This window comes from Cellulomonas sp. HD19AZ1 (assembly GCF_004535805.1).
GTDB classification, from domain to species: domain Bacteria; phylum Actinomycetota; class Actinomycetes; order Actinomycetales; family Cellulomonadaceae; genus Cellulomonas; species Cellulomonas iranensis.
This window is the reverse complement of the sequence record NZ_SPHX01000001.1, coordinates 1-112,771: the sequence shown is the minus strand read 5'-3', so window position 1 is coordinate 112,771 and position 112,771 is coordinate 1. Positions and strand designations below refer to the sequence as shown.

Sequence of the window (112,771 nt, the reverse complement as noted above, 5' to 3'; positions counted from 1 at the left end):
GTCGTGCACGCGCGCGTGCGCATCGCGGCGAGCAGCTCGCGGTCGCGTGCGAGCAGCACGACCGCCTCGACCATCTCCGCGTCGTCCGCGACGAGGAAGCCGTCGAGCCCGTCGGTGACGAACTCCCCCACGCCGGTCCCGGCGTGCGCGAGCACCGCGAGCCCCGCCGTGCGCGCCTCGAGCGCGGCGATCCCGAACGCCTCGAGCCGCGCCGGAGCGAGGAAGACGTCGGCGTCGGCGTACGTCTCGCGCACCTCCGCACGCGGCAGGCGGCCGCGCAGGTCCACGACGTCCTGCAGCCCCGCGGCGGCCACGCGGGCGCGCACGGCGTCGCGCGCCGGCCCGTCGCCGACGAGCGTGAGCCGCAGCGCACCGGGCGGCAGCCGTCGCGCGGCCGCGGCGACCACGTCGACCAGCGGCACGGCCCGCTTGCGGGGCGCGAGGCGCATGGTCGCGACCAGGTGCACCGGGCCGTCGTGCACCACGGGCGCGTCCGGCGCCGGCGCCCACGCCTCGAGGTCGATGCCGTTGGGCACGACGTCGACGCGCGCGTCGAACAGGGCGCGCACGCGCTCGGCGGCGGCACCGCTGACGGCGCTCAGCGCGGCGGGGACGTCGCGCCAGCGGGTGCGGGGCACCACGTGGCGGCCGACGTCGGCGAGGCCGTCGAGCATGCAGTGCCACGTGATCGCGGTCGGCAGGCCCAGCGCGGTCGCGACGCGCACGCCGTCGAACGCGAACGGGGACACGACGCCCGCGTGCACGTGCACGGCGTCCGGCCGCAGGTCCCGCAGCACCGCGCGCGTCAGCCGCGCACCGGTCAGCGGGTTGACGGGCAGGTCGAACGGCAGCCGGGCCCCCAGCCGGTGCACGTGCACACCGTCCTCGACGTCGACGACGCCGCCGCGCTCACCGCCCTCGCCGAGCGTCGCCGTGAGCACGTGCACGTCGTGCCCCGCGCGGGCCTGGTGACGTGCGAGGTCCCCGACCTGCGTCTCGATGCCGCCCGTGCGCGGCGCGAAGCAGTCCGAGACGTGGACGACCCGCACGCCGGTCAGGCCTCCGCGGGGACGACGGCGTCGATGCGCGCCGCCGCGTCGCGGTGCACGCGGCGCTCGAGCACGAACGACATGACCGGAACGACGCCCGCGAGCGCCATCGTCACGAGCCGCCCGAGACGCCAGCGCAGCGTCGACCACAGGTCGAAGACCGTGACGAGGTACACGACGTACACCCAGCCGTGCACCATCGCGATGATCCGCGCGGCCTCGGACCGCGGGTCGCCCTCGACGTTGAACCCGGGGACCTGCAGGACGTACTTGAGGACCATCTCGACGCACAGCAGCAGCAGCATCACGCCCGTGACCCACGCCATGACGCGGTAGCGCCGCAGCGAGCCGCGGGCCTTGCGGGCCCACGCGGCCACCTCGGGCGCGGGCGCCGCGGCGGGGGTCGGGACGGGGCCGTTCGCCTCGGTGCTCACGCTGGTCCTCTCGTCGTCGCGGTCACTCCCACTCGATCGTGCCCGGCGGCTTGCTCGTGACGTCGAGCACGACGCGGTTGACCTCGGGCACCTCGTTGGTGATGCGCGTGGAGATCGTCGCGAGCACGTCGTACGGCAGGCGGGTCCAGTCGGCCGTCATGGCGTCCTCCGACGACACGGGCCGCAGCACGATCGGGTGCCCGTAGGTGCGCCCGTCGCCCTGCACGCCGACGGACCGCACGTCACCCAGCAGCACGACCGGGCACTGCCAGATCTCGCGGTCCAGGCCCGCGCGCGTCAGCTCCTCGCGCGCGATCGCGTCGGCCGCACGCAGCGTCTCGAGGCGCTCGGCGGTGACCTCGCCGACGATGCGGATCCCCAGGCCGGGGCCGGGGAACGGCTGGCGCCACACGATCGACTCGGGCACGCCCAGCTCGAGGCCGACCGCGCGCACCTCGTCCTTGAACAGCGTGCGCAGCGGCTCGACGAGCGCGAACTGCAGGTCGTCGGGCAGGCCGCCCACGTTGTGGTGCGACTTGATGTTGGCCGCGCCCTCGCCGCCGCCGGACTCCACGACGTCGGGGTACAGCGTGCCCTGGACGAGGAACTTCACGTCCTCGCCGTGCGCGCCGGCGTCCTCGACGACCTCGCGCGCGGCGTCCTCGAACACGCGGATGAACTCGCGCCCGATGATCTTGCGCTTCGTCTCCGGGTCCGACACGCCCGCGAGCGCCGTGAGGAACCGCTCGCGCGCGTCGACGACCTTGAGCTGCACGCCCGTCGCGGCGACGAAGTCCTGCTCGACCTGCTCGGCCTCGCCGGTGCGCAGCAGGCCGTGGTCGACGAACACGCACGTGAGCTGGTCGCCGACGGCGCGCTGCACGAGCGCGGCCGCGACGGACGAGTCCACGCCGCCCGAGAGCCCGCAGATGACGCGCGCGTCGCCGACCTGCGCGCGGATGCGCTCGACCTGCTCGGCGATGACGTTGCCGGGGTTCCAGTCGGGCGTCAGGCCCGCGCCCCGGTAGAGGAAGTTCTCGAGCGTGTCCTGGCCCAGCGGCGAGTGCTTGACCTCGGGGTGCCACTGCACGCCGTACAGGCGCCGCTCGCGGTCCTCGAACGCCGCGACGGGGCTGCCGGCGCTCGTCGCGAGCACCTCGAACCCCGCGGGCGCGGCGTGCACCGCGTCGCCGTGGCTCATCCAGACCGTCTGCTGCTCGGGGCTCCCCTCGAGCACGGTCCCGGCGTCGGTGATCTCGACGGCGGTGCCGCCGTACTCGCGCTGGCCGGTCTGCGCGACCGTGCCGCCCAGGGCCTTGGCCATCGCCTGGAAGCCGTAGCAGATGCCCAGCACGGGCACGCCCGCCTGGAACAGCTCGGGCCCCACGAACGGCGCGCCGTCGGCGTACACCGACGACGGCCCGCCCGACAGGATGATCGCCGCGGGGTCCTTGGCCAGCATCTGCTCGACCGTGGCCGTGTGCGGCACGATCTCGGAGTACACGTTCGCCTCGCGCACGCGGCGCGCGATCAGCTGCGCGTACTGCGCGCCGAAGTCGACGACGAGGACCGGGCGGTGGGCCGTGGGCTGGGGGGGCGTCGCGGGCTCGGGGGTCTGCGTCACGCAGCCCAGCCTAGTCGCCCCGCGAGCGGGCTCCGGCGTCGCGTCCGGGACCCGGGCGACCCGGCGCGTGCCCCGGGAGACGCGACCTCAGCCGCCCGCGAGCACCAGCACGAGGCCGCGCACGAGCACGAGCGGGAAGATGACGAGACCCGTCGCCATGGCGCCGACCAGGAAGCCGGGCCGCTCCAGGTCGGGCCGGTCGACGTAGAGGCGGCGGGGGTCGCGCGGGTCCTGGACCACGGGCACCTCCTGCCCCGGCTGGTACTCCCCCGCAGGCAGCTTCTGGTCCGTCAGCACGCCGCCCGGGACGGCGGCCGTGGCGACCACGACGCGGACCGTCGGACGCTCCGTGACCGACCGTCGCTCCATGACGCGGGTCCCACGCACCTCGAGCACGCGCCCCGTGCCGCGCAGCCCGCGCCGGAACACCCGGTGGCGCCGGTACACGTACGAGAACGCGACCGCGAACACCACCAGGAAGAGCACGCCGCCGACGCCCACCAGGGCCGCCGTCGCGAGCGGGCTCAGGGGCTGCACCCCCGTGACCGGGTCCACCCGGTCAGCCGTCGACGCGCACGGTGCGCAGCACCTCGTAGGCGACCGAGTCCGCGAGACCGCCGCGCGGGGCCTCGGCCCACACGCCGACGACGCGCGTGCCCGCGGGGTCACGCGTGGTCACGTACTCGACGTCGAGCTCGGTGCCGTCGTCGAGCGTGAGCACGCCGCGCACGGCCACGGCGTGACCGAAGCCCTCCCACGTCAGCGGGACCTGCTCGAGGTCGCTCGCGATGCCCGACGCGCCCAGCTGCGCGAACGCCGTCGCGGCGGCCGCGTCGACGCCGGCGTCGTCGACGTCCTCGTCGCGCGTGACCGTGAGGTTCACCTCGGAGCGCGCCGCGCCCTCGCGCTGCAGCACGAGCTGCGTCGTGTCCTCGCCCGACGTGCGCTCGTCGGACGTGAAGTCCGCGGGCACGTCGATCCCGATGCCGTCGACCGTCGAGCGGGACGCCCCGTCGACGCCCTCGAGCGTCGTGATGTCCCACCCCCCGGTCGGTGCCGTGGGCGCCGTGGACGACGCGCCGCCCTCACCCTCGGCCGCGTCCTGCGAGCAGGCCGACAACGTCAGAGCCGCCACCACCGCGACCGCGGCACCCAGCACCCTCATGCAGCGCACCCGCTCCACTCCTTCCAGCCCGTCGGCGTCATGTAGTACGCGTCCGTCGTCTCCGACGACGACGTCGACGCCCCGAGGCTGAACCCTAGGCCACCGACGGCCGGCGCCTTGAGCGAGAGGGCCGCCGCCAGGAGGTCCTGCGAGCTGACGTCGACGAACTGCGCGGTGATGTCACCGCTGCGCCGCGCCTCGTCGAAGATCAGCGGGATCGCCGCCGAGGTCGCCATCGAGGGCTGGCCCGCGACGGCCACGGCGCCGAGGCCCGCGAGCGCCGCCGTCACCTGCGTGCGGTTCCGGTCGGTGACCGCGAAGTCGGCCGTGAGCGTCAGCCCCTTGCCGTAGCCGTCGCCGATCGGGTAGCCGGCGCCGTTGCTCAGCGCGTACGCGCCCTCGGAGGACGCCGCACCGTCGAGCGAGACGTGGTTCAGCTGGCCGTCCGGCCCGACCGTCGCCGCGACGACGAGCTGGACCTGGCCGCTGACCTCGCCGCCCTGCCCCCAGTTCGGGTCGCTGCTGGAGAAGCCCAGCTGGGCGGCCGCCTCGGCGGTCAGCTCGACCTTGGAGTACACGGTGATGTCGCCGGTCTTCGTGTCGATCTTGGTGCCGAGCGCGTTCGAGTAGTCGATCGACGCCGAGCCGCCGGCCACGCCGACCCCGACACCGGCGCCCGCGTTGGCGACGACGCCGCCCTCGGCGTACACCGCGCTCGGGACCGGCGGCACGTACGTGTTGCCCGTCACCCAGTCGATGAGCTGCGAGACGCCCTCGAGGCCGATGCCGACGAGCGGCGCGGCGGGCCCCGTGGCGGACGCGACGACGTTCTGCGCGAACTTGCGCTGCACCCAGCCGTTGAAGTCCTGGACGTCCTCGATCGAGTCGAACGTGAACTCGGCACCGCCGCCGGCGTGCAGGCCCGCGGCCGCCTCGGCGCTCAGCTCGACCGAGCCGCCGTAGCCCATGATCTCGAGACCGCCGTGCGCCTCGCCGGCGCTCGCGACGGCCTTGACCGCGACGTCGCCGTTCAGCGTCACGCGGTACGTGCCGTCGCTGAGCCGGTCGACCGACAGCTGTCCCTCGCTGCCGAGGTCGACGAACGCGATCGAGACGCCCGCCTGGACCGTCGTGGTGTCCGTGCCGAGCGTGCAGGCCCGCTCGGGCTCGCGGTCGACGTCGATCTGACCGGCGCCGCCGCAGTCCGCGTCGAACGCGTCGCACAGCTTCGCGACGATGGTGTCGCCCACGGGCAGCACCCACATCGCGATGCCCGCGATGAGCGCCACGACCACGGCGACCGCACCGACGTACTCGACCAGCCCGGCGCCCTCGTCGCCGCGGACGCGCGCGGTGCGCGCGTCCGACGGCCGGCACCCGTCGTGACCCTTGCTCATCGCCTGCCTCCTCGGTTCACGACGGACGTTACAGAGCGGGCCGCGGCCCGGTCGTGGGCCCGGGCTCCCCCACGGGGCCCAGGCCCGACCCGGGTCGCAGGGCCCAGCCGGCGCCGCGTCACGGGCCCACCACCAGTCGCGTCTCCGCGAGGAACGCGCCGATGCCCGACGGCGGCGCGAACGGCGGCGGCGGGGGCGGCGGGGGCGGCGGCGTCCAGTCCGGGTCGTCCGGGTCGGGGGTGGGCGTCGGCGTCGGCGTCGGGGTGGGCGTCGGTGCCGGCGCCACCGTGCGGCACGTGCCGCGCACGAGGTAGCCGAGCGTGCGACCCGAACGGCACACGCCCGAGCTCAGGCGCAGCTCGGCGGTGGCGACCTGCTCGACGCGCTTGCCGGAGTGCGGGACCGCGTCGAGGCTGCGCACGCGCACGGTCACCCGCGCGCGGGGCACGTCGACGTCGAGCGACAGGAGCTCGGCGTCGTTGGCCTGCGCGAAGGACCGCGCCGACCCGACCATCGCGCCCCCCGTGAACGCGCCGAGGTCCGTCCCGGCGAAGTCCCAGAAGTCGTCGGCGTCGCTCGCCCACCGCGCGCGGTCGAACGCACCCCGCACGCCGTCGCGCCAGGTGTCGGCCGCGGCGAGGGCGGCCGCGTCGGCGGCCGTGCGCGACTCGCGTGCGTCCGAGGTCGCCGACCCGACGACCGCGACCACGAGCAGCGCGGCCGCGACGAGGCCGGCGACCGCCGGGATGATCAGCAGGTTCGTCGCGCCCCGGTCGTCGGCGAGCGACCTGCGGTAGCGCAGCGGGAGCCGCTCGGCCTCGCCGGGCGAGACGAACAGCACGGACAGCAGCGGGAACGCCACCCACGTGAGCAGGTCCAGCGCCAGGCGCCACGACCACAGCGACGTCCCGCTCGCGAGGGCGCCGAGGACGCCGAGGACGAGCTGCAGCGACCACGCGACCGCCGCCGCGACGACGACGGTCGGCAGCACCTCGCGGCGCTCGTCGAAGCCGCGCCGGCTCCGGTAGGAGCGCACCGCGACGACGCCGACGCACGTGAGCCGCACGGCCGAGAGCACCCAGCCGATCGCGAGCGCGGTGGTCGGGTCGATCGCGAGGAGGAAGGTCGCGAACGCCGGCAGCAGCAGCCAGTACAGGAGCGCGAAGGTGAGCAGGTCCAGCACGACGAACAGCGCCACCGTGCGCCAGTCGACGCGTCGCGCGGACGCGCGCGGCATGGTCCAGGACATGCGGTGCTCGCTCTCTGCTCGGGGCGGCGCCAGGGCGGGGAGCCGCGGCGTCAGCCCTCGACGGGGACGTCGGTGATGCGGAACCGGCCCTGCGCGTCGACGGTGACGGTGTCCTGACCCGAGTCGGGCCACAGGACCGTGACGGTGACGGACTCGCCCTGCGACAGCGGGGCGTCGACGAACTGGTCCGCCAGGACCCCTCGCGCGTCGTCGCCGTCGGCGTCGCCGCGCAGGTAGTCGGCCGGGTAGAGGTAGGAGCCCTCGCCGAGCAGGGTCGCGCCGTACGCGCCCGCGGTGAGGGTGGTCGACGACAGCCCGCGCGACAGCAGGCGGCCCTCGGCGAAGTCGCCGAACAGCCCGACGGGCGCACCCGTGCCGGACGACACGCGCTCGATCTCGAGCGATCCGACGAGGAACGGTCCGCTGCGGCGCACCTCGGTCGCGCTCACGGCCCACGTGGCGCCCGCGACGTCGACCTGCACCGGCGAGCCCGCCGTGCCGACGGGGCCCGTCGGCTCGGGCACCGCGACGTCGCCGGTCGTGACCTCGAGCGCCTGGCCGGCCTGCGCGACGGTGAAGCGGACCTCGACGCGGCGGTTGGCGGCGCGGGCCTCCGGGCTCGTGCCCGACGCGACGGGCTCCGTCTCGCCCTTGCCCTCGGTGCGGAGCGTGAAGCCGCCGCCGAGGGTCTGGCCGAGGCGCGCGGCCACGGACGCCGCACGGCGGTCGGACAGCGCCAGGTTGTAGTCGTCCGAGCCGACGTCGTCGGTGTGGCCGGTGACGACGACCTCGCCCTCCTGGGCCGCCGCCGCGATCTGCGCAGCCGCCGCGTCGACGGCCGCTCCGGCCTCGGGCGTGAGGTCGGAGACGTCGGTCGCGAAGAGCACGTCGGACGCGAGCGTCACGGTCGCGTCCTCCGCCTGCACCTGGGTGCTGGCGGCGCCGTCGTACGCGACCGAGAAGACCTCGACGCCACCCTCGGGGTAGACCGCCGTGGCGGTCGCGCCGAGGTCCTCGGGCGTCGTGCCGACGTCCTGCCCCGTCACGACCGGCACGTCCTCGACGAGCCCGAAGTACGGGAAGAGGACGTCGACGCTCGTCGCGTCCGGCGCGGCGAAGAACGCCTCCGAGGTCACCGACCCGCCCGGCGCCAGGTTGAGCGCGTCGCCGCTGGTCGAGACCGACGTGCCGCCGTCCCGGCCGACCTCCCACGCGCGCATGCCCTCCGGGTCGACCAGCCGCAGCTTGCCGACGTTGAGGAAGGACCCCGCGTTGCGCAGCAGGGCAGCGATCGAGAGGTTCGTGCCCGCGGGTGCGTCGTCGCCCATCGTGTAGTCGACCGTGAGCAGCGCGTGCTCCCCGACGACCTGCACGGGGTGCACGGTCAGCTCGACCGGCGCCCCGAGGTGCTCGACCTCCACCACGACCGACCCGTCGTCCGCCGGGGCGGACGACGTGGGCTGCGCCCCCGTCGTCGTCGGACCGGGTTCCGGGTCCGAGCCCGTGCAGGCGGTGGCCGAGAGCACGACGGCGAGGGCGACGGCGGTCAGACGGGCACGGCGCATGGAGGACCTTCCTGGACGACGAGACCGGTCCGGCCGCCACACGGGCGGCCGGACCGGTGTCCCGGCCACGTCCGGCCGGGTGGCTGGGTCAGCCGATGCTGTTGATGGCCTCGGTGAGCTTGCTGACGATCGTGCCGCCGAGACCCGAGGCCGCCGCGATCACGATCCCGATGATCGCCACGACGACCAGGATGATACCGACGTACTCGACAGAGCCCTGGCCACGGTCGTCGCGGCGCAGCGCGCCCAGCACGAGGCCCGTGAAGGCGAGGCGGGCGGCGATGGCGCGGCGCGTGAGGTTCTCCATGGTGTTTCCTCCTGAGCGTGGGGCCAGCGCCCCGAGGTCGTTGTGCTGACGGTGAAGACGCTACGGTCGCGGCGCCCCGCCCACGAGCGGCCCAGGACCCATCCCGGTCCCATTCGCCCCTGGGTCCCCGGGCCCAGGGGCGGTGCCCAGCCAGACCGCCACCGCGTGCGCGCGGTTGGTCACGCCCAGCTTCGCGAAGATGCGGTTGATGTGGTTCTTCACCGTCTTCTCGGACAGGAAGAGGCGGCGTGCGATCTGCGTGTTCGTCAGCCCCTGCGCGACCACGTCCATGATCTCGGCCTCGCGCGCGGACAGGTCGTCGCGTGACGCGACGCCCGCCGCGGGCGGCGGCGGCGGGTCGGCGGGCGACACCCACGGCTCGAGCCCCGACACCACGCGGCCGCCCGCGAGGCACGCGCGGATGGCCGCGCCGATCCCCGCCGGCTCGAGCGAGCCGTGGATCACGTACCCCGCCGCGCCCGCGCGCATCGCCTCGTTGACCGCGGCCATGTCGTCCGTGTTGGTCAGCATGACGACGGTCGTGCGCCCGACGAGCTCGGGCAGCACCGACAGGCCGTCGCGGCCGGGCATGCGCACGTCCAGCAGCACGACGTCGACGTCGCCCTGCGCCACCCGGTCGACCGCCGCCTGACCGTCGCCGGCCTCGTCGACGCTCTCGACGTCGTCGAGCTCCTCGAGCGCCGCCCGCAGCCCGAGCCGGATCAGCGCGTTGTCGTCCACCACCAGGATCCTCATCTAGCCTCCACCGTCTCGGGAGTGAGCGCGAGGGTCACACGCGTGCGCAGGCCCCCGCCCGGGGCCGGGCCGCGCTCGACGCTGCCGCGCCACGCGGCCGCCCTCTCGTCGATGCCCTGCAGGCCGTAGTGGCCGTCCGCCACCAGGTCGGGTGCGGGCGGCACCTGGTCCATGCCGCGGCCGTCGTCCGTGACCGTCAGCGTCAGACCGCCGCAGGACACCCGGACCTCGACCTCGACCCGGTTGGCCCCGGCGTGCCGCCGGACGTTCTCGAGCAGCTCGAGCACCATCGCCCGCACGTCGCCCGCGAGCTCGACGTCGACCTCCGCGTACGCCGGGTCGACGTCGAGCTCGACGGGCGTCCCGACGTCCCGCGTCCACCTCCGGCACGCGTCCACGAGGTCGTCGACCGGCATCGCACCCGCGCGCCGGAGCTCGCCGAGCGCCGTGCGCGTGTCGAGGTGCGCGGCGCGGCAGGCCTCGTCGAGCTGCCGGGCCAGCGCGATCGTGCGCTCGTCGGCGCCCTCGCGCTCGAGCCGCGCGAGCAGCGTGCCGCTGAGCATGGTCGCGCCCGCGAGGTCGCCGGCGGCGGTGTCGTGCAGGTCCCGCGCGATCCGCACGCGCTCGAGCGTGGCCGCACGGCGCACCTGCGCGAGCGCCGCCTCGCGCGCCGCGACGTCCTGCGCGCGCAGCCAGGAGCCGAGCGCGGAGCCCGCACCCGCCATCGCGATGACGCCGAGCGAGCCGACGGCCACCACGAGCCAGGTCGTGCCCGTCGCGTCCAGCGCGTTCGCGTACACCAGCACCATCGCGATGGCGAGCGCCATGACGAGCGCGAGCCGCGCCCCGACCAGGACGCCCAGCAGCGCGACCGTGGCAGCGGCGTAGACCGTCATGATCTCGCCCGACAGGGCCAGCAGCACCAGCACCGTCGTCACCAGGTCGCAGGCCAGCAGGATCCCCGAGCGCGACAGGAGCGCGCCCCGGGCGTCCCACGACAGCGCCGGGAAGACCGAGAACGGCACCGCGAGCAGCACGACCCACAGGTCGGCGCCGTCCGCCGTGCCCGCCACGAGCGCCGCGACGAGCGCGAGCGCGAGCGTCGCGAGCCGCACCTCGCTCAGGAGCCGCGTGACCCGCCCGATCGCCAGGTGCGCGGGGCGGTCCACGACCGCGGTGGCGTCAGAAGATGCCACTGAGGACCTCACGGTTCGCGAGCAGGATCGACGAGCCGATGAGGATGAGGGTGCCGGGGACGATCGTCATGGTGACGACGAGCGAGACCTTGGGCGCGGCCTTCGCGGCCGCCTGCCGCACGCGCTGCGCGTGCTCCTTGCGGACGTCCGAGGCGATGTCGTCGAGCGCGCTCGACAGGGGCACGCCCAGCTCCTCGGCCTGCAGCAGCGCCGTGACGAACGCCGCCACGCCGTCCGACCGCGTGCGGTCACGCATCGCGATGAACGCCTGCCGGCGGGAGATGCCGACGCTCATCTCCTGCAGGACCGTGCGCATCTCCTCCGCGAGCGGTCCCGTGTGGAACTCGCACACGCGCTCGACGGCCTGCCTGAAGCCCAGGCCCGCGGTGACCGTGACGCCCAGGACGTCGAGGAAGTCGGGGAGCTCCATGTCGATCTGCTCCTGGCGCCGCCGCCCGGCCGACATCAGCCACAGCCGCATCCACCCGCACAGCAGCAGGAGCAGGAGCAGACCCGTCCACGGCTGCCCGACGAGCAGGAAGACGACGAGGCCGACCACGCCGATGACGACGAACGCCGCCTGGCGACGCAGGTAGACCGTGAGGGTCAGGCCGTCGGGGCGCCCGGCACGCCGGATCGTCTCCTCGAGGCGCCGCAGCCGCGCCGGGCCGTAGGCGCGCATGGTCGTGCCGAGGAACAACGAGCCGAGCCGGTCGAGGAACGCGCCGAAGCCCCGCTCGCGCTGGGCGACGGGCGTCGTGCGCATGCCCTCCTCGACCTCCTCGAGGCCGGTCGTGCGCAGCATGCGCGCACCGCTGAACCCGAGGACGGTGACGAGCGCGGCGGCGAGGCCGATCAGCAGCGCCATCAGAACCTCACCTTCGTGATCCGCCGGATCACGACGAAGCCGATCAGGAACAACGACGCCGCCGCGACGAGCGCGATCTGCCCCGGCAGCGTGCCGAACATCGTGTCGAGCGCGCCCGGCGACAGCAGGTTCATGAACACGACCGAGAACGCGCCGATGAGCACGACCGCGTAGCCCGAGAACGTGGCCCCGACGACGGCGGTCGTGATCTCGCGCCGGAGCTGGCGCCGCTCGTCGAGCGTGGCCGCGATGTTCTGCAGCGCCGTGACGAGCGCACCGCCGGCCTTGCCCTGGATGACGAGGGTCTGCACGAGCACGACGAGCTCGCGCGACGGCAGCCGCTCGGCCAGGTGCTCGAGCGCGACCCGCAGGCTCTGCCCGATCGCGAGCTCGGAGGCGACCTGCTGCAGCTCGCCGCTCGCGGGCTCGTCCATCTCCCGCGCGGCGAGCTCGATCGACCGACGCACGCCCAGACCGGCCTGCGCACCGTTGGCGAGCAGGCGCGCGAGCTCGGGCAGCTGCGAGATGAACTTCTCGATGCGGGCCTCGCGCCGGCGCTCGAGCCACTGCCGGAACGACACGACGACCACGACGCCCGCGACGATCGCCGCGATGCGCCCCGCGACCGCGTAGGTGAGCACCGCGGCGAGGACCGTGCTGCTGCCCACGAGGGCGATCACGACCGACGGCGAGCGCGAGCCGAGGCCCGACCCCGCGAGCAGGGCCGTCAGCCGCTGACCCCACCGGGTGCGTCGCAGCGCGTCGTCCAGCCGGTCCGTCAGCTGCGACCCGCGGTCGCGGTCGGCGTCGACCGCCGCGAGGAGCCGGCGGCGGTGCGCGCCGTCCTCCTGCAGCACCGCGACCGTGACGACCAGCAGGACGAGCGTCGCGAACAGCAGGAAGAGGATGACGACCGGCGTCACGGCTCGCTCCCCACGGGCGCGAGGGACTCCCCCGCCCGGCGCAGGCGGGCCGCCAGCAGGTCCGGCAGCGGGTACCGGCGGAAGGTCCCCGTGACCTTGTGGTCCGGGCCGAGCAGGTCCTGCTCGAACGTCACGAGGGGCGCGAGCACGTAGTCGTCGCGCCGGCTGGAGACGAGCGCCGCGACCTCCGAGACGCGGCGCGTGCCGTCCACGCCGCGCTCGAGCTGCACGACGACGTCGATCGCCGAGTTGATCTGGTCCCGGATGGTCGCGACCGGGAGCTCCAGCTCGCTCATCGAGGCGAGCGTCTCGAGGCGTCCCATGGCGTCGAAGGCGCTGTTGGCGTGCACGGTGGCCAGCGAGCCCTCGTGACCGGTGTTCATCGCCTGGAGCATGTCGAGCGTCTCGCCGCCGCGGACCTCGCCGACGACGATGCGGTCGGGTCGCATGCGCAGCGAGTTGCGCACGAGGTCGCGGATCGTGACCTGGCCGCGGCCCTCGACGTTGGCGGGGCGCGACTCGAGCCGCACCACGTGCTCCTGCTGCAGCGAGAGCTCGGCCGCGTCCTCGATCGTGACGATCCGCTCGTGGTCGGGGATGAGGCCCGACAGCGCGTTGAGGAACGTCGTCTTCCCGGTGCCGGTACCGCCCGAGATCATGATGTTGAGCCGCGCGCGCACGCACGCCCCCAGCAGGTGGGCGGCGTGCACGTCGAGGCTGCCCTTCTCGACGAGCTCGCCGAGCCGGTAGGGCCGCGGGAACCGTCGGATCGTCAGCGACGGTCCGTCGAGCGCGAGCGGCGGGATGATGACGTTGACGCGCTCGCCCGTGGGCAGGCGCGCGTCGACCATCGGCGACGACTCGTCGACGCGGCGGTTCACCGTCGAGACGATGCGGTCGATCGTCTGGAAGAGCTGCTCCTCGGACGCGAACGTCGTGGGGACCCGCTGCAGCCGGCCCATGCGCTCGACGAACACGTCCCGCGGTCCGTTGACCATGATCTCGGTGATCGACTCGTCCGCCAGCAGCGGCTCGAGCACGCCCAGGCCGAGGGCGTCGTCGACGACCCGCTGGATGAGCGCGGAACGGTCGCGCGACGCCAGCACGGGGCCGTCGGCCGACAGCAGCGTCGACAGGATCCGCTCGAGGCGCGCGCGCCGCTGGGTCGGCTTGAGCCGGGACAGCTCGTCGAGGTCGATCTCCTCGAGCAGCCGGTCCCGGTAGTGGCCGACGAGGTCGGGCTCGTCGGAGGTCCGCTCGGTCTGCTGGATGCGGTCGCGCAGCGCCATCGTCAGCTCCTCGGCATCGTCGCGTCGCGCGACACCACGATCTCGGAGGACGTCACGCCGCGCACCACGATCGGGACGCGCACGTCGACCTCGACGACGAACGCGCCGCCCACGGTGCGTGCGCGCACGTCCTGCAGCCGCGCCCACGACGGGACCTGCGCGCGGGCGGCCCCCACGACGTCCTGCCCGAGCGCCTGGGCGCGCGCGCCGTCCCGCGCGGCCTGCTGCGCCACGGCGCCCGCCTGCGAGACGTACACGCCCTGCAGGCAGAGCATGCCGGCGAGCACGACCATCGTGACGTACCCGACGAGCTCGACCGCGGCCGAGCCCCGGTCGTCCCGCGGGGAGAGCCGGGCGGCGATCCTGCGCATCACTGCTCCCTCTGCACCTGGGCGGAGACCGACGACGTGAGCCGGACGCCCGGCACGACCGTCGGCGCGACGATGTGGACGCTCACGTCGGACGGGCTCACGTCCACGGTGGCGCCCGAGCGCCACGGGCCCGTGAGCTCGTCGAGCGCGACCGTGCGGGCGGAGCCGGCGGTCGCGGGACCCCACGGCTGCAGGCCGACGGTCCGCGCGCCCTCGTGCGCGGCGTTGCGGGCCAGCAGGTAGCCGGTGCCCCAGGCGATGCCCTGCCCGCACAGCAGCAGCACGAGCAGCGCCACGGTGAACGCGACGGGCATCTCGACGGCCGACTGCCCGTCGTCGTTGCCGCGCGCGCGGCGGCGGCCGCGGCCCGCGGTCGCCTCGGCGTAGGCCTCGTCGACGGCGTCGGCGGGGTTCTCCTCGACCTCGCTGCCCGCGAGCGCCGCGGCGAACTTCGCCGCCGCGCTGTGCGCGGGCCCGGAGGCCGTCACGACCGACGCGGTGTTCATGGCGGACTCGAACGGCTGGCCGCCGTCGGGCACGGTCGCGGCGATCCGCGTCTCGACGATCTTGGCGGCGAGGCTCTCGGTCACCTCGTTGCGGCGGTTCTGCCGGTTGAGGAGCACCTGCACGCCGGCCTGCTGCCGGATGACGAGCCGCTCCCACATGGCCAGCGTCCGCCGTGCCGAGCGCAGCGCGGGCAGGTCGGGCGTGACGACCAGCACGGCGGCGTCGGCCTCCTCGAGGACGACGGCCGTCGCCTCGGTGAGGTGCGAGCCGACGTCGATGATCGCGACCTCGTACTGGTACCGCAGCGCGTTGACGACGGAGCGCGCGGCGCGCGCCGTCATCTCCTCGCCGCGCTCGCCGTCGTTCGGCGCCGACAGCAGCCGCAGGCCGCCGGGCACGTCGTAGGACGTCTCGCGCAGGATGCGCCCCGTCATCTCGCCCGCGATGTCGACGAGGTCGACGACCGAGCGCCGGGTGTGCACACCGAGGTAGGCCGCGAGGTCGCCGGACTGCAGGTCGAAGTCGACGAGACCGACGCTGCGCGTCGCGACGAGCGACTGCGCCAGCAGCAGGGCGACGGTCGACGTGCCGACGCCGCCCTTGGCCCCCGCGACCGCGATGACGCGGCCCGCGCGGCCGCCGCGCGCGTCGGCGGAGACCGCCGAGCGGGCCGCGGCGACCCACTGCGCCACGGACTCGAGGCGCGAGACGATCTCGGCGAGGCTGGACGTCCGGGACAGGACCGACCGCGCGCCGGAGTCCATCGCGGCGGCGAACTGCTCCGGACCGGCCTGGTCGAGCAGCATCACGACGCCGAGCAGCGGGTTCGCCGCGCCGACCGAGCGGGCGACCGCGAGCCCCCGGCCCGAGTCGACCTGCTCGTCGACCACGAGGACGTCGAGGTCGGGGTGGCGCACGAGCGCCTCGTCGACGCTCGACGCGTCGCGGACGACCTGCACCAGGGAGATCGCCTCGGCCTCGGCGAGCACCTGGCTCATGCGCTCGAGCGTGCGCTCGTCCGGTGAGGCGAGCAGGACCTTCGTCACCATCGTCGTCACCCCGCCTGGAACACGAGCTCGTCGTCGGGCAGGACCTGGCTGTCCCCGTCACCGCGCAGCGCGAGCCGCAGCTTGACCGAGAAGCTCTCCACGTAGGCGAGCCGCAGCGCGTCCTCCGAGGTGAGGGCGAACGTCACGGGCACCCCTTGCGTCGTCGTGAAGTTGCCGCCGACGTCGCTGTCCTCCATGTTCTGGGGGATGCCGACCTCGAGGACGAGCGCGTTGGAGACCCACACCTCGGCGCGCGGCGGGCGCAGCTCGTCGCCGTCGACCGTGGCGAGGATGTCGACGTGGTCGCCCGGGGCGACCTTGCCGGCGACACCGGTCTCGGCGTCCACGACGATCGCGACCTCGCGGAACCCGGGCTGGACGCCGGGTCGCGGCACGAGCATGCCGGTCTGCACGAGCGACCCCTCGGGCAGCGCGGTGGCGGCCACCAGGCCGCTCGTCTCGGACACGTCGCGCACGGCCGTGGCCGGCACCCACCGCTCGGGGACCTCGACGGCCTCCAGCATGTCGGGCTCGATGGGCTCGTAGGCGTCGACGGCGCGGTTGAGCTGGTACGCCTGCGTCATCGGCCCCACGCGCGAGCTGACGTCGCCGACGTACACGACCACCGCGAGGAACACGGCGATCGCACCGAGAGCCGTGATGACGAGCAGGAGCGCCCCTCGCCGCTGGCGCGGGTTCATACGTGTCCTCCTGTGGGGACGGAGACCGTGCCGTCCGGCACGGGGATCTGGCAGAAGAGGCAGGACGGTCCGGTCGCGAGGCGCGCGCAGCTCGCGCAGCGCGGGACGGCCGCGACGAACGACGGGCTGAGGCGTTCCTCGACGGTCTCCTCGAGCGCACGCACGACGACGGTCGCCTCGTACCAGCGCTTCGCGCCCCAGAACGCGCCGTCGGTCGCGAGGTCCACGTGGGCCTGCGCCGGCTGCGGCAGCCCGGCGGCCACGACGGGCTTCTCGGAGGCCGTGGCGATCGTCGCGACGCCGGCGGGGAGCTCGAGCGCCTGGTCGCGCGAGATGGTCTGCGCGGTCCAGTCGACGCGGAAGACCGACCCCGGCAGCCGGCTCGCGAGGTCGAGCGCCACCGACGGGCGCGGACGCTCGAGCGCGGCGACGGACGACACGAGCGCGACCGTCCGCACGCCCTCGCCGAGCCCCTCGAGCACCGAGGGGGCGAGCCCGAGCGCGATGTCGGGCAGCATCTGCAGCGCGGCGACCGCGACGAAGAACGCGGTGGGCGGGACCTCGTGCGCCAGGACGCCGACGCGCTCCTGCCCGAGCACGAGCCGCGCGGCACGCGCCGCGTCCCGGCCGGCCGTGCTGTCGGCGACGACGAGGACGGGGACCTCGGGGTCGAGCGCGAGGAGCGCGGCGACGACGGACTCGGCGTCCGGCTCGGCGACCACGGTGCCCGACGGCAGCCGGTGCGCCGGTGCGAGCGCCAGGATCGTCACGGGGCTCCTCCTCGGTCCGGTGGGGTGGTGGTGAGGTCGGCGACCCGGTTCACGAGGGTGCCGCAGGGTCGGTCGGGTCGCATGTCTGACGTGAGGTTTCACCCGTCCAGCCCTGGCCGCGCCCCGCTCGGGGGGCGGCGCCGCGACCCCGGGCGAGGATACCTCCCGGTTCGTCCACCCCCGCGCACGCGGCGGGGCCGGGCAGGCGTCGCACCGGGGCCCCCGCGGCACGGCAGACTGCCCCCGTGACCAGGCTCTGGGTGGACGGCCGGGACGTGGCCGAGGTGACGGTCGCGTCGACGTGGGGGGCGCGGGCGCGCGGCATGCTGTGGCGCAGGCGGCTGCCCGAGGCCATGTGGTTCGTGCGGGAGTCGTCCGTCCACGGCGTCGGCATGACCGTGCCGCTCGACGTCGCGCAGCTCGCCGCCGACGGCAGCGTGCTCGCGGTCCACGTGCTGCGACCGTTCGGCCTGGTGGCGCCGCGGCCGGGCGCGGTCGACGTGCTCGAGGCGCCCGCCGGCAGCTTCGCGCGCTGGGGCCTGGCCGTGGGCGGCGTGGCGCAGCGCGTGCCGGCAGGCACGGCGGGATGACGGAGGGGTGGCACGAGCCGATCGTGCCGCGCGGCAGGGCCCGCGTGCACGGGCCCGGCGGCCCCGTCCGGGCCCGGTCCCTGGGCCCTGCCTCCCGGGGGCAAGGGCCCGTGGTCCCAGGCCCCCCGTCCGGGTGATCCGCGGCCCCGGATTTCACCCGTCCGGCGCCGAACGGTGCACGACGCGTGCGCGCCGCGACGGCGCGCAAAAGGCGTTCGCGGCTGTCGGTGGTCCCCCGTAACGTGCGTCGACGTGCGCCAGCTCCCTCTCGCCGACCCCGGCACCCCGCCGTTGCGCGGCCCCGCCACCTACCTGTGGTGGATGGCCCGTCGCCAGTGGGGCATCCTCCTGACGGCCGTCGCGTGCGGCGTCGTGCAGTTCGCGTGCCAGGCGTTCCTGCCGTACCTCACCGGTCGCGCGATCGACGACGGGCTCGCCGACGGCTTCGGGCCCGCGCTGCTGCAGGCCGCGGGCCTGCTGCTCGCGCTCGGGCTCGTCAGCGCGGCGGCGTCGGCCGTCGGGCACCGGTACGACGTCGCGAACTGGCTGCGGGCCGCGTTCACGACGTCGCAGCTCGTCGGTCGCACCGCGGCGCGCTCGGGCGACGCGATCACCGCCGAGCTGCCCACGGGCGAGGTCGTGTCCGCGGTCGCGAACGACGCCCTGCGCGTGGGCGAGGTGTACGCGTCCCTCGCGCGCTTCGTCGGCTCGGTCGTGGCGTACGCGGCGGTCGCCGTGCTCATGCTCCAGGTCTCGGTGCAGCTCGGGCTCGTCGTGCTGCTCGGGCTCCCCGCCGTCGCGGGCGTGCTGGCGCTGCTCGTCCGCCCGCTGCAGCGGCGTCAGACCGCGCAGCGCGAGGCGTCGGGCCGCCTCACGACGCTCGGCGCGGACACCGTCTCGGGGCTGCGCGTGCTGCGCGGCATCGGCGGCGAGAACGTCTTCACCGGGCGGTACCGCGAGCAGTCGCAGCTCGTGCGGCGGCGCGGCGTCGAGGTCGCGGTCACGCAGTCGTGGCTCGACGCGCTCCAGGTGCTGCTGCCCGGCGTGTTCGTGGTCGCGCTCGTCTGGCTCGGCGCGCACATGGCGCTCGCCGGGACGATCACGCCCGGCCAGCTCGTGACGACCTACGGCTACGCGGCGTTCCTCGGCTGGCCCGTGCAGAACGCCACGCAGTTCCTGCAGGCCACGACCCGCGCGGTCGTCGGCACGCGCAAGGTGCTCACGGTGCTGCGGGTCGTGCCCGCGGCCGGGACGGCGCCGCGGGACGGCACCGTCATGCCGCCCGCGGGGTCGCCGCTCGTCGACGAGGCCAGCGGCGTCACGGTCGAGGCCGGCCGCGTCGTCGCCCTCGTGTCGGCCGACCCGGACGAGTCCGCACGCATCGCCACGCGCCTGGGCCGGTTCGACGACGCCGAGGAGTCCGCGACGCCCGTCACGCTCGGCGGCGTGCCGCTCGCGACGCTGCCGCTGGCCGAGCTGCGCCGCCGCGTCGTCGTCGCCGAGGCCATGCCGCAGCTGTTCTCGGGCCCGCTCGCCGAGGGGCTCGACGTCCGCGGCGGCGCCACGCGCGACGACCTCCTGACCGCCATCGGCCTGGCCGACGCGCAGGACGTGCTCGACTCGGTGCCCGACGGCCTGGACGGCGAGCTCACCGAGAAGGGCCGGTCGCTGTCGGGCGGCCAGCGCCAGCGCGTCGCGCTCGCGCGTGCGCTGCTCACGCAGGCGGAGGTGCTCGTGCTGGTCGAGCCGACCAGCGCGGTCGACGCCCACACCGAGGCACGCATCGCGGCGCGGCTCGCGGACGCCCGCCGCGGCCGCGCCACGCTCGTCGTCACCGCGAGCCCGCTCGTGCTCGACCACGTCGACGAGGTGCAGCTCGTGCACGACGGCCGGCTGGTCGCCCGCGGGACGCACGCCGAGCTGCTCGACGGCGCCGCAGGCCCGCAGGTCGCGGCGACGTACCGGCGCGTGGTCGGGCGCAACCTCGACGACGACCTGCCGGTCGAGGAGACCTTCGAGGCGGCCGAGCCCGACGCCCGCACCCTGACCCAGCCCACGACGACCCCCGGAGGTGCCGCGTGAAGCTCCCCATCGCCGACGCGGCGACCGTCCGCGCCTACGCGGCCGACCTGCTGCGCCGCCACCGGCGACCGCTCGGCGGCATCGCCGTGCTGCACACGCTCGCCGCGATCGCGGGCCTCGCGGGCCCGCTGCTCCTGGGTCGCATCGTCGACGCCGTCACGCGGGGCACCGACGCGCGGTACATCAACACGCTCGTCGCCGTCGGCCTCGCGGCCGTCGTCACGCAGACCGGGCTCATCCGGTACGCGCAGCGTGCGTCCATGCGGTTCGGCGAGAAGGTCTTCGCCGAGCTGCGCGAGGAGTTCCTCGAGACGGTGACGTCGCTGCCGCTGTCGACCGTCGAGCGCGCGGGCACGGGTGACCTCGTTACCCGCACGACCAACGACGTCAACAAGCTGCAGCACGCGGTCCGGTTCGGCGTGCCGCGCGTGATCGTCGCGGTCGTGACGATCACGCTCACGGTCGCGGCGTGCCTCGTGATCGACCCGCTGGTGTCGGTCGCGCTGTTCGTGGGCGTGCCCACCATGGTCGTCATGGTGCGCTGGTATCTGCGGCGCGCGACCCCGGCGTACATCCGCGAGTCGGCCGCGTACGCGGTGCTCAACGGCACCATCACCGAGACGGTCGAGGGCGCGCGCACGGTCGACGCGCTCAGCCTGGCGGAGGCACGCGAGCGCCGCGTCCACGAGGACCTGCGCGAGGCGTTCGACGCCGAGCGCGCGACCCTGCGGCTGCGCACGATCCTGTTCCCGGGCGTCGACCTCGCGTTCGTGCTCGCGCCCGTCGCGGTCCTCGTGTGGGGCGGCTGGCTCGCGTCGCAGGGCCACGTCACGCTCGGCGCGGTCACGACGATCGTGCTGTACGCGTACCAGGTCACCGGACCCGTGTGGGAGCTGATCTTCTGGGTCGACGAGATCCAGGTGGCGGCGACCGCGCTCGCGCGCATCGTGGGCGTGCGCCTGGTCGAGTCCGACCGCGAGGCGTCGGGCGCCCGCCCGGTCGACGACCGCGTGTCGACGCTCGGCCTGCGGTACGCGTACCGCGAGGGTCACGACGTGCTGCACGGCATCGACCTCGACCTCGCGCCGGGCGAACGGCTCGCGGTCGTGGGGCCGTCGGGCGCCGGCAAGTCGACGCTGGGGCGGATGCTCGCGGGCATCCACCCGCCCACGGGCGGGTCGGCGACCGTCGGCGGCGTGCCGCTGGTCGACCTGCCGCTCGACGAGCTGCGCCGTCACGTCGCGCTCGTGACGCAGGAGCACCACGTGTTCGTCGGCACGCTCGCCGACAACCTGCGCCTGGCGAAGGTCGACGCCGACCACGACGAGATCGAGCGCGCGCTGCGCGCGGTCGACGCGTGGGACTGGGTCGAGGGGCTGCCCGACGGCCTGGACACCGAGGTCGGCTCGGGCGGCACGGCGCTGACCCCCGCGCAGGCGCAGCAGGTCGCGCTCGCGCGGCTCGTGCTGCTCGACCCGCACACGCTCGTGCTCGACGAGGCCACGTCGCTGCTGGACCCGCGTGCCGCGCGGCACCTCGAGCGGTCGCTGTCCGCGGTGCTCGCCGGGCGCACCGTCGTCGCGATCGCGCACCGCCTGCACACCGCGCACGACGCCGACCGCGTCGCCGTCGTCGACGCGGGACGCATCAGCGAGATCGGCCCCCACGAGGAGCTCGTCGCCGCGGGCGGCGAGTACGCCGCGCTGTGGCGCTCGTGGCAGCACGAGTCCGCCTGACGCGGCACCGGTCAGGCGCCGCTGGCGACCCGACGGTCGTCCGGCGGCGTCGCGCCGGCGGCCACGCCGCCGTCGTGGGCGGGCACCCCGTGGTCGACGTCCGTGGGCGGGGCGCCGCTCGCGTCGCCGTCGCCCGGGAGCGGCGGCCGGCCGGCGGCCTCGTCCCGCACGAGGCGCCACCACAGCCCGACGGCGAACAGGCCGAAGATCCACCACTGCGCGGCGTAGGCGAGGTTCTGCACGTTGAGCCCCGACCCCGCCCGTGTCGGCGGGTCGAGCGGCTCGAGCCCCGCGGGGTCCGCGGGGTCGCCGGTCTGCACCACGAGGTAGCCGGTGTAGACAGGACCGCCCCACACGGTGAGCAGCTGCGGCGCGCTGATGGCGTCGGTGCGCCCGTCGACGGGCGTCGTGCCGGCCTCCTCCCCCGCCTGCAGCCACCCGACGACCTCGACCTCGCCCGCGGGGGCGGGCGCGACGTCGGGCGTGGGCGACCAGCCGCGCACGACCGGCAGCACCGCCGTCCCGTCGGGCGTCGCGACGCGCAGCGGCGTGAGCACGAGGTAGCCGTCGGTGCGGCCCGCGTGCTCGCGGCCCGTGACGAGCAGCGTCCCGTCGTCGTCGTAGGTGCCGGACACGAGGGCCTTGCGCGCCACCAGGTCGCCGACGAACGTCTGGCCGGGCGCGAGCAGGGCGGCCAGCGGCTCCGGGTCGGCCGTCACGACCCGTGCGGCCTCGCGCTGCGCGGCGGCGGCGCCGCGCACCTCGGCGCGCTCGAGCTGCCACGCCCCGAGGCGTCCGCACACGGCCGCGGCGGCCAGCAGGAGCACGAGCAGGCCGAGCATCCGCGGGCGGACCGCGGCGCGCCACAGGGAGGTCTCGGCCACCACCTCACGGTACCCGCCCGGCACCCGGGTGCTGCCCGGTGGTCCGCCGCGGACGGGCGCCGACGACGCGGCGGGGGCACCCTGGAGGTGCGCCGTCGTGCCCTCCGCGCCCTCGTCGCGACCCTGTGGCGCGTGGGGTTGGATGGCTGTGGTCAGGAGCACAGCCGCGGTGGGCCGGACGTCCCACCTCGCGCTGCGACCTCACGGAAGGCTGGGGAGCACCCCGGCCGACCACGGCAGACCCTCAAGGAGGGGACATGACTACCACCGCCTCGGACCCGCAGAACGCTGCGGACGCAGGCCCCATCGCCCCGGGACCGTTCGCGGCCGCCGAAGCCCGCACCGCCTGGCGCAAGGGATCCGGGCAGATCGACGACGCGACGCTGCAGCGCCTGTCCACGTGGTGGCGCGCCGCGAACTACATGTCGGTCGGCCAGATCTACCTGCTCGACAACCCGCTGCTGCGCCGCCCGCTGCACCGCGACGACGTCAAGCCGCGCCTGCTCGGCCACTGGGGCACGACGCCCGGCCTCAACTTCCTCTACGCGCACCTCAACCGCGCGATCGCGGAGCGCGAGCAGTCGACGATCTACGTGACGGGCCCCGGCCACGGCGGCCCCGGCCTGGTGGCGAGCGCGTACCTCGACGGCACGTACTCCGAGGTGTACTCCGACATCACGGAGGACGAGGAGGGCCTGCGCCGGCTGTTCCGGCAGTTCTCCTTCCCGGGCGGCATCCCGTCGCACGTCGCGCCCGAGACGCCGGGCTCGATCCACGAGGGCGGTGAGCTCGGCTACGCGCTGAGCCACGCGTACGGCGCCGCGTTCGACAACCCGAACCTGCTGGTCGCCGCGGTCGTCGGCGACGGCGAGGCCGAGACGGGCCCGCTCGCGACGAGCTGGCACTCGAACAAGTTCGTCAACCCGCGCCAGGACGGCATCGTCCTGCCGATCCTGCACCTCAACGGGTACAAGATCGCGAACCCGACGGTGCTCGCGCGGATCAGCGACGCCGAGCTGCACGACCTCATGGTCGGCTACGGCCACAAGCCGCACGTGTTCGTCGCGGGCTTCGACGACGAGGACGACCTCGAGATCCACCGCCGCTTCGCGGTGCTGCTCGACGAGGTGCTCGACGAGATCGCCGAGATCAAGGCGAACGCCGCCGCCGGCGACGTGAGCCGCCCGATGTACCCGATGATCGTGTTCCGCACCCCGAAGGGCTGGACGGGCCCGGACGAGATCGACGGCAAGAAGACGACGGGTTCGTGGCGTGCGCACCAGGTGCCGCTCGCGAACGCGCGGGACACCCCGGAGCACCTCGCGGTGCTCGAGCAGTGGCTGCAGTCGTACCGGCCGGCCGAGCTGTTCGACGCGACGGGCCGGGTCGACGCCGACATCACGGCGCTCGCGCCGCACGGCGACCTGCGCATGAGCGCGAACCCGCACGCGAACGGCGGCCTGCTGCTGCGCGACCTGCGGCTGCCGGACTTCCGGGACTTCGCGCAGGACGTGCCCGCACCCGGGGCGACGATCGCCGAGGCGCCGCGCGTGCTCGGCGAGTACCTCACCGAGGTCATCCGCCGGAACCCCGACACGTTCCGCATCTTCGGCCCCGACGAGACCGCGTCGAACCGCCTGCAGGCGGTGTACGAGGTCACCGCGAAGCAGTGGAACGCGGAGTTCGAGGGGCCCGAGGTCGACGACCACCTCGAGCGCGCGGGTCGCGTCATGGAGATGCTGTCGGAGCACCAGTGCCAGGGCTGGCTCGAGGGCTACCTGCTCACCGGGCGGCACGGCCTGTTCACGTCGTACGAGGCGTTCATCCACATCGTCGACTCGATGTTCAACCAGCACGCCAAGTGGCTCAAGGTCACCAACGACATCCCGTGGCGGCGGCCGATCGCGAGCCTCAACTACCTGCTGTCGAGCCACGTGTGGCGGCAGGACCACAACGGCTTCAGCCACCAGGACCCCGGCTTCATCGACCACGTGGTCAACAAGAAGGCCGAGGTCGTGCGGGTCTACCTGCCGCCGGACGCGAACACGCTGCTGAGCACGTACGACCACTGCCTGCGCAGCCGGCAGTACGTCAACGTCGTCGTGTCCGGCAAGCAGCCCGCGCCGAACTTCCTGTCGATGGAGCAGGCCGTCGCGCACTGCACGCGCGGCCTGGGCATCTGGGAGTGGGCCGGGTCGGAGGCGCAGGACGAGGAGCCGGACGTCGTGCTGGCGTGCGCGGGCGACGTCCCGACGCTCGAGGTCCTCGCGGCGGCGGACATCCTGCGGCGCGAGCTGCCGCAGCTCAAGGTGCGCGTCGTCAACGTCGTGGACCTCATGCGGCTGCAGGACGCGCGGGAGCACCCGCACGGCCTGTCCGACGCGGAGTTCGACACGATCTTCACGGCCGACCGGCCGATCGTGTTCGCCTACCACGGGTACCCGTGGCTCATCCACCGCCTCACGTACCGCCGCAACGGGCACGCGAACCTCCACGTGCGCGGGTACAAGGAGGAGGGCACCACGACGACGCCGTTCGACATGGTCATGCTCAACGACCTCGACCGGTACCACCTGGTGATCGACGTCATCGACCACGTGCACTGGCTGCGCGCGTCGCAGGCCGGCCTGCGCCAGCGCATGGTCGACGCCCGCCTGCGCGCGCGGCAGTACACGCGCGAGCACGGCGAGGACCTGCCGGAGGTGCGCGACTGGGTGTGGCCCGACGCGGGCGACGCCGCGTCGACCGAGGAGATCTCCGCCTCACTTTCGACCGGCGGGGACAACGAGTAGGCAGACTGTCACGGGTGCGTGCCCGGGCCCACCGGCCCGGGCACGCGTCCGTCGAGGACGAGCAGCCCCCACCCGGGGCGATGAGGAAGTGAGCTGAACGGTGGCCCGCACGATCTACGTCATGTCGGCCGAGGGGGACACGGGCAAGTCCGTCGTCGCGCTCGGCCTCGTCGACCTGCTGACCCGCACGGTGCAGCGCGTCGGTGTCTTCCGACCCGTCGCCCGGTCGACCGACGAGCGCGACTACGTGCTGGAGCTGCTGCTCGAGCACGACGGCGTCGACGTCGCCTACGAGGACGCGGTCGGCGCGACGTACGACGACGTCATCTCCGACCCGGACGCCGCGCTGTCGCGCATCGTGTCGCGGTTCCACGACGTCGAGCGCCGCTGCGACGCGGTCGTGGTGGTCGGCACCGACTACACGGACGTCGCGGGCCCCACCGAGCTCGCGTACAACGCGCGGATCGCCGCCAACCTGGGCGCACCCGTGCTGCTGGTCGTGAACGGCGCGCACCGCAGCGCCGAGGACGTCCACCACGCGGCCGAGGTCGCCGCCGCCGAGATCGACGCGAACCACGCGCAGGTCGTCGCGGTCGTCGCGAACCGCTGCGCGCCGAACTCGCTCGACCAGGTGCGCACCGCGCTGGGCGGCACGCGCCCGGTGTGGGCGCTGCCGGACTCGCCGCTGCTGTACGCCCCGACGCTGCGCCAGCTCATGGAGGCCGTCGGCGGCACGCTGAGCAGCGGCGACGAGGAGCTGCTGGGTCGCGAGGTGCTCGACGTGCTGGTCGGCGCGATGTCGATCGAGCACCTGCTGGACCGCCTGCAGGACGGCGCGGTCGTCATCACGCCCGGGGACCGGGCCGACGTGCTGCTGGGCCTGCTCATGGCGCACCAGGCCGACGGCTTCCCGTCGCTCGCGGGCCTCATCCTCAACGGCGGGCTCGAGCCGGCCCCGACGATCCAGCGCCTGGTCGAGGGCCTCGGGTCGCGCCTGCCGCTCATCACGACGTCGCTCGGCACGTTCCGCTCGGCGAGCGCCGCGGCCGCGACCCGGGGCCGCGTCACGCACGACTCGCAGCGCAAGGTCGACACGGCGCTCGCGCTGTTCGAGCAGCACGTCGACGGCGACGCGCTGCTGGCCGCGCTCGACGTCGAGCGGCCCGAGGTCGTCACGCCGCTGATGTTCGAGTACGCGCTGCTGGACCGTGCGCGCTCCGACCGCAAGCACGTCGTGCTGCCCGAGGGCAACGACGACCGGATCCTGCGGGCCGCCTCGACGCTGCTGCAGCGCCAGGTCGCGGACCTGACGATCCTCGGCGACGAGGCCGCGATCCGCGCCCGCGCGACCGAGCTGGGCCTCGACCTCGACGGCGCGCAGGTGCTGGACCCGAAGAACGGCGAGACGCTCGAGCGGTTCGCCGAGATCTACACCGAGCTGCGCAAGCACAAGGGCATGACGGTCGAGCGCGCGCGCGAGATCGTGTCCTCGGTGTCGTACTTCGGCACGCTCATGGTGCAGCTCGGGCTCGCGGACGGCATGGTCTCGGGCGCGGCCCACACGACCGCGCACACCATCAAGCCGTCGTTCGAGATCATCAAGACGCGCCCCGACGTGGGCAGCGTGTCGAGCTGCTTCCTCATGTGCCTCGAGGACCGCGTGCTGGTGTACGCCGACTGCGCGGTCATCCCCGACCCGACGGCCGAGCAGCTCGCGGACATCGCGATCTCGTCGGCCGAGACGGCGACGCAGTTCGGCATCGAGCCGCGCATCGCGATGCTGTCGTACTCGACCGGCGAGTCCGGCTCGGGCGCGGACGTCGAGAAGGTCCGCGAGGCCACGCGCCTGGTGCGCGAGCGTCGCCCCGACCTGTCGGTCGAGGGCCCGATCCAGTACGACGCCGCGGTCGACGCGTCGGTCGCGCAGACCAAGATGCCGGACTCCGCGGTCGCGGGCCGGGCCACGGTCTTCGTCTTCCCCGACCTCAACACGGGCAACAACACCTACAAGGCCGTGCAGCGCTCGGCCGGTGCCGTGGCGATCGGCCCGGTGCTGCAGGGGCTGCGCAAGCCCGTGAACGACCTGTCGCGCGGTGCGCTGGTCCAGGACATCGTCAACACGGTCGCGATCACCGCGATCCAGGCGCAGGCGCAGGCCGACGCCACCACCCCGAGCACGGAGGCCTCCGCCCGATGAGCACGTCCACCCCCGCGAGCAGCACGAGCGTCCTCGTCGTCAACTCGGGCTCCTCGTCCGTCAAGTACCAGCTGGTCGACCCGGCGTCGGGCGACGCGATCGCGTCGGGCATCGTCGAGCGCATCGGTGACGCGCTGGGCTCGGTCAAGCACGTCGCGCACGGCGACACGACGCGCCGCGAGGTGCCGGTGCCGGACCACGCCGAGGCGCTGCGCCTCGTGCTGGGCCTGTTCGACGAGATCGGCCCCGACCTCGCGTCGGCCAACGTCGTGGCGGTCGGCCACCGCGTCGTGCAGGGCGGCGACCTGTTCGACGGCCCGACGCTCGTCACGCCCGAGGTCGAGCAGCAGATCGAGGAGCTGTCGCCGCTCGCGCCGCTGCACAACCCCGCGAACCTCACGGGCATCCGCGTCGCGCAGGCGCTGCTGCCGGACGTGCCGCACGTCGTGGTGTTCGACACGGCGTTCTTCCGCACGCTGCCCGACGCGGCCGCGACGTACGCGGTCGAGGCGTCGGTGGCGGCCGAGCACAAGGTGCGCCGGTACGGCGCGCACGGCACGTCGCACCAGTACGTGTCGCAGCAGGTCGCGCAGATCCTGGACCGCCCGCTGGAGGACCTCCACCAGATCGTGCTGCACCTGGGCAACGGCGCGTCGGCGTCGGCCGTGCGCGGCGGCGTCGCGGTCGAGACGTCGATGGGCCTGACCCCGCTCGAGGGTCTCGTCATGGGCACGCGCTCGGGCGACGTGGACCCGGCGGTCGTGTTCCACCTGCACCGCAACGCGGGCATGTCGATCGACGAGATCGACGACCTGCTGAACCGCCGCTCGGGCGTCAAGGGCCTGGCCGGCGAGAGCGACTTCCGCGCGCTGCACGACCTGGTGGCCGAGGGCCACGCGGGCGCGCGCCTGGCTCTCGACGTGTACCTGCACCGGCTGCGCAAGTACGTCGGCGCGTACCACGCGGTGCTGGGGCGGCTCGACGTCATCACGTTCACGGCCGGGATCGGCGAGAACGACGACATCGTGCGGCTCGGTGCGCTGAGCGGGCTCGAGGCCCTCGGCATCGAGGTCGACGCGGCGCGCAACGAGGGCCGCAAGTCGGAGCCGACGGTCATCTCCCCCGACGGCGCCAAGGTCACGGTCCTCGTGGTGCCGACCAACGAGGAGCTCGCGATCGCGCGGCAGGCGCTGGACGTCATCGGCGCCTGAGCACCGGCACGACGTACGGCACGGCCCGGACCCGCGTGGTCCGGGCCGTGCCGCGTCCGGGGGCGGTCGCGCCCGTCCGAGCACGTCCGGGAGCGGGCACGCTCGGAGGCCGACGTGGCGCACGCCACACCACGGTGAGGTAAGGCTTCGCTAACATCGTGTCCCGTGCCCTCCCCCACCGCGACCGGCGTGACGCTCGGCGCCCGTGACGTCACGATCCGGTACGACGCCGTCGTCGCCGTCGACGCCGTGCACGTCGACCTCGAGCCCGGACGCGTCACCGCGCTCGTCGGCCCCAACGGCTCGGGCAAGTCCACGCTGCTGCGCGGCATGTCCCGCCTGCACCGCCTCGCCGGCGGCCACGTCGAGCTCGGCGACGTGCCGGACGTCGCCGCGCTGTCGCCGCGCGAGTTCGCGCGGCGCGTCACGCTGCTCGCGCAGTCGCGCCCCACGCCCGCGGGCATCAGCGTGCGCGACGCGGTCGAGCTGGGCCGCCACCCGCACCGCACCGCGTGGCGCGGCCGCGACGCCGCCGGGCCCGCCGCCGTGCAGCGTGCGCTCGAGCTCACCGGCACCGCCGACCTCGCGGACGTGCCCGTCGACACGCTGTCCGGCGGGCAGGTGCAGCGCGTGTGGTTCGCGAGCGCGCTCGCGCAGGACACCGGCGTGCTGCTGCTCGACGAGCCCACCAACCACCTCGACCTGCGCTACCAGGTCGAGGTCCTCGAGCTCGTGCGCGCGCTCGCCGACGACCACGGCGTGACCGTCGGCGTCGTCCTGCACGACCTCAACCACGCCGCCGCCGTCGCCGACCGCGTCGTCGTGCTCGCCGCGGGCCGCGTCGTCGCCGACGGGCCGCCCGCGAGCGCGCTCGACCCCGACCTGCTCACCGCGGTGTACGACATCGAGATCACCGTGGACGTCGACCCCGCCACCGGCGAGGTCGACGTGCGCACGCCCCGGCAACGCGTGCGCCGCACCGTGGCCCGCTGACGGGCCGACCGGCGACGGCGCAGGCGCCGGCACACCTTCCTGCGCGCCACGACTCCCCGAGGACACACCCATGCGCACCACCCGTCCCGCCCGCGCGGCCGTCGTCGCGCTCGCCCTGCCGCTGCTGCTCGCGGCGTGCGGCACGAGCGACGGCGCCGCCGCCGACGCACCCACCTCGACCGGCGCCGCCGCGCAGGGCGAGCCGATCACGGTCACCGACGCGCGCGGCGAGGAGATCACGCTCGACGCACCCGCCGAGCGCGTCGTCGCGCTCGAGTGGGCCCAGGTCGAGATGGTCCAGACCCTCGGGGTCGACCCCGTCGGCGTCTCCGACCCCACCGGGTACACGAGCTGGGTCGGCACGGCCGCACCGCTCGCGTCCGAGACGGTCGACGTCGGCCTGCGCCGCGAGCCGAGCGTCGAGGCCATCGCGGACCTCGAGCCCGACCTCATCGTCGGCGTGCTCACGTCGGTCCCCGAGGGCGCGCTCGAGCAGCTCGAGCGCGTCGCGCCCGTGGTGCTCATGGCGGGTGCGGACGCGTCCGACCCGCTGGGCCGCGTCACCGAGGACTTCACGACCATCGCGACGGCCCTCGGGAAGGAGGACGTCGCGCAGGACGTGCTCGACGACCTCGACGCGCGGCTCGCCGAGAACGCCGCGACCCTCGAGGCCGCGGGCCTCGCGGGCACGCCCGTCGTGCTGACGTCGCCGTACTCCGACGGCGCCAACCTCACGATCCGCATGCACGGGCCCCGCACCGCCGTGCAGGCCGTCGCCGAGCGCATGGGCCTGGCCGCCGCGTGGACCGACCCGGGCGACGACGCGTACGGCCTGGCGAACATCGACCTCGAGGGCCTCACGCAGCTGCCCGCCGACACGCGCTTCCTCTACTGGGGCAACGACGACGAGGACGACGTCGTCACGACGGCCCTCGCGGGCAACGCCGTGTGGGAGAGCCTGCCGTTCGTGCAGGCCGGGCACGTGCACCGCGCGGCCGTCGGCATCTGGGCGTACGGCGGCCCGGCGTCGATGATGGCGTGGAGCGACGACCTCGTCGCGCAGCTGACGGCGGAGGCCTGACCCGGTGAGCACGCTGCGGCAGCGGGACGACGCCCCGCCCCCGGCGGTCGCGCGTCCCGCTGCCGCGGCGGCCCGCCCGGACGCCCCGGGCGTCCCCCTCCCCCGGACGCCCCGCCGCGGGTCGCTACGCGTGGGCGTCGTGCTCGCGCTCGTCGCGGCGTGGGTGCTCGCGGCGGTCGTGCTGCACCTCGTGCAGGGCACGGCCGACGTCGGCCTGCGCGACCTGCTCGCGCTCGTCACCGGTGACGCGGTCGACCAGGCGGCCGCGGTCGTCGTCGAGTCCCGCGTGCCCCGGCTGCTCGCCGCGGTGCTCGTCGGGACGGCGCTCGGCGCGTCCGGCACCGCGATGCAGGCGGTCGCGCGCAACCCGCTCGCGTCGCCCGACACCACGGCGGTCAACGCGGGCGCCTACCTCGCGCTGACGCTGGCCTCGGCGTTCGGCACGACGCTCGCGCCGCTGGCGGGCGTCGGCGTCGCGTTCGTCGGCGGCATCGCCGCGGCCGCGCTCGTGATCGGCCTGTCGAGCGGGCGCAGCGTGTCGGTGGTGCGGCTCGTCCTCGCGGGCTCGGTCGTCACGATGGGTCTCGCGTCGATCACGTCGGTCGTCATGCTGCTGCTGCCGTGGGAGGTGCAGGGCATGTTCGCGTGGGGCGCCGGGTCCCTGAGCCAGAACGGCTCCGCGACGGTCGTGCGCGTGCTGCCCGTGGTCGCCGCGGGCGTGGTCGCGCTGCTGCTGCTCGCGCGGCGGCTCGACGTGCTGCAGCTCGGCGACGACGCGGCGCGGTCGCTCGGCATGCGGGTCGGCGCCACGCGCGTCGTCGTGGTGGTCGTCGCGGTGCTGCTCGCGGCGTCCGCGGTGGCCGTCACCGGGCCCATCGGGTTCGTCGGGCTGTGCGCGCCGCTGCTCGTGCGCCTCGCGGCGCGGCGCGTCCGGCAGCTCACGCGGCACCGCGTGCTGATCCTCGCGAGCGCCGCGACCGGCGTCGCGCTCGTGCTCACCGCCGACGTGCTGCTGCGCGCCGTGTTCGGGTCGGTCGCCGGCGTCACCGTGCCCACGGGCGTCGTGACGAGCGCGCTCGGCGCCGTGTTCCTGATCGTGCTCGCACGCCGGCTGCGCAGCGGCGACACCGGCGAGGCGCTCGCCGGCATGCGCGCCGGCACCGCGCTCGGGCGGCGCGCGCCCTGGCTCGTGCTGACCCTCGCCGGAGCGGCTCTGCTCGCCGCGCTCGTGGCGGCCGTGCTGCTCGGCGACCGCGCGCTGCTGCTCGGCGACGTGGACCTGTGGCTGCGCGGCGCGGCGTCGGTGCGGCTCGAGATCATCCTCGACTCGCGCGTGCCGCGCGTCCTCGCGGCGCTGCTCGCGGGCGCGTGCCTCGCGCTCGCCGGGGCGCTCGTGCAGGCCGTGACGCGCAACCCGCTCGCCGACCCCGGCGTGCTGGGCGTGTCCTCGGCGGCGGGGCTCGGCGCGGTCGTCACGATCGTCGCGGTGCCGGCCGCGGGCTTCGCGATGCTGTTCGGCGGCGCGCTGCTGGGCGCGGCGGTCGCGGCCGTGGTCCTGCTGGGCGGCACGCGCGGCGGCGACCAGGTGCGCACCGTGCTCGTCGGCGTCGGCATCGGCGCGTTCAGCAGCGCGCTGACGACGCTGCTGCTGGTGCGCTCCGACCCGTGGAACCAGAACAAGGCGATGACGTGGCTCGCGGGCTCGACCTACGGCGCGACGTGGGTCCAGCAGCTGCCGATGGTCGTCGTGCTGGTGCTCGCCGCGGCCGTCCTCGTGCGCACGTCGCGCGACCTCGACGTGCTGCAGCTCGACGACCTCACGCCGCGCGTGCTCGGCGTCGCGGTGCCGCGCGCGCGGCTCGTGCACGTCGCCCTGGCGATCGTGCTGACCGCCGCCGCGACCGCGTCGATCGGCGTCGTCGCGTTCGTCGGGCTCGTCGCGCCGCACGCCGCGCGCCTGCTGATCGGCAAGCGGCACGCGCTGCTGCTGCCGCTCACGGTGCTGCTGGGCGCGACGCTGGTCGTGGTCGCCGACCTCGTGGGCCGCGCCACGATCGCGCCCGCGCAGCTGCCCGCGGGGCTCGTGACGTCGCTCATCGGCACGCCGTACTTCCTGTGGCTGCTGTGGCGGATCCGCACCGACCGGTGACGTCGCGCGTGCGCGGCGGCGGGACGTGCGACGTGCGACCGTGCGTCAGGGCAGCCGCAGCGCCCGCTCGGCGCGCAGCAGGCGCGTGAGCACGCTCGCCCGGACCTCGGAGCCGAGCGCCTCGAGCTGCCGCATGCCGACGCCGCGCCCGGTGTGCACGCCGCGCTGCGCGACGACCGTCTGGGTCCACGTGGTCTCCCACAGGCCCTCGCGGCCGTGGCGACGCCCGTACCCGGACGCCCCGACGCCGCCGACGGGCGCGCCGACGGTCCCCCAGATCAGCTGGTGCGTGTCGTTGACGGCCACCGCACCGGCGCGCACACGCGCCGCGAGCGCGGCCCCGCGCGCGGCCGACCGCGTCCAGACCGCGGCGACCAGGCCCAGGTCGGAGTCGTTCATCGCGGCGACGGCCTCGTCGTCGGACGCGACGGGGTACACCGCGACGACGGGCCCGAACGTCTCCTCGCGGTGCAGGCGCGCGCCGTCGGGCACGTCGGCCAGCACGGTCGGCTCGTAGAAGTACGGGCCGAGGTCGGGGCGCTGCTCGGCCCCGACCAGGACGGTCGCGCCGTGGCCGACCGCGTCCTCGACGTGCTCGACGACGCGCGCGAGCTGCGCGGGGCCGACGAGCGACCCCATGTCGGCGCGGTAGTCGAGCCCGGCGCCCAGGCGCAGCGCGGCGGTGCGCCGGACGAACGCGTCGACGAACGCCTCGCGCACGTCCTCGTGGACGTAGATCCGCTCGACGCTCGCGCACAGCTGCCCCGCGGAGCCGAAGCACGCGCGCACGGCTCCCTCGGCGACGGCCTCGACGTCGACGTCCGCCGCGACGTACATCGCGTTCTTGCCGCCGAGCTCGAGCGTCACGGGCACGCCCAGCTCACCGGCCCGCGCGGCGACCACGCGCCCCGAGCGGGTCGACCCGGTGAACCCCGCGTGGTCGACGTGCTCGAGCAGGCCCATGCCGACGTCCGGGCCGCCGACCACGACCTGCAGCAGGTCGTCCGGCAGGCCCGCGTCGGCGAGCAGCTCGGCGGACCACAGCAGCGTGAGCGCGGTCTGCGGGTCGGCGCGCAGCAGCACGGCGTTGCCCGCCACGAGGGCCGGCAGCGCGTCACCCAGGCCCAGCGACAGCGGGTAGTTCCACGGCGTGATCACGGCGACGACGCCCACGGGGTGACGCAGCACGCGCGCGGAGGTGAACGGCGGGAACAGCCCCCGCACGGTGCGGGGCGCGAGCAGGCGACGCGCGCGCAACGCGTAGTAGCGCGCCGCGTTCGCGACGTCGCCGACCTCGTCCCACGCGTGCGTGCGCGCCTTGCCCGTCTCGACCTGCAGCAGGTCGAGCACGTCGGACTGCCGCTCCAGCAGCAGGTCGTGCGCACGCAGCAGCACCGCGGCGCGCTCGGCGACGGGCCGCGCGGCCCACGTCCGCTGCGCGGCACGCGCCCGCCGGGCCGCCTCCGGCAGGTCGTCCACCGAGGTCAGCGGGACCGCCGCCACGGGGCTGCCCGTGAACGGCGCGATGGACGTGGCCGTCGCGTGCCCCGGGCCGGCGACGACGTGCTCCAGCAGGGGCCGCACGTCGTCGGGCTCGAGCACGTAGGTCGCGAGCGGGTCGGTCTCGGGGTCGTGCAGGTCCGCATGCTCGTGCGCCATCACGCCAATCTACGCCGGGGCCCGGCGAGCCGGCCGCGACCCGCCGCGACCCGCCGGAGCCGCCCGGACGACCTGGATCCGACCGATCGGTGTCCGCCCCACGGGACGACGCACGGGCGAGACCGGGCGCAGGTCGCTCACACCATCCGAGGAGCGACCTGCGCCCGGTCTCGCGCACCACGCGTCTCACGATGGGGCCGTCTCGGAGCCCGAGCCCTCCAGGGCTCGGACACGTCAGAGCACGCGCACGTCAGAGCACAGGCACGTCAGAGCGCGAGCGTCGCCGCGACGTCGGGGTCGACGAGCGCGAGCGCGGCGGCGCGCGCGTCGGCCGCGGTGCGGGCCCGCAGCACGGCACCCGCGATCGCCTCGCACGTCGCGCGCGTGTGGTGCCGGACCGCGTACCGCACGGCGGGCAGCGCCCCGGCGGCCATCGACAGGCTCGTGACGCCGAGGCCCACGAGCACGAGCGCCATGAGCGGGTCGGCCGCGGACTCGCCGCACACGCCGACGGGCTTGCCGGCCTCGAGCCCCGCGCGCGCGGTCGTGGCGACGAGGTCGAGCACCGCGGGCTGCCACACGTCGAGCAGGTCGGCGAGCTCGCCGCGCAGCCGGTCGGTCGCCATCGTGTACTGCGCGAGGTCGTTGGTGCCGATCGACACGAAGTCGACCTCGGCGAGCAGGTCCCGTGCCCGCAGGGCCGCGGCCGGGACCTCGACCATGACGCCCACCGTCGCGACGCCCGCGCCACGTGCCCGGGCGGCGAAGTCACGGGCCTCGTCGGGCGTCGCGATCATCGGCGCCATGACCCACGGCGTCGACCCCGTGGCCTCCTGCGCGCGGGCGAGCGCCGCGAGCTGCGTGTCGAGCAGCTCGGCGTGCGAGCGCACGAGCCGGTAGCCGCGCACGCCGAGCGCGGGGTTCTCCTCGTCGGGCTGCGTCGCGAACGCGAGCGGCTTGTCGGCGCCCGCGTCGAGCGTGCGCACGACGACCTTGCGCCCGTCGACCGCGCGCAACGCCGCGGCGTACGCGTCGGCCTGCTCGTCGACGGTCGGGGCCTGCGTGCGCTCGAGGAAGAGCACCTCGGTGCGGAACAGCCCGACGCCCTCGGCGCCCGCGCCGACGCGCTCGGCGTCGGCGGCCGTGCCGATGTTCGCGAGCAGCGCGACGGCGTGCCCGTCGGCGGTCGCGCCGGGGCCGGTGTCCTGCGCTAGCGCCGCGTCGGCCGCGCGGCGGCGCTCGAACGCGTCGCGTACGGCGTCGGCGGGGTCGGGGGTCACGGTGCCGGCGGCGGCGTCGACCGCGACGACGGTCCCGTCTACGAGAGCCGTGGCGCCGTCGACGCGCACGACGCACGGCAGGCCGAGCTGGCCCGCGATGATCGCGGTGTGCCCCGTCGGGCCGCCGAGCTCGGTGACGATCGCGAGCACCTTCGTGAGGTCGAGTGCCGCCGTGTCGGCGGGGGCGAGGTCGCGCGCGACGACGACGGCCGGCTGCTCCAGGTGCGGCACGCCCGGCTCGGGCAGGCCGACGACGCGCGCGACGACCCGGTCCCGCACCGAGCGCAGGTCGGTGACGCGCTCCGCGAGGTACCCGCCGGCCTGCTCGAACATCGCCGCGAACGTGTCCACCACGCCGTCGATCGCGGCGACGGGCGGCTCGCCGCCGTCGACGCGCGTGAGCACCTGGCCGCGCAGCGCGGCGTCGTCGGCCATCTGCGCGGTCGCGGCGAGCACGTCCCGCACGGTCGCCACCGCCCCCTCGGCCTGCGCGCGCAGACCGGCGGCGACGTCGGCGAACGCGCGCTCGACGACCGTGCGCACGTGCGCGGGCGTGGCCGGCGCCCCGTCGACGAGCAGCGGCGCGTCGGGGGCGACGTCCGGCGCCGGCCGCATCTGGGCGACCGGCCCGACGACCGCGCGCCGCCCCACGCCGACGCCGCGCAGCGCGGTGCCGGCGGGGGCGGACGTCGTCGTCACGACGCGCCGCCGGCCGCGTCGGCCTCGGGGGCGTCGAGGTCGGTCGACAGCAGCGTCACGAGCTCGTCGAGCACGCGGTCGGCGTCGGGGCCGTCGGCCGCGAGCGTGACCTCCTCGCCGTGCGGCACGCCGAGCGACATGACGAACAGGATGCTCGCGGCGTCGACGGGCGCGCCGCCCGCGCGGGCGATCGTGACGGGCACGCCGGACGCGGCGACGGCCTGGGTGAACAGCATCGCGGGGCGGGCGTGCAGGCCCACGCGGGACGCGACGGCGACGGTGCGCTCGGCCATGGTGGCTCTCCTTCGAGGTGGTCTGGGGATGGGGGGCGGGACGGTCGGGCGCCAGGCTCAGGCGGGCTGCCCGACGAGCGCCGCGTCGCGCTGCTCCTCGGCGGCCCGCTCGGCGGCGACGACGGGGTCGTGCGCGAGGGACTTGAGCAGCACGACCAGCGCGGTGCTGACGAGCGTGCCGACGACGACCGCCGCGACGAACCCGAGCGGGTTGCCGATGAGCGGCAGGACCCACACGCCGCCGTGCGGTGCGACGAGCGTCGAGCCGAACGCCATGGCGAGGGCCCCGGTGGCAGCCGAGCCGACCACCGAGGACACGATGACGCGCCACGGGTCGGCGGCGGCGAACGGGATCGCGCCCTCGGAGATGAAGGACGCGCCCAGCAGCCACGCGGCCTTGCCGTTCTCCTGCTCGGCGTGCGTGAACAGCCGCTTGCGGACCGTGGTGGCCAGGGCCATCGCGAGCGGTGCGACCATGCCGGCGGCCATGACGGCGGCCATGACGCGGTACTGCGTCGCGTCCGCGGCCAGACCCTCGGTGGCCAGGCCCGTGACCGCGAACGTGTAGGCGACCTTGTTGATCGGGCCACCCAGGTCGAAGCCCATCATCGCGCCGAGCAGCAGCCCGAGCAGCACCGCGCTGGTGCCGGACAGGCCGTTGAGCCAGCTCGTGAGCCCGTCCATGGCGGCCGCGATGGGCCGACCGATGAGCACGAGCATGACGACCCCGACGACGGCCGAGGACAGCAGCGGGATGACGACGACGGGCATGACGCCGCGCACGCCCTTGGGGACGTTCCAGCGGCTGATCCACAGCGCGACGCCACCGGCGAGGAAGCCCGTGACGAGGCCGCCGAGGAACCCGGCGCCGACGAACCCGGCGGCCGCGCCGCCGAGGAACCCGGGCACGAGGCCGGGGCGGTCGGCGATCGCGTACGCGATGAAGCCGGACAGCACGGGCACGAGGAACCCGAACGCGAGCTGCCCGGTCTTGAGCAGCACGACCGACCAGTCCTGCAGCGACGCGGGGTCGAACGCCGCGACGACCGTGGCCGCGTCGACCTTGGTGACCTCGATCGCGCCCTCGGCGCCGCCCCACGCGACCTGCGCGAGCATGAACGACAGCGCGATGAGGATGCCGCCCGCGGCGACGAACGGGATCATGTACGACACGCCCGTCATGAGCCACTGCCGCACCTTGGTGCCGGCACCGGCGTCGCGGTCGACCTTGGTCGCGGGCGCCGCGGCGGGCGCGGCGGCTGCACCGGCGGGCACGCCGGCCTCGACCGCGGCGACCGCGGCGGCGATGACGCCGGGCGCGTCGTGCACGGCCTTCTTGACGCCGACGTCGACGAACGGCTTGCCGGCGAACCGCTGCTTGTCCTTGACCTCGAGGTCGGCGGCGTAGATGACGCCGTCCGCGGCGGCGATGAGCGCGGGGTCGAGCGGGGTCGATCCCGCGGCGCCCTGGGTCTCGACGTGCACCTCGTGGCCGGCGGCCTTGCCCGCCTGCTCGAGGGCCTCGGCGGCCATGTACGTGTGGGCGATCCCCGTGGGGCACGAGGACACGGCGACGAGCTTCACGACGGCACGACCTCTCGCGTGACGATCTGCGCGACGGTCGCGGCGTCGGGTGCCTCGAGCAGCGACGTCCGGAAGGACTCGTGCACGAGGCGACGCGCGAGGGCGGCGAGGATCTGCAGGTGGTCCGCGTCGCCGGAGGCGGGCGCGGCGATGAGGAAGACGAGGCGCGCGGGCCCGTCGGGGGCGCCCCAGTCGACGCCCTGCGCGAGCTTGCCGACCGCGAGGCTCGGGACGACGACGTGCTCGGAGCGCGCGTGCGGCAGGCCGACGCCGCCGGGCATGCCGGTGGCCATCTGAGCCTCGCGCGCGGCGACGTCGGCCGCGAACCCGTCGGCGTCGGTGACGCGGCCGGCGGCCGCGAGCAGGTCGATCAGCCGGCGCGTGACGTCGGTCCGGTCGGTCGCGGCGAGGTCGACGGCGACCAGGTCCGCGGTGATCAGCGGGGTGGTGGTGCTCACGGGTCTCACAGCTCCTTCAGTGCGAGGTGGGGGTCGGGGGTCTCGACGACGCGGACGGCGTCGAGGTCGAGCTGGTCGGGGCCGGGCACCTCGGTGCCCGGGAGCAGGACGGCGGCGCGGCCCCACGCGACGGCGGTGCGCAGCCGGTCGGCGCACGAGCCGGTGCCCGCGAGGTAGCCCGCGAGCGTGGAGTCGCCCGCGCCGACGGTCGACAGGGGCACGAGCGGCGGGCCGCCGGCCCACCACGTGCCGTCCTCGCGCACGAGCAGCGCGCCGTGCGCGCCGAGGCTCACGAGGACCGCGGTGGTGCCCTGCGCGATGACCTCGCGCGCGGCCTCGACGACGTCGCCCACGGTGACGAGGTCGCGGCCGACGAGCTCGGCGAGCTCGTCCTCGTTGGGCTTGACGAGGCTCAGGCCGCCGGCGCGCACGGCCCGCGTGAGCGGGGCGCCCGAGGTGTCGAGCACGAGCGGCACGCCGTGGCGCCCGGCGAGCCCGGCGAGCCGGACGAAGAACGCGTCGCCGGCACCGGCGGGCAGCGAGCCGGCGGCGACGACCGCGCGGGGCGCGGACGTCAGCTGGTCCTCGACGGCCGCGAGCAGCGCGTCGACCTCGGCGTCCGACAGCCGCGGGCCGGGCGCGTTGACCTTGGTGGTGACGCCGTCGGCCTCGACGAGCGTGACGTTGGTGCGCGTGTCGCCCGCGACGGGCACGGGGACGGCGGGCACGCCGTGCTCGCCGAGCAGCGCGACGAGCCGCGCGCCGTCGGCGCCGCCCGCGGGCACGACCGCGACGGCGGCGAGGCCGTGCCGTGCGAGGGCCCGGGCCACGTTGATGCCCTTGCCGCCGGGGTGCACGTGCGCGGCGTGCGCGCGGTTGACCTCGCCGACCTCGAGCCGCTCGACGTCGAGCGCGCGGTCGAGGCTGGGGTTGGGCGTGACGGTGACGATCACGCGCGCACCACGCGCGTGCCCGCGGCCTCGATCTCGTCGGCGAGCTCGGGCTCGACCGCACCGTCGGTGACCAGGGTGTCGACGTCGGCGAGCGCCGCGACGTGCGCGAGGTCGACCCGACCGACCTTGGTGTGGTCGGCGAGGACGACCGTGCGGCGGGCGGCGGTCACCAGCGCGCGCTTGACGGCGGCCTCGGCGAGGTCGGGCGTCGTGACGCCGTGCTCGGCGGTGATGCCGTTGGCGCCGAGGAACGCGACGTCGACGTGGATCTCGGCGAGGTCGCGCAGCGCCCACGACCCGACGGCCGCGAGCGTGCGCCCGCGGACCGTGCCGCCGACGAGGTGCAGCGTGGTGCCGGGTCGCGTCGCGAGGACGGTCGCGACGGGCAGCGCGTGCGTCACGACCGTGAGCTCGCGGTCGGTGGGCAGCAGCTCGGCGAGCCGGACGGTCGTGGTGCCGGCGTCGAGGATGATCGCGCCGCCGTCGGGCAGCTCGTCGAGCGCGGCCTTGGCGATGCGCTCCTTCTCGCCCGAGAGCAGGCCCTCGCGGTCGGCGAGCCCGGGCTCGAACCCGAGCCGCTCGACCGGGATGGCCCCGCCGTGCACGCGCCGCACGAGCCCGTGCCGCTCGAGCGCGGTGAGGTCTCGGCGGATCGTCTCGGCCGTGACGTCGAGCTCGGCAGCGAGCCGCGTGACGTCGACGCGGCCGTCGGCCCGCGCGCGCGTGAGGATCTGCTGGTGTCGCTCCGGTGCGTACACATCGACTCCGTCGTCCCGTGCCGCCGAGGTGGCGGCTGCGTCCCAGGATCGTCCCGTCGGCACGCCTTGTCAATGCCAAACGGGCACGTTCGGAAGTGAATCAACATCCGGTTCTGTGGTGACGGGCATCGCCGCAGGTCAGCCGATGTCCGAACCGGGCACGACACGTGCCGGGACGCGCCCGGGGCCCGGCGCACGCGCACCGGACCCCGGGGACCCGCGACCACCGCAGCCCGCGGCCGCGGCCGTCAGGTCGTGTTCACGCGCCCCACGAGCGCGTACAGCTCGTCCGCGGTCGTCGCGCGGGCGACCGCGTCGGCCTGGTCGGGGTCGGCGAACACGAGCGCGATGCGCGACAGCACCTCGAGGTGCTCGCCGCCTGCTCCCGCGATCCCGACCACGACGCGCACGGGCGACCCCTTCCAGTCGATCGGGTCGGCGTAGCGGACCACGCAGACGGCCGAGCGGTGGATCGACGGCGTCGCGTCGAGCGTGCCGTGCGGGATCGCCAGGCCGTTGCCCATGAACGTCGTCATGGTCCGCTCGCGCTCGAGCATGCCCTCGACGTACCCGGGCGCCACGGCGCCCGCACCCACCAGCAGCGCCCCGGCCTCGCGCACCGCCTCCTCGTACGTCGTCGCACGGCCGTCCGCGACGCACAGCTCGCGGGTCAGCACGTCGACCCCGCCGCCCGTCACCGCGCCGCCGTCCCGTCCCGCGCGGCGACGACCTCGGCGACCACCTGGTCGTACACCGGGCTGCTCATGAAGTTGTCGACCGACAGGTGCCGCGTGGTGGGCGCCCGGAGACGGGCGCGCGCGGTCAGCTCGCGCTGGCTGATGACGAGGTCGGCGGAGTCGTCGAGCATCGCGACGGCCTTGTTGACGACCGTGACCTCGTCGGCACCGGCCTTGCGGAGCTTGTCGCGCAGCACCGCCGCGCCCATGACCGACGACCCCATGCCGGCGTCGCACGCGAACACGACCAGCCGCACGGGCGCGACGTCCGCGCCCTGCCCGGCCTCCCCGCCGACCTCGGGAGACGCACCCGGCACCAGCGCACCGAGCGCCGCGCTGGACCGGCCCTTGTTGGCCTCGGTCTGCGCGACCGCCGCCGCGAGGTCGCCGCTCTCGCCCGCCGCGAGGTCACGCTTGCGCGTCGCGCGCAGGATCACGGCCGCGACGAGGAACGACACCGCCGCCGAGAGCACGACCGACAACGTCACGCCGAGGTAGCTGTCCCGCGCGGTCTGGGCGTACACCGCGAAGATGCTGCCCGGCGCCGCGGGCCCCACGAGGCCGCTGCCCATGACGACGTTCGTCGCGATGCCGGTCGCCCCGCCGGCGATCGCCGCGAGGATCAGCGCCGGCTTCATGAGCACGAACGGGAAGTAGACCTCGTGGATGCCGCCGAGGAACTGCACGACGATCGCGCCCGGCGCGGTCGAGCGGGCCGCGCCCACGCCCAGCAGGGCGTACGCCAGCAGGATCCCGAGGCCCGGCCCGGGGTTCGCCTCGACGAGGAACAGCAGCGACTTGCCGTCGGCGACGACCTGCTGCGCACCGAGCGGCACGAGCACGCCGTTGCCGATCGCGTTGTTGAGGAACAGCACCTTGGCCGGCTCGACGACGAGCGCCATCGCGGGCAGCAGGTGGTTGTCGGCGAGCCACCCGACGAGGTCCCCGAGCCACGCGCTCAGCTGCGTCACGAGCGGCGCGATCCCGAAGAACGCGCCGACCGACAGCGCGCCGCCGACGATCGCGGCGGAGAACATGTTCACGAGCATCTCGAACCCGGGCCGGATGCGGCCCTCCCACAACCCGTCGACCAGGCGCATGACCCACGCCGCGAGCGGCCCGACGATCATCGCGCCGAGGAACATCGGCACGGTGCTGCCGACGATGATGCCGAGCGTCGCGATCGTCGCGACGACGCCGCCGCGCTCGCCGTGGACCAGGCGCCCGCCGGCGTTCGCGATGAGCAGCGGCAGCAGGTAGGTGACCATCGGGCCGACGAGCCCGAGGTACTGGTGGAACGTCGTGCCGTCGTCGGCCTGGACGAGCTGCGTGGCCGCGCCCTGCCAGGCGCCGGGCAGGTCGGCGTTCCCGAACCCGCCGAGCACGCCGTTGGGCAACCAGCCCACGGCGATGAACAGCGCGGTGATGAGCCCCCAGGCCAGGAACGCCGGGAGGTTGGGCATGATCATGCCGGTGAGGAAGGCGCCGAAGCGCTGGAGGCGGACCTGGGCGGTCCGTCCGCGGCTGAGGGTCGGCGCGGCTGGTGCGGTGGTGGTCATGGCCGGGTCACGCTCCGCTTGGTCGGGCCGGGGCGCACGTCCGCCGGCCGTGATCGTCGTTGATCCGTGGTGCGGTGCTGGGTGGTGCGGTGCTGGGTGGTGCGGTGCTGGGTGGTGCGGTGCTGGGTGGTGCGGTGCTGGGTGGTGCGGTGCTCGGTGGTGCGGTGCTCGGTGGTGCGGTGCTCGGTGGTGACGTCGGCTGCCCCTAGGGCTCGATCGTCACCTTGATGCCGGCGCCCGAGCGCACGACGTCGATGCCCTCGGCGACCTGCTCGAGCGGCAGCCGGTGGGTGATGAGGTCGCTCACGGGCACCGAGCCGTCGGCGATCATGGCGAGCGCCGCGCGGTTGTGCGCGGGGCTCGACCCGTTGGCGCCGACGATCGTCAGCTCCTTGTAGTGCACGAGGTTGGAGTCGAGGGTGATGGTCGGGCGGTCCTTGGGCAGGCCGCCGAAGAAGCTGATCCGTCCGCGCGGCGCGACCATGCGCAGCGCCTGCTCCTGCGCCGCGCCGGACGCGGCCGCGGTGATGACGACGTCGGCGCCGCGACCGCCGGTGAGCTCGAGGACGGCCTCGACGGCGTCCTGCTCGGACGCGCACACCGCGGCGTCGGGCTTGACCACGTCGGCCGCCATGTCGAGCCGCGCGCGGCTGAGCTCGACGAGGTAGACCGCCGACGCGCCGCGCGCCCGGGCGAGCCGCACGTGCAGGCAGCCGATGGGCCCGGAGCCCACGACGACGACCGTGTCGCCGTCGTGCACGTCGGCGATCTCCTGCGCGTTGATCGCGCACGCGAACGGCTCGGCGACCGACGCCTCGGCGAACCCGACGCCGTCGGGGATGCGGTTGAGCCCGTCGACGGCCAGCACGGTCGGGGGCACGATCATGAACGGCGCGAACCCGCCGTCGTAGTCGTAGCCCATCGACACCTGGTGCGGGCAGATCGTCTCCAGGCCCCGGGTGCACCACGCGCACCGCCCGCACGGGATCGCGGCGATGACCTGCACACGGTCGCCCGGCGCCCAGCCGTCGACGCCGTCGCCGACCTCGACCACCTCACCGGCGATCTCGTGCCCCATGACGCGTGGCGGCACGATGCGCTGGTGCCCGGACGTCGAGATCTTGACGTCGGTCCCGCACATCGAGCACGCGCGGACCCGGATCTTCACCTCCCCCGCGGCCACCTCGGGCTCGGGGGCGTCCTCGAGACGGACGTCGCCGGGTGCGTAGAACCGGAAGACCTTCATCGCTCTCCTCGCAGCATGCGCTCGAGGCCGCGGCGGGCGTCCCGGTGCGACGTCGCACCGGGCGGACGTCGTCGTCGGCCGTCCCTCGCGCGGGGTGACGTGCCCCCGCGTCGTGTCCAGAATGACCGAGTCGACACGAGGATGTCAACAGATTCCCACACAAGCGGTGCCGAACGGGCGCCGCTAGATGTGGGAACGGGCCATCGGCACGAGGCGCGTCCGCGCGGCGCACCATGCGAACGCCGCCGCCGTCCCCACCCACGCCTCGCCCACGCGGTCGGCGATGCCGTAAGGTAAGCCTCACCTAGCACCCGTACCGCGGGCCGCCCGGACGAGCCCGCACGGGCCCCGGCCCCGCGCCCCCTCCGCGAAGGACACCATGCGTTCTGCGCCCGCACGCCGCGCCCTGCGACCCCTCGTCGCCGCCGCCGCCGCGTCCCTCCTGCTCGCCGCCTGCTCGTCGGGCGCCCCCGCCGGCACCCCCACGGACGGCTCGTCGTCCGGCGCGTCCGGCGACTTCCCCGTGACGATCACCAGCACGTTCGGCGACACGACGATCGAGTCGCAGCCCGAGCGCGTCGCGACCGTCAACTGGGGCAACCACGACGTGCCGATCGCGCTCGGCGTGGTCCCGGTCGGCTTCGCCGCGCAGACCTACGGCGACGACGACGGCGACGGCGTGCTGCCCTGGACGTACGAGGCGCTCGAGGGCCTCGGCGCGACGGGCGACGACCTGCCCACGCTCTTCGACGAGACCGACGGCATCCCGATGGAGGCCGTCAACAACGTCGAGCCCGACGTCATCCTCGGCGCCTACTCGGGCATGACCCGCGAGGACTTCGACACGCTCTCGCAGATCGCGCCGACCGTGTCGTACCCGAAGTACGCGTGGGGCACGAGCTGGAAGGACATGGCGCTCATCGACGGCGAGGCCATCGGGAAGAAGGCCGAGGCGCAGGCCCTCGTCGACGACGTGCTCGCGCAGATCGACGCCGCGCTCGCCGAGCGCCCCGACGTCGCGGGCAAGACCGTCGCCTACGCCTGGTTCGACCCGTCGAACCCCAGCACGATCGGGGTGTACACGCCGCTCGACGCGCGCGTGCAGCTGCTGGCCGACCTCGGGCTGGAGAACGCGCCGTCGGTCGTCGACCTCGCGGGCGACACCGACCAGTTCTTCGTCAACCTCGCGTCCGAGCAGGCCGACACGCTCGCCGACGCCGACATCCTCGTGACGTACGGCGACGACTCCATGCTCGCGACGCTGCAGGCCGACCCGCTGTTCAGCAAGATCCCGGCCGTCGCCCGCGGCTCGGTCGTCGTGCTCGGCAACACCGACCCGATCTCGGCCGCGACGTCCGGCCCGACCGTGCTGTCGCTGCCGTGGGCGCTCGACGACTACCTCGACCTCTTCCAGGCCGCCGCCGAGAAGGTCGGGTGACGCTCACCCCCACCGCCGCCACGCCGGCCGCGCCCGCCCGGGTGCTGCCGGCGTCGCTGCGCCGACGCCGCACCGTCGGCCTCGTGGTCGGCGTCGTCGCGCTGCTGCTCGCGGTCCTCGCGTCGCTCGCGTTCGGCGCACGGGTCGTCGGCTGGCAGGACGTCGTCGCGGGCGTGCTGCACCCGGACACCTCGCAGATCGCGCAGGCCGCCGTCCAGTCACGCGTCGCCCGCACCGTCCTGGGGCTCCTGGTGGGCGCCGCGCTCGGCGTCGGCGGGGCCGTCCTGCAGGGGCTCACGCGCAACCCGCTCGCCGACCCCGCGCTGCTCGGCATCAGCTCGGGCGCGTCGCTCGCGGTCGTGCTCGGCATCATGCTCCTGGGCCTGTCGACGCTCACGCAGTACGTGTGGCTCGCGTTCGCGGGGGCCGCGCTCACGTCGCTGCTGGTGTACGCGATCGGCTCGCTCGGGCGCGAGGGCGCGACCCCCCTCAAGCTCGCGCTCGCCGGGGCCGCGACCACCGCCGCGCTGAGCTCGGCGATCTCGATGGTGCTGCTCAGCCGCACCGACGTGCTCGACACGTTCCGGTTCTGGCAGGTCGGGTCGCTCGGGCGCGCGTCGCTCGCCGAGATCGGCCAGCTCACGCCGTTCCTGATCGTGGGCGCCGTCCTCGCGGTCGGCAGCGCACGCGGCATGGACGCGATCGCGCTGGGCGACGACGTCGCCGTCGGGCTCGGGCAGCGCGTCGGGCTCGTACGCGCCGCCGGCGGCGTGGCGGCTGTCCTGCTGTGCGGCACGGCCGTGGCCGCCGCGGGTCCCATCGGGTTCGTGGGTCTCGTCGTGCCGCACCTCGCGCGCGTGCTCACCGGCCCCGGGCACCGGTGGCTGCTGCCGTACAGCGCCGTGCTCGGCGCGTCGCTGCTGCTCGCGGCCGACGTCGTGGGGCGCGTCGTCGCCCGCCCGCAGGAGGTCGAGGTCGGCATCGTCACGGCCGTGCTCGGCGCGCCCGTGTTCATCGCGATCATCCGCCGCCACAAGGTGCGCGAGCTGTGACCGCGCTGCTGGGCGCACGCGCCACGGGCGGAGCACCGGGGGCGACGCCCGGTGCTCTGGTCGCGCGCGGCCGCCGCGCGCGCACGCGCCGGCACCGCACGGTCGTCGCGGTGCTGTCGCTGCTCGTCGCCGCGCTCGTCGTCGTCACGCTGTGCGTCGGCGAGCGGGCGTACACGCCGCTCGAGGTGCTGCGCGTGCTGCTCGGCGAGCAGGTGCCGGGCGCGTCGTTCAACGTCGGGGTGCTGCGGGCACCGCGCGTGCTCACGGGCGCCCTCGTGGGGGTCGCGTTCGGCACGGCCGGCGCGGTCTTCCAGACCATGCTGCGCAACGCGCTCGCGAGCCCCGACATCATCGGCGTGAGCGCGGGGTCGAGCGCCGCCGCGGTCGTCGCGATCACGATGTTGGGCCTGTCCGGCCCCGCGCTGTCGGTCGTCGCGGTGGTCGTCGGGCTGGCCGTCGCGGTGGCGATCTACGCGCTGTCGTGGCGCGGGGGCGTGCACGGCGCGCGGCTCGTGCTCATCGGCATCGCGGTGGGCGCCATGCTGCAGTCCGTCATCGCCTACGCCATGACCCGCGCCGGCATCTACGACGCGAACGAGGCGCTGCGGTGGCTGACGGGGTCGCTCAACTCCGCCTTCTGGGCCACGGTCGGGCCGCTCGCCGGGTCGCTCGCGCTGCTCGTGCCGACGCTGCTCGTGCTCGCACGCCGCCTGCCCGCGCTGCAGCTCGGCGACGACGCGGCCGCCGGCCTCGGCGTCGCACCGGACCGCTCGCGGCTCGCGCTGCTGGTCGTCGCCGTCGCGACGATCGCGGTCGCGACCGCCGCGACCGGACCGATCGCGTTCGTCGCGTTCCTGTCCGGGCCGATCGCGCACCGGCTGCTGCGCGGCACGGGGCAGCTCCTCGTTCCCGCCGGCCTCGTCGGTGCCGCGCTCGTCCTGGGCGCCGACCTCGTGGGGCAGCACCTGCTGCCCGCGCGGTTCCCCGTCGGCGTCGTCACGGGCGTGCTCGGTGCGCCCTACCTGCTCTGGCTGCTGGCCAGGACCAACCGCTCCGGAGGCTCCCTGTGACGGACTCCCCCGCCGTGCACACGCTGGCCGTCGACGCCGTGACCGTCGGCTACGACGACCGCGTCGTCGTGCACGACATGACGCTGTCGGTCGCCCCCGGCGCCATCACGGCGATCGTGGGCGCCAACGGCTGCGGCAAGTCGACCCTGCTGCGGGCGATGGCGCGGCTGCTCAAGGCCCGCACGGGTCGCGTGCTGCTCGACGGCACGCCCATCGACACGATGCCCTCGCGCGACGTCGCGACCGTGCTCGGGCTGCTGCCCCAGACGCCCGTGAGCCCCGAGGGCATCGCCGTCGCCGATCTCGTCGGCCGCGGGCGGTACCCGCACCAGGGCTGGTTCCGCCGCTGGACCGCGCAGGACGACGCGGTCGTCGAGCAGGCGCTCGTCGCGACCGACACGCTCGACCTCGCGGACCGCCCGGTCGACGAGCTGTCGGGCGGGCAGCGTCAGCGCGTGTGGATCGCCATGGCGCTCGCGCAGCAGACCGACGTGCTGCTGCTCGACGAGCCGACCACGTTCCTCGACGTCGCGCACCAGGTCGAGGTGCTCGACCTGCTCACCGACCTCAACCGCGAGCGCGGCACGACGATCGTCATGGTGCTGCACGACCTCAACCTCGCCGCGCGCTACGCCGACGACCTCGTCGCGCTCACCGACGGCCGGCTGTACGCGCAGGGCGACCCGGCCGACGTCGTCACCGAGCAGATGGTGCGCGACGTGTTCGGCATGGCCGCGCGCGTCGTCCCGGACCCGGTGAGCGGGTGCCCGCTCGTGCTGCCGGTCGGTCGGCACCACGCCCCCGCGCACCCGACCACGGACGGCGAGGACCGCCCGACCGCACCGGCGGCCGAGGCGCCCCCCGCGCAGCGGGTCGGCTGAACCGGCTCGCGGCTCGTCCTCGCGCGACCCCGTGATCGGTCGCGGTCGTGCGGGGCGTGCCGCGACCGACCACGGCGTCGTCGTCACGCGACGATCGTCGCCACCGTCGCTCCCCCACCCGCGCCGGCGCGCCCGCGCACGGCACCCGGGTGCGCCGCAGGGCCGGGCGCGTGCCCGGCCCTGCGTGCGGACGTCAGCGCGGCTGGTACGGCGAGACGACGACCTCGATGCGCTGGAACTCCTTGAGGTCGGAGTACCCCGTGGTCGCCATCGCGCGGCGCAGCGCGCCCACGAGATTGAGCGTGCCGTCGGCCGTGTGGCCGGGGCCGAAGAGGATCTGCTCGAGCGTGCCCACGGTGCCGACCTCGACGCGCTCACCGCGCGGCAGCTGCGGGTGGTGCGCCTCGGAGCCCCAGTGGAAGCCGCGCCCGGGGGCGTCGGTCGCGCGCGCGAGCGCCGCGCCGAGCATGACGGCGTCGGCGCCGCACGCGACGGCCTTCACGAGGTCGCCCGAGCGCCCCACGCCGCCGTCGGCGATGACGTGCACGTACCGGCCGCCCGACTCGTCGAGGTAGTCGCGGCGCGCCGCGGCGACGTCCGCGACCGCGGTCGCCATGGGCGCGTGGATGCCGAGCGACACGCGCGTGGTGTGCGCGGCGCCGCCGCCGAACCCGACCAGGACGCCCGCGGCGCCCGTGCGCATGAGGTGCAGCGCGGCGGTGTACGTGGACGCGCCGCCGACGATCACGGGCACGTCGAGCTCGTAGATGAAGCGCTTGAGGTTGAGCGGCTCGGCGCGGCCCGACACGTGCTCGGCGGACACCGTGGTGCCGCGGATGACGAACAGGTCGACGCCCGCGTCGACCACGGTGCGCCAGTGCTCCTGCGTGCGCTGCGGGCTGAGCGCGCCCGCGACGACGACGCCGGCGTCCCGGATCTCCTGCAGCCGCGCGCGGATCAGCTCGGGGCGGATCGGCGCGGCGTAGATCTCCTGCATGCGCGCGGTCGCACGGGCGGGCGCGAGCGTGGCGATCTCGGCGAGCAGCGGCGTCGGGTCGTCGTACCGCGTCCACAGGCCCTCGAGGTCGAGGACGCCCACGCCGCCGGCCTGGCCGAGCGCGACGGCCGTCGCGGGGCTGACCACGGAGTCCATGGGCGCCGCGAGGATCGGCAGGTCGAAGTGGTACGCGTCGATCTGCCAGCCGACCGAGACCTCCTCCGGGTCGCGCGTGCGCCGCGAGGGCACCACCGCGATGTCGTCGAAGGAGAACGCCCGGCGTCCTCGCTTGCCCCGTCCGATCTCGATCTCGCTGCTCACCGGACGAGCCTACCGGCGGGCGGGCCGTCGCCGGCCCGCCGTCCGCTCAGCGGCCGGTGTAGTTGGGCGCCTCGACCGTCATCTGGATGTCGTGCGGGTGGGACTCCTTGAGGCCCGCCGGCGTGATCCGGATGAACTGGCCGCGCTGCTGGAGCTCGGGGATCGTGTGCGCGCCGACGTAGAACATCGACTGGTGCAGGCCGCCGACCAGCTGGTGCGCGACCGCCGACAGCGGGCCGCGGTACGGCACCTGGCCCTCGATGCCCTCGGGCACGATCTTCTCGTCCGTCGTGACGTCGGCCTGGAAGTAGCGGTCCTTCGAGTAGGAGACCCGCCCGCGCGAGGCCATCGCCCCGAGCGACCCCATGCCGCGGTAGTGCTTGTACTGCTTGCCGTTGACGAACACGAGGTCGCCGGGCGACTCGTCGCAGCCCGCGAGCAGCGAGCCCAGCATGACCGTGTCGGCGCCCGCGACGAGCGCCTTGGCGATGTCGCCCGAGTACTGCAGGCCGCCGTCGCCGATGACCGGGACACCGGCCGGGCGGCAGACCTGCGCGGCGTCGTGGATCGCCGTCACCTGGGGCACGCCGACGCCCGCGACGACACGGGTCGTGCAGATCGAGCCCGGCCCGACGCCGACCTTGACCGCGTCGACGCCCGCGTCGACGAGGGCCTGCGCGCCCGGCCGCGTCGCGACGTTGCCGCCGATGACCTGCACGTGGCGGGTCGCCGGGTCGGACTTCAGCCGGCGCACCATGTCGAGCATGAGCCGCGCGTGCCCGTTGGCGGTGTCGACCACGAGCACGTCGACGCCCGCCTCGACGAGGGCCGTCGCGCGCTCCCACGCGTCGCCGAAGAACCCGATGGCCGCACCGACCACGAGGCGACCGTCGGCGTCCTTGGTGGCGTGCGGGTACTGCTCGGACTTGACGAAGTCCTTGACGGTGATGAGGCCCGCGAGCTTGCCCTCGTCGTCGATCAGCGGGAGCTTCTCGACCTTGTGCTTCGCGAGCAGCGCAGCGGCGTCCTGGCGCGCGATGCCGACGGGCGCCGTCACCAGGGGCATGGGCGTCATCGCGTCCCGCACGAGGCGCGTCGCGAACTCGGCCGGCGGCACGAAGCGCAGGTCGCGGTTGGTGATGATGCCGAGCACGCGGTTCTCGCCGTCGACGACCGGCAGGCCCGAGACGCGGTACGTGCCGCACAACGCGTCGAGCTCGGCGAGAGTCGCGTCGGGGCCGACGGTGACGGGGTCCGACACCATGCCGGACTCGGAGCGCTTGACGACGTCGACCTGGTGCGCCTGGTCGGCGATCGACAGGTTGCGGTGCAGGATCCCGACGCCGCCCTGGCGCGCCATCGCGACGGCCATGCGCGCCTCGGTGACGGTGTCCATGGCCGCCGAGACCAGGGGCACGCGCACGCTGATCTCGCGGGTCAGGCGCGACGAGGTGTCGACCTCGGACGGGATGACGTCCGTCTCGCCCGGGAGCAGCAGGACGTCGTCGTAGGTGAGACCGACCCGGGCGAACGGGTCCGTGGGAGCCGTGGGAGCGTCGTGCGCCGTCATCACGCCAGGATACGTGGCCGCGCGGGTGGGCAGGACGCCCCTGCCCGCCAGCCGGACGCCGGACGACGGCGTCCGGCGCGGGCGTCAGTCGATGATGCCGCGCCGCAGCCCGATCGCGACCGCCTGCGCACGGTCGGACGCCCCGAGCTTGCGGAACAGCCGCCGCGCGTGGGTCTTGACCGTGTCCTCCGAGAGGAACAGCTCCTGGCCGATCTGCGCGTTGGAGCGGCCGTGGCTCATGCCCACGAGCACCTCGATCTCGCGCTTCGTCAGCACCGGGGTCGGCTCGACGGGGCGTGCGGCGACACCCGCGTCGGCGCGCGCCACGTGACTCTCCTGCAGCGGCGTCGCCGGGTGCGGCACGGCCGGCACGGCCACGCCCGCGGTGACGGGGCTGGCCTGCACGTGCGCGGCGACGGCCGCGAGCTCGGCCCGGCCGACGTCGGGCGCAAGGAAGCCGCGCGCACCGAGCGCCAGGGCCCGGTCGAGCGCCTCGCCGTCGTCGGGCCCGGCGAGCAGCACGACGGCCGTCGACGGCGCGACCGCGCGCAGCCGGCGGATCGCCTCCGTGGGCCCGGCACCGGGCAGGTGCGCGTCCAGCAGCACGACGGTGGGCGTGATGCGGCGCGCGAGCGCCAGCAGCTCGTCCGCGGTCGCCGCCGCCCGGACCGGCGCCAACGACGGCACTCCGATCGATGTCACGACGAGCCGCTCGCGGACGGTCGCCGAGCCGTGGCAGACCACGACTCCAGCCATGGGTATCCTCCTCGCGCCGATCCCGGCACCACAACGCGTGCACGGGTCCATGCCTGCATCGGCGTTACCGGTGCGTCACGTTAGCCCTCACGCCCGACCACCGGGAATCAACGCGCCGTTTCCTCACGGTTGACGGGTCCCTCGTGATATGCCGTCACGCTATCGGGTCAGCGCGTCGGCACCGGATGAGACGCCCGTCACAGGGGTGCGGCCTGCGCGACGACCGCCAGCACCTCGTGGACCAGCCCCGTCAGCGTGCGGGCGCGGTGGACCGACCGGTCGAGCGGGACGCGCTCGCCCGCGACCTCCGGCACCATGACGAACTGCGGGAGGTCGTCCCGCTCCCGGGCGAGCGCCGCGACCACGGACAGGTCCGGCGCGGGCGCCTCGGAGACGGTCACGACGGCGCGGGCCCGGGTCATGAGCGCGAGCTCGCCGGCGTGCCGGGTCGACACGGGGCCGGCGACGAGCCGCGCGTCGACGCCGCCGTCGACGAGCGCCGCGGCGAGCGCGTGCGCGACCACGGGACGCGTCTCCCCCGGCACCGGGAGCAGCAGCACGACCGCGGCGTCGGCCGCGGGGAGCGCGGCCGTGCGGGCGCGCAGCGCGGCGAGCACGCCCCCGACCAGCGTGGCGCGCGCGTCGACGCCGGGCCGCTCGACGACCGTGCGTCGCGCGAGCGCGGCGAACGCGGGCTGGACGAGCCCCGTCCACCAGGCGGCGAGGTCGTCGACCGCACCGAGGTCGAGCAGCGCCACGCAGCGGTCGCCGCGCCCCGTCAGGGCGGCGTCGACGAGCTCGACGACGCCACGGGCGCCGGCCGCGCGCCCGGCCGGGGGCCCGTCCGTGGCGACGGCCGGGGTCGGCGCGCCGCTCGGCGTGGGCACGGTCGGGAGCCGCGCGGTGAGGTCGTCGCTGCGGGGCGGCGGGCCGGCGGCGACGTCCGCGGCGAGGGCGAGCCGGGCGGCCTCCGCGGGCGCGACGCCGTCGATCGTGAGGCGGCGCATGACGAGCAGCCGGTCGAGGTCGCCCGGGGCGTACCGGCGGTGCGCCCCGGCGTGGTGCTCGGACGGACCGAGGCCGTAGCGGCGGTCCCACGTCCGCAGCGTCGCGGGGGCGACGCCGAGCCGGCGCGCGACGGCCGCGACGGTCAGCGCGGGCCCGTCGCCCCCGGGCTCGGTGCGGTCGTGCGGGTCGTCGACGGGACCCGTCGACACGTCCGCACCGTCAAGCCCTTCCTCGGCTGCCGCGACCATGACGCGATTGTGCCAGCCACGGGCCGCGCCGCCCGCCTCGAGCGCGTCACGAGCTGGCGCGATCCGCCGGCGAACCGCGCCGCACCGCGCCGCATCGCGCCACCGAATCGCGTCAGCGAAGAGGGTCTTGAACAACTTCTGGCGCGGTTGTACGGTTACGGCACGTCAACACGGGCAACCGTCGACGGCGACCGACTTTCGTCCCGGCCACGAGCCGCCGGACGTGCCGCACGAATCGAGGAGGACCCCCATGGCTGAGATCTCGCGTCTGCCCGGACCGGTGATGGACCTGTGGGAGTGGCAGTTCGAGGGCGCCTGCCGCGACGCCGACCAGGACCTGTTCTTCCACCCCGAGGGCGAGCGCGGCTCGGCCCGCCGCCGCCGCGCCGAGGCCGCCAAGGCCATCTGCGCCACCTGCCCCGTCCTCAACGAGTGCCGCGAGCAGTCGCTCGCCGTGCGCGAGCCCTACGGCGTCTGGGGCGGCCTCTCCGAGGACGAGCGCGCCGCCGTGCTCGCCGAGCGCGCCGGCCGTCGCGTCACCGCCTGACCCGCACCGCCTGACCCCGCACCACCGACCGCGCCCCGGTCCGACGCCGACGTCGGCCCGGGGCGCCGTCGTCCCCGGCGCCGTCGTCGGCCCCACGACCGGGGCGGCGCGCGCCGTCCCCCTCACGACGCGGCCCCGCCGTCACGCGTCGCCCCACGACGACGAAGGCCCCCTCCGGGACGGAGGGGGCCTTCGTGCTGCCGGGGACGGGCCCCGGGTGCAGCGGAGTCGTCAGCCGACGATCGCGAGGATGTCGCGCGCCGAGAGGATCAGGTAGTCCTCACCGGCGTACTTGACCTCGGTGCCGCCGTACTTGGAGTAGATGACCTTGTCGCCGACGGCCACGTCGAGCGGCACACGGTTCCCCTTGTCATCGATCCGGCCCGGACCCACGGCCAGGACCTCGCCCTCCTGGGGCTTCTCCTTGGCGCTGTCCGGGATGACGAGACCCGACGCGGTCGTCGTCTCGGCCTCGAGGGTCTTGACGACGATCCGGTCCTCGAGGGGCTTGATGGAGACCGACACAGCGGACCTCCCCTTCGCATGTGAGTCGTTCTGAGGCAGTGTCTGCGCCGCACCGTCGCCGCCGTCGTCGCGGGTGCCGGGGCCACCTGTGCGGTTGGCGCCCCCTGACGGGACCGCCGGTTCCTCACTCTAGGAATGCGTTAGCACTCGGTCAACCCGAGTGCCAGCATCCGGGTCCCCGACCTGCACGGTGACGCGGCCGCGGCGCGGCGCCCGGACCGCCCCGTGACGCACCGTGACGTCCCGGCGGCGTGGCCGTGGGAGGCTGGGCGCGTGGACGACGCCGGGCTGGTCAAGCTCCTGCAGCCGGAGGGGTGGGCCCTGCTGCAGGCCCTGCCGCCGTACGACGAGCGGCTCGCGATGCCGATCGCCGAACGCCTCCAGAAGGAGGGTCTCGACCCCGCGCTCGTCGCGGCCGCGCTCACGCAGTCCCGGCTGCGCGCCAAGGCGCACGCCAAGCTCGGCGAGTTCGCCGAGGGCATGCTCTTCACCGTCGCGGGCCTCGAGCAGGCGACGCGTCTCGAGGTCGCGGCCCATCACGCGCGGCGGTACCGCGACGCGGGCTGCACGTACGTCGCCGACCTCACGTGCGGGCTCGGCGCCGACGCGCTCGCGCTCGCGGGCGTCGGGCTGCGCGTCCTCGCGACCGACGTCGACGAGACGACCGCGGCGCTCGCGACCGTCAACCTGCGCGCCTTCCCCGAGGTGCAGGTGCGCATGGCGGACGGCACGGCGCTCGACCTGGCGGCCGAGGGCGTCGACGGCGTCTACGCCGACCCCGCACGCCGCACCGGCAGCGGCCGCCGCGTCTTCGACCCGAGCGCGTACAGCCCGCCGCTGGACGCGGTCCTCGCGACCCGCGACGTCGTCCCGGCGCTCGGCCTCAAGCTCGGCCCCGGCCTGGCCCACCGCGACCTGCCCGTGGACGCCGAGGCGCAGTGGGTCTCGTCGGACGGCGAGGTCGTCGAGCTCGGCCTGTGGTTCGGGCCGCTCGCTCCCGACGGCCCCGGCCGCACGGCCCTCGTGCTGCGCGACGGCGCCGCGCACACGCTGCGCGCGGACCCCGACGGCGACGACGACGCGCCCCCGGTCGGGCCGGTGGGCGGGTACCTGTACGAGCCGGACGGCGCCGTGATCCGCGCGGGGCTCGTGGGCACGGTCGCCCACCGCGTGCGCGGACGCCTGATCGACCCCACGATCGCCTACGTGACCTCCGACGCCCTGGCGGACCGCACCGCGTGGCACCCGCTCGCGACCGCGTACCGCGTGCTCGACGACCTGCCCTTCGGCCTCAAGCGGCTGCGCACCTACCTGCGCGAGCGCGGCGTGGGCCGCCTGACCATCAAGAAGCGCGGCACGGCCGTGGTGCCCGAGACGCTGCGCCGCCAGCTCGACCTGCGCGGCCCCGCCGAGGGCACGGTCGTGCTCACGCGCGTCGCGGGCCAGCAGCGCGTGCTCGTCGTGGAGCCGGTCTGATGGCGGCGCCCGTCGCGCTGCCGTTCGCGACGTCGGAGCGGTCGACCGTCGGCATCGAGTGGGAGGTCGGCCTGGTCGACGCCGACTCGGGCGACCTGCGGCAGGCCGCGCAGGCGATCTTCGAGGCCGTGCGCCCCGCCGACGGCACCGACCACCCGCACATCACGTCCGAGCTGCTGCTCAACACGGTCGAGGTGTCGTCGGGCAAGTGCCGCACGGTCGGCGAGGCGGGGGCGGACCTGCAGCGCGCGCTCGACGAGGTCGCGGCGGCCGCGCGCCCGCTGCGCATCGAGCTCATGGGCGCGGGCACCCACCCGTTCGCGAGCTGGGCGGCGCAGCGCGTCACCGACAAGGAGCGCTACGCGACGCTGATCGACCGCACGCAGTGGTGGGGCCGGCAGATGCTCATCTACGGCGTGCACGTGCACGTGGGCGTCGAGGACCGCGACAAGGTGCTGCCGCTGAGCCGCGCGATGCTCACGGTGTTCCCGCACCTGCAGTCGCTGTCCGCGTCGTCGCCGTTCTGGGGCGGCAAGGACACGGGGTACGCGTCGAACCGGGCGCTGCTGTTCCAGCAGCTGCCGACCGCGGGGCTCCCGCCGCAGCTCGAGCACTGGGAGCAGCTCGAGCAGTACGTGGGTGACATGATGCACACGGGAGTGATCGACCAGGTCGACGAGGTCCGGTGGGACATCCGCCCGTCGCCGCGGTTCGGCACGCTCGAGATGCGGATCGCCGACGGCGCCGCGAACCTCCTCGAGGTCACCGCGATCAGCGCGCTCACGCACTGCTTCGTCGAGCACTTCTCGACCCTGATCGACGCGGGCGAGCCGCTGCCGACCATGCCGCAGTGGTTCGTCCAGGAGAACAAGTGGCGCTCGGCGCGCTACGGGATGGACGCGATCGTCATCACCAACGCGGCGGGCGACGAGGAGCTCGTGACGGACTCGGTGAGCCGGTGGCTCGTCGAGCTCGCGCCCGTCGCGGACCGCCTGGGGTGCGCGGCCGAGCTCGAGCAGGTGCGCACGATCCTGCGCCGCGGCGCGTCGTACCAGCGCCAGCGCGCGGTGGCGCGCCGGAACGCGGGCGAGCTCGAGCCGGTCGTGCGGTCGCTCGTCGCCGAGCTCGCGGCCGGCCGCCCGCTCTGACCCGGGCCGTCGACGTCCGCCGTCAGCCCTTCCCCCGTCAGTCCTCCCACCGCCACGTCTGCAGCGCGTCCTCGAGCACCCCGAGCGCCGCGGTCTCGTCCGGCGCGTAGGTCAGCAGCCACCGCCACGTGCGCCCGCGGCGGTCGAGCCGGGCCTCGGTGCGCGCGAGCCCGGCGACCTGGAGGGTGCGCGTCGCCACGACGCCCGCGGGGGTGGCGCGCTCGCGCACGGGGCCGGCGGGCGTGACCCGTGGCCCCCAGGCGGTGCGCTCCGGCCGCTCGAGCGTGGTGCGCGCGTCGCGTCCCGGATCGGCGTCGGACACGGTGACGACGAGCGACGACGTCGGGCTGAGACGCAGGTAGGCGGCGGTCCACGCGTCGTCGGGGCACGGCACGTCGGCCGCGACGAGCTCGGCCGGTGCCGCAGGTGCGCGGCACGAGGCGGCGAGCGCGAGGTCGGGCGTACGGATCGCGAGGCGTCCCGGTGCGGCGGCGGCCGGGCCGCGGGGCGCGGGTGGCGCACCCTCGGGGGTGAGCCAACGCCACGACGCGAGCACCGTGTCGGCGAGCCCGTCGACGCTGGTGTCGTCGGCGGTGCGCAGCACGCCGACCGCGAACGCCCACCCGTCGCGGTCCACGTGGGTGTCCGTCACGTGCCGCGTCCCGACGGCGAACGTGTGACGCCACGCCGGGCCGGCGGCGGTCATCGCGTGGACGACGTCGCCGACCGCGGCCCTCCGCTCGCCCAGAGCGCGCGCCTGGGCGGGTCGGTCACGGGCGCCCGCGAGCACGCCGCCCTGCTCGACGGCCCCGACCCGTCCGAGCACGACGACGAGCAGCGCGCGGTGCGCCCCCAGGAGGACCGTGGCCGGCTGGCACCGGCCGTGGGCGTCCGCAGCACGCGCGGGTACCGAGTGCCACGGCACACGGACCCGGAACCCGGGCGCGCCGGCTGACGAGGCGGGGTGCACCACCTCGAACCGCAACGCGGTGGGGTCGGCGCCGGCCGGGAGCGGTGGCGGCGCCAGTGCGGCTGCGGCCGGCAGCCCGATGAGCGGCACCATCTCGCGGGCGCGGGACACCGCTCGCGCACGCTCGTCGGGCGGCAGGTCCGGGTCGAGGAGCGCGATCATGCGTCGCCGCATGCGCCAGCGTGCGACGGGTCCCCACGGGAGCTCCCGGACGACGAGGGCGACGAGCAGGAGGACGGCGGCGGGGAGCAGCAGGTCGCGCACCCTCCTGGCGTCGGCAGCCGGCACGCCGAACTTCAGTGTCCGACCACACCCACTAGTTTGCATCACCAGATAGCAGGCCTTACCGTGAACGCGTGACCAGCGACCGCGACCCCCAGCTCCTCAAGGGCGTGCTGCCCATGCTCACGCTCGCCGCGCTCACGCACGACGAGTCCTACGGCTACGAGCTCGTCGCGGCCCTGCGCGCGGCCGGCCTCGCCGAGCTGTCGACCGGGACGCTCTACCCCGTGCTGACGCGCCTCGAGCGCGACGGCCTCGTGACGTCCCGGCTCGTGGCCTCGTCGTCCGGCCCGGCCCGCAAGTACTACCGGCCCAGCGACGCGGGCCTCGCCGCGCTGCGCACGCAGCGCGCGTCGTGGGCCGCGCTCGTCGCGACCGCCGACCGCGTCCTGCGCGCCGCCGCCGAGACAGCAGCCGCCGGCACGGCGGCCACCGACACCGCGCCCACCGCGGCGCCGACCCACCCGGAGGGGACCCGATGACCACGCACCACGACACCGCACCCGACGCGTCCGCCACCGACGACGCCGCGCACCGCCTCACCTGGCGCGACCGCCAGCGACTGTCCTGGTGGTTCCTGCGGTTCGAGCTCGCGATGCAGGACTACCCGGGCCGCGAGGCCCGCCGCATCCGCCGCGAGCTGCGCGCGTCCGTGCTCGACGACGCGTCGCGCATCGGCCTCGACGCCGCGCTGCGCGACCTCGGGTCGCCCCGCCGCCTCGCGGCCGGGTACTTCGCCGAGCTCGAGCACGAGCGCCCGCGCTGGACCGACGGCGCCGTGCTCGCCGCGGTCGTCGGCGTCGCGCTGCCGCTCTACTCGTGGCTCGGCTGGCAGATGGGCGCGCTCGACGCGGTCGACGCGATGGGCGGCGGCACGGTCGAGCTGAGCTGGTTCGGCTCGCCCGTGACGCTCACGCGCACCGCCGAGGAGATCTCCATGACGACGTCCGTGACCTGGGGCCCGCTCGCGCTGAGCGCGGCCCTCGCGCTGGTCGCGTTCGCGCTCGGTGCGCGCGTGTGGCGGCTGCGCCGCGGCTGAGCTCAGACCCACCCGTTGCGGCGCGCGAGCGCGACCGCCTCGTGCCGGTTCGTCACCCCGAGCTTGGCGACGGCCGACGACAGGTGGTTGCGCACCGTGCCCGGTGCGAGGTGCACGCGCGCGGCGATCTGCTCGACGGGCGACCCGTCGGCCGCGAGCTCGAGCACGTCGGCCTCGCGGGCCGTCAACGGGCTGCCACCCGTCGCGATCGCCTCGGCCGCGAGCTCGGGGTCGACGTACCGACCGCCCGCGTGCACCTGCCGCACCACGTCGGCCAGCACGCGCGACGGCACGGTCTTGGGCAGGAACCCGCGGACGCCCGCCTCGAGCGCGCGCTTGAGGTAGCCGGGCCGGCCGTGGCTCGTCACGACGACGGTCGCGACCCGCGGGTCCGCCGCGAGGATCCGCGTGGCCGCGTCGATGCCGTCGGCCGCGTCGGTGCGGCCCCGGACCGGCATCTGGAGGTCGAGCAGCGCGACGTCCGGCCGGTGCACGCGGGCCGCGTCGACCGCCTCGTCGGCCGACGCGGCCCGCGCGACGACCTCGACGTCGTCCTCGAGGTCGAGCAGCGACGCGAGCGCGTCGCGGATGAGCGCCTCGTCGTCGGCCAGCAGCAGGCGGATCACGCCGCCACCTCGCTCGCGACCGCGGGGACCCGCACCTCGAGCACGAACCGGTCGCCGTCGGTCGCCGCGCTCACGGCACCGCCGAGCGGCGCGAGGCGCTCGGTCAGCCCCCGCAGCCCGGCACCACCCCCGGGCCCGGCCGGGCGGGCCCGGACGCCGTCGTTCGCGACGCGCAGCAGCACGTCGCCCCCGCCCTGCGCGACCAGCGCGAGCTCGCACGTGCGCGCGTCGGCGTGCCGCACGACGTTGGTCGTGCCCTCGCGCACGGCCCACGCGAGCGCCTCGGCGGCCACCGCGGGGAGGCCGCGCGCGACGTCCTCGCCCGTGACCCGCACCTCGACACCCGCCGAGCGCAGCACCGACCGCGCGCCGACGAGCTCGGCCGCGAGGTCGGCGGCGCGGTACCCCTCGACGACCGCGCGCACCTCGCGCAGCGTGTCGTGCGCGAGGTCGCGCACCTCGAGCATCTGACCGCCCGCGCCGTCCCGCCCGCGGGACGCGAGCTCGGCCGCGAGCTCGCTCTTCACCGCGACGGCCGTCAGCGCGCGGCCGACGACATCGTGCAGGTCGCGCGAGAACCGCAGCCGCTCCTCGGCGACCGCGAGCCGCGCGTGCGCGACGCGCGCCCGCTCGAGCTCCCAGACCACCGCGACCGTCCACGCCGACGCGCGGTACGACAGCACGACCGCGGCGGCGGACACGGACACCAGCAGCGTGCGGACGACCTCGTCCGAGGTCGCGCCGGCGGCGGCCCGCACGCTCAGCACGGCCGCGACGGCGCCCAGCAGCAGCGCCAGCAGCGGCACGGTGCGCAGCAGCGGCGACAGCGCGCCGAGCGTCGCGACGACCACCACGAGGACCGCGCCGGTGCGCGGGTCGACGCGCAGCCCCTCGGATCCCCAGCCGCCGGTGCCTGCGAGCACCGCGACCGTCGCGACGCCCAGCGCGACGAGCGCGACGACCTGCCGCACCGACGGCCCGGTGCCGACCGACGCGCGCGCGAGCCCCGCGCGCAGGACGAGGACGCACGCCACGGTGTGCGCGAGCGTCAGCACGACCGCCGGGACGGCCCACGCCGCTGCGACGGGCCGCTGCGCGACGGCGAGCGCGACCAGCACCGGCTCGCTCGCCGACACCAGGTACAGCGACCCGCGCGTGTAGGCGTCGAACTTCTGCGGCTCGCTCCAGCGGCCGAGCAGGCCACCGGGGCGCGTCGTGGTGCTCACGGCACCAGCCTGCCAGGCGTCACGGACCGCCCGGACGGGCCGGGCGCCGGCCACGACCGCGGCGCTCACCCCAGCGCCGCGAGCGCACCGGTGCCGATGAGCGCGAAGAGCGCGCCCCACGCGACCACCGCGACCGACTGCCAGACCAGCACCTGACGGCGGTCGAGCCCCGCGGTCACCATGATGAACGCGGTCAGCGAGATCGCGAGGACCAGCGGCGCGAGCAGGCTCGCGACCGGCACGCCGAACCGGTCGACGCGCTCGACGACCTTCTGGCGGCGCGTGCTCACGGGCCGCTCGGTGCGGTTCGCGCGCCAGCGCCGCCGGGCGGCGCCGCCCGCGACGACGGCGACGACCACCGCGACGAGGTTGCCGAGCACGGCGGCGCCGGTCGCGAGCACGACCGGCACGCCCGTGACCGTGCCGACGAGCGCGCCGACGTACGACTCGAGGAACGGCACGAGGCCGATCGCCATGATCGCGAGGAACTGCAGGACGGGGTCGAGGCCCGCGACGAGCTCGGAGAGCGTGGTGTGGATGCCGTTGTCGAACATGCCTCCAGCCTGCGGGCCGGTGCGGCGTCGACCCCGTGCGTCCGCTCACCGGTCCGCGGCCCGGCCGCACGGTCGAGGCATGACGTCCGTCACGGGTGCGCGGCGCGACCGGCCCCGACAGGGCCCGGTCGCGCCGTGGCCGGTCCAGGCCGTCGGTGCGGCTAGACCAGGACCTGCGTGAGCGGCATCGTCGAGTCGACGGGCAGGTCGAGCGGCGAGGGCGGCAGACCGCGGCGCACGACGGCGGAGCCGAGCGCGCCGATCATGGCGCCGTTGTCGGTGCAGTAGCGGATCGGCGGGATCCGCAGCTCGATCCCCGCCTCGGCGCAGCGGGCCGCGGCCATGTCGCGCAGCTGCGAGTTCGCGGAGAACCCGCCGCCGACCACGAGGGTCGAGACGCCCTCGCGCCGGCACGCGGCGATGGTCTTGGCCGTGAGCACGTCGGCGACGGCGGCCGCGAACGACGCCGCGACGTCGGGCAGCGGGACGTCCTCGCCGGCGTCGCGGCGCGCCTCGACCCACCGCGCGACGGCGGTCTTGAGACCCGAGAACGAGAAGTCGGTCGCGTGCTTCGCCTGGTCCTTGGGGGCCGTGAGGCCACGCGGGAACCGGATGGCCTCGGGGTCGCCCTCGCGCGCGAGCCGGTCGATGTGGGGGCCGCCGGGGTACGGCAGGCCGAGCAGGCGGCCGACCTTGTCGAACGCCTCCCCCGCGGCGTCGTCGAGCGTCGAGCCGAGCTCGGTGACGTTCACGGTGTCGTCGATCATCAGCAGCGACGAGTGCCCCCCGGAGACGACGAGCGCCATGACGCGCTCGGGGAACGCACCGTCGACCAGCTCGTCGACGACCGCGTGCCCGATGACGTGGTTCACGCCGTACAGCGGCTTGCCGAGCCCGACCGCGAGCGCCTTCGCGGCGGACGCGCCGATCGTCAGCGGGCCCACGAGCCCGGGGCCGGCGGTGACGGCCACGGCGTCGACGTCGTCGAGCGTGACCTGCGCGGTCGCGAGCGCGCGCTCGATGGTCGGGACCATGGCCTCGAGGTGGGCGCGGGCGGCGATCTCGGGGATGATCCCGCCGAAGCGTGCGTGCTCGTCGACCGAGCTCGCGACCGCGTCGACCAGCAGCTCGTAGCCGCGCACGAGGCCGACGCCGGTCTCGTCGCAGGAGGTCTCGATCCCGAGGACGAGGGGTTCGCTCACGCGTCCAGGATAGGCGGCGTGCGACACGTGACACGCGTCACATCCTCGGACGGGCATCGGTGCGAACGCATCGATGTTGAGTGCGGCGTGACCACGAGCGACCTCATGGACGACATCCGGACGCTGCGCACCACGCGCGGCGTCGACGCCACGACCGCGGACCGCGTGTTCCGCGACGCGCGCACCGTCGGGAGCTTCCTCGACGTCCCCGTCCCCGACGAGCTGCTGCGCGAGGTGTACGACACCGTGCGCTGGGGCCCGACCGCCATGAACACGAGCCCGCTGCGGCTGCTCGTCGTGCGCAGCCGCGAGGGGCGCGAGCGCCTCGCGCCGCACGTCGCGGAGTTCAACCGCGACCGCGTGCTCGCCGCCCCCGTGACGCTCGTCGTCGCGACCGACGTCGACTTCCACGAGCACATGGCGACGCTCGTGCCGCACGCACCCACCTCGGGCGAGGGCTTCGCCGACAAGCACGACGCACGCGTCGCCATGTCGCGCGACAACGCGTGGCTGCAGATGGGCTACCTCGTCGTGGGCCTGCGCGCCGCGGGCCTCGGCGTCGGCCCCATGACGGGCCTGGACGCGACTGGCGTCGACGGCGAGTTCTTCGCGGGCTCGGCGTGGCGCACGCTCGCCGTGCTCAACGTCGGCTGGCCCGACGGCGAGGGCACCGACCGCCCGCGCGCACCGCGCCTCGAGTGGGACCAGGCCGCGCGCACGGTCTGACCGCTCCCCCCGCAGGAGCGCCGCACGCCCTCCCGCCGCCCCGTCGGGCGACGGGAGGGCGTCGCCGACCCCGGGACCGGGCCGTGCCGGCCGCGCGGTACCGGCCGGGCTGGTGCGCCCGTCAGGCCGTCGCGACGGGACGCGCGGGGTCGTGCGCCCACTGCGACCACGACCCGGGGTACAGCGCGGCGTCGACGCCGATCGACGCGAGCGCCGCGACCTCGTGCGCCGCGGTGACGCCGGACCCGCAGTAGACGCCCACGCGCGCGGCCGTGGCACCCGGCGCGACGCCGAGCGCGGCGAACCGCGCGGCCAGCGCGTCGGCGGCCAGGAACCGCCCGTCGGCGTCGACGTTGTCGGCCGTCGGCGCGCTCACGGCACCCGGCACGTGCCCCGCGCGCGGGTCGACGGGCTCGACCCGCCCCGCGTACCGCTCGGCGGCCCGGGCGTCGAGCAGCACGCCGTCGCCCGCGAGCGCGGCGGCGCCGTCGGCGTCGAGCGTCGGCAGCGCACCGGCCACGAGCACGACGTCCCCGGGCTCGGGCGTGATCTCGAACGGCTCGACCGCGTAGCCGGCGGCCGTCCACGCGGCCAGCCCGCCGTCGAGGATCCGCACGTCGCGCACGCCCGCCCAGCGCAGCAGCCACCAGGCCCGCGCAGCGGACGTGCCCGCGACGTCGTCGTACACGACGACCGACCCGCCCTCGCGCACGCCCCAGCGCCGCGCGGCGCGCTCGAGGTCGGCCACGTCGGGCAGCGGGTGCCGCCCGGCCGCGGGCGACGGCGGTGCCGCGAGCTCGGTGTCGAGGTCGACGTACACGGCACCGGGCAGGTGCGCCCCGAGGTACCGGTCGTGGCCGTCCGTGCGCCCCAGCGCCCAGCGCACGTCGAGCAGCACCGGCCCGTCGTCGTCGGCCAGCAGCCGGGCCAGGTCGTCCGGCTCCACCAGCACGGCACCCCGCACGTCGTCGTCGCTGCGCACCGCTCCCCCTCGTCCTCGGTCGGTCGGTCTCGATCGGTCAGGCGCCCGGCGCGTCGGCCGCGGCGGGTCCCAGCGGCAGGCGCATCGTCCAGGCGTCCACGTTCTCGGGCTGGTAGTAGCCCCGGCGGCGCCCCAGCCGCTCGAAGCCCAGCGCCTCGTACAGGTGCAGCGCGGGGGCGTTGTCGACGCGCACCTCGAGCAGCACCGACGCGGCACCGACCTCGCGCGCGCGGTCGACGAGCGCGCCCAGCATCGCGCGCCCCACGCCCCGGCCCTGGTGGGCGACGTCCGTGCCGACCGTCATGACCTGCGCGTCCCACCCGTCGAACCACAGGCCCGCGTACCCGACGAGCGCGCCGTCCGGCAGCGTCGCACCCACGTAGGTGCGTCCCGGGGCCGTGAGCTCCTCGGCGAGCGTCGCGGCCGACCAGGCGCCCGCACCGAACAGCTCGACCTCGAGGCGCTCGAGCACGGGCAGGTCCGCGGCCGTCAGGGGCCGCACGGCCACGTCGACGGCCGCCGCGCTCACGCCAGGACCCGCTTGGACCCCGCCGACGGGACGGCGTCCGGGCGACGCAGGTACAGCGGCTCGGTCGGCAGCGGCTCGCCCGCCGCGAGGCGACGCTGCGCGATCCGTACCAGGTACCGGGGGTCGGGCTCCCGCAGGCCCGGCACGTCGGACGCGACGCGCGCGTCCGCGGCGCCGAACACGTCGGGGTACAGGTCGCGCCCGGCGCCCACGACGACCTCGTCCGCGACGCGCGGCACGTCCGCGGGCACGGCCACGCCGGGCTCGACGGTGCGCACCGGCACGCCGCCGCGGACCTCGTAGCGCGACCAGTGGACCTCCCGCCGCCGGGCGTCGGTGACGACCAGCAGCGGCGTGCCGTCCACGAGCCCACCGACCTCGGCCGCGGCCTCGGCGAGCGCGTCGTGGCTCGGCACGCCGTGCACGGGCACCCCGACCGCGAGGCCCAGCACGCGCGCCGTCACGAGCCCGACGCGCAGCCCCGTGAACGGCGCCGGCCCGGTCCCCACGACCACCGAGCGCAGGTCCCGCACGGTCGCGCCGCGCCGCGCGAGCAGCTCGGTGACCTGCGGCATGAGCCGCTCGGCGTGCCGCCGCGGCTCGTCGTCCGTCAGCGTCTCGCCGTGCTCGGCGTCGACGACCAGCGCGGTCGCGACCGCACCCGACGTGTCGATCCCCAGGTGCATCAGTGCCCACGCCCCTCGTGCTGCTCGTCCGTCAGGTCCGCCACGTCCGTCAGACCCACCGCGTCGGCGCCCGGCAGCGCGACGCCGTCCCAGCGTGCGCCGACCGCGCGCACCGTGAGCACGCGCTCGCCCGCCGCGGCGTCCTCGACGTCGTCGGCCACACCGCCGTGCGGGCGCGCGAGCCGCAGCTCGAGCCGGTCGTCGGTCAGACCCTCGACCCAGCCCTCGCCCCACTCGACGACCGTGACGGCCTCGTCGAGCGCGGCGTCCAGGTCGAGCGCCTCGACCTCGTCGAGCGAGCCCAGCCGGTACGCGTCGACGTGCACCAGCGCGGGACCGCGCGTGCCGTCGGGGCGCGGCAGCGGCGGGTGCTCGCGCGCGATGACGAACGTCGGCGACGCGACCTGCCCGCGCACGTGCAGACCGGCGCCCAGCCCCTGCGTGAGCGTCGTCTTGCCCGCGCCGAGGTCGCCCGTGAGCACCACGAGGTCGCCCGCGCGCAGCACGTCGGCCAGCGCACGGCCCCACGCGCGCGTCGCGTCGGCGTCGGGCAGGCGCACCTGCAGCCCGTCGGTCGTCACGCGGTCACCTCCACGTCCGCGGGGCGGGCCGTCGTCCCGGCCGCACCTGCGTCCTGCTCGCTGTCGACATACGTGCGCGGCACGCGCGCCCCGAGCCGCGTCACGAGCTCGTACGAGATCGTCCCGGCGACGTCGGCCCAGTCCTGCGCGGTCGGGCCGCCGTCGCGCCCGTCGCCCCACAGCACGACGCGGTCGCCCGCGGCCTCGCGCGCGTCCGGGCCCAGGTCGAGCACGACCTGGTCCATGCAGACGCGGCCCGCGACGCCCAGGCGGCGGCCGCCGACCTGCACGGGACCGCCCCAGCGGTCGGCCGTGCCCGACGCGTGGCGCGGGATCCCGTCGCCGTACCCGAGCGGCACGACGCCCAGCACGGTGTCACCCGGCACGACGTACGCGTGCCCGTAGGACACGCCCGACCCGGCCGGGACGGGCTTGACCGTCGCGAGCTCGGCCTCGAGCGTCATCGCGGGCACGAGGCCGTAGCGCTCGGGGCCGCCGAGCTGCGGCACGGGCGAGAGGCCGTACACGGCGAGGCCGGGCCGCACGAGGTCCCAGTGCAGCGCGGGCGACGTGAGCGTCGCGGCCGAGTTGGCGAGGTGCCGCACCTCGAGGCGCGCACCCGCGCCCTCGACGAGCGCGACGGCCCGCGCGAACTCCTCGGCCTGCGCCGCGACCGTCGCGTGCCCCGGGTCGTCCGCGAGCGCGAGGTGCGAGAACAGGCCGACGACGCGCAGGGCACCCTCGGCCTGCGCCGCGAGCGCCGCCGCGAGCACGTCGGGCAGCTGTGCCGGCGTGAGGCCGTTGCGCCCGAGGCCGGTGTCGACCTTGAGGTGCACGCGCGCCGTGCGGCCCGCCTCGCGCGCCGCGGCGACGACCTCGTCGAGCGCCCAGCGCGCCGCGACCGCGAGGTCCACGTCGGCCTCGATCGCGGCGCGCAACGGCGCGCCCGGCGCGTACAGCCACGCGAGCACGCGCGCCCCGGTCACGCCGGCACGCCGCAGGTGGATCGCCTCGGAGACCTGCGCGGTGCCGAGCCACGTCGCGCCGCCGTCGACCGCGGCGAGCGCGCTCGGCACGAGACCGTGCCCGTACGCGTCGGCCTTGACGACGGCCATGACCTGCGCGGTCGGGGCGTGCGCGGCGAGGCTGCGGACGTTGCCACGCAGTGCCGCGAGGTCGACGACCGCGCGCGCGGGGAAGTCGTTCACGTGCGCCAGTGTCTCACCCGGACGGGTGCGCGTCCGTGTCCGTGCCCGCGTGGCACGGTCAGCCGAGCAGCTCGGGCCCGACCACGAGGTCGGCGCGCCGGGCCGTCGGCGCGACGCGGCGCGCGTTCGTCTCGTCCGGGCCGGTCGACCACGCGCGCGCCGCGTCGGGGCTCTTGCCGAACCGCTCGTGCCGCGCCACGAGCCGGGCGAGCCGCAGGTCGTCCGGCGGGGCGACGAACCAGGCCTCGTCGAGCAGGTCGGCCACGGGTCCGAACCCGTCGTCGGCGAGCAGCAGGTAGTTGCCCTCGGTGACGACCAGCGGCACGTCCGCGGGGACGGCGATCGCGCCCGCCACGCCGTTGCGCAGGTCACGGCGGTACTCGGGCGCGTACACCACGCGGCCCGGCTCGGGGGCACGCAGCCGCCGCAGCAGCGCGACGTACCCGTCGGCGTCGAACGTGTCGGGCGCGCCCTTGCGGTCGGCGCGGCCGGTCCGCTCGAGCTCGGTCTGCGCGAGGTGGAACCCGTCCATGGGCACGACGACGCTCACGCCGGGGAACGCGGCCGCGACCTGCGCCGCGAGCGTCGACTTGCCCGCCCCGGGAGCGCCCGCGACGCCGAGCACGACGCGCCCGCCGCGCGCGAGCAGCGCCCGCACCCGGTCCGCCAGGGGTGCGGGGAGCGGCGCGGCGAGCGGGGCGACCGGCGTGGCGAGCGGGGCGACCGGCTCGGCGACCGACCGGTCCCGCGCGCCGGCGGTGCCGCTCGGCGCCGGCGCCGCGGCGCCGCGCGGCCCGGGCGCGGCGGTCCCGCTCACGCCGTCACCAGGCCCGCGACGACACGCGGCACCGCGGCCGCGACGTCCGACGCCGTCACCGGGCCGCCCGGGTTCGCGGCGTGCGCGGCGCGGCCGTGCACCGCGGCCGCCGCAGCCGCGAGCGCGGCCGGCAGCGTCGGGTCGTCGACCGCGTCGGCCGCGCGCCCCGCGAGCAGCGCGCCGAGCACGCCCGCGAGCACGTCACCCGCCCCCGCGGTCGCGAGCCACGCGGGCGCGTCGGCCTGCGCGTACACCGCGCCGTGCGCACCGACGACCACGGTCGTCGCGCCCTTGAGCAGCACGGTCGCCCCCGTGAGCTCGTGCGCGCGACGCGCGTGCGCGAGCGGTGCCGCCTCGACGTCGGCCCGGTCGACGGCCGCGCCCCGCGCGGACAGCAGCGTCGCGAGCTCGCCCGCGTGCGGCGTCAGCACGACGTGCGGCGGCACGCGGTCCGGCAGCAGGTCGAGCGCGCCCGCGTCGACGGCCGCCGGCTCGTCGTGCGCGAGCGCGTGCACCAGCGCGTCGCGGGCGCGGGCCCGCTGCGCGTCGTCGTCGGGTGCGACGCCCGGCCCGACGACCCACGCCTGCACACGCCCCTCCCCCACCACGACCTCGGGGTGCGCCGCGAGCACCTGCGAGCCGGCCGACCCGACGTACCGCACCATGCCGACGCCGGCCCGCAGCGCACCGCCGGACGCGAGGACCGCCGCGCCCGGGTACCGGTCCGAGCCGGCCACGACGCCCAGCACGCCGCGCGCGTACTTGTGGGACGTCCGCCCCGGCACCGGCCACAGCGCGGCGACGTCGGTGCCCGCGAGCCGTGCGACGGCCGGCGCACCCGCGAGGTCGAGGCCGAGGTCGACGACCTCGACGCGCCCCGCCGCGTCGGCCGCCGGCGGCAGCAGCAGCGCGGGCTTGCACGCGCCGAACGTCACCGTGACGTCGGCCTGCGCCACGGCACCGGTGCGCGTGCCGTTGTCGACGCCCACGCCCGACGGCACGTCGACCGCCACGACCACCGGCCGCGCGGCGGCGGTCGCGAGCGCCCCGACCAGGCGCGCACCCGGCCCGCGCACACCGCCCCGTCCACCGATGCCCAGCAGCCCGTCGAGCACCACGTCGGCCGCGAGCACCGTGCCCGCGAGCGCGTCCGCCGCCGCGTCGTCGTGCGCCGGGACGACCCGGCCGTGCGCGGCCCGCAGCGCCGCGAGACCGTCGCCGTGCACGCGCGGCGACGCGAGGACGGCCGTGACGCGCGCACCGCGGCGCGCGAGCCGCGCACCCGCGTGCAGCGTGTCGCCGCCGTTGTTGCCGGGGCCCACGAGCAGCACCACGTGCGCGCCGCCGACGCGCCCGCGCACGTCCCGCAGGACGCGCGCGACGTGCGTCGCGAGACCGAAGGCGGCGCGGTCCATGAGCGGCACGCCGGCCGCGAGCAGGGGTTCCTCGGCCGCGCGCACGGCGGCGGCGTCCCACGAGAGCAGCACCCGCCCATCCTGCCCGGGCCCGCGCGCGGGCGCGACGCGCGCGCACGTCGCGGGGGCCCGGTGCACGGGCTCGCCGCGCCACCCGGACGCGCGCCCGACCCGCGGGTAGCGTGCGAGGCATGCGCTTCGGACTCTTCATCCCCCAGGGCTGGCGGCAGGACCTCACGGGCATCGACGCCCGCGACCACTGGAAGGTCATGCACGGCCTCGCGTCGTGGGCCGACGACGGCGACGCCTTCGAGTCGATCTGGGTCTACGACCACTTCCACGCCGTGCCCGAGCCCAACGGCGAGGCCACGCACGAGGCCTGGAGCCTCATCAACGCGTTCGCGGCGTCGACGTCGCGCGTGCGGCTCGGCCAGATGTGCACGTGCATGGCCTACCGCAACCCCGCGTACCTCGCGAAGGTCGCCACCACCGCGGACGTCATCTCGGGCGGCCGCGTCGAGATGGGCATCGGCGCCGGCTGGTACGAGCACGAGTGGCGCGCCTACGGCTACGGGTTCCCGCGCGCCGGCGAGCGCATCGCGATGCTCGACGAGGGCGTGCAGATCTTCAAGCAGATGTGGACCAACGGCACCGCGACGCTCGACGGCACGCACTACCAGGTCGACGGCGCGCAGCTCTCGCCGCTGCCGCTGCAGGTCGACGGTCCGCCGCTGTGGATCGCGGGCGGCGGCGAGAAGAAGACGCTGCGCATCGCGGCCGAGCACGCGCAGTACACGAACTTCGACGGGTCGCCCGAGGGCTTCGCGCACAAGTCCGAGATCCTGCGCGGGCACTGCGAGGCCATCGGCCGCAACTTCGACGAGATCACGCGGTCGGCCAACTACAACGTCGTCATCGGCGCGACGCAGGCCGAGGTCGACGACCGCGTCGCGTGGGTCGAGGAGCACTACGCGAACACGGTGCCCGACAAGGCCCCCGAGGTCGCCGAGCAGTTCCGCAGCGGCCCGCTCGTCGGCACGCCCGACCAGATCGTCGAGACCCTGCGCGAGCTGCAGGGCCTGGGCATGACGTACGCCATCACGTACTTCGCCGAGGCCGCGTACGACCGGTCGGGCATCGAGCTCTTCGCCCGCGAGGTCGTGCCGCACCTGCGCTGAGCGCGCGCCGGGCGCGACGTCGGTCAGACGTCGCGCTCGGCCACGACCATCGCCGACGCGATGCCCGCGTCGTGCGAGATCGACAGGTGGAACCGCGCGACGCCCAGCGCGTCGGCACGTGCCGCGACCGTGCCCGTGACCTCGACGACCGGCTGCGCGCCGATCACGCGCCGCACGGTCGCGTCCTGCCAGCTCATCCCCGGGGGCGCGCCCAGCGCCTTCGCGATCGCCTCCTTGGCCGCGAACCGCGCGGCCAGGGAGGCGTCCGGCAGGTCCCGCTCGGCGGGCGTGAACAGCCGCTCGCGCAGCTGCGGCACGCGCGCGAGCGTCGCCATGAACCGCGCGACGTCGACGACGTCGATCCCGACGCCGACGATCACGACGCGCCCCGCGCGCCCCCGCGGGCGCGGCTCACTCGACCGTGACGGACTTGGCCAGGTTGCGCGGCTGGTCCACGTCCAGCCCCTTGGCGGTCGCCAGCTCGCACGCGAACACCTGCAGCGGGACGACCGTCAGCAGCGGCGCGAGCAGCGTCGGGCACTGCGGCACCGAGAACACCTCGTCGGCGTACGGGCGCACCGCCTCGTCGCCGTCCTCGGCGATGACGATCGTGCGGGCGCCGCGCGCGCGGATCTCCTGGATGTTCGAGACCACCTTGGAGTGCAGCGAGTGCCGGCCCCGCGGCGACGGCACCACGACGAACACGGGCTGCCCCGGCTCGATCAGCGCGATCGGACCGTGCTTGAGCTCGCCGGCCGCGAACCCCTCGGCGTGGATGTACGCGAGCTCCTTGAGCTTGAGCGCACCCTCGAGCGCGATCGGGTAGCCGACGTGCCGACCGAGGAACAGGACCGACTGCGTGTCCGCCATCCACCGGGCGATCTCACGCACGCGGCCCGAGCGGTCCAGGACCTCCTGGATCTTGTCGGGCATCGCGCGCAGCTCCTCGAGCGTCGACGCGATCTCGTCCGGGAACTTGTTGCCGCGCAGCTGCGCGAGGAACAGACCCAGCAGGTAGGCGGCGGTGATCTGCGACAGGAACGCCTTGGTCGAGGCGACGGCGATCTCCGGGCCGGCGTGCGTGTAGAGCACCGCGTCGGACTCGCGCGGGATCGTCGAGCCGTGCGTGTTGACGATCGCGAGCGTCGTCGCGCCCTGCTCGCGCGCGTGCCGCACGGCCATGAGCGTGTCCATCGTCTCGCCGGACTGCGAGATGGCGACCACGAGGGTGCGCTCGTCGACGACCGGGTCGCGGTAGCGGAACTCGTGCGCGAGCTCGACCTCCACGGGGATGCGGCACCAGTGCTCGATCGCGTACTTCGCGACGTGGCCGGCGTACGCCGCCGTCCCGCACGCGACGACCACGATCTTGTCGACGGCGCGCAGCACGGCCTCGTCGATCCGCAGCTCGTCGAGGACCAGGTGCCCGGCAGCGTCGGTGCGGCCCAGCAGCGTGTCCGCGACCGCGTGCGGCTGGTCGTGGATCTCCTTGTCCATGAAGGAGCCGAACCCGCCCTTCTCGGCGGCCTCGGTGTCCCAGTCGACCCGGAACGGCGTCGCCTCGACCGGGTTCCCGTCGAGGTCGGTCACGGTGACCGAGGTCGGCGTGATCGTCACGACCTGGTCCTGCCCGAGCTCCAGGGCGTCACGGGTCGAGCCGATGAAGGCCGCGACGTCCGAGCCGAGGAAGTTCTCGCCGTCGCCCAGCCCCACGACGAGCGGCGAGTCGTGCCGCGCGCCGACCACAGTGTCCGGCGCGTCCGCGTGCACCGCGAGCAGCGTGAACGTCCCCTCGAGCCGACGCGACACCGTGGTCAGCGCGGCGGTCAGGTCCTGCGAGCGCGCGTGCTCGCGCGCCACGAGGTGCGCGACCACCTCCGTGTCGGTCTCCGACGCGAACTCGACGCCGTCCGCGACGAGCTCGGCCTTGAGCGTGGCGAAGTTCTCGACGATGCCGTTGTGGATGACCGCGACGTCGCCCGAGACGTGCGGGTGCGCGTTCGCGTCGGTCGGGCCGCCGTGCGTCGCCCAGCGCGTGTGCCCGATCGCCGCCGTCGCCGGCGGCAGCGGGTGCGCGTCCAGCTCGGCCACGAGGTTCGCGAGCTTGCCGGCCTTCTTCGCGGTGGCGAGGTGCCCCCCGGGCACCACGAGAGCGACACCGGCGGAGTCGTACCCGCGGTACTCCAGCCGCCGCAGCCCCTCGAGGACCACCTCGAGGGGGCGCTCGCTGGCCCCCGCTCCACCCACGTAACCGACGATTCCGCACATGCGCCCGATCCTAGTGGGCACCCCGGCGCACGCCCGGCCGGGTGACGCGTGACACCCGTCGCGCCCGCACCGCACCGCGCCGTGCGCGGCACGGGCCCGCGATGCGCGATGATCGTCGTCGTGCCGTCCCTGGTCCCCGCCACGCCCTACGTCGACCTCGACCGCGACGCCTGGACCCGGTTGTCCGCCTCGACGCCCCTGCCGCTCACCGACGCCGACGTCGACCGGCTGCGCGGCCTCGGCGACCCGATCGACCTCGCGGAGGTCGACGCGACGTACCGGCCGCTGTCCCGCCTGCTCGACCTGTACATCCAGGCCACGCAGGGTCTGCACGGCGCGACCAGCACGTTCCTCCACGAGGACGTGGGCCGCACGCCGTACGTCATCGGCGTCGCGGGCTCCGTCGCGGTCGGCAAGTCCACGACCGCCCGCATCCTGCGCGAGCTCATCGCGCGCTGGCCCGCCACGCCGCGCGTCGAGCTCGTGACCACGGACGGCTTCCTGCACCCCAACGCCGAGCTCGAGCGCCGCGGTCTGCTGCAGCGCAAAGGCTTCCCCGAGTCGTACGACCGCCGCGCGCTGCTGCGTTTCGTGTCGAAGGTCAAGGCCGGACGCCCCGAGGTCGCGGTGCCCGTCTACGACCACCTCACGTACGACATCGTGCCCGGCGCCGAGGTCGTCGTGCGGCAGCCCGACGTGCTCATCGTCGAGGGGCTCAACGTGCTCCAGCCCGCGCGCCCGACGCTCGAGGGCACGTCGAACCTCGCCCTGAGCGACTTCTTCGACTTCTCGATCTACGTCGACGCCCGCACGTCGGACGTCAAGCAGTGGTACGTCGACCGGTTCCTCTCGCTGCGCCGCACCGCGTTCGCGCAGCCCGCGTCGTACTTCCACCGGTACGCGTCGCTGTCGGACGAGGAGGCGATCGACCGCGCCGAGAGCATCTGGGACTCGATCAACGCGCCCAACCTCGAGCAGAACATCCTGCCGACGCGCAGCCGGGCCACGCTCGTCCTCACCAAGGGGCCCGACCACACGGTGCAGCGCGTGCGGCTCCGCAAGATCTGACGCGCCCGCGCCCGTCAGGCGCGCGTCACGGCGCCGAGGCCTGCGCCGTGACGGGCTGCGCGAGCGCCACGGGGTGCTCGGTGCGCTCCACGACCTCGAGGGTCCCGAGCGCGGCGGGGATGCCGTCGGCGCCGTCGCACGCCACGTCCGCCGGCAGCAGCACCGCGGCGCCCATCGCGTCGACGAGCCACACCTGCGGGACGACGGCGTCGTCCGGGCACTCGCGCGGGGTGCGCGTGCCGTCGACCTCCCCGAGCAGGTCGTCCAGGTCCCCCTCGAGGCGCGTGGCGGTCACCGACCACCACGTGCCCGCGGAGTCGCGCAGGGGGTCGCCGCGGTCGCACACGAGCACGCTGTCGGCGACGAACCCGGCCGGGGGCAGGCCGCGCGTCGTGGCCTGCGGCGCCGTGGTCCGCAGGCTCGCGTCGAGCTCGAGACCGAGGGCGTCGAGCACGCCCGGGTCGAGGCACCCCGCGTCCGTGCGGACCTCGGCGGGCGGTCCCGCCGCGTCCTCGGCCGAGGGCGCGTCGGTCGCGCAGGCCGCGGCGGCGAGCAGCACGGCGACGGCCGTCACCGCACGTCGCGCTGCTCGCACCTGCCCACCCTCCGTCGTCCTGCCGGTCCCCGGGCACGACGGTCAGGACCCCGGCGGTGCCGGGGCCTCGCGGGAGCGGGGAGGACGACGTCGACGTCGTCCTGCGTTCGAGCGTAAGCCGCTCCGGGAGGCCGATCGCCGTCACCCCGTCGGCCGATACCGGATCGTTGTCACACGTCCCACATCGTGAGGTCATCGTGACCTCGACAACGGGCGAGGGTCAGGCCGCGGACCCCTCGGGCCGTGTCGCCGGCTCGGTGCCGGTGCCGAGCGTCGCCGGCCGCGGCGCCGCGGCGAGCGGCGTCACGGGTGCGCTCGGCGGCAGCGGGTCGTCGAGCCGCAGCCACCGGCGCAACGCCCAGTCGACGGCGAGCCCGACCACGAACCCGCCCACCACGCCGACCGCCACGCCCACGAGCGGCGAGTGCCCGAGCACCGCACCCGTGCCGATCCCGATGAGCGTCGAGTACCCCGCCCAGGTGACGGCCGCGATGGCCGTGAGCAGCACGAAGCGCCGACGACGCAGGCCCAGGGCCCCCGCCGTCATGTTCACGGCGACGCGCCCCACGGGGATGTAGCGCGCGGCGATGACGAACGACGCGGAACGGGTCCGCAGCGCGCGCTCCGCCCAGTCCAGGACGGCCTGGCCGCGCCGCCCCCGGAACACGCGCAGCCGCCGGACGTGCACCGCGGTGCCGATCTGGTAGGCGACCTGGTCGCCGACGAACGCGCCGAGCGCGGCGACCGCGACCACGATCCACAGCGCCGGCGACCCCGTCGACACCGACAGGGACGCGAGCGCGATGACCACCGACTCGCTCGGGACCGGCGGGAAGAACCCGTCGACCACCGAGAACGCGAACAGCACGACGAAGATCCACGGCGAGGCCGCCAGCTCCAGCGCCCACTCCAGCACGTGATCTCCCCTCGCCCGCCCACCCCCCGGTGGGGCGACGTCACCACGCTAGGCCGGGGTCGGGTCCGGGCACATCGGGATAGCCCCCGAATCAGCCCTGAGCGACCCCGATCTCCTCCCCCGGGACTCACCCCCCGCCCCCGCGTCTCCGTCGCAGGGCGGAGGCGCGACGCCCTGCGCGGTGCCCGGCGCGGTGCCCGGCGCGGTCACCGCTGCGGCGCGGTGTCCTCCGGGGTCCCGTCCGGCAACCCGAACCCGAGGGCGCGCGCGGCGGCGCGCGGCACGGGCTCCGTCCCCCAGTGTGCACCCCAGGCGTCCGTCGCGGACAGCGAGCGCGGGTCCGCGCGGTCGAGGTACAGCGTGCCGTGCAGGTGGTCGGTCTCGTGCTGCGCGATGCGCGCGGGCCACCCCGTGAGCACCTCGTCGAGCGCCCGCCCCGTCTCGTCGGCGCCCGTGAGGCGGACGCGGCGGGGCCGGGCGACGACGGCCTGGTAGCCCTCGACGCTGAGGCAGCCCTCGTAGAACGCGACGACGTCGTCGCCCTCGGGCGCGTACCGCGGGTTCACCAGCACGCGGTACGCGACCGCGGGACGCTCGCGCACGCGCGCGATCTCGTCGTCCCCCGGCCCGGGGTCCTCGACCACCGCGAGGGCGAGGGGGAGCCCGATCTGCGGGGCGGCGAGCCCGACACCGGGCGCGGCGCGCATCGTGCGGTGCATGACGCCGAGCAGCTCGTGCAGCTCGGCGTCGTCGACCTGCCCGTCGAACGGCACGGCCACCGACCGCAGGACGGGGTGCCCGGCCTGCACGATCGGCGCCACCGCGTCCGGCCCCGCCTCGCGGACGGCGTCGAGCAGCCGGCGCACGTGGTCCCGCACCCAGCCGTCGACGTCGCGCACCGCGCCTCCTCCGGTCGTCACGACGCCCGCTACAGCGAGAGCCGCTCGCGCACGACCGCGGCCAGGTCGTGCGCCGTCTCGTCGGCCTCCTCCTGCGTCGCCGCCTCGACCATGACGCGGACGAGCGGCTCGGTGCCCGAGGCGCGCAGCAGCACGCGTCCCGTGTCGCCGAGCGACTTCTCGGCGGCGGACACCGCCTCGACGAGCACGACGTCGTCCGTGCGCGTGCGGTCGACGCCCGGCACGTTGACGAGCGTCTGCGGCAGCCGCTGCACGACCGACGCGAGGTCGGCGAGCGTCCGACCGGTCTCGACCACACGGGCCGCGAGCTGCAGCGCCGTGAGCAGGCCGTCGCCGGTCGTCGCGTGGGCCGCGACGATGATGTGACCGGACTGCTCGCCGCCGAGCCCGAAGCCGCCCGCGCGCATCGCCTCGAGCACGTACCGGTCGCCGACCCCGGTGACGACGGTCGCGATGCCGGCGTCGCGCATCGCGAGCCGCAGGCCGAGGTTGCTCATCACCGTGGTGACGAGCGTGTCGTGCGGGAGTGCTCCCCGGTCGCGCAGCGCGATCGCGAGGATCCCCATGATCTGGTCGCCGTCGACCAGCACGCCCTCCGCGTCGACGGCCAGGCAGCGGTCCGCGTCGCCGTCGAAGGCGACGCCCAGGTCGGCGTGCGCCGCCACGACCGCCGCCTGCAGCTGCTCGGGGTGCGTCGAGCCGCAGGCCTCGTTGATGTTGCGCCCGTCGGGCGACGCGTTGATGACGACGACGTCGGCGCCCGCCTCGCGCAGCGCCGCCGGGCCGACCTCGGAGGCCGCACCGTTGGCGCAGTCGACGACGATGCGCAGGCCGTCGAGCCGCACGCCGATCGTCGCGACGAGGTGGTCGACGTACTGCTGGCCGGCGAGGCTCTGGTCGGTGCGGATGCGACCGACCGCGGCGCCGAGCGGCCGCTCCCACGCCTCGCCGAGGCGCGCCTCGATGGCGGCCTCGACCTCGTCGTCGAGCTTGTGGCCGCCGCTCGCGAGGAACTTGATCCCGTTGTCGGGCATCGGGTTGTGCGAGGCCGACAGCACGACGCCCAGGTCGACGCCGCGCGCGGCCGTCAGGTAGGCGATCGCGGGCGTGGGCAGCACGCCGACGTTGTCGACGTCGACGCCCGCGGACGCCAGGCCGGCGGCGACGGCGGCGGACAGGAACTCGCCCGAGGCGCGCGGGTCACGGCCGATCACGGCGCGCGGGCGGTGCCCCTCGAACGCGCCCTGCGACCCGAGCACGTGCGCCGCGGCGACGGACACGTCGAGCGCGACCTCCGCCGTGACGTCGCGGTTCGCGAGCCCTCGCACGCCGTCCGTGCCGAACAACCGACCCATCACCCGACTCCTTCGCCCGACGCGCCCGGTCCTGCCGCGCGGCGTCGTGTCGTTCCTCCTGCGTCGCGGCCGGTGACGGCGGCGACCTGCCTTGACATGCCGATGGCCCCGGCGGTCTGTCGACCAGCCGGGGCCATCGGGCCGAGGCGCTGGATCAGCGCTTCGAGTACTGCGGCGCCTTGCGGGCCTTCTTGAGACCCGCCTTCTTGCGCTCGACCACACGCGCGTCACGCGTGAGGAAGCCGGCCTTCTTGAGGGCCGGGCGGTTGTTCTCGGCGTCGATCGCGTTGAGCGCACGGGCGATGCCCAGGCGCAGCGCGCCGGCCTGGCCGGAGACGCCACCGCCGGTGATGCGCGCGATGACGTCGAAGCGACCCTCGACGTCCACGGTCTTCAGCGGCGAGTTGACGAGCTGCTGGTGCACCTTGTTCGGGAAGTAGTCCTCGAGGGTGCGGCCGTTGATCTTCCACTGGCCGGTGCCGGGCACCAGACGGACGCGGGCGACGGCCTCCTTGCGGCGGCCGAGCGCCTGGCCCGGTGCCGTCAGGGACTGGCCACGACCCACGGGGGCAGCGGTCTCGGAGGTGTAGCTGGTGGGCGTGTCGTCGCCCTCGTACTCGGTCTCGACGGTGGTCTGAGCCACGGGATCCTCGCGTTCTGGTTTCTCTGCCGCAGCAGCCGGAGGCTTACTGCGCCACCTGGGTCAGCTCGAACGTCTTCGGCTGCTGGGCCGCGTGCGGGTGCTCGGGGCCGGCGTAGACCTTGAGCTTGCTCAGCTGCTGACGACCGAGGGTCGTGTGGGGCAGCATGCCGCGGACGGCCTTCTCGATCGCACGCTCGGGGTGCTTCTCGAGCAGGTCGACGTAGCGGGTCGCCCGCAGACCGCCCGGGTAGCCCGAGTGACGGTAGGCGAGCTTGGTCTCACGCTTGTTGCCGGTGAGCGCGATCTTCTCCGCGTTGATGACGATGACGAAGTCGCCGCCGTCGACGTGGGGGGCGAAGGTCGCCTTGTGCTTGCCGCGCAGGAGCGTGGCCACGTGGCTGGCCAGACGGCCGAGCACGACGTCGGTCGCGTCGATGACGTACCAGTTCCGCTCGACGTCGCCGGGCTTCGGGGTGTACGTGCGCACGGTGTGCCTCTGTCTCGTGATGCGTGTCGTTGGCAGGCCGCACGGGGCGACCGGCCGAGGATGGCTGCCGGAGCATCCCGCCCGGCGAGTGGGATCGCACCAGGACGGCCATCGGCACCCGGTGGTGAGAAGCCACCGGTGCGCGACAGGGGACGCACAACGACACAACAGACTACCGGCACGCCGCACCGACGGCAAAACCCGTGAGCAACGCCTCACCGCGGCGCGGGACGGGCCCCGCGAGCCCGGGTCAGCGCACGCGCTCGACGCGGCCGGCGTCCCACACCGGCTCGGGCGTCTCGACGACCGTGCCGTCCGCCGAGAACACGAGGAACCGGTCGAACGTGCGCGTGAACCAGCGGTCGTGCGTGACCGCCAGCACGGTGCCGTCGAACGCCGCGAGGCCGGCCTCGAGCGCCTCGGCCGAGTGCAGGTCGAGGTTGTCGGTCGGCTCGTCGAGCAGCAGCAGCGTCGCGCCCCCCAGCTCGAGCAGCAGGATCTGCAGACGCGCCTGCTGCCCGCCAGACAGCGTCTCGTAGGGCTGCTCGGCGGCCTCCACGAGCTCGTACCGGTCGAGCGCCCGGCTCGCGGCCTCCCGGCCGAGGCCCGCCCGGTGCCCGTCGCCGCGGTGCAGGATCTCCAGCAGCGTGCGTCCCACGAGCTCGGGGTGCGCGTGGTTCTGCGCGAACCACCCCGGGCGGACGCGCGCGCCCAGCACGACCGACCCGGTGTGCGCCACCGGCGCGACCGGGACGTCGCCGGCCGGCGCGTGCTCGGGGTCCGAGCCGCCCGCCGCCAGCAGCCGCAGGAAGTGGGACTTGCCCGAGCCGTTCGACCCGAGCACCGCGACGCGCTCGCCGTACCAGACCTCGAGGTCGAACGGCCGCATGAGCCCCGTCAGCTCGAGCCCCGTCGCGACGACCGCGCGCTTGGCGGTGCGCCCGCCCGTCAGCCGCACGCGCACGTGCTGCTCGCGTGCGACCACCTCCGGCGGCCCCGCCTCCTCGAACTTCCGCAGGCGCGTCTGCGCAGCCTGGTAGCGCGACGCGAGCCCGTCGTTGAAGGCGGCCTTCGTCTTGAGCGTGAGCACGAGCTCCTTCAGCTTCGCGTGCTCCTCCTCCCAGCGGCGCAGCAGCTCCTCGAGCCGCGCCTGCCGGTCGGCGCGCGCCTGCGCGTACGACGCGAACCCGCCGCCGTGCACCCACACGCGCGCCCCCACGGCCGTCGGCTCGAGCGTCGCGACGTGCGTCGCGACGCGGGCCAGCAGCTCGCGGTCGTGGCTCACGAACAGCACGGTCTTGCCGCACCCGACCAGACGCTCCTCGAGCCAGCGCTTGGTCGGGACGTCGAGCGCGTTGTCGGGCTCGTCGAGCAGCAGCACCTCGTCGGGCCCGCGCAGCAGCGCCTCGAGCACGAGCCGCTTCTGCTCACCGCCCGACAACGTCCGCACGTACCGGTGCTGCGCACGCTCGAACGGCACCGACAGCACGGCGTCGGTCACGCGGTCCCAGCCGGCCTCGGCCTCGTAGCCGCCGACGTCCGCCCAGTCCGCGAGCGCCTGCGCGTAACGCAGCTGCGTCGGCTCGTCGTCGACCTCCATCATCGCGAGCTCGGCCGCCGTCAGCTCGGCCGCGGCCGCACGCACCGCCGGTGCCGCGAGGTCCGCCAGCAGGTCGCGCACGCTGCGGTCGTCGTCGATGCGCCCGACGTCCTGGCGCATGACGCCCAGGCCGCCGCTGCGCTGCACCGACCCCTCGTGCGGCACCAGGTCGCCCGTGACGACGCGCAGCAGCGTCGACTTGCCGACGCCGTTGGGGCCCACCAGGGCCACCCGCGCGCCGTCGCCGACGCGGAACGTCACGTCCGACAGCAGGGGCCTGCCGTCCGGGAGCGTGTAACCGACACCGCCGACGTCCACATGACCCATGCGACCAGTGTCGCCCGGCCGCGGGGCCGTCCGCGACGAGATTCCGCCCGGCCCCCCCGGTCCGGCGCGCCGCGTGGCCACGCGCTACCGTCGCCTCCAGGGGGTGCGTCGCCGTGCCACGTCGGGTCGTCGTCCGGGTGCTGGTCGTGCTGACGCTCGTCCTCGGCTGGACGTACGTCGCCTGGCGCTGGTCGTCGTCGCTCAACCTCGCGGCGTGGTGGATCGCGGTCCCGCTCGTGGTCGCCGAGACGTACTCCCTGATCGACGTGACGCTGTTCGGCCTCACGATGTGGCGCGCCCGCGAGCGGCCCGCACCGCCGCCACCCGCACCCGGTACGACCGTCGACGTGCTCGTCACCACCTACGACGAGCCCGTCGACCTCGTCATGCGCACGGCGCTCGCCGCGCAGCGGATCCGCCACCCGCACACCACGTGGGTCCTCGACGACGGTGCACGGCCCGCGCTGCGGGACGCCGCGCTGGCCGCCGGCGTCGGCTACGTCGTGCGCTCGCCGGACTGGGAGGGGCGCCCGCGGCACGCCAAGGCCGGCAACCTCAACAACGCGCTCCTGGTGACCGAGGGCGAGCTCGTGCTCGTGCTCGACGCGGACCAGGTGCCCGACCCCGCGATCCTCGACCGCACGGTCGGGTACTTCGACGACCCGCGCGTCGCGATCGTCCAGACGCCCCAGGTCTTCGACAACGTGCCGGTCGCCGACCCGCTGGGGAGCCAGGCGCCGCTCTTCTACGGCCCCATCATGCAGGGCAAGGACGGCTGGAACGCGGCGTTCTTCTGCGGCTCGAACGCCGTGCTGCGTCGCGACGCGCTCATGCAGCTCGGGCTCGTGGGGTACGTCGACGCGTCCCGGGCGGCGGTGCGCCGGGCGCTGCGCACCGCGCGCGCCGTGCTCGCGCGTGCCGCGCGCGAGGCCGCCGACCCGACGGTCGCCGACGCCCTCACGACGGTGCGCGCCGCGGCGGCCCGAGCGCAGCGGCGCCTGGACGGCGGTGATCCCCTGGGGCCCGTCACCTACGAGTTCCAGCGCGCCGTCGACGCGGCCTCCGGCACGCTCGTCGACGCGGACGTCGCCCGGATGCGGGCGGACCTCGAGCAGATCGCCGAGCTGCACGACGCGCACGGCACGCTCACGCTCGACCAGTCCGCGCTGACCCGGCTCGCCGCTCGCGACTGGTCCCCCCTCGGCGCCCTCGAGGCGGTCCGCGACCTGCTGCGCGCCGTCGACGTCGACCGGCACGACGAGGCGCAGGCGGTGCAGCCCGTCGCGACGGTGTCCGTCACCGAGGACATGGCGACCGCCATGGCGCTGCACGCCCTGGGGTGGCGCACGGTCTACCACCACGAGACCCTCGCGCACGGCCTCGCCCCCGAGGACCTCCCGACGATGCTGACGCAGCGGCTGCGCTGGGCCCAGGGCACCGTCCAGACGATGCTGCGGCGCAACCCGTGGCGCGTGCCGGGCCTCACCGTGGGCCAGCGCCTCATGTACTCCGCGACGATGTGGAGCTACCTGTCGGGTTTCGCCGCCGTGGTCTACCTCGTGGCGCCCGTCCTCTTCCTGCTCTTCGGGGTCATGCCGGTCACCGCGTGGAGCGTCGACTTCTTCGCCCGGTTCGTGCCGTTCCTCGTCGCGAGCCAGCTGCTGTTCCTCGTCGTGGCGCGCGGCCTGACCACCTGGCGCGGCCAGCAGTACGCGCTCGCGCTCTTCCCGGTGTGGATCCGCGCCTGCGTGACCGCCGCCGCGAACGTGTGGTGGGGCCGGCCGCTGGAGTTCGCGGTGACGCGCAAGGACGGGCGGTCGAGCACCGTCGCGTGGCGGCGCGTGCTGCCGCAGCTCGTGGCGATGGTCGTGCTGGTCGCCGCGGTGCCCGTCGGGCTGGCCCGCGCGGCGCTGGGCCTGTCCGCGTGGAGCGGCACGCTCGTCAACGTCGCGTGGGTCGGCTACGACCTCGTCGTCCTGGGCGTCGTCGTCCAGGCGCTGCGGTACCGCGGGTACCGGGCCGCCGGGCGCACGGAAGGAGAACGGTGATGGGTCTCGACCTCGACCTCGAGCTGCGGGACGGCAGGACGGCCGTGCTGCGGCTCGTGGGACGCCTGACCATGCTCGGCGCCGGCGACGTGCGCGCCGCCGTGGACCGCGCCGTCGACGCGGGGCACCCGCTCGTCGTGGTGGACCTGGCGGGCGTGCCGTTCATGGACTCCTCGGGGCTCGGCGTGCTCGTCGGCGGGCTGCGTGCGACCCGCGTCGCGCAGGGAGACCTGCGGATCGCCGGGGCCGGCGAGCAGGTCCGCGCGGTCCTCGAGCTCACCAGCATGGACCTCGTGCTGCGGCCGTACGCGCACGTGGACGACGCCCTGCGCGGCGACTAGGCCCCGCACCGTCCGGAGGCGGCGCCGCGACCCGCGGCCGGCCGGGCACGCCCCCTCTCCCCCGCGTCCCTGCCCTGCTGTGGCGGCCCGCGACCCGCGGTGCTTGGCTCGTGCCATGAGCGAGGACACCCCAGCCACCAGCACCGACCCCGCACTCGGCTCGGAGGGCGACAGCGACCAGCTGCCCGGCGAGGACACGCTCGTCGAGCGCGGCGTCGACGACCCGCTCGACGAGGGCGTCACCCCTCCCGAGCGTCCCCGGCCGCAGTCGACGCGGTTCGGCGAGACCGCCTGGGAGGAGTCGCGCGGCGAGACGCTCGACCAGCGCGTCGCGCAGGAGGAGCCCGAGGTCTGGGAGTCCGACGACGCACCGCCGCCGCCGCACCGCGACGAGCTGCGCGCGGGCCGCCTGGTCGAGGACGACGACGCCGTGGAGGCCGGCGGCACCGACGAGTTCGCGATCGACGCGGGCGTCTCGGGCGGCGCGGCGTCGGCCGAGGAGGCCGCCGTCCACCTGGTCGAGGAGGACTACGTCGGCGCCGCACCGACCGATGACGACGACGACCTCACGACCGACGACGAGGGCGCGCGGTACTGAGCGGGCGGTGAGGAGCGCACGCCGGGCCCGTCAGTCGCAGCAGCCGCGCGCCGGCGGGCCGTCGTCCGTCACGCCGTCGCGCCGACCGTCGACCTCGTGCGCACCCCGGCGGGCCCGGGTGCGCTCGGCGCGCTCCGCGAGCTCGGCGTCCGGCGGGTAGCCGACCTCCTCGAGCGTGAGCCCGTGCGCCGCGACGACGGTCGCACCGCCCTCGCGGCGGCGCGCGTCGAGCAGGTCGCGCGGCCACGTGACGGGCCGCCGCCCCTCCCCCACGGCGAGGCTCGCGCCGACCAGCGCCCGGACCATGGAGTGGCAGAACGCGTCGGCCTGCACGTGCGCGACGACGAGGCCCGCGTCGGCGCCGTCCGCGGGCCGTGCCCAGGCGAACTCCTCGAGCGTGCGGATCGTCGTCGCGTCGGGCCGGGGCTTGCAGTAGGCCGCGAAGTCGTGCCGCCCCACGAGCGTGCGCGCCGCGGCGTCCATGGCGTCGACGTCGAGCGGGCGCCGGTGCCACAGCACCGCGGCGCGGCGCAGCGGGTCGCGTACCGCGGGCTCGTCGCACACGCGGTAGGCGTAGCGCCGTCGCAGCGCCGAGAAGCGCGCGTCGAAGCCGTCCGGCGCGCGCGTCACCGACCGCACCACGAGGTCCGACGGCAGCACGCCGGCCAGGCGCGCGGTCAGCGCCTCGACGTCCGCGCGGTCCGAGCGTCCGCGCGCCGCGGCCAGCGCCCCCGCGACGACGTCGACGTGCGCGACCTGACCGCGCGCGTGCACGCCCGCGTCGGTGCGGCCCGCGACCGTCACGCGCGGCGGCGCCTCCCCGCGGGGCCCCGCCCGCAGGACCGTCGCGAGCCCGTCCTCGAGCACGCCCTGCACGGTCCGCAGCCCCGGCTGCCGCGCCCACCCGGCGTAGTCCGTGCCGTCGTACGCGAGGTCCAGGCGCAGGCGGACGAGGTCGGCGGGCGTGCTGGTCACGGGCCCACGGTAGCGGTGGGGCTACCGTGGTGACGTGCCCGTCGAGCCCTACACGCTGGCCGTGGACTGCGGTGGCAGCGGCATCAAGGCGTCGGTGCTCGACGCCGCCGGCACGCTGCACGCACCCCCGGTGCGCGTTCCCACGCCCTACCCGCTGCCCCCGGAGCGCCTCGCCGAGACGATCGCGGGGATCGCGGCCGGGCTGCCGCCGGCGCAGCGCGCGACGGTCGGCGTGCCCGGGATGATCCGGCACGGCGTCGTCGTCGCGACCCCGCACTACGTGACCCGCTCCGGGCCGCGGACCGCCGTCGTGCCCGAGCTGCTCGCGGCGTGGCAGGGCTGCGACGTCCGGGCCCTGCTCGCCGAGCGCCTGGGGCTTCCCACGCTCGTGCTCAACGACGCCGAGGTGCACGGCGCGGGCGTCGTCTCGGGCACGGGGCTCGAGCTGGTCCTCACGCTCGGCACGGGCCTGGGGTCGGCGTTGTTCGACGGCGGCCGGATCGCGCCGCACCTCGAGCTGTCGCACGCCCCCGTGCGCTGGGGCACGACGTACGACGCGTACGTGGGCGAGCACGAGCGCGCCCGACTCGGCGACGCGCTGTGGTCGCGCCGGGTCCGCAAGGTCGTCGACGGGTTCCGGCCCGTGTTCCGCTGGGACCGCCTCTACCTGGGCGGCGGCAACTCACGACGCATCACGGCGTCCACGCTCGACAGGCTCGGCGACGACGTGGTCGTCGTGCCGAACCAGGCGGGCATCGTCGGTGGCGTGCGTGCCTGGGGGCTCGCCGAACCGCACGGCTGACGCCTCGCGCGCGTCCACGTCGTCGAGGACGTCGAGCAGCACGCGCGTGAAGCGGACGGGCTGCACGAGGCTCACGAGGTGCGTCGCGTGCGGCACCACGACGAGGTGGCCGTCGCGGCACGCCGCCAGGAACCGTCGCTCGTCACCACGGAAGTGGTCCCAGCGCCCGTTGACGAGCCACACGGGAGCGGCGACGCGCGCGAGGTCCGCCAGCGGCGTCGCGTCCCGCATGGCCCGCATCGTGTCGCCCACGACGTCGAGGGCGAACCCACCCGCCGCGACGTCGGCGGCGGCCTGCGGCGGCAGCACGCGGTCGACCAGCGCCTGGTTGATCGCCGCGCCGCGGTCGGGCAGCCGGGCGAAGAACCCGTCCGCGGCCAGCCCCCAGGCGCGGACCACCGCGGCGCGCGGCACGGTGCAGCACGCCGCCGCGACGAGCCCCGCGACCTGCTGCGGGTGCCTCGCGGCGTGCGCGATCGCGGTGTACCCGCCGAGCGACAGGCCGACGACGACGGCGCGTCCTCCCACCGCCTCGACGCCGGCCGCGACCGCGTCGACCGCGCCGTCGAGCGTGAACGTCTCGTCGAGGCGGTGCCCGTGCCCGGGCAGGTCGACCGCGAGGGCCGTGCGCCCGGTGGCGGTGAGCGCCTCCACCTGCGCGCGCCACATGGTGCGCGACGCCCGCAGCCCGTGCACCAGCACCACGGGCACCTGCCGCTCGTCCATGCGCACGACGCTAGCCCTCCCCGGCAGGCGTTCGCCTCTCGACGGGTGCCGCGCCCGGACGCCCGCCGGTCCAGCGGCGACGACGCCTCGCCCCGGGACGACGCAGGGCCCGGACACCGTGCGGTGTCCGGGCCCTGCGGGTGCGACGCGGCTCAGGCCTTGTCGTCGGCCTTCGCGTCCTCGACCGGGGCGTCCTCGACGGGCGCGTCCTCGACCGGGGCGTCCTCGACGGGGGCGTCCTCGACGGGCTTCTCCGCCTTGGGCGCGGCCTTCGCGGTGGCCTTCGTGGCCTCCTTGACGACGGCCTGCTTGGGCGACAGCGGCTCGAGCACGAGCTCGATGACGGCCATGGGGGCGTTGTCGCCCTTGCGCGGACCGATCTTGGTGATGCGCGTGTAGCCGCCCTGACGGTCGGCGACGGCGGGCGCGATCTCCGTGAACAGGGCGTGCACGACGCCCTTGTCCTTGACGACGGTGAGCACGCGACGGCGCGCGTGCAGGTCGCCGCGCTTGGCGAACGTGATGAGACGCTCGGCCAGCGGGCGCAGGCGCTTGGCCTTCGTCTCGGTCGTCGTGATCCGCTTGTGCTCGAACAGCTGCGTCGCGAGGTTCGCGAGGATCAGCCGCTCGTGCGCCGGGCTACCACCGAGCCGGGGACCCTTGGTGGGCGTGGGCATGGTCTCTACTCCTTGAGTTCTCAGTGAGGGCGACGCCCCGCAGCCGGCGCGTCAGCGCCTGGCTGCGGGCAACGGCTGCGTCAGTACTGCTCGTCCTCGACGAAGTCGGTCTCGTCGTCCCCGTAGTAGGCGCCGGCGGCCGTGGGGTCGAAGTCCAGCGGGCTGTCCTTGAGCGTGAGGCCCAGCTCGGCCAGCTTCTCCTTGACCTCGGTGATCGACTTCGCACCGAAGTTGCGGATGTCCAGCAGGTCCGCCTCGGACCGCGCCACGAGCTCGCCCACCGTGTGGATGCCCTCGCGCTTGAGGCAGTTGTACGACCGGATCGTCAGCTGCAGGTCCTCGATCGGCAGCGCGAGGTCGGCGGCGAGCGCGGCGTCCGTCGGCGACGGGCCGATCTCGATGCCCTCAGCCTCGACGTTGAGCTCGCGCGCCAGGCCGAACAGCTCGACGAGCGTCTTGCCGGCCGACGCCAGGGCGTCGCGCGGGCTGATCGCCGGCTTGGTCTCGACGTCGACGATGAGCTTGTCGAAGTCCGTGCGCTGCTCGACACGCGTCGCCTCGACCTTGTAGGTCACCTTGAGGACGGGCGAGTAGATCGAGTCGACCGGGATCCGGCCGATCTCGGCGTCGAACGACTTGTTCTGGTTCGCCGAGACGTAGCCGCGGCCGCGCTCGACGGTCAGCTCGATCTCGAGCTTGCCCTTCTCGTTGAGCGTCGCCAGGTGCAGCTCGGGGTTGTGGACCTCGACACCCGCGGGCGGGACGATGTCCGCACCGGTGACGTCACCCGCACCCTGCTTGCGCAGGTACATCACGACCGGCTCGTCGTTCTCCGAGGAGACGACGAGGTTCTTGATGTTGAGGATGATCTCGGTGACGTCCTCCTTGACGCCCGGGACCGTCGAGAACTCGTGCAGCACGCCGTCGATCCGGATGGAGGTGACGGCGGCCCCCGGGATGGACGACAGCAGCGTCCGGCGCAGGGAGTTGCCGAGCGTGTAGCCGAAGCCGGGCTCGAGAGGCTCGATGGAGAACCGCGAGCGGTGCTCCGAGATGACCTCTTCGGTCAGGGTGGGGCGCTGTGCGATCAGCACGGTGGGATTCCTCTCCGCGAGCGTCCGCCATATGACGCTTTCGCAGGTACTACGTGCCTGGACGTGCCTCGGTCCGCATGTCCGGGCGAAGGTGCGGTCGGGTCCGACGTACCGCCGCTCGGCGTCCCGTGCGGGACGCCGGACGCGGCGGACGCGCGAGGGCCGGGACCGGTGCGCGGACGCACGGTCCCGGCCTGCGGCGTGTCAGACGCGGCGACGCTTCGGCGGACGGCAGCCGTTGTGGGCCTGCGGCGTCACGTCCTGGATCGAGCCGACCTCGAGGCCGGCGGCGGTGAGCGAGCGGATCGCGGTCTCGCGACCCGAGCCCGGGCCCTTGACGAAGACGTCGACCTTGCGCATGCCGTGCTCCTGGGCACGACGCGCGGCGGCCTCGGCGGCGAGCTGCGCGGCGAACGGCGTCGACTTGCGCGAGCCCTTGAAGCCCACCTGGCCCGACGACGCCCAGGCGATCACGGCGCCCGACGGGTCGGTGATGGACACGATGGTGTTGTTGAACGTGCTCTTGATGTGCGCCTGGCCGTGGGAGACGTTCTTCTTCTCCTTGCGGCGCGGCTTGCGCACGGCGGTGCGGGACTTGGGAGGCATGTCTTCTTCTCTCGGGGTCTGCGGTTCGGTGGGCCGACGGGCGGGCGGTCAGCGACGGGCGCGACCGGCCCGCGACGTCACTTGCGCCCGGCCTTCTTCTTGCCGGCGACGGTGCGCTTGGGGCCCTTGCGGGTACGCGCGTTGGTCTTGGTGCGCTGACCGCGCACCGGGAGGCCGCGGCGGTGACGCAGACCCTCGTAGGAGCCGATCTCGACCTTGCGGCGGATGTCGGCCGCGATCTCGCGGCGCAGGTCGCCCTCGAGCTTGAAGCTGCCCTCGAGGAAGTCGCGGAGCGCGACGAGCTCGGTGTCGCCGAGGTCCTTGACCCGGACGTCGGGGCTGATGCCGGTGGCGGCGAGGGCCTGGTGCGCGCGCGTGCGCCCGACCCCGAAGATGTAGGTGAGGGCGACCTCGACCCGCTTGTCGCGGGGAAGGTCGACGCCGATGAGACGTGCCATGTGCCTGGTGGCTCCTGTACTGCGTTCGGAGGTCTGCCGCACCGTCCCCCCGCGTCTTCTCGCGGGCCCCAGCCTCCGAGCTGGGGGTTCGCCGTGGTCACGACCCGGGGGTCGTCCTCACGGAGCGGCGGTGCGCTTGCTGCCCCGGTCAGGGGCGGTGGTGCAGGTGGCTGCTCAGCCCTGGCGCTGCTTGTGGCGCAGGTTCTCGCAGATCACCTGGACGCGACCGTGCCGGCGGATCACCTTGCACTTGTCGCAGATCTTCTTGACGCTCGGCTTGACCTTCATCGCTCGTTCCTCCGCCGCCGTGCACCGGGCCGAGGCCCGGGGAGACGGCGTGTCGATGGGGGTGGTTACTTGTAGCGGTAGACGATGCGCCCGCGGGACAGGTCGTACGGGCTGAGCTCGACGACCACCCGGTCCTCGGGGAGGATCCGGATGTAGTGCTGGCGCATCTTGCCCGAGATGTGGGCGAGCACCTTGTGGCCGTTCGCGAGCTCCACACGGAACATCGCGTTGGGCAGCGCTTCGACAACGCTGCCCTCGATCTCGATGACGCCGTCCTTCTTGGCCATGTCCTCCGCTAACTGTCGTACTGACGGGTGCTGCTGCAGGCTCGCCTCGCGACGGACCCACGACCCCCGCGCCACCGGCGGCTCCGGACGTGCCGGAACCCGCTGGACGGTCGTGGGGCGGCTGGGCACCGATCCCGCCACCGACAGGTGGGTATCACGGAACGCACAACCAACGAACCATCATACGCCATCGCGGGCCCGGTCCGGAACGGCCGGGAACCGGGTCGTGCGGACCCCGTCGCCGGTGCCCCGCCCCGGCGTGCGCGACGTCAGAGCGACGCGATCTCGACGCCGAGCGCGCGCAGCCGCGCCGCTCCCCCGTCGCGGGCCGTCAGCACGACGATGCCGTCCTCGAGGATCGCCACGGAGTGCTCCCAGTGCGCCGCGCGCGCACCGTCGTCGGTCACGACCGTCCAGTCGTCGGCGAGCACGTGGTTCGCCTCGGCGCCGCGCACGAGCATCGGCTCGACGGCGACGCACAGGCCGGCCCGCAGCTTGGTGCCGCGATCCTTCGTGCGGTAGTTCGGGACGTCGGGCGGCTGGTGCATCGCCGTCCCGATGCCGTGACCCACGTAGTCCTCGACGATGCCGTAGGGGGCGGCGGCGGCCTCGACCACGTCCTCGACGGCCTCGCCGACGGCGCCGAGCCGCCCGCCCGGCGTCGCGAGCGCGGCGATGCCCGCCCAGAGCGCGTCCTCGGTCGTCGTCACGAGCGCGACGTCGGCGGGGTCGGCCGGCTCGAGGACCGCGGAGAACGCCGAGTCGCCGTGCCAGCCGTCGACGATCGCGCCGCAGTCGACGGACACGACGTCGCCGGGCTGCAGGACCCGGCTCCCCGGGATCCCGTGGACGATCTCCTCGTTGACCGAGATGCACAGGCTCGCCGGGTACCCGTGGTAGCCGAGGAAGGAGGGCGTCGCACCGGCGGAGCGGATGACGTCCTCCGCGACGGCGTCGAGCTCGGCCGTCGTCATGCCCGGCGCGAGCGCGCCGCGCACCGCGTCGAGCGCGTCGGCGACCACGAGACCCGCGCGGCGCATGATCGCCACCTGCTCGGGCGTCTTGTACTCGATCTTCTCGCGGCCGAACACGGGCTGCTCCTCAGGACAGGACGGGGGCCAGCGCGGCGACGAGGCGCTCGGTGACCTCGTCGACCTCGCCCAGCCCGTCGACCTGCGCGAGGACGCCGCGCGCGGCGTAGACCTGCGAGATGGGCGCGGTCTGCTCGGCGTAGACGTCGAGGCGGTGACGGATGACGTCCTCCGTGTCGTCCGCCCGCCCCTCGATCTCGGCGCGCCTGGTCAGCCGCTCGACCACGACCTGCGGGTCGACGGTCAGCTCGACCGCGAGGTCGAGCTGCTGGCCCGCCGTGGCGAGCATCTCGTCGAGCGCCGCGACCTGGGCGACGTTGCGCGGGTACCCGTCCAGCAGGAACCCGTCCACCGCGTCCGACTGCGCGAGGCGGTCGCGCACGAGCTCGTTCGTGAGCTCGTCCGGCACGAGCGCGCCCGACGCGGTGATGTCCTGCACGCGACGACCCAGCTCGGTGCCGTTCTTGATGTTGGACCGGAAGATGTCGCCGGTCGAGATGGCCGGGACACCCAGCCGCTCGGCGAGACGGACGGCCTGCGTGCCCTTGCCCGCCCCCGGGGGGCCCAGGAGGACCAGACGTGCGCTCAACGGAGGAACCCTTCGTAGTGCCGCTGCTGCAGCTGCGACTCGATCTGCTTGACGGTCTCGAGCCCGACGCCGACGACGATGAGGATCGACGCGCCGCCGAACGGGATGTTGCTGCCGACGTCGAGCACGATGAAGGCGATCGTCGGGATGAGCGCGACGAGCGCGAGGTAGATCGACCCGGGCGCGGTGATCCGCGTGATCACGTAGTCGAGGTACTCGGCGGTGGGACGCCCGGCGCGGATGCCGGGGATGAACCCGCCGTACTTCTTCATGTTGTCGGCGACCTCGTCCGGGTTGAACGTGATGGCCGTGTAGAAGTAGCAGAAGAAGATGATCAGCAGCACGTAGATGCCGATGTGCAGCGGCGCCTCGGGGGCCGCGACGTAGCGCGTGATCCACTGCACCCAGCCGGCCGTCGGGTCGCCGAACTGCGCGATCAGCGTCGGCACCGCGAGCAGCGACGACGCGAAGATCACGGGGATGACGCCGGCCATGTTGATCTTGATCGGGATGTAGGTGCTCGACCCGCCGTACATGCGGCGCCCGACCATGCGCTTGGCGTACTGCACCGGCACGCGACGCTGCGACTGCTCGACGAACACCACGAGCGCGATCACCAGGACGATGATGCCCATCACGGCGAGGAACTTGCCGATGCCGCCGGCGCCGCCCGCGATCGACCACATGGCGCCGGGGAACGACGCGGCGATCGACGTGAAGATGAGCAGCGACATGCCGTTGCCGACGCCGCGCTCGGTGATGAGCTCGCCGAGCCACATGATGAGGCCGGTGCCCGCGGTCATGGTGATGACCATGATGAGCAGCGTGATCCACGAGTCGTCGGGGATGACGTCGACGGTGCAGCCCTGGAACAGGTTGCCGCTGCGCGCGAACGTGATGATCGTCGTCGACTGCAGGACGGCCAGGCCGATCGTGAGGTAGCGCGTGTACTGCGTGAGCTTGGCGGTGCCCGCCTGGCCCTCCTTGTGGAGCTCCTCGAACTTGGGGATCACCACGCGCAGGAGCTGGATGATGATGCTCGCCGTGATGTACGGCATGATCCCGAGCGAGAACACCGACAGCTGCAGCAGCGCACCGCCGCTGAACAGGTTCACCAGCCCGAGCAGGTCGTTGTCCGCGGTGCGGTCGATGCAGATCTGCACGTTCGGATAGCTCACCCCGGGGGTGGGCAGGAACGAGCCTGCGCGGAACACCACCATGATCCCGATGGTGAAGAGCAGCTTGCGCCGCAGGTCGGGCGTCCTGAACGCCCTCGCGAATGCACCGAGCACCTGTCGTCCTCCTGCTGTGTGGGCCGTCCACCGACCCCGTCGCCGTCGATGAGCGGGACGGACCGCCGGGAAAGCCTACCCTGCGGCTCGCGCCGCCCTGCACGACGTCCGTGCGCGGCGTGCGGGCCGCGCGTCTGAAACGTTCCGGATCACGCCGGCGGCTCTCCGTGGCGCGCCCCGCACACCACAGCGGGCGGCCCCGGTGGAACCGGGACCGCCCGCTGGGTCACTGCTGTGCGCCACGGGCGCCGCGCGGACGTCAGTCCTGCGCGACGCTGCCGCCGGCCGCCACGATCTTGTCCTTCGCGGACGCGGAGTACGCGTCGACCGCGACGGACACCTTGACCGTGAGCTCGCCGGTGCCGAGCACCTTGACGGGACGGCCCTTGCGGACCGCGCCCTTGGCGACCAGGTCGGCGACCGTCACGTCGCCGCCGTCCGGGTACAGCGCCGAGAGCTTGTCCAGGTTGACGACCTGGTACTCGACACGGAACGGGTTCTTGAAGCCGCGGAGCTTGGGCAGCCGCATGTGCAGCGGCATCTGCCCACCCTCGAAGCGGTCCGGCACCTGGTAGCGCGCCTTGGTGCCCTTGGTACCACGACCCGCCGTCTTGCCCTTCGACGCCTCACCACGACCCACACGGGTCTTGGCGGTCTTGGCGCCGGGGGCCGGACGCAGGTGGTGCACCTTGAGCGTGCCGCCCGCACCGGGGGCCGCCGCGGCCTCGGCCGCCGCCTTCGCGGCAGCGGTCGGGGCCGTCTTCTTCGCCGGAGCCGCCTTCTCGGCCGCGGCCGAGGACTCCGTCGTGGCGGTCGCCTTGGCCGGAGCCTTCTTGGCGGGAGCCTTCTTCGCCGGAGCCTTCTTCTCGGCCGCAGCCGTGGTCTCCGTCGCCTTCTCGTCGGCCTTCTTGTCGTCGGCCATGGTCACTCGACCTCCTCGACCGCGACGAGGTGCGTCACCGTCTTGACCATGCCGCGGATCTCAGGACGGTCCTCCTTGACGACGACGTCGCCGATCCGCTTGAGGCCCAGGGTGCGCAGCGTGTCGCGCTGGTTCTGCTTGCCGCCGATGGCGGACCGGGTCTGGGTCACCTTGAGACGCGCCATCACGCACCCGCCTTCGCGGCCGCCGAGGCGGCACGGCCCTCGGCCTGCGCCCGCAGCAGCGGGGCCGGCGCGACGTGGTCGAGCGCCAGCCCACGACGGGCGGCGACGGCCTCGGGCTCCTCGAGGGAGCGCAGGGCCTCGACCGTGGCGTGCACGATGTTGATCGCGTTGGACGACCCGAGCGACTTGCTGAGCACGTCGTGGATGCCGGCGCACTCGAGCACCGCGCGCACCGGACCACCGGCGATCACACCGGTACCGGGGGACGCGGGACGCAGGAAGACGACGCCGGCGGCCTTCTCACCCTGGACGGGGTGCGGGATGGTGCCCTGGATGCGGGGGACGCGGAAGAAGTTCTTCTTCGCCTCCTCGACACCCTTGGCGATCGCCGCGGGCACCTCCTTCGCCTTGCCGTAGCCGACGCCGACCGTGCCGTCACCGTCACCCACCACGACGAGCGCGGTGAAGCTGAAGCGACGGCCGCCCTTGACGACCTTCGCGACACGGTTGATCGTCACGACGCGCTCGACGAACGCGCTCTTCTCGGCGGCGTCACCGCGCCGCCCGCCGTCACGACGGCCGCCGTCCCGGCGGTCGCCGCCGGTGCCGCCGGCACCGGTGTTGCTGCGCTGAGGAGCAGCCATCAGAAAGTCCTCTTCTTCGATGCGGAGTTCGTCGTCACAGGGCCAGACCACCCTCACGGGCGCCGTCGGCGACCGCGGCCACACGGCCGTGGTACTTGTTGCCGCCGCGGTCGAACACGACCGCCTCGACACCCGCAGCCTTGGCACGGGCCGCGACGAGCTCGCCGACCTTCTTCGCCTTGGCGGTCTTGTCGCCGTCGTGGCCGCGCAGGTCGGCCTCGAGGGTCGACGCCGACGCGACGGTCTTGCCGAGGCCGTCGTCGACGACCTGGGCCGTGATGTGACGCGCGGACCGCGTCACGACGAGGCGGGGACGCGCAGCCGTGCCGACGACCTTCTTGCGCAGGCGCAGGTGGCGGCGGCGACGGGCGATGGTCGTGCCCTTGCCCTTGATGCTGATCGCCATGGCTTACTTCCCAGCCTTTCCGACCTTGCGGCGCACGTTCTCGCCCGCGTACCGCACGCCCTTGCCCTTGTACGGCTCGGGCTTGCGGATCTTGCGGATGTTCGCGGCGACCTCGCCGACCTGCTGCTTGTCGATGCCCTCGACCGAGAACTTCGTCGGGGTCTCGACGGCGAACGTGATGCCCGCCGGCGGCTCGACGACGACGGGGTGGCTGAAGCCGAGCGCGAACTCGAGGTTGCTGCCCTTCGCCGTCACGCGGTAACCGGTGCCGACGATCTCGAGCTTCTTGGTGTAGCCCTCCGTGACGCCGGTGACCAGGTTGGCCAGCAGCGTGCGGGTCAGGCCGTGCAGCGAGCGCGAGGCGCGCTCGTCGTCGGGACGCGTCACCACGAGGGCGCCGGCGTCGTCGCGGTCCACCGCGATGGGGGCGGCGACCGTGTGGGTGAGCTCCCCCTTGGGGCCCTTCACCGTCACCACGCGGCCGTCGATCGTCACGTCGACACCCGAAGGCACCGGGACGGGGATCCTGCCGATTCGAGACATGGCTGTTCTCCTCTCCGTCTCGGGCTTACCAGACGTAGGCGAGGACTTCCCCGCCCACACCCTTCTTGGCTGCCTGCTTGTCGGTCAGCAGGCCGGAGGACGTGGACAGGATCGCCACGCCCAGGCCGCCGAGCACCTTCGGCAGGTTGGTCGACTTGGCGTACACGCGCAGGCCCGGCTTGGACACGCGCTTGACGCCGGCGAGCGCACGCTCGCGGTTGGGGCCGTACTTCAGGGTGATCGTGAGGTTCTTGCCCACGGGGGCGTCCTCGACGGTCCAGCCCGAGATGTAGCCCTCGGCCTGCAGGATCTCGGCGATGTGGCTCTTGAGCTTCGAGAACGGGATCGTCACCGTGTCGTGGTGCGCCGAGTTCGCGTTGCGCAGACGCGTCAGGAAGTCTGCGATCGGGTCGGTCATGGTCATCGGGCGTTCGCCCTTTCTCGCCGGGGTATCCGCGGCCCCGCCAGGGGGCCGCGGACCTACCGACGTCCGGTGGTTCTTACCAGCTGCTCTTGGTCACGCCGGGGAGCTCGCCACGGTGGGCCATCTCCCGCACGCAGATCCGGCACAGGCCGAACTTGCGGTACACCGAGTGCGGACGACCGCACTTCTGGCAGCGCGTGTACCCGCGGACCGCGAACTTCGGCTTCGCGGCCGCCTTGTTGATGAGGGCGGTCTTCGCCATGGTCAGTTCTCCTTGAACGGGAAGCCGAGGAGCTTGAGGAACGCGCGCCCCTCGTCGTCCGTCGTCGCGGTCGTGACGACCGTGATGTCCATGCCGCGGACCCGGTCGATCTTGTCCTGGTCGATCTCGTGGAACACCGACTGCTCGGTCAGACCGAACGTGTAGTTCCCGTTGCCGTCGAACTGCTGCGGCGACAGCCCGCGGAAGTCGCGGATGCGCGGCAGCGCGATGTTCAGCAGGCGGTCCAGGAACTCCCAGGCCCGGTCGCCGCGCAGCGTGACGTGCGCGCCGATCGGCATGCCCTCGCGCAGCTTGAACTGCGCGATCGACTTGCGGGCCTTCGTGACCTGCGGCTTCTGACCCGTGATCTGGGTCAGGTCGCGGATCGCGCCCTCGATGAGCTTGGAGTCCTTCGCGGCCTCGCCGACGCCCATGTTGACGACGACCTTGACCAGCCGCGCAACCTGGTTGATGTTCTCGTGGCCGAACTGCTCGAAGAGCGCCGGCTTGATCTCCTCGGCGTAGCGCGTCTTCAGACGCGGCAGGGCCGGGGCCTCGATGGTGGTCTCGGTCATCAGATGTCCTTACCGGAGCGCTTGGCGACGCGGACGCGCACGGTGCGCGTGCGGCCGTCCCGCTCGACCTGCTCGGTGCGGTAGCCGACCCGGGTGCCCTTCTTGGTCTCCGGGTCCACGAGCATCACGTTGCTGATGTGGATGGGGGCCTCGACGGTCTCGATGCCACCGGTGCGGGTGCCGCGGGCCGACTGGCCCGCCTTGACGTGCTTCTGCACGCGCTGCACGCCCTCGACCACGACGCGCTGCGTCTCGGGGAGCACCTCGAGCACGCGGCCCTGCTGCCCCTTGTCGCGGCCCGAGATGACGACGACCAGGTCGCCCTTCTTGATCTTCGCCATGGTCAGAGCACCTCCGGAGCCAGCGAGATGATCTTCATGAACTTCTTGTCGCGCAGCTCGCGGCCCACGGGGCCGAAGATGCGGGTGCCGCGCGGCTCGCCGTCGTTCTTGAGGATCACCGCGGCGTTCTCGTCGAACTTGATGTACGAGCCGTCGGGACGCCGGCGCTCCTTGCGGGTGCGCACGACGACCGCCTTGACGACGTCGCCCTTCTTGACGTTGCCGCCGGGGATCGCGTCCTTGACGGTGGCGACGATGACGTCGCCGATACCGGCGTAGCGACGGCCGGAGCCGCCGAGCACACGGATGCAGAGAATCTCCTTCGCACCCGTGTTGTCGGCGACACGCAGTCGCGACTCCTGCTGGATCATCTAGCTACTCCTGTCGTCTGGCGGGTTCTCGGTCTGCCGTGGCGCCGAGCCTGGCCATACGGATGGTTGCCGTGGTGCACACGCCGCGGGCGGGCGGGCCCGCCCGCGCCGTGGGCAACTGTCATGGTGCTGCTTGCAGGTGCCGGCGACCCCACGAGGGGGCCGCCGGCCCGTGTCACTTGGCCTTCTCGAGGATCTCGACGACGCGCCAGCGCTTGGTCGCCGACAGCGGCCGGGTCTCCATGATCTCGACCAGGTCGCCGATGCCGGCGCCGTTCAGCTCGTCGTGCGCCTTCACCTTGCTGGTACGGCGGATGACCTTGCCGTACAGCGGGTGCTTGACGCGGTCCTCGACCTCAACGACGACGGTCTTGTCCATCTTGTCGGAGACGACGTAGCCGCGACGGGTCTTGCGGTAACCGCGGGGGTCCGTCGTCGCCGTGGTCTGCTCGTGCTTCGTGCTCATGAGTGCCTCACTCCGCGCTCGGGGCGGTCCGGATGCCGAGCTCGCGCTCGCGCAGGATCGTGTAGATGCGCGCGATGTCCTTGCGGACGGCCTTGAGGCGCCCGTGGCTCTCGAGCTGACCGGTCGCGGACTGGAAGCGGAGGTTGAACAGCTCCTCCTTGGCCTTCTTCAGCTCGGCGACCAGCTTCTCGTCGTCGAAGGTGTCCAGCTCGCTGGGAGCCAGATCCTTGGTTCCGATAGCCATCAGTTACCACCCTCGCGCACGATGAAACGTGTCTTCATCGGGAGCTTGTGCTGCGCGCGGCGCATGGCCTCACGCGCGAGCGGCTCCGGGACGCCGGCGAGCTCGAACATGACTCGGCCGGGCTTGACGTTGGCGATCCACCACTCGGGCGAGCCCTTGCCGGAACCCATGCGGGTCTCGGCGGGCTTCTTCGTGAGGGGACGGTCCGGGTAGATGTTGATCCAGACCTTCCCACCACGCTTGATGTGGCGGGTCATGGCGATACGAGCAGCCTCGATCTGCCGGTTGGTGACGTAGGCGGGCTCGAGAGCCTGGATGCCGAACTCACCGAACGAGATCGTGGTGCCACCGGTCGAGGCGCCGGAGCGCTTCGGGTGGTGCTGCTTGCGGTGCTTCAGCCTGCGCGGGATCAGCACGGCTCAGGCCTCCGTTCCGGACTCGGTGGGCGCCTCCGCCGCGGGCGCCTGCTCGGCGGCCGGGGCGGGAGCGTCCTGACGCTCGGTACGACGACCGCCGCCGCGAGGACCGCGGTCGCCACGGTCACCACGCGGGCCACGCGAGGGGCGGGGAGCCTGCGAGGCCTGCTCGCGTGCCCACTCCTTCTCGGTGACGTCGCCCTTGTAGACCCAGACCTTCACGCCGATGCGGCCGAAGGTCGTGCGGGCCTCGAAGAAGCCGTAGTCGATGTTCGCGCGCAGCGTGTGCAGCGGCACACGACCCTCGCGGTAGAACTCCGTGCGGCTCATCTCCGCACCGCCGAGGCGGCCGGAGACCTGCACGCGGATGCCCTTGGCACCGGCGCGCTGGGCCGACTGGATGCCCTTGCGCATGGCACGACGGAACGACACGCGGCTCGCGAGCTGCTCGGCGATGCCCCGGGCGACCAGCTGAGCCTCGATCTCGGCGTTCTTGACCTCGAGGATGTTCAGCTGGACCTGCTTGCCCGTGAGCTTCTCGAGCTCGCCACGGATGCGGTCGGCCTCCGCACCACGACGCCCGATGACGATGCCCGGGCGGGCGGTGTGGATGTCGACGCGCACACGGTCACGCGTGCGCTCGATCTCGACCTTGGCGATGCCGGCGCGCTCGAGACCCGTGCTCATGAGCTTGCGGATCTGCACGTCCTCGCGCACGTAGTCGCGGTACCGCTGGCCCGGCTTCGTCGAGTCCGCGAACCACCGCGACCGGTGGTCGGTCGTGATGCCGAGGCGGTACCCGAGCGGGTTGACCTTCTGTCCCACTAGCGGGTCCCTCCCTTGGTGGAGGTCGCCTTCTCGCGCTGCGAGATGACGACCGTGATGTGGCTCGTGCGCTTCATGATCCGACCGGCGCGACCCTGCGCGCGCGGGCGGAAGCGCTTGAGCGTCGGGCCCTCGTCGACGAAGACCTCCGAGATGTAGAGGTCTGCCTCGTCGAGGCGCTCGCTGTTGCGCTTGGCCCCCTCGACCGCGTTCGCGACCGCGGACTGCACCGTCTTGAGGACGGGCTCCGCCGCGGCCTGCGGCGCGAACTTCAGCACCGCCACGGCCTCGGCCGCCTGCTTGCCACGGATGAGGTCCACGACGCGGCGGGCCTTCTGGGGCGTGACGCGGACGAACCGCGCCTTCGCCTTGGCTTCCATCGCTGTCCTGCTCTCTTGTCTCTGCCGTCAGGGCGTCACCAGGCTGACCGGGGTCAGCGGCGACGGCCCTTCCGGTCGTCCTTCTCGTGGCCGCGGAACGTCCGCGTCGGAGCGAACTCGCCGAGCTTGTGCCCGACCATCGACTCCGTCACGAAGACCGGGGTGTGCTTGCGGCCGTCGTGGACCGCGAAGGTGTGGCCGAGGAAGTCGGGCGTGATCATCGAGCGACGCGACCACGTCTTGATGACGTTCTTCGTGCCGGCCTCGTTCTGCGCGTCGACCTTCTTCTGCAGGTGGCCGTCGACGAACGGGCCCTTCTTGAGGCTGCGAGGCATTCTCTCGGGCTCCTATCAGCGCTTCTTGCCGGTGCGCCGACGGCGCACGATGAGCTTGTCGCTCGGCTTGTTCGGACGACGGGTGCGGCCCTCGGGCTGACCCCACGGGCTCACCGGGTGGCGGCCACCGGAGGTCTTGCCCTCACCACCACCGTGCGGGTGGTCGATCGGGTTCATGGCGACACCGCGGACGGTCGGGCGCTTGCCCTTCCAGCGCATACGGCCGGCCTTGCCCCAGTTGATGTTCGACTGCTCGGCGTTGCCCACCTCGCCGACCGTGGCGCGGCAGCGCAGGTCGACGTTGCGGATCTCGCCGGACGGCATGCGCAGCTGCGCGTACGGCCCGTCCTTGGCGACGAGCTGTACCGACGCACCGGCCGAACGGGCGATCTTCGCGCCGCCACCGGGCTTGAGCTCGATGGCGTGGATGACCGTACCGGTCGGGATGTTGCGCAGGGGCAGGTTGTTGCCGGGCTTGATGTCGGCGCCGGGGCCGGCCTCGAGCACGTCACCCTGCTGCACCTTGTTGGGGGCGATGATGTAGCGCTTCTCGCCGTCCGCGTAGTGCAGGAGCGCGATGCGCGCCGTGCGGTTGGGGTCGTACTCGATGTGCGCGACCTTGGCCGGCACGCCGTCCTTGTCGTGACGACGGAAGTCGATCACGCGGTAGGCGCGCTTGTGCCCGCCACCCTGGTGACGCGTCGTGACGCGGCCGGTGGAGTTGCGGCCACCCGTCTTGTGCAGCGGGCGGACCAGCGACTTCTCGGGCGTCGAGCGCGTGATCTCCACGAAGTCGGCGACGCTCGAGCCGCGGCGGCCGGGCGTCGTCGGCTTGTACTTACGGATTCCCATGGGAGTTCGTCCTCTTCGCTCTCGGTCAGCCGACCGGTCCGCCGAAGATGTCGATCGAGCCCTCGCGGAGGGTGACGATCGCACGCTTCGTGTTCTTGCGGCGGCCGATGCCGAAGCGGGTCCGGCGGGCCTTGCCCTGACGGTTCGCGGTGTTGACCGACTCGACCTTGACGCCGAAGACCTGCTCGACGGCGATCTTGATCTCGGTCTTGTTGGCCCGCGGGTCCACGAGGAACGTGTACTTGCCCTCGTCGAGCAGGCCGTAGCTCTTCTCCGAGACGACCGGCGCGATCAGGATGTCGCGCGGGTCCTTACCGACGGCGGTCACTTCGTCTCCTCGTTGGCCTCGGCCTCGGTGGCGACGGCCTTCGCACCCTTGGCAGGGCCGGCGAGGAACGCGTCGAGCGCGCCCTGCGTGAAGACCACGTCGTCCGAGATGAGGACGTCGTAGGTGTTGAGCTGGTCGGCGACGAGCAGGTGCACCCGCTCGACGTTCCGCAGCGACTTCCAGGTGATCTCGTCCTGGCGCTCGACGACCACGAGGACGTGCTTGCGACCGGAGAGGTTGTCGAGCACCGCGAGGGCGGCCTTGGTCGACGGGACCTCGCCCGGGGCGAAGCCCGTGACGACGTGGACGCGGCCGGCACGCGCGCGGTCCGAGAGAGCACCGCGGAGCGCCGCGGCCTTCATCTTCTTCGGGGTCCGCTGCGAGTAGTCGCGGGGGGTCGGGCCGTGGACGGTGCCACCGCCGGCGAACTGCGGCGCACGGGTCGAGCCCTGACGGGCGCGGCCGGTGCCCTTCTGCTTGTACGGCTTCTTGCCACCGCCGCGGACCTCGCCGCGGGTCTTGGTGTCGTGGGTGCCCTGGCGCGCGGCGGCGAGCTGGGCGACGACGACCTGGTGGATCAGCGGGACGTTCGTCTGCACGTCGAAGACGTCACCGGGCAGGTCGGCCGTGCCGGCCTTCTTGCCCTTCTCGTCGAGGACGTCGACGGTCAGCGTGTCGCTCATCGAGGTCACGCACCCTTCGCAGCGGTACGCACGACGACGACGCCGCCCTTGGGGCCGGGAACCGCGCCCTTGACGAGCAGCAGACCCTTCTCTGCGTCGACCGCGTGCACGGTCAGGTTCTGGGTGGTCTGACGGGCGACGCCCATCCGACCGGCCATGCGCAGGCCCTTGAAGACGCGCGACGGGGTCGAGGCCCCGCCGATCGAGCCGGGCTTGCGGTGGTTGCGGTGCGCACCGTGGGAGGCGCCGACGCCGGAGAAGCCGTGACGCTTCATGACACCGGCCGTGCCCTTGCCCTTGGTGGTGCCGATGACGTCGACCACCTGGCCGGCCTCGAAGGCCCCCGCGGTGATCTCCTGGCCGAGCGTGAACTCGGCGGCGTTCGGCGTACGGATCTCGGCCACGTGCCGACGGGGGGTGACCCCCGCCTTCTCGAAGTGACCCTTGAGCGGCTTGGTGACCTTGCGCGGGTCGATCTGGCCGTAGGCCAGCTGGACCGCGGCGTAGCCGTCGCTCTCAGCGGAGCGGACCTGCGTCACGACGTTGGTGCCGACGGCGATGACCGTGACCGGCACGAGGCGACCGGCCTCGTCCCACAGCTGCGTCATGCCGAGCTTGGTGCCGAGCAGCGCCGTGACGGGGCGCGCGTTCTGCTGGGTAGCCATGAAAGATCAGTCCCTTCCCAGCGATCAGAGCTTGATCTCGATGTTCACGTCCGCGGGCAGGTCGAGACGCATGAGCGAGTCGACGGCCTTCGGCGTGGGGTCGATGATGTCGATGAGCCGCTTGTGCGTGCGCATCTCGAAGTGCTCGCGGCTGTCCTTGTACTTGTGGGGCGACCGGATGACGCAGAAGACGTTCTTCTCCGTCGGCAGCGGCACCGGACCCACGACCGACGCACCAGCGCGAGTCACCGTGTCGACGATCTTGCGCGCCGAGCTGTCGATGACCTCGTGGTCGTAGGACTTGAGCCTGATGCGGATCTTCTGTCCCGCCATGGCGTCGTCTACTTCTCTCTCTCGAACCGGTCCTGTCCGACCCCCGCACTCGGGCGTGTCGCTGTTCGCGACGCGCCTCGGCGCTCGCGCACCGTTCCCGGACGGGGGCCGTGGTTGTCGTCCGCCCCCCGTCGGGTGACCCCGAGGGTCTGGGCGTCCGCCACGTCTGTTCGCCCAGCGATGGGCGCGCGTGAACGCACACCCCAGCGGGCAACCCCGACAGTCTGCCAGACGCGGGCCGCAAAGCCAACTCCCCTGGTCCGGACCGCTGCCGTCGGCCGGCCGGGGACGACGCAGGGCCCGGGAGCCGAAGCTCCCGGGCCCTGCGTGTGGATCAGCCCCGAGGGGCGGTGATCACTTGATGATCTTCGTGACCCGGCCCGAGCCGACGGTGCGGCCACCCTCGCGGATGGCGAAGCCGAGGCCCTCCTCCATCGCGATGGGCTGGATGAGCGTCACCGAGATCTCGGTGTTGTCGCCGGGCATGACCATCTCGGTGCCCTCGGGCAGCGTGATGACGCCGGTGACGTCGGTCGTCCGGAAGTAGAACTGCGGACGGTAGTTGCCGTAGAACGGGTTGTGACGGCCACCCTCGTCCTTGGACAGGATGTAGACCTGGCCCTCGAACTCGGTGTGCGGCGTGATCGAACCCGGCTTGACGACGACCTGGCCGCGCTCGACCTCCTCGCGCTTCGTGCCGCGCAGGAGCAGGCCGACGTTCTCGCCCGCCTCGGCGTAGTCGAGGAGCTTGCGGAACATCTCGACACCGGTGACGGTGGTCTTGATCGCCTTCTCCTTGATGCCGACGATCTCCACCTCCTCGTTCACCTTGAGCTGACCGCGCTCGACACGACCGGTGACGACGGTGCCACGACCGGTGATCGTGAAGACGTCCTCGATCGGCATGAGGAACGGCTTGTCGATGTCGCGCACCGGGTCCGGCACGTTCTCGTCGACGGCGTCGAGCAGGTCCTCGACCGACTTGACCCACTGCGGGTCGCCCTCGAGCGCCTTGAGGCCCGAGACGCGGATGACCGGGGCGTTGTCGCCGTCGAACTCCTGCGACGACAGCAGCTCGCGGACCTCCATCTCGACGAGCTCGAGGATCTCCTCGTCGTCGACCATGTCGGACTTGTTGAGCGCGACGAGCAGGTACGGGACGCCGACCTGACGGGCGAGCAGGACGTGCTCACGCGTCTGGGCCATCGGGCCGTCGGTCGCCGCGACCACGAGGATGGCGCCGTCCATCTGCGCCGCACCCGTGATCATGTTCTTGATGTAGTCGGCGTGACCGGGGGCGTCGACGTGCGCGTAGTGACGCTTCTCGGTCTGGTACTCGACGTGCGCGATGTTGATCGTGATACCGCGCTGCTTCTCCTCGGGCGCCTTGTCGATCTCGTCGAACGGCGTGAAGGGGTTCAGCTCCGGGTACTTGTCGTGCAGCACCTTCGAGATCGCGGCGGTCAGCGTCGTCTTGCCGTGGTCGACGTGACCGATGGTCCCGATGTTGACGTGCGGCTTGGTCCGCTCGAACTTCGCCTTGCCCACTGGGTGTCCTCCTCAGGACTTGGTAGAGATTGCCCGACGGCAGCCACCTGACGGTACCTGCGCGGCGTGCGGTCCTACGGGTCGGATGTGTTGCTGGTACTGCGGGGGTCGACCTGTGGGACTACTCGCCCCGGGTCTTCTTGATGATCTCGTCGGCAACGTTCCGAGGAACCTCGGCGTAGCTGTCGAACTGCATCGAGTAGACGGCACGACCCTGGGTCTTCGACCGCAGGTCACCGACGTACCCGAACATCTCGGAGAGCGGCACCTGGGCGCGGATGACCTTCACGCCCGTCGCGTCCTCCATGGACTGGATCATGCCGCGTCGCGAGTTGATGTCGCCGATGACGTCGCCCATGTAGTCCTCGGGCGTGCGCACCTCGACGGCCATGATCGGCTCGAGGAGGGCCGGGTCCGCCTTGCGCACCGCCTCCTTGAGGATCATCGAGCCCGCGATCTTGAACGCCATCTCCGAGGAGTCGACGTCGTGCGCGGCACCGTCGAGCAGGATCGCCTTGATGCCCACGAGCGGGTAGCCCGCGAGGACACCGAGCTGCATCGCGCTCTGGATGCCGGCGTCGACCGACGGGATGTACTCGCGCGGGACGCGGCCACCGGTGACCTTGTTCTCGAACTCGTACAGCTCGCCCTCGGCCGGGTCGAGCGGCTCGAAGGTCATCTGGACCTTGGCGTACTGGCCCGAGCCACCGGTCTGCTTCTTGTGCGTGTAGTCGATCTTCTCGACCGCACGGCGGATGGTCTCGCGGTACGCGACCTGCGGCTTGCCGACGTTGGCCTCGACCTTGAACTCGCGACGCATGCGGTCGACGAGGATGTCGAGGTGGAGCTCGCCCATGCCGCCGATGACGGTCTGGCCGGTCTCCTCGTCGAGCTTCACGCGGAAGGTCGGGTCCTCCTCGGCGAGCTTCTGGATGGCCGTGGAGAGCTTCTCCTGGTCGGCCTTCGTCTTCGGCTCGATCGCCACGTCGATGACGGGCTCCGGGAAGGTCATCGACTCGAGGATCACCGGCGCGGCCGGGTCGCACAGGGTGTCACCGGTGGTGACGTCCTTGAGACCGATGAACGCGTAGATGTGGCCGGCCTGCGCCTCGGGGACGGGGTTCTCCTTGTTGGAGTGCATCTGGAAGAGCTTCCCGATGCGCTCCTTCTTCCCCTTGGTCGAGTTGAGCACCGCGGCGCCCTGCTCGACCTTGCCCGAGTACACGCGGACGTAGGTCAGCTTGCCGAAGAACGGGTGCGCCGCGACCTTGAACGCAAGGGCCGAGAACGGCTCCGCGGCGTCGGGGTGACGCTCGACGACGATCTCGGGGTCCTTGACGTCGTGACCCTCGACCGCCGCGACGTCCAGGGGCGTCGGCAGGTAGTCGATGACGGCGTCGAGCATGGGCTGCACGCCCTTGTTCTTGAACGCCGAGCCGCACAGGACCGGGTAGGCGGACGACGTGACCGTGAGCTGGCGGATGCCGGCCTTGATCTCGGCGACCGTGAGCTCCTCGCCGCCGAGGAACTTCTCCAGCAGCTCGTCGCTCGTCTCGGCGACGGCCTCGAGGAGCTCGGCGCGGTACTGCTCCGCCTTCTCCTGCAGGTCGGCCGGGATGTCCTCGATCTCGTACTTCTCGCCGAGGGCGGTCTCGCCGCGCCACACCAGGGCGCGCATCTCGACCAGGTCCACGACGCCGATGAAGTCGTTCTCGGAGCCGATCGGCAGCTGGATGACCAGCGGCTTGGCCTTCAGGCGGTCGACGATCGTCTTGACCGTGAAGTAGAAGTCAGCGCCCAGCTTGTCCATCTTGTTGACGAAGCAGATGCGCGGGACGTCGTACTTGTCGGCCTGACGCCAGACGGTCTCCGACTGGGGCTCGACGCCCTCCTTGCCGTCGAACACCGCGACCGCGCCGTCGAGGACGCGCAGCGAGCGCTCGACCTCGACCGTGAAGTCCACGTGACCGGGGGTGTCGATGATGTTGATCTGGTTGTTCTTCCAGTAGCAGGTCGTCGCGGCCGACGTGATCGTGATGCCGCGCTCCTGCTCCTGCTCCATCCAGTCCATCGTCGAGGCGCCGTCGTGCGTCTCACCGATCTTGTAGTTGACCCCCGTGTAGAACAGGATCCGCTCGGTGGTCGTCGTCTTGCCGGCATCGATGTGCGCCATGATGCCGATGTTGCGGACCTTCGTGAGGTCCGTCAGCACGTCCAGTGCCACGTGTTAGCCCCTTGTCGGTTGGCTTGCGGTCGGTGCCCGTCCGCGCCGCCGCGGGCCGGTCCTGCGAAGGACCGGCCCGCCGCGGCGGCGGGGTCACCAGCGGTAGTGCGCGAACGCCCGGTTGGACTCGGCCATCTTGTGCATGTCCTCACGGCGCTTCACCGCGGCACCGAGGCCGTTGGACGCGTCGAGGATCTCGTTCATGAGGCGCTCGGTCATGGTCTTCTCGCGGCGGGCCCGCGAGTAGTCCGTGAGCCAGCGCAGCGCGAGCGTCGTGGCACGCACGGGGCGGACCTCGATCGGCACCTGGTAGGTCGCACCACCGACGCGGCGGGACTTGACCTCGAGCGCGGGACGCACGTTGTCGAGCGCGCGCTTGAGCACGACGACCGGGTCGGACTGCGTCTTCTCGCGGACGCCCTCGAGGGCGCCGTAGACGATCGACTCGGCGACGGTCTTCTTGCCGTCGAGGAGGATCTTGTTGATGAGCTGCGTGACGACGGGCGATCCGTAGACCGGGTCGACGATCAGCGGCCGCTTCGGAGCGGGACCCTTGCGAGGCATCTGTCTCAGCCCTTCTTCGCGCCGTAGCGGCTGCGCGCCTGCTTGCGGTTCTTCACGCCCTGCGTGTCGAGCGCGCCGCGCACGATCTTGTAGCGGACACCCGGCAGGTCCTTCACACGACCGCCGCGCACGAGCACGATCGAGTGCTCCTGCAGGTTGTGGCCGACACCCGGGATGTACGCCGTGACCTCGATGCCCGAGGAGAGGCGGACGCGCGCGACCTTGCGGAGCGCCGAGTTCGGCTTCTTCGGGGTGGTCGTGTAGACGCGGGTGCACACACCGCGTCGCTGGGGGGAGCCCTTGAGGGCAGGCGTCTTCGACTTGTTCGTCTTCGCCTGCCGGCCCTTGCGGACCAGCTGCTGGATCGTAGGCACTACGTCTCCGTCTGTCGGTGTTCTCTGGTCTGACCGGCACCCGTCACCCAGGACGGCCGGCTCGTCCCGGATCGCCGCCCGTCGCACGGCTACCCCGGAGGTCTCGAGTCCCGCACCGACCCCCGCGCCCGGGCGTGTCGCTCGCTCCCCTCCCGCGCGGACGGTCCCGGAGGACGCGTTCCGTGGGAGGTGGGCCAGCCACCCGGTGCCGCTCGCCGCGACCCCACGGGTGGGGTCGGGCCGCGTGCACGCACAAGGGCCCGACGGCGCGGGCACGGTGTCCTACGCTACCGCGCACCACCAGGCCCGTCAAAGGAGCAGGCCACCCCCGCCGACACGCACCAGACGCGCACGTGGCGCCCGCCCACGCGGCGTCGAGCGCCGGTCCGGTGGCCGCGCCCCGGTCCCGACGCGGCCGACGTCACTCGACCGGGAGCACCCACGCGTAGCTGCCCGACCCGCCCGGCGCCGACGAGGAGGTGTCCTCGTGCACCGAGACCAGCTCGTAGGTGCGGCCCTTGAGCGTCGCACGCTCACCGACCGCGATCCCCGCGTCCTCGGCCGCGCCCTCGCCGTCGTCCGCCGTCAGCACGATCGAGTCGTCCCAGACGTTCGCGGCCACGAGCACGACGCCGTCGACCGTGGTCGGGACGTTCTCCCGCAGGCGCGCGGCCCCCTCGGGCGGCTCGGACGCCTGGTCCCCGCACGCGGAGAGCCCCCCGACGACCGCGAGCAGCACCGCGACCGACGCGAGCCGTCGATGGAGGGACATCAGCGCACCTCGTTCATGTCGACCTGGCGGAACTGCTGCAGGTAGTCGGCGTAGGGCAGGGTCACGGGCGCGTAGCTCCGCAGCCCCCACGGGTTGACCAACGTCACGGTACCCGCCTCCACGTCGACCTCCTGCACGTAGTAGGCGTGGTTGGCGTACAGCCGCGTCGACGCGTCCGCCGCGTAGTACGGGCTCTTCTTCGCGCCGTCGGTGGTGAGCGACGCGACGCCGATCGCGCCGCCGTCGTCGAGCGTGTCCGCGAGCCGCTGGAGCGACACGTCACCCGGGTCGTGGCTCGTCGACGGCCGCCCCGTCAGGGTCTCCATGCCGACCGACGGCCACCCGCCCTCGATGGCCGCGTAGTCGCCGTAGTGCAGCGCGAGCGCCTTCTCCATGACCATCGGCCACACCTCGTAGCCGAGCGTCCGGTCGTCGTCCAGCAGGTACTGCGGCGAGCGCGCGAGCGCGGGCGCGCCGTCGACCAGCACCATCTCCGGCGACACCGTGACGTCGACAGGCCTGCCGTCGTCGTACAGACGCACCGTGTACGACCCGTTCTCGTTCACCGTGATCGCGTCCCGGATGACGCCGGGGTCGGCCTGCGCGACGGCCCCCAGCGAGGCCATCCACCAGCAGTCGCCGATCGCCCCCTGCTGGATGTCCGCCGGGTCGACGCCACCGACGTACAGCTGGTGCGGCACCTCGCCGTACTCCGCGACGTTCCGCACGCTCTCGGGGTCGTCGCGCGCGCCGTCGCCGCCGAGGTCGGCGAAGCTGGGCTGCAGCTCGTCGGTCACGGCCGCGAACCGGTCGAGCGTCTCCTTCGACGCCCGTGAGGCGAGCAGCTCCCACAGCTCGCGCCGCTCCTCGCGCGACCACCCGCCGAACAGCCAGCCCTCCTCCATCTGCTCGACCCAGTGCTCGAGCTCCGCGTCGCTCATCGCCGCGACGAGCGCGTCGACCTCACGCCCGTTCAGCCCGGCGACCGCGGTCCTCGCGTCCTCGAGGTCGCCCCCGCGCACGCCCCAGAAGCCCCCCTCGAGCGCGTCCCGCACGTCGTCGAGCGCCGTGTCGACCCGGGCCGGGTCGGCCTCCTGCCGGTCGGTGGCGGCGTTGGCGTACTCGGCCGACCCCGCGCCGTCCGCCGGGTCGCCCGACCCGCCACCCGACGCGCCGTCCGCGGCCGGTGCCGGCGCCCGCACGCCGTCGTCGTCGCCGTACCGGGTCGGCGCGTCGTCGCCGCCGCAGTCGCCGGCCTGCGTGCCGATCGACCGCACCGCGCACGTCACGCGCTCGGCGAGCGTCGTGCCCACCCCGGACGCGCGGACGGCCGCGAGGGCGCCCGCCACGACCAGGACGACGAGGACGATCACGCCGACGTACTCCACGGCGCCGGCGCCGGCGTCCCTCTGCTCCGCGTCGCGACGCGCGTCGTGCCTGGTCATGGCCGTATCTTCCGGGCCACGAGGTGCGCCCGGCCAGTGACCACGGCACCAACCGCGTGGGCCCGCGGGCCCAACGCGAGGCGCGCGGGAACGCCCGAGGGGCCCGCCGGACGCATCCGACGGGCCCCTCGGGGTCGTGCTGGGGAGGTGGTCGACCTCAGCGGTAGTCGCCGAAGTCGATGTCCTCGAGCGGGATCGCCTCGCCGGTGCCCAGGCCGAGCGCCGGGAAGTCGATCTCGTCGTAGCCGAAGGCCGGGTACAGCTCGGCCTTCGCCTCCTCGGTCGCCTCCACCGCGATGTCCCGGTAGCGGGGCAGGCCCGTGCCGGCGGGGATCAGCTTGCCGAGGATGACGTTCTCCTTCAGGCCCAGCAGCGGGTCCGAACGGCTCGACATCGCGGCCTCGGTCAGCACCTTGGTCGTCTCCTGGAACGACGCGGCCGACAGCCACGAGTCCGTCGCGAGCGACGCCTTGGTGATGCCCATGAGCTCGGGACGGCCCGACGCGGGCTGGCCACCCTCGGACACGGCCTTGCGGTTCGCGTCCTCGAAGCGGCCGCGCTCGGCCAGCTCGCCGGGCAGCAGGCCCGTCTCGCCGGAGTCGAGCACCGTCACGCGCCGCAGCATCTGCCGCACGATGACCTCGATGTGCTTGTCGTGGATGTCCACGCCCTGCGAGCGGTAGACCTCCTGGACCTCGTCCACCAGGTGCTTCTGCGTGGCGCGCGGGCCGAGGATGCGCAGGACCTTCTTCGGGTCCACCGCACCCTGGACGAGCTGCGTGCCCACCGACACGTGGTCCCCGTCGCCGACCAGCAGGCGCGAGCGCTTGGTGATCGGGTAGCGGATCTCCTCCGAGCCGTCGTCCGGCGTCAGGACGATCGCCCGCGAGCGGTCGCCCTCCTCGATCGTCACGCGGCCCGAGAACTCCGCGATCGGCGCCTCACCCTTCGGGGTACGGGCCTCGAAGAGCTCCTGGACACGGGGCAGACCCTGCGTGATGTCGTCGGCCGACGCCACACCACCGGTGTGGAAGGTACGCATCGTGAGCTGCGTGCCGGGCTCACCGATCGACTGGGCCGCGATGATGCCGACGGCCTCGCCGATGTCGACGAGCTTGCCGGTCGCGAGCGACCGGCCGTAGCACTTGGCGCACGTGCCGACGCGCGACTCGCAGGTGAGCACCGAGCGGATCTTGAGCTCGGTCACGCCCGCCTCGAGCAGCCGGTCCAGCAGGACGTCGCCGACGTCGTCGCCGGCACGGCCGACGACCTCGTCACCGACCGACACGTCGGTCGCGAGCGTCCGCGTGTACACGGACGTCTCGACCTTGTCGTGCCGGCGCAGCGTCCCGTCGGCCGCGGCCACGCCGATCGGCATGGTCAGGCCGCGCTCGGTGCCGCAGTCCTCCTCGCGGACGATGACGTCCTGCGAGACGTCCACCAGACGACGCGTGAGGTAGCCCGAGTCGGCGGTCCGCAGAGCGGTGTCCGCCAGACCCTTGCGGGCACCGTGCGTCGCGATGAAGTACTCGAGGACGGACAGGCCCTCGCGGTAGTTCGCCTTGATCGGGCGCGGGATGATCTCGCCCTTCGGGTTGGCGACCAGACCACGCATGCCCGCGATCTGGCGGACCTGCATCCAGTTGCCTCGCGCACCCGAGCCGACCATGCGGAAGACGGTGTTGCGGGCCGGGAAGTTGGCCTGCATCGCCTTCGCGACCTTGTCGGTGGCGTTCGTCCAGATCTCGATGAGCTCCTGACGACGCTCGTCGTCGGTGATGAGGCCCTTGTCGTACTGGCCCTGCACCTTGGCCGCGCGCGCCTCGTGCTCCTCGAGGATCTCCTGCTTGATCGCCGGGGTGGCGACGTCGGAGATCGCGATGGTCACGCCCGAGCGGGTGGCCCAGCGGAAGCCGGCCTCCTTCAGCGCGTCCAGCGACGCCGCGACCTCGACCTTCGGGTACCGCTCGGCCAGGTCGTTGACGATCGCCGAGAGGCGCTTCTTGTCGACCACGCCGTTCTCGTACGGGTAGTCGACCGGCAGCAGCTCGTTGAAGAGCGCGCGGCCGAGCGTCGTCTCGAACAGCAGCGTCTGACCGGGCTCCCAGCCCTCGGGGGCGGTCTCCTCGTCGAGGACGAGGTCGTCGAACCGGATCTTCACGACCGCGTTGAGGTCGAGGCTCCCCTGGTCGAACGCCATGATCGCCTCGGACACCGAGCTGAAGGAGCGGCCCGCACCCAGCGGGTCCTCCTTGTCGGAGGTGAGGTGGAACAGGCCGATGATCATGTCCTGCGAGGGCATGGTCACCGGTCGGCCGTCCGACGGCTTGAGGATGTTGTTGCTCGAGAGCATGAGGATGCGGGCCTCGGCCTG

Annotated in this window: 119 protein-coding genes and 1 pseudogene (1 of these 120 cut by a window edge); 26 read left to right on the top strand and 94 right to left on the bottom strand. The window is 74.2% G+C overall.

Going from position 1 to position 112,771, the window contains the following annotated elements:
• From E4A51_RS00600 to E4A51_RS00515, 18 genes are all read right to left on the bottom strand, one after another.
• Window positions 1-1,049, bottom strand: the 5' portion of a protein-coding gene (locus E4A51_RS00600) for a glycosyltransferase family 4 protein (protein WP_134850613.1). 82 nt of this gene lie to the left of the window's left edge; only the first 1,049 of its 1,131 coding nucleotides appear in the window; it begins with the start codon at window positions 1,047-1,049; its stop codon lies off the left edge, out of view.
• A gap of 5 nt (window positions 1,050-1,054) precedes the next feature.
• Window positions 1,055-1,483 (bottom strand): DUF3817 domain-containing protein, encoded by a 429-nt coding sequence (locus E4A51_RS00595; RefSeq protein ID WP_082739595.1) that lies wholly within the window; start codon window positions 1,481-1,483, stop codon window positions 1,055-1,057.
• Between the two features lie 22 nt (window positions 1,484-1,505).
• Window positions 1,506-3,107 carry a glutamine-hydrolyzing GMP synthase gene (gene guaA, locus E4A51_RS00590; RefSeq protein ID WP_070318447.1) on the bottom strand — a complete coding sequence of 534 codons (1,602 nt, stop codon included), beginning with the start codon at window positions 3,105-3,107 and terminating at the stop codon, window positions 1,506-1,508.
• 87 nt (window positions 3,108-3,194) lie between these two features.
• A complete protein-coding gene (locus E4A51_RS00585; protein ID WP_167748790.1) occupies window positions 3,195-3,644 on the bottom strand; it encodes a DUF3592 domain-containing protein in 450 nt (149 codons plus the stop codon).
• Between the two features lie 22 nt (window positions 3,645-3,666).
• A complete protein-coding gene (locus E4A51_RS00580) occupies window positions 3,667-4,272 on the bottom strand; it encodes a hypothetical protein (protein ID WP_134850611.1) in 606 nt (201 codons plus the stop codon).
• On the bottom strand, window positions 4,269-5,669 hold the full coding sequence (locus E4A51_RS00575) for a hypothetical protein (protein ID WP_070318450.1): 1,401 nt from the start codon (window positions 5,667-5,669) through the stop codon (window positions 4,269-4,271). Before E4A51_RS00575 ends, E4A51_RS00580 begins: the two co-directional genes overlap by 4 nt.
• A gap of 118 nt (window positions 5,670-5,787) precedes the next feature.
• Entirely contained in the window at window positions 5,788-6,918 is a 1,131-nt protein-coding gene (locus tag E4A51_RS18505; protein ID WP_134850610.1) for a hypothetical protein, read from the bottom strand.
• 50 nt (window positions 6,919-6,968) lie between these two features.
• The gene (locus E4A51_RS00565; protein ID WP_134850609.1) at window positions 6,969-8,483 is read right to left on the bottom strand and encodes an OmpA family protein; all 1,515 of its coding nucleotides are present in this window, start codon (window positions 8,481-8,483) and stop codon (window positions 6,969-6,971) included.
• An 88-nt stretch (window positions 8,484-8,571) separates the two neighbouring features.
• The gene (locus E4A51_RS00560) at window positions 8,572-8,790 is read right to left on the bottom strand and encodes a hypothetical protein (protein ID WP_046528916.1); all 219 of its coding nucleotides are present in this window, start codon (window positions 8,788-8,790) and stop codon (window positions 8,572-8,574) included.
• Between the two features lie 60 nt (window positions 8,791-8,850).
• Window positions 8,851-9,546 carry a response regulator transcription factor gene (locus E4A51_RS00555; RefSeq protein ID WP_082739583.1) on the bottom strand — a complete coding sequence of 232 codons (696 nt, stop codon included), beginning with the start codon at window positions 9,544-9,546 and terminating at the stop codon, window positions 8,851-8,853.
• A complete protein-coding gene (locus E4A51_RS00550) occupies window positions 9,543-10,742 on the bottom strand; it encodes a sensor histidine kinase (RefSeq protein WP_134850608.1) in 1,200 nt (399 codons plus the stop codon). The genes E4A51_RS00555 and E4A51_RS00550 overlap by 4 nt, the downstream gene beginning before the upstream one ends.
• Entirely contained in the window at window positions 10,729-11,610 is an 882-nt protein-coding gene (locus E4A51_RS00545) for a type II secretion system F family protein (RefSeq protein WP_052748262.1), read from the bottom strand. Before E4A51_RS00545 ends, E4A51_RS00550 begins: the two co-directional genes overlap by 14 nt.
• Window positions 11,610-12,533 (bottom strand): type II secretion system F family protein, encoded by a 924-nt coding sequence (locus tag E4A51_RS00540; RefSeq protein WP_134850607.1) that lies wholly within the window; start codon window positions 12,531-12,533, stop codon window positions 11,610-11,612. The genes E4A51_RS00545 and E4A51_RS00540 overlap by 1 nt, the downstream gene beginning before the upstream one ends.
• Window positions 12,530-13,822, bottom strand: coding sequence for a CpaF family protein (locus E4A51_RS00535; protein WP_046528920.1), 1,293 nt, complete (start codon window positions 13,820-13,822; stop codon window positions 12,530-12,532). The genes E4A51_RS00540 and E4A51_RS00535 overlap by 4 nt, the downstream gene beginning before the upstream one ends.
• A gap of 2 nt (window positions 13,823-13,824) precedes the next feature.
• On the bottom strand, window positions 13,825-14,193 hold the full coding sequence (locus E4A51_RS00530; RefSeq protein WP_046530694.1) for a TadE/TadG family type IV pilus assembly protein: 369 nt from the start codon (window positions 14,191-14,193) through the stop codon (window positions 13,825-13,827).
• Complete coding sequence (locus E4A51_RS00525) at window positions 14,193-15,749, bottom strand: AAA family ATPase (RefSeq protein ID WP_134850606.1); 1,557 nt, start codon at window positions 15,747-15,749, stop codon at window positions 14,193-14,195. Before E4A51_RS00525 ends, E4A51_RS00530 begins: the two co-directional genes overlap by 1 nt.
• A gap of 5 nt (window positions 15,750-15,754) precedes the next feature.
• Window positions 15,755-16,450 (bottom strand): Flp pilus assembly protein CpaB, encoded by a 696-nt coding sequence (gene cpaB, locus E4A51_RS00520; protein WP_046528922.1) that lies wholly within the window; start codon window positions 16,448-16,450, stop codon window positions 15,755-15,757.
• Window positions 16,447-17,220, bottom strand: a complete 774-nt coding sequence (locus E4A51_RS00515) for a hypothetical protein (protein WP_134850605.1) — start codon at window positions 17,218-17,220, stop codon at window positions 16,447-16,449. The genes cpaB and E4A51_RS00515 overlap by 4 nt, the downstream gene beginning before the upstream one ends.
• Window positions 17,221-17,465: 245 nt before the next feature.
• On the opposite strand from E4A51_RS00515, the gene E4A51_RS00510 reads away from it, so the two are divergent.
• The 3 genes from E4A51_RS00510 (at window position 17,466) to E4A51_RS00500 (ending at window position 21,628) form a co-directional block, all read left to right on the top strand.
• Entirely contained in the window at window positions 17,466-17,810 is a 345-nt protein-coding gene (locus tag E4A51_RS00510) for a DUF192 domain-containing protein (protein WP_134850604.1), read from the top strand.
• A gap of 252 nt (window positions 17,811-18,062) precedes the next feature.
• Window positions 18,063-19,892, top strand: a complete 1,830-nt coding sequence (locus tag E4A51_RS00505) for an ABC transporter ATP-binding protein (RefSeq protein WP_134850603.1) — start codon at window positions 18,063-18,065, stop codon at window positions 19,890-19,892.
• A complete protein-coding gene (locus tag E4A51_RS00500) occupies window positions 19,889-21,628 on the top strand; it encodes an ABC transporter ATP-binding protein (protein ID WP_134850602.1) in 1,740 nt (579 codons plus the stop codon). Before E4A51_RS00505 ends, E4A51_RS00500 begins: the two co-directional genes overlap by 4 nt.
• Window positions 21,629-21,639: 11 nt before the next feature.
• Here E4A51_RS00500 and E4A51_RS00495 read toward each other — a convergent pair whose 3' ends face one another.
• The gene (locus tag E4A51_RS00495) at window positions 21,640-22,512 is read right to left on the bottom strand and encodes an SURF1 family protein (RefSeq protein WP_134850601.1); all 873 of its coding nucleotides are present in this window, start codon (window positions 22,510-22,512) and stop codon (window positions 21,640-21,642) included.
• Between the two features lie 257 nt (window positions 22,513-22,769).
• Between E4A51_RS00495 and E4A51_RS00490 the strand changes: the two genes are divergently transcribed.
• The 6 genes from E4A51_RS00490 to E4A51_RS00465 all read left to right on the top strand — a co-directional run bounded on the left by E4A51_RS00490 (window position 22,770) and on the right by E4A51_RS00465 (window position 32,935).
• Window positions 22,770-25,304, top strand: a complete 2,535-nt coding sequence (locus tag E4A51_RS00490) for a phosphoketolase (protein WP_226239010.1) — start codon at window positions 22,770-22,772, stop codon at window positions 25,302-25,304.
• A 100-nt stretch (window positions 25,305-25,404) separates the two neighbouring features.
• On the top strand, window positions 25,405-27,501 hold the full coding sequence (gene pta / locus E4A51_RS00485) for a phosphate acetyltransferase (RefSeq protein ID WP_134850600.1): 2,097 nt from the start codon (window positions 25,405-25,407) through the stop codon (window positions 27,499-27,501).
• On the top strand, window positions 27,498-28,712 hold the full coding sequence (locus tag E4A51_RS00480) for an acetate kinase (protein ID WP_070318459.1): 1,215 nt from the start codon (window positions 27,498-27,500) through the stop codon (window positions 28,710-28,712). Before pta ends, E4A51_RS00480 begins: the two co-directional genes overlap by 4 nt.
• Window positions 28,713-28,877: 165 nt before the next feature.
• Window positions 28,878-29,705: an ABC transporter ATP-binding protein gene (locus E4A51_RS00475; protein ID WP_134850599.1), complete on the top strand. Its 828-nt coding sequence runs from the start codon at window positions 28,878-28,880 to the stop codon at window positions 29,703-29,705.
• Between the two features lie 70 nt (window positions 29,706-29,775).
• A complete protein-coding gene (locus tag E4A51_RS00470; protein WP_134850598.1) occupies window positions 29,776-30,786 on the top strand; it encodes an iron-siderophore ABC transporter substrate-binding protein in 1,011 nt (336 codons plus the stop codon).
• 4 nt (window positions 30,787-30,790) lie between these two features.
• Window positions 30,791-32,935 carry an iron ABC transporter permease gene (locus tag E4A51_RS00465; protein ID WP_255430514.1) on the top strand — a complete coding sequence of 715 codons (2,145 nt, stop codon included), beginning with the start codon at window positions 30,791-30,793 and terminating at the stop codon, window positions 32,933-32,935.
• A gap of 45 nt (window positions 32,936-32,980) precedes the next feature.
• Here E4A51_RS00465 and E4A51_RS00460 read toward each other — a convergent pair whose 3' ends face one another.
• The 9 genes from E4A51_RS00460 to E4A51_RS00420 form a co-directional block, all read right to left on the bottom strand.
• Window positions 32,981-34,594: a succinic semialdehyde dehydrogenase gene (locus tag E4A51_RS00460; protein ID WP_134850597.1), complete on the bottom strand. Its 1,614-nt coding sequence runs from the start codon at window positions 34,592-34,594 to the stop codon at window positions 32,981-32,983.
• Window positions 34,595-34,860: 266 nt separating this feature from the next.
• Window positions 34,861-36,573, bottom strand: coding sequence for a phosphoenolpyruvate--protein phosphotransferase (ptsP, locus tag E4A51_RS00455; RefSeq protein ID WP_206119930.1), 1,713 nt, complete (start codon window positions 36,571-36,573; stop codon window positions 34,861-34,863).
• Window positions 36,570-36,866: an HPr family phosphocarrier protein gene (locus E4A51_RS00450; protein ID WP_134850596.1), complete on the bottom strand. Its 297-nt coding sequence runs from the start codon at window positions 36,864-36,866 to the stop codon at window positions 36,570-36,572. The genes ptsP and E4A51_RS00450 overlap by 4 nt, the downstream gene beginning before the upstream one ends.
• A gap of 57 nt (window positions 36,867-36,923) precedes the next feature.
• Window positions 36,924-38,450 carry a PTS fructose transporter subunit IIC gene (locus E4A51_RS00445; RefSeq protein ID WP_134850595.1) on the bottom strand — a complete coding sequence of 509 codons (1,527 nt, stop codon included), beginning with the start codon at window positions 38,448-38,450 and terminating at the stop codon, window positions 36,924-36,926.
• A complete protein-coding gene (locus E4A51_RS00440) occupies window positions 38,447-38,908 on the bottom strand; it encodes a PTS sugar transporter subunit IIA (protein ID WP_082739587.1) in 462 nt (153 codons plus the stop codon). The genes E4A51_RS00445 and E4A51_RS00440 overlap by 4 nt, the downstream gene beginning before the upstream one ends.
• A 5-nt stretch (window positions 38,909-38,913) precedes the next feature.
• Window positions 38,914-39,861, bottom strand: coding sequence for a 1-phosphofructokinase (gene pfkB, locus E4A51_RS00435; protein ID WP_062102606.1), 948 nt, complete (start codon window positions 39,859-39,861; stop codon window positions 38,914-38,916).
• Window positions 39,858-40,619, bottom strand: coding sequence for a DeoR/GlpR family DNA-binding transcription regulator (locus E4A51_RS00430; RefSeq protein ID WP_046528934.1), 762 nt, complete (start codon window positions 40,617-40,619; stop codon window positions 39,858-39,860). Before E4A51_RS00430 ends, pfkB begins: the two co-directional genes overlap by 4 nt.
• A 248-nt stretch (window positions 40,620-40,867) precedes the next feature.
• A complete protein-coding gene (locus tag E4A51_RS00425; RefSeq protein ID WP_240696325.1) occupies window positions 40,868-41,317 on the bottom strand; it encodes a PTS sugar transporter subunit IIA in 450 nt (149 codons plus the stop codon).
• Window positions 41,314-42,915, bottom strand: coding sequence for a PTS mannitol transporter subunit IICB (locus E4A51_RS00420; protein WP_134850594.1), 1,602 nt, complete (start codon window positions 42,913-42,915; stop codon window positions 41,314-41,316). The genes E4A51_RS00425 and E4A51_RS00420 overlap by 4 nt, the downstream gene beginning before the upstream one ends.
• A gap of 59 nt (window positions 42,916-42,974) precedes the next feature.
• Between E4A51_RS00420 and E4A51_RS00415 the strand changes: the two genes are divergently transcribed.
• The gene (locus E4A51_RS00415; RefSeq protein ID WP_134850593.1) at window positions 42,975-43,124 is read left to right on the top strand and encodes a pentapeptide repeat-containing protein; all 150 of its coding nucleotides are present in this window, start codon (window positions 42,975-42,977) and stop codon (window positions 43,122-43,124) included.
• Here E4A51_RS00415 and E4A51_RS00410 read toward each other — a convergent pair.
• On the bottom strand, window positions 43,121-44,161 hold the full coding sequence (locus E4A51_RS00410; protein ID WP_134850592.1) for a zinc-dependent dehydrogenase: 1,041 nt from the start codon (window positions 44,159-44,161) through the stop codon (window positions 43,121-43,123). The genes E4A51_RS00415 and E4A51_RS00410 overlap by 4 nt on opposite strands.
• Before the next feature lie 379 nt (window positions 44,162-44,540).
• On the opposite strand from E4A51_RS00410, the gene E4A51_RS00405 reads away from it, so the two are divergent.
• From E4A51_RS00405 to E4A51_RS00390, 4 genes are read left to right on the top strand one after another with little or no spacing between them, the layout of a single operon-like run.
• The gene (locus E4A51_RS00405; RefSeq protein ID WP_134850591.1) at window positions 44,541-45,599 is read left to right on the top strand and encodes an iron-siderophore ABC transporter substrate-binding protein; all 1,059 of its coding nucleotides are present in this window, start codon (window positions 44,541-44,543) and stop codon (window positions 45,597-45,599) included.
• Window positions 45,596-46,651 (top strand): iron ABC transporter permease, encoded by a 1,056-nt coding sequence (locus E4A51_RS00400; protein WP_134850590.1) that lies wholly within the window; start codon window positions 45,596-45,598, stop codon window positions 46,649-46,651. The genes E4A51_RS00405 and E4A51_RS00400 overlap by 4 nt, the downstream gene beginning before the upstream one ends.
• 5 nt (window positions 46,652-46,656) lie before the next feature.
• Window positions 46,657-47,721 (top strand): iron chelate uptake ABC transporter family permease subunit, encoded by a 1,065-nt coding sequence (locus tag E4A51_RS00395; protein WP_240696357.1) that lies wholly within the window; start codon window positions 46,657-46,659, stop codon window positions 47,719-47,721.
• Entirely contained in the window at window positions 47,718-48,602 is an 885-nt protein-coding gene (locus E4A51_RS00390) for an ABC transporter ATP-binding protein (protein WP_240696324.1), read from the top strand. The genes E4A51_RS00395 and E4A51_RS00390 overlap by 4 nt, the downstream gene beginning before the upstream one ends.
• A gap of 193 nt (window positions 48,603-48,795) precedes the next feature.
• On the opposite strand, the gene E4A51_RS00385 is transcribed toward E4A51_RS00390, so the two are convergent.
• From E4A51_RS00385 to E4A51_RS00370, 4 genes are all read right to left on the bottom strand, one after another.
• Entirely contained in the window at window positions 48,796-49,920 is a 1,125-nt protein-coding gene (locus E4A51_RS00385; protein WP_046528940.1) for a GuaB3 family IMP dehydrogenase-related protein, read from the bottom strand.
• Between the two features lie 46 nt (window positions 49,921-49,966).
• Entirely contained in the window at window positions 49,967-51,490 is a 1,524-nt protein-coding gene (gene guaB / locus E4A51_RS00380) for an IMP dehydrogenase (RefSeq protein WP_046528941.1), read from the bottom strand.
• Between the two features lie 84 nt (window positions 51,491-51,574).
• A complete protein-coding gene (locus tag E4A51_RS00375; RefSeq protein ID WP_046528942.1) occupies window positions 51,575-52,246 on the bottom strand; it encodes a response regulator transcription factor in 672 nt (223 codons plus the stop codon).
• Between the two features lie 197 nt (window positions 52,247-52,443).
• The gene (locus E4A51_RS00370) at window positions 52,444-53,463 is read right to left on the bottom strand and encodes a MerR family transcriptional regulator (protein ID WP_240696323.1); all 1,020 of its coding nucleotides are present in this window, start codon (window positions 53,461-53,463) and stop codon (window positions 52,444-52,446) included.
• 289 nt (window positions 53,464-53,752) lie between these two features.
• Here E4A51_RS00370 and E4A51_RS00365 point away from each other — a divergent pair, with 289 nt between their 5' ends.
• The gene (locus E4A51_RS00365) at window positions 53,753-54,049 is read left to right on the top strand and encodes a WhiB family transcriptional regulator (RefSeq protein ID WP_046528944.1); all 297 of its coding nucleotides are present in this window, start codon (window positions 53,753-53,755) and stop codon (window positions 54,047-54,049) included.
• A gap of 231 nt (window positions 54,050-54,280) precedes the next feature.
• Here E4A51_RS00365 and groES read toward each other — a convergent pair whose 3' ends face one another.
• Window positions 54,281-54,574 (bottom strand): co-chaperone GroES, encoded by a 294-nt coding sequence (gene groES / locus E4A51_RS00360; RefSeq protein WP_046528945.1) that lies wholly within the window; start codon window positions 54,572-54,574, stop codon window positions 54,281-54,283.
• 273 nt (window positions 54,575-54,847) lie between these two features.
• Between groES and E4A51_RS00355 the strand changes: the two genes are divergently transcribed.
• Complete coding sequence (locus E4A51_RS00355) at window positions 54,848-56,050, top strand: class I SAM-dependent methyltransferase (RefSeq protein ID WP_046528946.1); 1,203 nt, start codon at window positions 54,848-54,850, stop codon at window positions 56,048-56,050.
• Entirely contained in the window at window positions 56,050-57,198 is a 1,149-nt protein-coding gene (locus E4A51_RS00350; RefSeq protein WP_070318474.1) for a glutamate--cysteine ligase, read from the top strand. The genes E4A51_RS00355 and E4A51_RS00350 overlap by 1 nt, the downstream gene beginning before the upstream one ends.
• A 37-nt stretch (window positions 57,199-57,235) precedes the next feature.
• On the opposite strand, the gene E4A51_RS00345 is transcribed toward E4A51_RS00350, so the two are convergent.
• A complete protein-coding gene (locus E4A51_RS00345) occupies window positions 57,236-58,456 on the bottom strand; it encodes a hypothetical protein (RefSeq protein ID WP_134850588.1) in 1,221 nt (406 codons plus the stop codon).
• A gap of 68 nt (window positions 58,457-58,524) precedes the next feature.
• Between E4A51_RS00345 and E4A51_RS00340 the strand changes: the two genes are divergently transcribed.
• The gene (locus E4A51_RS00340; RefSeq protein WP_134850587.1) at window positions 58,525-58,932 is read left to right on the top strand and encodes a PadR family transcriptional regulator; all 408 of its coding nucleotides are present in this window, start codon (window positions 58,525-58,527) and stop codon (window positions 58,930-58,932) included.
• Window positions 58,929-59,489 (top strand): hypothetical protein, encoded by a 561-nt coding sequence (locus tag E4A51_RS00335; protein ID WP_070318476.1) that lies wholly within the window; start codon window positions 58,929-58,931, stop codon window positions 59,487-59,489. Before E4A51_RS00340 ends, E4A51_RS00335 begins: the two co-directional genes overlap by 4 nt.
• A gap of 2 nt (window positions 59,490-59,491) precedes the next feature.
• Here the strand turns inward: E4A51_RS00335 and E4A51_RS00330 are convergent, their stop codons facing one another.
• From E4A51_RS00330 to tsaD, 4 genes are all read right to left on the bottom strand, one after another.
• Window positions 59,492-60,115, bottom strand: coding sequence for a response regulator transcription factor (locus E4A51_RS00330; RefSeq protein WP_070318477.1), 624 nt, complete (start codon window positions 60,113-60,115; stop codon window positions 59,492-59,494).
• Window positions 60,112-61,341 carry a sensor histidine kinase gene (locus E4A51_RS00325; protein WP_134850586.1) on the bottom strand — a complete coding sequence of 410 codons (1,230 nt, stop codon included), beginning with the start codon at window positions 61,339-61,341 and terminating at the stop codon, window positions 60,112-60,114. Before E4A51_RS00325 ends, E4A51_RS00330 begins: the two co-directional genes overlap by 4 nt.
• A 65-nt stretch (window positions 61,342-61,406) precedes the next feature.
• On the bottom strand, window positions 61,407-61,895 hold the full coding sequence (locus E4A51_RS00320; protein WP_134850585.1) for a hypothetical protein: 489 nt from the start codon (window positions 61,893-61,895) through the stop codon (window positions 61,407-61,409).
• 161 nt (window positions 61,896-62,056) lie between these two features.
• Complete coding sequence (tsaD, locus tag E4A51_RS00315; RefSeq protein WP_046528951.1) at window positions 62,057-63,097, bottom strand: tRNA (adenosine(37)-N6)-threonylcarbamoyltransferase complex transferase subunit TsaD; 1,041 nt, start codon at window positions 63,095-63,097, stop codon at window positions 62,057-62,059.
• An 87-nt stretch (window positions 63,098-63,184) separates the two neighbouring features.
• Between tsaD and E4A51_RS00310 the strand changes: the two genes are divergently transcribed.
• A complete protein-coding gene (locus tag E4A51_RS00310; RefSeq protein WP_233421252.1) occupies window positions 63,185-63,823 on the top strand; it encodes a malonic semialdehyde reductase in 639 nt (212 codons plus the stop codon).
• Window positions 63,824-63,944: 121 nt separating this feature from the next.
• On the opposite strand, the gene E4A51_RS00305 is transcribed toward E4A51_RS00310, so the two are convergent.
• From E4A51_RS00305 to E4A51_RS00275, 7 genes are all read right to left on the bottom strand, one after another.
• Window positions 63,945-64,805, bottom strand: coding sequence for a sulfurtransferase (locus tag E4A51_RS00305; protein WP_134850584.1), 861 nt, complete (start codon window positions 64,803-64,805; stop codon window positions 63,945-63,947).
• A 37-nt stretch (window positions 64,806-64,842) separates the two neighbouring features.
• A complete protein-coding gene (gene rimI, locus E4A51_RS00300; RefSeq protein WP_070320912.1) occupies window positions 64,843-65,334 on the bottom strand; it encodes a ribosomal protein S18-alanine N-acetyltransferase in 492 nt (163 codons plus the stop codon).
• Entirely contained in the window at window positions 65,331-66,020 is a 690-nt protein-coding gene (gene tsaB, locus E4A51_RS00295) for a tRNA (adenosine(37)-N6)-threonylcarbamoyltransferase complex dimerization subunit type 1 TsaB (protein ID WP_240696322.1), read from the bottom strand. Before tsaB ends, rimI begins: the two co-directional genes overlap by 4 nt.
• Entirely contained in the window at window positions 66,020-66,601 is a 582-nt protein-coding gene (gene tsaE, locus E4A51_RS00290; RefSeq protein WP_070320910.1) for a tRNA (adenosine(37)-N6)-threonylcarbamoyltransferase complex ATPase subunit type 1 TsaE, read from the bottom strand. Before tsaE ends, tsaB begins: the two co-directional genes overlap by 1 nt.
• The gene (gene alr / locus E4A51_RS00285; RefSeq protein ID WP_082740337.1) at window positions 66,598-67,809 is read right to left on the bottom strand and encodes an alanine racemase; all 1,212 of its coding nucleotides are present in this window, start codon (window positions 67,807-67,809) and stop codon (window positions 66,598-66,600) included. The genes tsaE and alr overlap by 4 nt, the downstream gene beginning before the upstream one ends.
• A 58-nt stretch (window positions 67,810-67,867) precedes the next feature.
• Window positions 67,868-68,479, bottom strand: coding sequence for a nucleoside/nucleotide kinase family protein (locus tag E4A51_RS00280; RefSeq protein WP_087507859.1), 612 nt, complete (start codon window positions 68,477-68,479; stop codon window positions 67,868-67,870).
• Between the two features lie 143 nt (window positions 68,480-68,622).
• A complete protein-coding gene (locus E4A51_RS00275) occupies window positions 68,623-70,113 on the bottom strand; it encodes an NAD(P)H-hydrate epimerase (RefSeq protein WP_134850583.1) in 1,491 nt (496 codons plus the stop codon).
• 119 nt (window positions 70,114-70,232) lie between these two features.
• Here E4A51_RS00275 and E4A51_RS00270 point away from each other — a divergent pair, with 119 nt between their 5' ends.
• On the top strand, window positions 70,233-71,219 hold the full coding sequence (locus tag E4A51_RS00270; RefSeq protein WP_134850582.1) for an LLM class F420-dependent oxidoreductase: 987 nt from the start codon (window positions 70,233-70,235) through the stop codon (window positions 71,217-71,219).
• Between the two features lie 23 nt (window positions 71,220-71,242).
• On the opposite strand, the gene E4A51_RS00265 is transcribed toward E4A51_RS00270, so the two are convergent.
• Window positions 71,243-71,599 carry a holo-ACP synthase gene (locus tag E4A51_RS00265; protein ID WP_046528957.1) on the bottom strand — a complete coding sequence of 119 codons (357 nt, stop codon included), beginning with the start codon at window positions 71,597-71,599 and terminating at the stop codon, window positions 71,243-71,245.
• 31 nt (window positions 71,600-71,630) lie between these two features.
• The gene (glmS, locus tag E4A51_RS00260) at window positions 71,631-73,487 is read right to left on the bottom strand and encodes a glutamine--fructose-6-phosphate transaminase (isomerizing) (protein ID WP_134850581.1); all 1,857 of its coding nucleotides are present in this window, start codon (window positions 73,485-73,487) and stop codon (window positions 71,631-71,633) included.
• A 108-nt stretch (window positions 73,488-73,595) separates the two neighbouring features.
• Between glmS and coaA the strand changes: the two genes are divergently transcribed.
• Complete coding sequence (coaA, locus tag E4A51_RS00255) at window positions 73,596-74,555, top strand: type I pantothenate kinase (protein WP_046530710.1); 960 nt, start codon at window positions 73,596-73,598, stop codon at window positions 74,553-74,555.
• Between the two features lie 25 nt (window positions 74,556-74,580).
• Here the strand turns inward: coaA and E4A51_RS00250 are convergent, their stop codons facing one another.
• The 7 genes from E4A51_RS00250 to E4A51_RS00220 all read right to left on the bottom strand — a co-directional run bounded on the left by E4A51_RS00250 (window position 74,581) and on the right by E4A51_RS00220 (window position 81,398).
• A complete protein-coding gene (locus E4A51_RS00250) occupies window positions 74,581-75,150 on the bottom strand; it encodes a hypothetical protein (protein ID WP_134850580.1) in 570 nt (189 codons plus the stop codon).
• Window positions 75,151-75,370: 220 nt separating this feature from the next.
• Window positions 75,371-76,066, bottom strand: coding sequence for a DedA family protein (locus tag E4A51_RS00245; protein ID WP_070319388.1), 696 nt, complete (start codon window positions 76,064-76,066; stop codon window positions 75,371-75,373).
• Window positions 76,067-76,272: 206 nt separating this feature from the next.
• Complete coding sequence (locus tag E4A51_RS00240) at window positions 76,273-76,965, bottom strand: peptide deformylase (protein ID WP_070319389.1); 693 nt, start codon at window positions 76,963-76,965, stop codon at window positions 76,273-76,275.
• 29 nt (window positions 76,966-76,994) lie between these two features.
• Window positions 76,995-78,341, bottom strand: coding sequence for a phosphoglucosamine mutase (glmM, locus tag E4A51_RS00235; RefSeq protein ID WP_046528962.1), 1,347 nt, complete (start codon window positions 78,339-78,341; stop codon window positions 76,995-76,997).
• A 154-nt stretch (window positions 78,342-78,495) separates the two neighbouring features.
• Complete coding sequence (rpsI, locus tag E4A51_RS00230; protein ID WP_046528963.1) at window positions 78,496-78,984, bottom strand: 30S ribosomal protein S9; 489 nt, start codon at window positions 78,982-78,984, stop codon at window positions 78,496-78,498.
• 43 nt (window positions 78,985-79,027) lie between these two features.
• Complete coding sequence (gene rplM / locus E4A51_RS00225) at window positions 79,028-79,471, bottom strand: 50S ribosomal protein L13 (protein WP_046528964.1); 444 nt, start codon at window positions 79,469-79,471, stop codon at window positions 79,028-79,030.
• A gap of 250 nt (window positions 79,472-79,721) precedes the next feature.
• Window positions 79,722-81,398 (bottom strand): ABC-F family ATP-binding cassette domain-containing protein, encoded by a 1,677-nt coding sequence (locus E4A51_RS00220; RefSeq protein WP_070319391.1) that lies wholly within the window; start codon window positions 81,396-81,398, stop codon window positions 79,722-79,724.
• A gap of 113 nt (window positions 81,399-81,511) precedes the next feature.
• Between E4A51_RS00220 and E4A51_RS00215 the strand changes: the two genes are divergently transcribed.
• From E4A51_RS00215 to E4A51_RS00205, 3 genes are all read left to right on the top strand, one after another.
• Window positions 81,512-83,446 (top strand): glycosyltransferase family 2 protein, encoded by a 1,935-nt coding sequence (locus tag E4A51_RS00215; protein ID WP_070319392.1) that lies wholly within the window; start codon window positions 81,512-81,514, stop codon window positions 83,444-83,446.
• Window positions 83,446-83,787, top strand: a complete 342-nt coding sequence (locus E4A51_RS00210; RefSeq protein WP_070319393.1) for an STAS domain-containing protein — start codon at window positions 83,446-83,448, stop codon at window positions 83,785-83,787. The genes E4A51_RS00215 and E4A51_RS00210 overlap by 1 nt, the downstream gene beginning before the upstream one ends.
• A gap of 115 nt (window positions 83,788-83,902) precedes the next feature.
• The gene (locus E4A51_RS00205; RefSeq protein ID WP_046528968.1) at window positions 83,903-84,385 is read left to right on the top strand and encodes a DUF5709 domain-containing protein; all 483 of its coding nucleotides are present in this window, start codon (window positions 83,903-83,905) and stop codon (window positions 84,383-84,385) included.
• Between the two features lie 30 nt (window positions 84,386-84,415).
• Here the strand turns inward: E4A51_RS00205 and truA are convergent, their stop codons facing one another.
• Window positions 84,416-85,360: a tRNA pseudouridine(38-40) synthase TruA gene (gene truA, locus E4A51_RS00200; protein ID WP_070319394.1), complete on the bottom strand. Its 945-nt coding sequence runs from the start codon at window positions 85,358-85,360 to the stop codon at window positions 84,416-84,418.
• A gap of 34 nt (window positions 85,361-85,394) precedes the next feature.
• Between truA and E4A51_RS00195 the strand changes: the two genes are divergently transcribed.
• Window positions 85,395-86,162 carry an ROK family protein gene (locus E4A51_RS00195; RefSeq protein WP_046528970.1) on the top strand — a complete coding sequence of 256 codons (768 nt, stop codon included), beginning with the start codon at window positions 85,395-85,397 and terminating at the stop codon, window positions 86,160-86,162.
• Here the strand turns inward: E4A51_RS00195 and E4A51_RS00190 are convergent.
• The 38 genes and pseudogenes from E4A51_RS00190 to E4A51_RS00005 all read right to left on the bottom strand — a co-directional run.
• Window positions 86,043-86,888: an alpha/beta fold hydrolase gene (locus E4A51_RS00190; protein ID WP_082739936.1), complete on the bottom strand. Its 846-nt coding sequence runs from the start codon at window positions 86,886-86,888 to the stop codon at window positions 86,043-86,045. The genes E4A51_RS00195 and E4A51_RS00190 overlap by 120 nt on opposite strands.
• 152 nt (window positions 86,889-87,040) lie before the next feature.
• A complete protein-coding gene (gene rplQ, locus E4A51_RS00185; RefSeq protein ID WP_070319395.1) occupies window positions 87,041-87,565 on the bottom strand; it encodes a 50S ribosomal protein L17 in 525 nt (174 codons plus the stop codon).
• 80 nt (window positions 87,566-87,645) lie between these two features.
• On the bottom strand, window positions 87,646-88,659 hold the full coding sequence (locus tag E4A51_RS00180) for a DNA-directed RNA polymerase subunit alpha (RefSeq protein WP_046528972.1): 1,014 nt from the start codon (window positions 88,657-88,659) through the stop codon (window positions 87,646-87,648).
• Window positions 88,660-88,863: 204 nt separating this feature from the next.
• Window positions 88,864-89,265, bottom strand: a complete 402-nt coding sequence (gene rpsK, locus E4A51_RS00175; RefSeq protein ID WP_046528973.1) for a 30S ribosomal protein S11 — start codon at window positions 89,263-89,265, stop codon at window positions 88,864-88,866.
• A 77-nt stretch (window positions 89,266-89,342) separates the two neighbouring features.
• Window positions 89,343-89,723: a 30S ribosomal protein S13 gene (rpsM, locus tag E4A51_RS00170; protein WP_046528974.1), complete on the bottom strand. Its 381-nt coding sequence runs from the start codon at window positions 89,721-89,723 to the stop codon at window positions 89,343-89,345.
• 174 nt (window positions 89,724-89,897) lie between these two features.
• Window positions 89,898-90,011 (bottom strand): 50S ribosomal protein L36, encoded by a 114-nt coding sequence (rpmJ, locus tag E4A51_RS00165; RefSeq protein ID WP_013117849.1) that lies wholly within the window; start codon window positions 90,009-90,011, stop codon window positions 89,898-89,900.
• Window positions 90,012-90,076: 65 nt separating this feature from the next.
• A complete protein-coding gene (gene infA, locus E4A51_RS00160) occupies window positions 90,077-90,298 on the bottom strand; it encodes a translation initiation factor IF-1 (RefSeq protein WP_012867920.1) in 222 nt (73 codons plus the stop codon).
• A 269-nt stretch (window positions 90,299-90,567) separates the two neighbouring features.
• Window positions 90,568-91,389 (bottom strand): type I methionyl aminopeptidase, encoded by an 822-nt coding sequence (gene map, locus E4A51_RS00155; RefSeq protein WP_134850579.1) that lies wholly within the window; start codon window positions 91,387-91,389, stop codon window positions 90,568-90,570.
• Window positions 91,390-91,399: 10 nt separating this feature from the next.
• Window positions 91,400-91,978, bottom strand: a complete 579-nt coding sequence (locus E4A51_RS00150) for an adenylate kinase (RefSeq protein ID WP_134850578.1) — start codon at window positions 91,976-91,978, stop codon at window positions 91,400-91,402.
• Window positions 91,975-93,270, bottom strand: a complete 1,296-nt coding sequence (gene secY, locus E4A51_RS00145) for a preprotein translocase subunit SecY (protein ID WP_046528977.1) — start codon at window positions 93,268-93,270, stop codon at window positions 91,975-91,977. Before secY ends, E4A51_RS00150 begins: the two co-directional genes overlap by 4 nt.
• A gap of 259 nt (window positions 93,271-93,529) precedes the next feature.
• A complete protein-coding gene (rplO, locus tag E4A51_RS00140; protein ID WP_134850867.1) occupies window positions 93,530-94,192 on the bottom strand; it encodes a 50S ribosomal protein L15 in 663 nt (220 codons plus the stop codon).
• Window positions 94,193-94,194: 2 nt separating this feature from the next.
• The gene (gene rpmD, locus E4A51_RS00135) at window positions 94,195-94,377 is read right to left on the bottom strand and encodes a 50S ribosomal protein L30 (protein WP_013117860.1); all 183 of its coding nucleotides are present in this window, start codon (window positions 94,375-94,377) and stop codon (window positions 94,195-94,197) included.
• Window positions 94,377-95,021 carry a 30S ribosomal protein S5 gene (rpsE, locus tag E4A51_RS00130; protein ID WP_070319397.1) on the bottom strand — a complete coding sequence of 215 codons (645 nt, stop codon included), beginning with the start codon at window positions 95,019-95,021 and terminating at the stop codon, window positions 94,377-94,379. The genes rpmD and rpsE overlap by 1 nt, the downstream gene beginning before the upstream one ends.
• Before the next feature lie 34 nt (window positions 95,022-95,055).
• Entirely contained in the window at window positions 95,056-95,427 is a 372-nt protein-coding gene (rplR, locus tag E4A51_RS00125) for a 50S ribosomal protein L18 (RefSeq protein ID WP_046528979.1), read from the bottom strand.
• Between the two features lie 3 nt (window positions 95,428-95,430).
• Window positions 95,431-95,970, bottom strand: coding sequence for a 50S ribosomal protein L6 (rplF, locus tag E4A51_RS00120; RefSeq protein WP_046528980.1), 540 nt, complete (start codon window positions 95,968-95,970; stop codon window positions 95,431-95,433).
• Between the two features lie 25 nt (window positions 95,971-95,995).
• Window positions 95,996-96,394 carry a 30S ribosomal protein S8 gene (gene rpsH, locus E4A51_RS00115; RefSeq protein ID WP_046528981.1) on the bottom strand — a complete coding sequence of 133 codons (399 nt, stop codon included), beginning with the start codon at window positions 96,392-96,394 and terminating at the stop codon, window positions 95,996-95,998.
• 76 nt (window positions 96,395-96,470) lie between these two features.
• Window positions 96,471-96,656 carry a type Z 30S ribosomal protein S14 gene (locus tag E4A51_RS00110; RefSeq protein ID WP_046528982.1) on the bottom strand — a complete coding sequence of 62 codons (186 nt, stop codon included), beginning with the start codon at window positions 96,654-96,656 and terminating at the stop codon, window positions 96,471-96,473.
• Window positions 96,657-96,658: 2 nt separating this feature from the next.
• Window positions 96,659-97,231, bottom strand: coding sequence for a 50S ribosomal protein L5 (gene rplE / locus E4A51_RS00105; RefSeq protein WP_046528983.1), 573 nt, complete (start codon window positions 97,229-97,231; stop codon window positions 96,659-96,661).
• Window positions 97,231-97,572 (bottom strand): 50S ribosomal protein L24, encoded by a 342-nt coding sequence (rplX, locus tag E4A51_RS00100; RefSeq protein ID WP_046528984.1) that lies wholly within the window; start codon window positions 97,570-97,572, stop codon window positions 97,231-97,233. The genes rplE and rplX overlap by 1 nt, the downstream gene beginning before the upstream one ends.
• Window positions 97,573-97,574: 2 nt before the next feature.
• The gene (rplN, locus tag E4A51_RS00095) at window positions 97,575-97,943 is read right to left on the bottom strand and encodes a 50S ribosomal protein L14 (RefSeq protein ID WP_013770175.1); all 369 of its coding nucleotides are present in this window, start codon (window positions 97,941-97,943) and stop codon (window positions 97,575-97,577) included.
• A gap of 175 nt (window positions 97,944-98,118) precedes the next feature.
• The gene (rpsQ, locus tag E4A51_RS00090) at window positions 98,119-98,409 is read right to left on the bottom strand and encodes a 30S ribosomal protein S17 (protein WP_046528985.1); all 291 of its coding nucleotides are present in this window, start codon (window positions 98,407-98,409) and stop codon (window positions 98,119-98,121) included.
• Window positions 98,410-98,416: 7 nt separating this feature from the next.
• Entirely contained in the window at window positions 98,417-98,653 is a 237-nt protein-coding gene (gene rpmC, locus E4A51_RS00085; RefSeq protein ID WP_046528986.1) for a 50S ribosomal protein L29, read from the bottom strand.
• Entirely contained in the window at window positions 98,653-99,069 is a 417-nt protein-coding gene (gene rplP / locus E4A51_RS00080; protein ID WP_046528987.1) for a 50S ribosomal protein L16, read from the bottom strand. Before rplP ends, rpmC begins: the two co-directional genes overlap by 1 nt.
• Window positions 99,070-99,072: 3 nt before the next feature.
• Window positions 99,073-99,894, bottom strand: coding sequence for a 30S ribosomal protein S3 (gene rpsC / locus E4A51_RS00075; protein ID WP_134850577.1), 822 nt, complete (start codon window positions 99,892-99,894; stop codon window positions 99,073-99,075).
• Window positions 99,894-100,274, bottom strand: coding sequence for a 50S ribosomal protein L22 (gene rplV / locus E4A51_RS00070; protein ID WP_046528989.1), 381 nt, complete (start codon window positions 100,272-100,274; stop codon window positions 99,894-99,896). The genes rpsC and rplV overlap by 1 nt, the downstream gene beginning before the upstream one ends.
• A gap of 53 nt (window positions 100,275-100,327) precedes the next feature.
• Window positions 100,328-100,609, bottom strand: a complete 282-nt coding sequence (gene rpsS / locus E4A51_RS00065) for a 30S ribosomal protein S19 (RefSeq protein ID WP_013117874.1) — start codon at window positions 100,607-100,609, stop codon at window positions 100,328-100,330.
• A gap of 15 nt (window positions 100,610-100,624) precedes the next feature.
• The gene (gene rplB, locus E4A51_RS00060; RefSeq protein ID WP_046528990.1) at window positions 100,625-101,461 is read right to left on the bottom strand and encodes a 50S ribosomal protein L2; all 837 of its coding nucleotides are present in this window, start codon (window positions 101,459-101,461) and stop codon (window positions 100,625-100,627) included.
• Between the two features lie 25 nt (window positions 101,462-101,486).
• The gene (rplW, locus tag E4A51_RS00055; protein ID WP_046528991.1) at window positions 101,487-101,789 is read right to left on the bottom strand and encodes a 50S ribosomal protein L23; all 303 of its coding nucleotides are present in this window, start codon (window positions 101,787-101,789) and stop codon (window positions 101,487-101,489) included.
• A complete protein-coding gene (gene rplD, locus E4A51_RS00050; RefSeq protein ID WP_046530713.1) occupies window positions 101,786-102,472 on the bottom strand; it encodes a 50S ribosomal protein L4 in 687 nt (228 codons plus the stop codon). Before rplD ends, rplW begins: the two co-directional genes overlap by 4 nt.
• A gap of 5 nt (window positions 102,473-102,477) precedes the next feature.
• Entirely contained in the window at window positions 102,478-103,137 is a 660-nt protein-coding gene (rplC, locus tag E4A51_RS00045; protein WP_046528992.1) for a 50S ribosomal protein L3, read from the bottom strand.
• A 24-nt stretch (window positions 103,138-103,161) separates the two neighbouring features.
• Window positions 103,162-103,470, bottom strand: coding sequence for a 30S ribosomal protein S10 (gene rpsJ / locus E4A51_RS00040; protein ID WP_013117879.1), 309 nt, complete (start codon window positions 103,468-103,470; stop codon window positions 103,162-103,164).
• Between the two features lie 354 nt (window positions 103,471-103,824).
• A complete protein-coding gene (gene tuf, locus E4A51_RS00035; RefSeq protein ID WP_046528993.1) occupies window positions 103,825-105,018 on the bottom strand; it encodes an elongation factor Tu in 1,194 nt (397 codons plus the stop codon).
• Window positions 105,019-105,139: 121 nt separating this feature from the next.
• Window positions 105,140-107,242 (bottom strand): elongation factor G, encoded by a 2,103-nt coding sequence (gene fusA, locus E4A51_RS00030; RefSeq protein WP_046528994.1) that lies wholly within the window; start codon window positions 107,240-107,242, stop codon window positions 105,140-105,142.
• Between the two features lie 93 nt (window positions 107,243-107,335).
• Window positions 107,336-107,806, bottom strand: a complete 471-nt coding sequence (gene rpsG, locus E4A51_RS00025; protein ID WP_046528995.1) for a 30S ribosomal protein S7 — start codon at window positions 107,804-107,806, stop codon at window positions 107,336-107,338.
• Between the two features lie 5 nt (window positions 107,807-107,811).
• Entirely contained in the window at window positions 107,812-108,180 is a 369-nt protein-coding gene (gene rpsL / locus E4A51_RS00020; RefSeq protein ID WP_013117883.1) for a 30S ribosomal protein S12, read from the bottom strand.
• Window positions 108,181-108,601: 421 nt separating this feature from the next.
• The gene (locus tag E4A51_RS00015; protein ID WP_070319398.1) at window positions 108,602-108,952 is read right to left on the bottom strand and encodes a hypothetical protein; all 351 of its coding nucleotides are present in this window, start codon (window positions 108,950-108,952) and stop codon (window positions 108,602-108,604) included.
• Window positions 108,952-110,397, bottom strand: a complete 1,446-nt coding sequence (locus E4A51_RS00010) for a C2 family cysteine protease (RefSeq protein ID WP_134850576.1) — start codon at window positions 110,395-110,397, stop codon at window positions 108,952-108,954. The genes E4A51_RS00015 and E4A51_RS00010 overlap by 1 nt, the downstream gene beginning before the upstream one ends.
• A 157-nt stretch (window positions 110,398-110,554) precedes the next feature.
• Window positions 110,555-112,771 (bottom strand): annotated as a pseudogene (locus tag E4A51_RS00005) (DNA-directed RNA polymerase subunit beta'); the annotation flags it as partial.

What these genes read in the sequence shown, in the direction of transcription:
- E4A51_RS00535 (WP_046528920.1), bottom strand. Translation starts at nt 13,822, where the DNA reads ATGGCGCTGCGCGACCGCATCCAGCAGACCGAGCGGACCTCCGACGAG.
- rplX (WP_046528984.1), bottom strand. Translation starts at nt 97,572, where the DNA reads ATGGCGAAGATCAAGAAGGGCGACCTGGTCGTCGTCATCTCGGGCCGC.
- rplF (WP_046528980.1), bottom strand. Translation starts at nt 95,970, where the DNA reads ATGTCTCGAATCGGCAGGATCCCCGTCCCGGTGCCTTCGGGTGTCGAC.
- E4A51_RS00525 (WP_134850606.1), bottom strand. Translation starts at nt 15,749, where the DNA reads ATGGTGACGAAGGTCCTGCTCGCCTCACCGGACGAGCGCACGCTCGAG.
- rpsJ (WP_013117879.1), bottom strand. Translation starts at nt 103,470, where the DNA reads ATGGCGGGACAGAAGATCCGCATCAGGCTCAAGTCCTACGACCACGAG.
- rpsG (WP_046528995.1), bottom strand. Translation starts at nt 107,806, where the DNA reads ATGCCTCGCAAGGGTCCCGCTCCGAAGCGGCCGCTGATCGTCGACCCG.
- rpsS (WP_013117874.1), bottom strand. Translation starts at nt 100,609, where the DNA reads ATGCCTCGCAGCCTCAAGAAGGGCCCGTTCGTCGACGGCCACCTGCAG.
- E4A51_RS00490 (WP_226239010.1), top strand. Translation starts at nt 22,770, where the DNA reads ATGACTACCACCGCCTCGGACCCGCAGAACGCTGCGGACGCAGGCCCC.
- E4A51_RS18505 (WP_134850610.1), bottom strand. Translation starts at nt 6,918, where the DNA reads ATGTCCTGGACCATGCCGCGCGCGTCCGCGCGACGCGTCGACTGGCGC.
- infA (WP_012867920.1), bottom strand. Translation starts at nt 90,298, where the DNA reads ATGGCCAAGAAGGACGGCGTCATCGAGATCGAGGGCAGCGTTGTCGAA.
- E4A51_RS00110 (WP_046528982.1), bottom strand. Translation starts at nt 96,656, where the DNA reads ATGGCGAAGACCGCCCTCATCAACAAGGCGGCCGCGAAGCCGAAGTTC.
- E4A51_RS00190 (WP_082739936.1), bottom strand. Translation starts at nt 86,888, where the DNA reads ATGGACGAGCGGCAGGTGCCCGTGGTGCTGGTGCACGGGCTGCGGGCG.
- E4A51_RS00565 (WP_134850609.1), bottom strand. Translation starts at nt 8,483, where the DNA reads ATGCGCCGTGCCCGTCTGACCGCCGTCGCCCTCGCCGTCGTGCTCTCG.
- rplE (WP_046528983.1), bottom strand. Translation starts at nt 97,231, where the DNA reads ATGACCGAGACCACCATCGAGGCCCCGGCCCTGCCGCGTCTGAAGACG.
- E4A51_RS00015 (WP_070319398.1), bottom strand. Translation starts at nt 108,952, where the DNA reads ATGTCCCTCCATCGACGGCTCGCGTCGGTCGCGGTGCTGCTCGCGGTC.
- E4A51_RS00205 (WP_046528968.1), top strand. Translation starts at nt 83,903, where the DNA reads ATGAGCGAGGACACCCCAGCCACCAGCACCGACCCCGCACTCGGCTCG.
- coaA (WP_046530710.1), top strand. Translation starts at nt 73,596, where the DNA reads ATGATCGTCGTCGTGCCGTCCCTGGTCCCCGCCACGCCCTACGTCGAC.
- rpmJ (WP_013117849.1), bottom strand. Translation starts at nt 90,011, where the DNA reads ATGAAGGTCAAGCCGAGCGTCAAGAAGATCTGCGACAAGTGCAAGGTG.
- E4A51_RS00335 (WP_070318476.1), top strand. Translation starts at nt 58,929, where the DNA reads ATGACCACGCACCACGACACCGCACCCGACGCGTCCGCCACCGACGAC.
- rplD (WP_046530713.1), bottom strand. Translation starts at nt 102,472, where the DNA reads ATGAGCGACACGCTGACCGTCGACGTCCTCGACGAGAAGGGCAAGAAG.
- E4A51_RS00545 (WP_052748262.1), bottom strand. Translation starts at nt 11,610, where the DNA reads ATGGCGCTGCTGATCGGCCTCGCCGCCGCGCTCGTCACCGTCCTCGGG.
- E4A51_RS00480 (WP_070318459.1), top strand. Translation starts at nt 27,498, where the DNA reads ATGAGCACGTCCACCCCCGCGAGCAGCACGAGCGTCCTCGTCGTCAAC.
- E4A51_RS00530 (WP_046530694.1), bottom strand. Translation starts at nt 14,193, where the DNA reads ATGCGCAGGATCGCCGCCCGGCTCTCCCCGCGGGACGACCGGGGCTCG.
- E4A51_RS00555 (WP_082739583.1), bottom strand. Translation starts at nt 9,546, where the DNA reads ATGAGGATCCTGGTGGTGGACGACAACGCGCTGATCCGGCTCGGGCTG.
- rplN (WP_013770175.1), bottom strand. Translation starts at nt 97,943, where the DNA reads ATGATCCAGCAGGAGTCGCGACTGCGTGTCGCCGACAACACGGGTGCG.
- E4A51_RS00375 (WP_046528942.1), bottom strand. Translation starts at nt 52,246, where the DNA reads ATGGCTGGAGTCGTGGTCTGCCACGGCTCGGCGACCGTCCGCGAGCGG.
- rpsQ (WP_046528985.1), bottom strand. Translation starts at nt 98,409, where the DNA reads ATGAGCACGAAGCACGAGCAGACCACGGCGACGACGGACCCCCGCGGT.
- glmM (WP_046528962.1), bottom strand. Translation starts at nt 78,341, where the DNA reads ATGGGTCGGTTGTTCGGCACGGACGGCGTGCGAGGGCTCGCGAACCGC.
- E4A51_RS00575 (WP_070318450.1), bottom strand. Translation starts at nt 5,669, where the DNA reads ATGAGCAAGGGTCACGACGGGTGCCGGCCGTCGGACGCGCGCACCGCG.
- E4A51_RS00460 (WP_134850597.1), bottom strand. Translation starts at nt 34,594, where the DNA reads ATGGCGCACGAGCATGCGGACCTGCACGACCCCGAGACCGACCCGCTC.
- rplO (WP_134850867.1), bottom strand. Translation starts at nt 94,192, where the DNA reads ATGGCCGACGACAAGAAGGCCGACGAGAAGGCGACGGAGACCACGGCT.
- E4A51_RS00580 (WP_134850611.1), bottom strand. Translation starts at nt 4,272, where the DNA reads ATGAGGGTGCTGGGTGCCGCGGTCGCGGTGGTGGCGGCTCTGACGTTG.
- E4A51_RS00405 (WP_134850591.1), top strand. Translation starts at nt 44,541, where the DNA reads ATGCGTTCTGCGCCCGCACGCCGCGCCCTGCGACCCCTCGTCGCCGCC.
- E4A51_RS00420 (WP_134850594.1), bottom strand. Translation starts at nt 42,915, where the DNA reads ATGACCACCACCGCACCAGCCGCGCCGACCCTCAGCCGCGGACGGACC.
- E4A51_RS00350 (WP_070318474.1), top strand. Translation starts at nt 56,050, where the DNA reads ATGGCGGCGCCCGTCGCGCTGCCGTTCGCGACGTCGGAGCGGTCGACC.
- rplB (WP_046528990.1), bottom strand. Translation starts at nt 101,461, where the DNA reads ATGGGAATCCGTAAGTACAAGCCGACGACGCCCGGCCGCCGCGGCTCG.
- rpsM (WP_046528974.1), bottom strand. Translation starts at nt 89,723, where the DNA reads ATGGCACGTCTCATCGGCGTCGACCTTCCCCGCGACAAGCGGGTCGAG.
- tsaB (WP_240696322.1), bottom strand. Translation starts at nt 66,020, where the DNA reads ATGCACCTGGGGATCGACACGTCGGGTGCGGTCGCGACCGCGCTGGTC.
- guaB (WP_046528941.1), bottom strand. Translation starts at nt 51,490, where the DNA reads ATGACGGCGCACGACGCTCCCACGGCTCCCACGGACCCGTTCGCCCGG.
- rplR (WP_046528979.1), bottom strand. Translation starts at nt 95,427, where the DNA reads ATGGCGATCAGCATCAAGGGCAAGGGCACGACCATCGCCCGTCGCCGC.
- E4A51_RS00270 (WP_134850582.1), top strand. Translation starts at nt 70,233, where the DNA reads ATGCGCTTCGGACTCTTCATCCCCCAGGGCTGGCGGCAGGACCTCACG.
- rplQ (WP_070319395.1), bottom strand. Translation starts at nt 87,565, where the DNA reads ATGCCCACGCCCACCAAGGGTCCCCGGCTCGGTGGTAGCCCGGCGCAC.
- rpmC (WP_046528986.1), bottom strand. Translation starts at nt 98,653, where the DNA reads ATGGCTATCGGAACCAAGGATCTGGCTCCCAGCGAGCTGGACACCTTC.
- E4A51_RS00450 (WP_134850596.1), bottom strand. Translation starts at nt 36,866, where the DNA reads ATGGCCGAGCGCACCGTCGCCGTCGCGTCCCGCGTGGGCCTGCACGCC.
- rpsK (WP_046528973.1), bottom strand. Translation starts at nt 89,265, where the DNA reads ATGCCTCCCAAGTCCCGCACCGCCGTGCGCAAGCCGCGCCGCAAGGAG.
- cpaB (WP_046528922.1), bottom strand. Translation starts at nt 16,450, where the DNA reads ATGAACCCGCGCCAGCGGCGAGGGGCGCTCCTGCTCGTCATCACGGCT.
- E4A51_RS00320 (WP_134850585.1), bottom strand. Translation starts at nt 61,895, where the DNA reads ATGTTCGACAACGGCATCCACACCACGCTCTCCGAGCTCGTCGCGGGC.
- E4A51_RS00470 (WP_134850598.1), top strand. Translation starts at nt 29,776, where the DNA reads ATGCGCACCACCCGTCCCGCCCGCGCGGCCGTCGTCGCGCTCGCCCTG.
- E4A51_RS00560 (WP_046528916.1), bottom strand. Translation starts at nt 8,790, where the DNA reads ATGGAGAACCTCACGCGCCGCGCCATCGCCGCCCGCCTCGCCTTCACG.
- E4A51_RS00010 (WP_134850576.1), bottom strand. Translation starts at nt 110,397, where the DNA reads ATGACCAGGCACGACGCGCGTCGCGACGCGGAGCAGAGGGACGCCGGC.
- E4A51_RS00210 (WP_070319393.1), top strand. Translation starts at nt 83,446, where the DNA reads ATGGGTCTCGACCTCGACCTCGAGCTGCGGGACGGCAGGACGGCCGTG.
- E4A51_RS00365 (WP_046528944.1), top strand. Translation starts at nt 53,753, where the DNA reads ATGGCTGAGATCTCGCGTCTGCCCGGACCGGTGATGGACCTGTGGGAG.
- rplC (WP_046528992.1), bottom strand. Translation starts at nt 103,137, where the DNA reads ATGGCTACCCAGCAGAACGCGCGCCCCGTCACGGCGCTGCTCGGCACC.
- rpsE (WP_070319397.1), bottom strand. Translation starts at nt 95,021, where the DNA reads ATGGCTGCTCCTCAGCGCAGCAACACCGGTGCCGGCGGCACCGGCGGC.
- E4A51_RS00220 (WP_070319391.1), bottom strand. Translation starts at nt 81,398, where the DNA reads ATGGGTCATGTGGACGTCGGCGGTGTCGGTTACACGCTCCCGGACGGC.
- rpmD (WP_013117860.1), bottom strand. Translation starts at nt 94,377, where the DNA reads ATGGCGCGTCTCAAGGTGACCCAGACCCGGTCCGCCATCGGCGGCAAG.
- glmS (WP_134850581.1), bottom strand. Translation starts at nt 73,487, where the DNA reads ATGTGCGGAATCGTCGGTTACGTGGGTGGAGCGGGGGCCAGCGAGCGC.
- E4A51_RS00410 (WP_134850592.1), bottom strand. Translation starts at nt 44,161, where the DNA reads ATGAAGGTCTTCCGGTTCTACGCACCCGGCGACGTCCGTCTCGAGGAC.
- rplV (WP_046528989.1), bottom strand. Translation starts at nt 100,274, where the DNA reads ATGGAAGCCAAGGCGAAGGCGCGGTTCGTCCGCGTCACGCCCCAGAAG.
- rpsH (WP_046528981.1), bottom strand. Translation starts at nt 96,394, where the DNA reads ATGACCATGACCGACCCGATCGCAGACTTCCTGACGCGTCTGCGCAAC.